The following is a 111,527-nucleotide window of genomic DNA, read 5'->3' on the forward strand; positions in this document are numbered from 1 at the left end:
TAAAATCTAGAGAAGTTAAAGATATCTCCGGTCTGACACATGGCGTTGGCTGGTGTGCTCCTCAGCAGGGTGCATGCAAGTTGACTCTTAACGTAAAAGAGGGTATTATTCAGGAAGCATTAGTAGAGACAATCGGCTGCTCCGGTATGACACACTCCGCTGCTATGGCAGCAGAGATCTTACCAGGACTTACCGTTTTAGAAGCATTAAATACAGACCTTGTTTGTGACGCGATCAACACTGCTATGAGAGAATTGTTTTTACAGATCGCATACGGCAGAACACAGAGTGCATTTTCTGAGGATGGACTTCCGGTAGGTGCGGGACTGGAAGACTTAGGAAAGGGTCTCCGTTCACAGGTTGGTACCATGTACGGAACATTAAAGAAAGGTCCTCGTTACTTAGAGATGGCGGAAGGCTATGTAACCGGTATTGCTCTCGATGAAGAAGACCAGATCATTGGCTATCAGTTCGTAAGCCTTGGAAAGATGACTGACTTCATCAAGAAGGGTGATGATCCGAATACTGCTTGGGAAAAGGCAAAGGGACAGTACGGACGTGTTGCCGAAGCTGCTAAGATCATTGACCCAAGACATGAATAATCGGTTTGGCACAAGCCTGTCGGTTACCGGTTATCAAAGCGAAGATATTTGGCCAATAATAAGGAGGACAAGATAATGGCATTATTTGAATCATATGAGAGAAGAATTGACAAAATCAATTCTGTATTAAACAGCTATGGCATTGCTTCTATTGAAGAAGCTGAAAAGATTACAAAAGATGCAGGTCTGGATGTATACGAGCAGGTGAAGAAGATCCAGCCGATCTGTTTTGAGAATGCCTGTTGGGCTTACATCGTTGGCGCAGCAATTGCAATCAAGAAGGACTGCAGAAAAGCGGCAGACGCAGCAGCAGCGATTGGAGAAGGTCTTCAGGCTTTCTGTATTCCAGGTTCCGTTGCCGACCAGCGTAAAGTAGGTCTGGGACATGGTAACTTAGGAAAGATGCTTCTGGAAGAAGAGACCGAGTGTTTCTGCTTTTTGGCAGGTCATGAGTCCTTTGCAGCAGCAGAAGGCGCAATTGGTATTGCTGAGAAGGCAAACAAGGTTCGTCAGAAACCATTAAGAGTTATTTTAAATGGTTTAGGAAAAGATGCCGCTCAGATCATTTCCAGAATCAATGGATTTACATATGTAGAAACAGAGATGGATTACTACAAAGGCGAAGTAAAAGAGCTTTGGAGAAAGTCCTATTCAGAAGGCTTAAGAGCAAAAGTTAACTGCTACGGTGCAAACGATGTTACAGAAGGTGTTGCAGTTATGTGGAAGGAAGGTGTTGACGTTTCTATTACAGGAAACTCTACCAACCCAACCAGATTCCAGCATCCGGTTGCAGGAACTTATAAGAAGGAATGTTCAGAGAAGGGCAAGAAGTACTTCTCCGTAGCATCCGGCGGCGGTACAGGACGTACCCTTCATCCGGATAATATGGGAGCAGGTCCTGCTTCCTACGGTATGACTGATACCATGGGACGTATGCATTCTGATGCCCAGTTCGCAGGTTCTTCTTCCGTTCCGGCTCACGTGGAAATGATGGGTCTGATCGGTATGGGAAATAACCCTATGGTCGGAGCTACCGTGGCTGTGGCTGTAGGCATCGAGGAGAGTGCAAGAGACGGTAAATTCTAAGGAAAAACCTTTATTTTTAAAGGGAAAATACCATTTGATAGAGAAAAGAGGAGTTCGCTTTGGCGGCTCCTCTTTTTGATTATCTGGGTAAGAAATATGGTCTTGTCTACCGTTTGTCTACCGCTTATAAACTTGGTAGACAAACTACGGTATGTTCTCGAGTATACTGATCGTTTGGTCCTGCATTTTAGAAGTTACATGAGTATATATCTGCAGCGTCTCTTCTATGTTTTTATGCCCAAGTCTTGCCTGGACATCTTTTGGGTTGGCTCCATTTTCTAGAAGTATGGTGGCATGAGTATGCCGAAGAGAGTGAAAATCAAAGTTACCAAATCCAAGTTGATGGTGTATGATACGACTACAATGCTGAAGAACCCGGGGTTGTATATAGGTTCCGTTTTCACGGCGATTAATCATAAATATCTCAGATCCATTCCCTTCTGTGTTTATATGCCTTTTATTGTCCTCATATAAAATTGTATAATGCTCAGCATAGTATTCCCTTGCTCTCTCTTGATTAGCTTTCGCCCGTTTCAATATGTCCAGCATTTTACTATCCAGGGGTATTATGCGTGCTGAATTATATTTCGGAGCATAGAAAGCCCATGATCCGTCTAAATTTTGCACTTGTTTATTTACATTAAGCGTTTTTGCTTCAAAGTCTATATCGCTCCACATAAGCGCAAATACCTCTCCCAAACGCAGGCCGCAGCGATAAGCAAGCTGCAAAGGAATAAAACAGGTGTGCCCTTCAGGAAAACGGTTTATAATTGCCTCCCATTGTTCAGCTGGAATGATATTCTTCTCTTTTTTCCTGGAAGGAGTCTCTGGTATAGCTCTATGAGATGGGAGCTTTGCTCCGGAAGCAGGATTATATTTAATAAAATGCATAGGTTCAACGGCATATTTTAGTGCGCCCGTTAGAAGTCCTTTTAATACAGAGAGGGTATTACGGCTATATCCCTGATTGAATTTATCATTGAGTAATTTTTGAATGATGGCCGGGGTAAGAGATTTCAGCCTATATTTTCCTAAGGCCGGCTTTATGTGTAAATTAATCTTTTTTCGATATCCGATGATCGTATCTGTGCTAAGGTTCACCTTGCAATATTCGTCTAGCCATAGATCATAAAAATCAGATACCGATATTTCGGAGGGGGAAAAGTGAATACCGGCGTTATCGTATTCGGCTTTGGCTTGGGTGCCGGCTTCTATTGCATCGGATTTAGTCCTGTAACCACCTTTGGTAACACGTTTCCGTTTTCCATCTATTCGCGCGCTTTCAAATGACCATTCCCAGGTCTTTCCGCGCTTTCTGGTTATTAATTCTCCCATAATATCATTTCCTTTCGTGAGTTTCGACGTCCCAACTTATTTTTGAGTACAAAAATACGCCCCTTGCCAGGACGTTCCGAAAATGATATAATTCTATTGAAGATATAGGTTATATTTTTCCGGGAGTACCTGGTAAGAGAAAATCTATGTTAAGCCGTTTGGTGTTACCAGCACCGGGCGGTTTTTCCTATTTAAGATTTAATATAGCTGTTGCTGTTTTTTTGTTTGAACTCCAATCCCATAAATCTGAAAGCGTGAGAGTGATATCACTTTTGTCTGAAATTTTGAAGGCTTCCGCAACGTTAAGGGTTACACCCGGCATAATATTTTTGTAATGATTGTCAATGGCTTTGTTCTCAGATGATGACGGATAAGCCCTATCACATTCAATTCCGTTTTGGTAGGCTTTTATATAGCTGCCACTACCCATTGCACTTAGGGCCTTATCTGATTTATTTGTGAAATCATAGTATACAATCACACAGGCATTGCCTTCGTAATCAGTGGAGAGTTCATGTTTGGTGTATTTTACATGACTATCATTAATATCAAAATCAAAAAGCGGTGCTTGCATCATTGCGCCATCAGCTCCGACTTGTTTCCCATCGGGCGTAGTTGTGTTGGTGAGAATATATCCGGATTCATTGAAGTAATACTGTTTTCCGTTTATGTCCTGCCAACAGTTTACTGGGTACCCTCCATTATCATTCTGATACCACCAACCATTAGTATCTTGCTTCCATTCTCCAGCAAAGACCGCCGTGCTCATGGCTGCTGAAAGAATAGCAGTTGTGATTATTAATTTTGCTTTTTTCATCTCATAACCTCCATAATTATTTTTATTAAAAAGCCATAGGCTATTTTAATTTTAAAAAGTTTATTCTGGCATAAAAAATGTACGCGCATGTAAATAGGGTTCAAAGCAAATTATATAATTATCTACCCTGACACATTCCCCATAGATCTGACGATAGCTTTCAATTGCATCGGCAAGAGTATCCTCGGATACCCCTAGAAATTCTGCTATATCATACAAGGTTTCGCAATGCGCCTTAAAAGCGTTGATAAGACCAACAAGTCCAATTCTTTTATTATACCCCCATAAGCGGGCAGTCCGTTCCTGTTTTGCACTGCCAACAGTATTCTGCTCTATGATCCTGCCCACAGAGGTGTAATAGTGCCCCATTTCTTCGGCCAGAACGTCTGCCTTCTTCGAAGTGGTAGGAATGTCTTGCCTTATGGCGATTCTTTTGCCTTTTAAGCGCCCGTCGTTATTCCGGAGGGGCTTTTCTTTTACAATAAGCCCTGCTGTATCCGCTTCCTCTAATAGTTCTTCATAACTCAATAAAATACAACCTCCCCCTAGAAGTTTGGATCGTCCATGATCTCATCATCATGTTTGTTTCTTGCCGCGTCATTCAATTCGCCCTTTGAAAGGTCTGTTCGCTGGTGGGCGGCGTCTGCTTCCAGATAAGTTTTTCTATCTTTATCAAATTGGCTACATGAATAGACGTTTTTATCCCGTAGATGCCTGACGAGGCGCTCTTTTTCAAGACGCTCTAGCTTAATTTCTTTCTCTTGTAACGCTAATATCTCAGAATCAATAGTGGCTTTTGCGTAAGTATCAATTCTAGTTCTGATGCTGTCTAGTGTATCGGGCTCTATTCTCACAGTGCCATTATCGTAGTGAATAAATGGTTTGTGTTCTAAATCGTCTCTACTGATGTAATAACCCAAACTCCCTAGATATTTGAAGAATGTAGTTTCGGATGAAAGTAACAAGTTAGCAGTAACTTTGCCTTTTTTTTGAAGATAGTTATATTTAGCTAATAAATCGTAATCATAAAAGCCAATCACTGTTTGGTTATGCAGATCCTTTACGAGAAAATAATCGTCGTCATAGTTTTCACAGAAAAGAGTGTATCCTTCGTTTTTTAAAATATCTTCTATGTCTTCAAGTATAGCATCACGCTTAAGAAGCTCGGGGTCCTCGTGGCCATTGCGTTCCATTGGTACATCGTATCCCATGAGCCATGTTTCAGAAACCCCTAATGCCAAAGCTAGTATAGTAAGTTTGTCTTGCCCGGGGGATACTTTCCCTGACACATATTGTGATAAATCATTTCTGCCCATTTTTATCTCATATTGCTTGCAGTAAGGTTCTGCTCGTTTCAATATATCGACTTGTCTCAATTCGTAACGCTTCATTACTTCCTTGAGGCGGTCTGCGGTAGTTGCTTTCATGATGCATCTTCCTTTCATGTGATAGCGCAATTATAGCATGTATTGAACAAAAGTTCAAGAGAAAGATTCAAGTTTATTGAACATACATTATTGACAAAGAAAAAAGGCAATGCTATGATAAGAGTGTTCAAACTAATTGAGCAAATGAAAGGAGGAATAGTCATGGCCTATGATTATAGCAAGCTAAAAGGAAGAATCATTGAATACTTTGGAAAACAGCAGTCATTCGCCGCTGCTATGGGGTGGTCCGAGAGAACGTGTTCTTTAAAATTAAGTAATCAGGTTTTTTGGAAGCAGCCAGAAATAACCAAAGCTTCTCATTTATTGAGAATAGATAAGGGCGATATGCAGCATTATTTTTTTAGTGAAAATGTTCAAAGTCATTGAACAACAAAGGAGGATACATAAATGAATGATTTAATAAGCCAAACAACGGCGGACACATCAAACCTGACCCCCATTGAAATTGCTCTGGGGATTGATGAAGACGGAATGACCACAGCAAAGAAGCTTTATGAGTTTTTGGAACTGAATCCAAGCAACTACTCTAAATGGTACAAAGCAAACATTATTGACAACCAGTTTGCTGATGAAGGTACGGATTATGAGGTTTTCGTACTGAATGACGAAAACCCCCAAGGCGGCAGACCTACGCAGGATTTTAAGTTGACAGCCAAGTTTGCAAAGAAGCTTTCCATGACCCAGAAGAATGAACGCGGCGAACAGGCCCGGGAGTATTTTACCAGGGTGGAGGATAAAACAAAAGAAATGATACTGCGAATGCAGGATATGTCCCCGGAACTCCGACTTATGATAAATATTGAAATGGAACAGAAACGGCAGTCAAGGGAGATTGCGGAAGTAAACAATCGTGTGGAAAGCATCCGAGAAATAGTGGCCTTGGACACCACTTCATGGCGGGAAGACACCCGCAACCTTATTAATAAGATAGCGCAGGAGTTAGGAGGAGGACAGGCCTTTCAGCAGGTCAGGGCCGAAAGCTACGAACTTCTGGAAAAGCGGATGGGGGTCAGTTTGAAGCAACGCCTTACAAATAAGCGTAGACGCATGGCTGACGAGGGTGTCTGCAAGTCTAAAAGAGACAAGCTCTCCCAGGTGGATATTATAGCGGAGGACAAGAAACTGATTGAAGGGTACACAGCCATCGTAAAAGAAATGGCAATCAAGTATGGGGCGGCTTGATGTGATTACATATTCATGTAAGTCCTGCCGATACCGCAATCGTTGTCTTGAGCGTAGCAGGCGGTATACCTGCAAGGATTATGAGAGGAGGAAGAACGGTGGTAAAAACGTATGAACCGCTTTATACCGTTAAAGAAGTATCCAAAGTCTTAAAAGTGAACACTGATGCTGTGTATGAACTTATCAAGGAAGAAAAGCTTCCCTGTTTGTCGTTGGGATCTAAGAAGGTAAGAGGATCGGACCTTGAGAGGTTCATCGAACAGTATCCGGTATCCAATTTGGGAAAGGAGGAACCACGTGCAAAAGCACTTTGATAACTTAGATGATTACACCGACACCCGCCCGTCACACTTGATGGAGTTTATGAAATGGTTTATGCCGGCAGTGATTTTTGTTGCCTGTGTGATTGTGATTTTGGGTACGTGCGGTGCGTTAGAGGTGATGTGAAAGGAGGACAAGCAATATGAAGACAGGAGATACGGTAACGTATGCGTCCGATGTGCACCCAGAATATACAGGCCAGGAGGCTGCAGCAATGGAGTTTGATTTGGAGGCCGGAATGGTAAATTTAAAGTTTCAGGACGGCCAGCTTCTTTGGGTGTTTTGGGATGAGGTTCAAAAATGTGTGAAAGGAGTTGAGGAATCATGATGGATAAAGATTGTCTGGACTATTACTTAAAGGAATTGGGGAATCGGAAAGGATCGCCCTACGGCATGGCAAATGAAGCACTGGCGGATGAATTTTTTCCGTATGTTAAGGCAGAGTTTCAGGATGCGATCATGGTAAAGCAGGGAATCGGCCAATACATTGTGGTGACTAAGCGGGCTAGAACTGCACTGCTCAAACGGTTTCAGGTTTCTAAACTGGAACACGAAAAAGCAATTTCAGAAATTGATGGAGTCATACAGACTCTAAAAGCAGAAACCCCAGGAGCTGCAACTCCCAGGGAATCAAGGTAACACGTAAATATTTCACATCCCTATTATAGGGAATCTATCGGAGGAAATCAAGATGGAAAAATTATATGTAATCGCAGAGGAGTATAAAGCCTTTGAAGAACTGTGCTATGCGGAGGATATTGATCCGCAGATTATGAAGGATACGCTGGAGGCTATCTTCGGAGAATTTGAAGAAAAATCGGACAACCTTGCCAAGATACATATGGAGATTCAGTCCAGCATTAAAGCCATTGAAGCGGAAATGGACAGGCTTAATGCAAGGGCAAAGCAGCTGGAAGGAAAGGATAGATGGATCAAGGAGTATCTCATGGAAAACATGCGCTATACCGGAAAAGAGAAGTTCAAAACAGCCCTTTTCAGCTATTCAATCTGCAAGAATGGTGGAGCAGAGCCTTTGGTTATTGATGGAAGTGTGGAGGATATTCCGCCTAAGTATACCATTCCGCAACCGCCAGTAGTGAATAAGGAAGCCGTCCGTCAGCTTCTTTCAGAGAAACAGGTTGACTGGGCCCACTTTGAACCACGTGGAGAGCATTTGCGGATTCGATGAGTATGGACAAGCTGCCAGATACTTCCGGTTCGGAGATATCGCCTTACCGGATGGCGCAGCTCGTTAAGGTATCATCAAAGATCACGGATTTAATGGTAAGCAATATATGGCAGCTTTCCTATGATGAACTGAACATTGTGCTTGATCTTGTCCGAATGGCTGCCGAACGGGGCCATGAAGGCAGATAGAAGGGAGAATTATGTTTTTAAAAACTGGTGAGTTAAAAAAGATGATGAAGGCTGCTCTTAAGAGTGGCGGCCTGTATGTTGGAAATATAAATGGAGGCTATTTGGTCCATGCTGGGACATGGGGCTTGTGTACGGATATCTTGTATGCCTCAAATAAATTTAAGGCGGCACTTATGGAGCTGATCGGAGATATCCCGGAATCTGGTGAGTACTATAGATACTATCATCAAAACGGGGAAGTTACACAGGACGCTGAGACGGACTATCCGAATGCTTACGAGATGTGGAAGGAAGCCAAGGATTACGCCGCTTATGTTCCAATCAATCTCTGCTCTTGGCCACACGCCTTTATCGTGCTGCAGGTCCATAGTGATCTTAGTTATAAGGTGGCAGATAAGAGTCTGACGGCTGACGTTATCAGCAGCAAGGAACTGGAGACAACGGTGGAGGGCATGCCCGGAAGACCCAATTACAACTATGGAATCCTGTACTGGAAGAATGATACTACCATCTACTGGGTACATACAACGGAAGCTGGAGAAAAGGCCAGGGAGGTTCTTTTCCCAAGTATGGAGAAACTGGACTTCTTTCAGACAGACTGGCGTTTAAGAGAAGATAACGAACCGGATCAGGAAGCAGACTTTGAAGAAGAGCTGCCATATTAAGGAGGATCGACATGGGAATTCCAGTCATGATAATGGGAAAATCAGGGAGTGGAAAATCACGAAGCCTGAAGAATTGTGTAGGGAAAGACTTTGGCCTTATCCGTGTAATTAATAAGCCACTTCCGTTCAAAGGGAAGATAGGGGGATCGGTCAGTAATGATTATGAGTTTATTAAAAAATGCCTCAAAAGCCCTCAGTGGCCTAAATCCATTGTAATTGATGATGCAGGTTACCTGATCACTGGTCAGTTTATGGATGGCCACAATACAACGGGAAAAGGTAACGCAGTATTTGGGCTTTACAATCAGTTGGCAGATGATTTTTACCGGCTGATTAAAACAATTCAGGATGAAGTACCGGAAGATCGGATCGTGTATGTGGTAATGCATGAAGATGTAAATGATTATGGGGATATAAAACCCAAAACTATTGGAAAGCTTCTGGATGAGAAAGTATGTCTGGAAGGAATGTTTACGGTTGTTTTACGGTCATTGAAGTCTGACAGGTATGTCTTCGTCACTCAATCACGAGACGGGGCGGTCAGCAAGGCTCCGGATGATATGTTTGAGGCTGTTGAGATAGATAATGACCTTCTAATGGTTGATAACATCATCAGGGAATATTACGAAATTCTAAACCCAAAGAATTTAAACAAGGAGGATGTAAAACATGATTAAGAAACCAGCAGGTTATGATGAGGCCCAGGCTTATACAGGAGAATCCGTTCAGCTTCCCAAGGGAAAATATGTATGCTCTATCGTTCAGGTAGCTACACAGACATCTCAGAATGGCAATGAGCAGTTTGTAATACTTTTCGATATTGCCGAAGGGGAACACAAGGATTTTTATAAAAAGATGTTTGAAGCAGCTAAAGCACAGAATGGAAAAAACGCCAAATGGAAAGGTGTATTCAAGCAGAACATGGACGGTAAAGGAACGTCATGGTTAAAAGGAATCATTACCAGCATTGAACGTTCTAACAATTTCACCTTCCAGTGGGACAAGGAAGGTAATGAGAAGATGCTTGCGGGCAAGAAGTTTGGAGGGATTTTCCGCCGCCGGCAGTTTAAAGCTGATGATGGGACAACTCCCTTTGTTACAGAGTTATGGAGGATCCGCAGCGTTGCTGGGCTTGATGAGGCAGAAGTTCCGGAAGACGAGCTTCTTCCTGCAGAAGCCCAGGGCGGCAGTCGTCCAAGCCCGTCAGATGCAGCACCGCCTTCCTTTACTGACGGTGATGGCTTTATGAGCATTCCAGAAGGAGCCGGTGATGAGGGAATTCCATTCATGTGATCCGGAGCTATTCCATAAAGTAAAGGAATCTGTGTCCATGCAGGCCGTTGCAGAGTATTACGGTCTTCAGGTGAATAAAAAGGGGCTGTGCTTATGCCCCTTTCACCAGGATAAGGATCCGAGTATGAAGATATATCCCAATGGAAAAGGATTTTACTGCTTTACCTGTGGTACAGGTGGGGACCAGATAAAGTTTGCCGCCTTGTATCAAGGGATCCGTAATGAGGAAGCGGCAAAGGAGTTGGCTGCTGCTTTTAGTGTTCCAGTAACAGTACCGGTTACATACAGGGAGAAGCGAGAGGCAGAACGTAAGAGAAAGCGGCGACAAAATGTTGCTGCTTTTGCCAAAAGGGCAAAGATGTATGTCCAGATGTACCGGATCCTGCTCTGTGAAGCAATCCATGAGAAAAATGAGCATTTTACAGAAGCCCTGCAGAACATTACATACATAGAATATTTGCTTGAAAATCTGGAAGAATGTCCAGAAGAAGTTTATGGCGACAAGAAGGCGGTGATAAGAATTGGAGAAATCGAAGGACGAATTAATAACTGGTATGTACGAACTGAGCCAGACGGATCCATTTCCCGATGAAGTCTTTTATCAGATTTTCGAAATAGAAGACAATGTTGAAAGAACCCAGTACATAGAGGCTTTGCGGAATGCAGCCAGGAAATTAAAGCGCGCAACAGAATTTAACAACGTATATAAGTCCTTCGTTCTTGACTATGCCCAGCGTCAGAAACAGGACGGTCAGAAGACGAAATTTACCGATCAGCCGCTGGAACTGATATGCGGGGAATGGACGGCCAATGACTTAGGGGTGAGGGCAATCCGGTATGACAAAAACGCAATGCCGGTGCCGGCCCATGCCTGTAGCCATCCGATCCTGCCCATAGAGATCCTGAAAAATGTGGATACAGCAGAGGAGAGAATCACCCTGGCCTATTTCAAGTCCGCATCCTGGCAGAGTATCACTGTGGATCGTAGTGTTTGCGCCAATACCAATAAAATCGTGGATGCTCTCAGTCAGTTTGGAATTGAAGTCACATCGGACAATGCAAAGAATCTGGTTCGGTATATATCGGATTGTGTAGGGCTTAATCCCCTGACACTCAATCCAAAGAAATCCATTCGTCGCCTTGGGTGGTCAGGGGAAGAGTTTATGCCTTATGCGGAAGATATTGTTTATGATGGTGATCGGGACTTTGATCCTATTTTCCAAAATATTAAAGAGCATGGAAGCTTTGAAATCTGGAAAAACCATTGCAGCGAGTTAAGGAGCAATAAGATTATCCGCATGGCCTTTGCTGCCAGCGCCGGAAGCGCCATGATAGAACTGTTAAATATACTTCCTTTTGTGTTTCATGTATGGAGTGGAGAATCTGGCACAGGCAAAACCGTAGCAATTATGGCAGCCATGTCGATATGGGGAAACCCTAAAATGGGCGGATTGGTAAAGACGATGAATACAACTAAGGTAGGAATCATGCGTAACGCAGCGTTCCTGTATTCTTTACCTTATACTGGCGACGAGTTGCAGACTATGAAGGATAAATGGACAACCAACTTTGATCAGTTAATCTACCAGATCACAGAAGGTGTTGATAAAGGGCGGGGAAGGGCTGCTGGTGGCGTGGAAGAGACGAAAACCTGGAAAAACAGTTTCATCTTCACAGGAGAAGAGCCCATTACCAAAGCAAATAGCCGCAGTGGATCTAAAAACCGAGTGATTGAGATAGAGGTGGAAGAAAAATTGCTAAAAGACGGAAACCATACCGTATCTGTGCTTACGGAGAATTATGGATTTGCTGGAAAAAAGCTGGTGGAATATCTCCAGGGGACAGAAACAAAAAAGCTTCAGGAAGAATATAAAAAGTATTTTGATGAAATGTGTCAGCTTGACACCACAGAAAAGCAAGCAATGGCTATGTCTTGTATTTTGGTTGCGGACCGGATTTTAACAGAATTGATTTTTGCGGATGAAACTCCGCTTACAATTAAAGATGTGGAAATGTATTTACGCAGCGCAAAGGAAGTTGATATTTCAGAACGATCCTACCAAACAGTACTTAACTGGATAGCCAGAAACCCTATGAGATTTCGAAATCCTGACGGAGCAGATGCTTCAAATAAAGGGGAAGTGTGGGGGAGGATTGACGCAGACGATGATCGCCCAGAAAAGCCCCCGGTGGCTGTTATTAATAAAGATGTGTTATGTGACTTCCTTGAAGACGGTGGATTTGATTATGCGGCTGTCAGTAAGAAATGGGCAGAGAAAGATCGGTTAATTACAAATAGTCAAGGGAAATATGTTCACCAGACAAAGGTTTACGGGATCAAGGCCAGTTACATAAAGCTAAAATTTGAAAACAATGACGATGGAGCTGACAAGGATGGCTTCATAAAGGTGGATTACGAGCAGGAAACGCTTCCGTTTAACTAAAAGTCTTACACGGTCTTACCTAGTCTTACCTAAAAAAAAAATTAGGTAAGACCATGAAACCCTTGTAGAATAAGGCTTTTATATATATAGTCTTACCATCTTACCAGTCTTACCATAAATAACATATACATAGCGCGAGGGGAAATTGGTATTTTATTTTTTCCTCTATAAATATACGTTTATCCTGTTGGCTTTTAGGTAAGACGGTAAGACCCTACGTATTTAAAGGGTTTGTAAGGGTTTTTAGGTAAGATTTTGAGTAAGACATTTCCTGAAAGTGGTAAGACCGGAAAGGAAAAGGTGGTAATTTGAATAAAATCAGTGCGATTGAATTTCTCATGCAGGATGCAAAAGGGGAATTTGAAAAGATAGAAAACTATAGAGAGGTACTTGATTCCGGAGACCAGAAAGAGATCTGGGACCTGCAAAGGCCCTCCAGACAACGGATCAAAGATGATTTGAAGATGGTCCGGCGTTTGACTCTGGAGCTTGAAAGAGAGGCGGAAGTTTTATGGTAAGCAATAAGAAGGCCGGGACAGACTTTGAAAGAGAATTTGCGGAGCTTCTGTCAGAAGAAGGGTTCTGGGTTCATATGTTTCAGGACAATAAAAATGGTCAGCCCTGCGACGTAGTAGCGGCCAGAAATGGAGTTACATATCTCTTTGACTGCAAGGACTGTGAAAAGGATTATTTCTTTCTCAGCAGAATGGAGGAGAATCAGTACAATGCCATGCATCTGTTTGAACTGACTGGTAATGAGAAGGGGAAATTTGCTTTACGATTTAGCAATCAGACAATTTATCTGATTGACTATGACCTGATCAAACATCTTCAGGGCAAAGGAATTAAGCAGATTGATGAACCGCTATGCGGAAGATATGGCAGTAACATTGATATCTGGTTGGGAAACCTTCCGGAAAGTGTAGGTGATGGGAATGCGGATAGTGATTGGCAATGAGATCCGGATAACAGATGCCCCGAAGGCCCTGTTTGACTGGTGCCGTGAAAATCTAGTACTGCCTAATCCGGAATACGCCAATCGTTCACGCCGGGGGCTATGGGTTGGTAATACACCGAAATATTTATGGCTATACCGGGTGGAAGGCAATGAGTTGATTGTACCGGTTGGAGTGGGAAAAAAGGTTAAGGAGTTCAAGGAGGAGGATACTCTAATCAATCAAGATTTGGCGGATAACGGACTTTTAAGCTTTGATGGAACAATTCCTCTGTATGACTATCAAGAGCCGGCAGTGATGGAAATGAGCTGTCAGAGTTGCGGAATTCTTCAAAGTCCTTGCGGATCCGGAAAGACCCAGATGGGAATAGCACTGGCAGCCAAATTATCAAGGAGGACACTGTGGATCACGCACACTCAGGACCTTCTTACCCAGTCTTATGAAAGGGCTGCACAGTACTTTGATAAAAGGACCCTGGGAAAGATTACGGCAGGAAAGGTGCATATTGGCAGTCACATTACTTTTGCCACCGTGCAGACACTCTGTAAGCTGGACCTGGACAAGTACCGGTATTCCTGGGATGTAATAATCGTTGATGAATGCCACCGGCTGGCCGGAACACCTTCTAAAGTGACGATGTTTTACAAAGTCATGAACAGTCTGGCAGCGCGATATAAATACGGTTTGTCTGCAACCGTCCACCGATCAGACGGATTGATACAAAGCACCTTTGCCGTGCTAGGAGAAATTGCCTACAGAGTTCCGGAGGAGGCTGTGGCTGATAAGACCATGCAGGTGCGAATCAGTCAGAGGAATACAGGAATAAAGGTGAACCGAGAATGTTTGGATACAGATGGGACGCTTGTCTTTACAAAGTTGATCCCATACCTGACGGGGAGCGGTCCAAGGAATGAAATTATTGTTAAGGATTTGAAAAGCAATGGAGAGCATTTTAACCTGATCCTTTCGGATCGACTGGAGCATTTGCAGATATTAAGAAATATGCTGCCTGTGGAGCTTAAAAGAGCCAGTGTTATGATCGATGGCAGCATGACCAGTAAGAAGGCCAGGGCAGAACGGGAGCGGGCTATTGAAGATATGAGGAATGGAAAGAAGCATTTTCTATTCGCAACCTTCAGTCTGGCTAAAGAAGGCTTGGATATCCCTTGCCTTGACCGGCTGTATATGACTCTTCCTAAAAAGGATTATGCCGTTGTTACCCAGAGCATAGGAAGGATAGCCAGAGTGTTTTCAGGGAAGGAAGATGCTGTTTGTTATGACTATGTGGATGATATCCAGTTTTGTGAGAATCAGTGGAAGCGGCGCCGGGCTCATTACAGAAAGGCAGGGTGTGTTTTATGAGTGTACGAACTGAAGAAGCAGCTGCCATGGTAAAAGGTGTCTTCTGTGATGCTTATATTTTTTATCAGAAATATCATGGGAAACCCATGGAGCCGGGTTTATGGAATTCTGCTACAACAGATTTTGGTCAGATTATGAAAAAATATAACGGAGCCCCAATATGCGGGAGGATTATGCTTGCAACGTTTACCCAGCTTGAAGAAGAAAAGAATGGGAGGTGCGACAATGCCAGCTAAAAGAAATCTTAATGCTATTCCCCAGTCGAAAACTTATATCTGCTATATTTGCGGAAAAGAAATCTACGGGGATTGTGAGCATATAACAACCAAAAGACGGAGTAAGTTGCACATACATTTTGAGTGTGTGCCGGGAAAAGAAAATAGTAATGTTTAATTAAAAACTGAAAGGAGGCCGGAGCGGTGGCCACCGTGACAGGATATCCTGGCTCCTTTCAAAAATATGAGTACAGTTTATACGTTTAAAGAGGTTATGGAGGAACAGAAAAAGCCGCTGGATTACAAAATACAGAAAGCGGTTGAGGCTATTGGGAAAGGATTTGAATTATCTAAAGGCGCGGTTGGCGTTGCCTTTAGTGGCGGAAAGGATTCTACAGTTCTCTGGCATTTGATCAGGACGCATTTTCCTGATGCAAAATACCATGTGATTTTTGGGAATACCACAGTAGAGTTTCCGGAAAGCTTGAAATTTGCAAGAAAGCTGGGAGAAGAATGGAGCAACGAAAACGTTCAGTTTCATGAGGTTCTGCCGGATAAGCTGCAGGATGATGGTCTAAAATACGAGGCACAGAAGGAAGTACTGGAATGGCTGATTCAGGAGGACAGAATCAATGAGGTCCTTAAAGAAGACGGAAAACTTAAGTCAACGGTATCTTTGGAGAGGAAAGCGACACCGGAGATGTGGGAAGATTTTCGAAATAGGGGTCTTGTTTGGAAGAAAGGAACAATGAAATCCTTTAACTGGTGTGTTGATCAGTATGGTTATCCGATTCTTGGGAAAGCGGCTTCTAAGTTGACAGCTAAGAGAATTAATATTGATTGCTTTCTTCGGTTCTCCAAGTCCGAGTCAGAAAAACAGGAAACCCTGGAATACTATGATTTGATCCGAAATGTAAAGACATCAAACCACTGTTGTTCAATCCTGAAAAAGGAACCATCAGAGAAGAAACAGGCTGAACTTGGAATTGATGTGATTATGAAAGGCTTAATGGCTGCTGAAAGCCATGCCAGATTGTTATCCTTTTCGACCAGGGGTTATATCTTCAAGAGCCACAGGCCACATGCGCCGAAATTCTACCATGTGTCACCTCTTGGAATATGGACGGATGATGATATATGGGAATACATACGAAAATATGATGTGCCGTATACATCATTGTATGATATGCAGTACACAAATAATAAAGGTGAGATTTGCCATATAAAGCGAAATGGCTGTGTCGGCTGTTGTACTGACATTGCATTTAAGGACAATCATATGTCAGTTCTGCGCCAGACTCATCCGGATCGCTGGGAGCAGCAAATGAAATCCGGTCTTGGTGAGCAGTTAATGAACCTGCAGAAATATAAAGGTAATGGTAGGGTAAATTATCTAAATATTGCTTTGGACGTTGAAGATGCAGTGGATATGAGGCCATGTGTTTTTGATGATGTCGGCGAGCGCATTGTAGAAGATGAATTAACATCAAGTGAATATGATAGCGAGGCCGACGATGAAGAATTGACAGGAGGAGTAAGATGAAGTCTTTATTACATTATCCCGGAAGTAAGAAACGGATCGCTTCCTGGATAATTGAGAATATGCCTAAACACCACAGCTATCTAGATCCGTACTTTGGGGGAGGGGCTATCCTTTTCGCAAAGCCCCCTTCCAGGATTGAGACGGTAAACGATCTTGACGGTGATGTGGTGAATTTCTTCCGGGTGATACAGAATCCGGAAAGCTGTCAGGAGTTGCAGGACTGGCTTACATATACGCCGTATTCCAGGCAGGTCTATGAGGAAACCTTCCAGGAAGAGCCTCAGTCCCCTGTGGAGCGGGCAGGTTACTTTGCAGTAAGATCCATGCAGAGCCACGGATTCAGATTGAATGGGGATTGCGGTTGGAAGAAAGATGTCTATGGCAGGGAAGCGGCCTATGCGGTCCGGAACTGGAATAAGCTGCCGGAAGCATTGGCAGAAATGGTCGTTAGGCTGAAAGGCGTGCAGATCGAAAACAGACCGGCGCTGGAACTGATCAGAGCCTTTGATCATGAGAATGTCCTGATCTATTTGGATCCTCCCTATGTATTATCTACACGAGGCCGGAAGCAGTATCGGCATGAAATGTCTGATCAGGATCATGAGGAGCTGCTGGAGACGGTGATCCACAGCCGGGCAAAGGTAATGCTTTCCGGATATGACTGTGATCTTTATGAGCGGTATTTGAAAGACTGGTATAAATTGCAGATGCCGGCCAGGGCTCAGAATAATCATAGGCGAGTGGAAACATTGTGGATGAACTTTGAGCCGGTGGAGCAGATGAGATTAGAGTCAAAGGCAGGCCAGGAAGCGGGGGCACCGGCACTGATGCCTGCTACGTAAACTCGGATTTAAAAGAAATATTGTTCCTTGATAATTGAATATTGATAGTTGGATTGAAGTGTATTATACTAGTCTAAATGAGAGGGGGATTAACCATGTTAAAGCCAATATTAATTGAATTAGAAATGAAAACTATTAATGGAGTAGCAAATCCACAATTAACTCCAAATCTTCCAATAGTCGAAGGTTTAGGAAATTTGTCGCTTAAGCACTTTAAGCTAATTCAGCGAATTATAAGAATAAATAAAAAGGCTAAAGAGAGTTTTGATATTTGGGAGCAAATTCAAAAAACCAAATTAGTTCCACAGGATTATTTTTTAATTTCAGAGGAATTAATATTTCATATGAGAAGAGCTGTAGATGATATGATTTCATTAGTATGGGTGTTAGAGGAAAACAAAAAAACACCTGGTTTGAAGATGGACAAGTTAATAGTAAAAGACATAGGTAATTATCTTAACCTAATTAAGTCTGATACCAATGAGTTTAAAGCGTTCAATGATCACGAAGAATTCCTGAATTTACTAAATGATTTTGCCAACTCATTTAAACATTCTTTTGTAGATTCTGATCAATCAAGAATAGGATTGAATGAACCATGTATCTTCACTCTTTATATGAAAGGTCATTTAGTTGATGAAGATAATTATAAATTTCATGGAGTTTCACAAAATTCCTTAATGGATAGCTTTAATTCATTTTTTAAAACTTATCAAAAACATATTAAATAATAATTAACTACCAACTATCAACATTCAGTTGGTAGTTTTTTTGTACCCAAAAGGAGGGATAAATTGAGAAAATCACCAAAAGAGCGCCGGAATCAGTATGTGCAAGCGCGGAGGATCACCACGGTAGAGGCAGCCATAGCAGTTAAGGCGCCGCCTGCCATGACCTTCTCTGCAACGATGCCGGCTTATACATATACGAGTTTGTGTTCAGATCGGAGGCTGCGGGAGCCGCCGGTAAAGAAAGGAAAGGTGGATCATGGCATTTGAAAATTTATATGCGGTATATGAAGATGGAAAACTGCTAGGGAAACGTACCGCCAAGGAGTGGGAAGTAGCACTGGCCATACCCCGGCAGGCCATTTATGATTATGCCCGTGAAGGAAGAACCTACGGAGGCCGGTATACTTTTAAGACGGTGGGGACAGGCATATCCGGTAAAGTCGAAGACTGCCAGGAGGATCCAGAAATTACGGTATGGGATCTGGAGGAATTTAAGTGGTCTCTGAAAATCGGATCCCGATTTGTTTATGAGAGCTTCCGCAGGGACTTTGTGAGGGGAACACGGATTACATCAGAAAAGGTTATTGTAGTGAGGAAATACCCGCATATCGTGGAGTTGGCCAGCCTGAAAGAACCAAACAGGTTCGTGACCATGACATATACAGAGCTTTTGGGGCAGAAAAAGGACAGAATGAAAAAGAAGATGTTGGCATCAGGGAGGTGATAGGATGAATAAAGAGACAGCAGAGCAGTTAGCAAGAACAGCGGCACTTGAGGCCGTAAAGGAATTTGAGAAGTCTCAGAAAAAGAATAAGCGGGTAAAGGTATTTCAGAACGCCAAGAAGCTGATGGAGAACTATAACCGGATTTGCCAGAGCGTCCAAGAGGGCGTGTCGGAGCTGTCGGACGTGGACGATGGGGAAGAACTGGAGGAGTTATCGGCAGAGGATATTTACATAAACAGCATCATTAAAAGCAAGCTCCGGAGCATTGTCATGATTGCACATATTGATAAATGCTTGAAACTTTTGGAAGACGAGGAGTATCGGAAGGAGACACCAGAGAAGTATAAGGCCTTTAAATATTATTATCTTGACGGCATGACTCCGAAATCCATAGCAGAAATACTGGATAATTGTGCAGAAAGGACTGTGTGGCGGTGGATTTCAGAACTTACGGATATCTTAAGCGTTTACTTGTTCGGTGCAGATGCCATCATTCTGGACTAAGGGGAGGGTCTTGACAAGCGTGGCAGAAAGCTGTCATTGACGTGGCAATATGGCCGATCTATAATGATAGTATCCAAAATTGTATAAATATGGAAATCCCCTTTTAACGGCTTCTGAGCGCAACAGCTCAGGGGCCGTATTGATTTGATAGCTGATCGCAAACAATAAAAGAACATATGTTCGAAAAAAGTTTGACGTTTTATATTTGGTGTATTATTATAGTTATATCACGATCGTGTTAACGAAACATACGATACCGGTTAGTATGTGAAACAATGAAAACACTGAAAGCGAGGATTTATTTATGGAAGAAAAGAAATGTTGTACTGTAATCAATAATCAGTATTACGGGTGTTGCTGCTGCAGAGGTGACTCAGACACGGGTACTTCTACACCTGCACCGTTCGGAGCATTGAAATATATGCAGCTTAAAGCGGATTTACAAAGCAGTATAACGAAAGATAAAAAGATTTATTTTAATGATAAATCTTTTGGGGATTTTGAACTGACTGATAGGGGAGCAGTAGTGTTGAATCCGGGGACTTATTTAGTGTTTTTGAACTGCCAGATTATTACAAATGATAAGCCGGCATATGCATCAATATTGTTTCATGATTTAATAAGTGGTAAAGACATTACGGACTATGTGTGTACGAGAATAACTCCAACCCGTGCTGTCAACACATCAAACTGTGAAGGATTAGGAATTATAAGGTTTACTGAAAAGGTTGAACTATGCATCAATGGTTCTTATGTGGAAGGAAATCCAGCCTTAGAAGATGTGTATGCGTCAATCATTCGGATCGCAGAGTTGCCGGCGACAAAAAAACTGAAATAGAAGCGTAATCAGAATTTACATGAAAAGATGAAAGTGAGGATTTATTTATGACAGATAAAAAATACTGCATTCAACTTGCAGAATGTGATGGGAATTCTAAAGAAGTTTATTCCTTTGATGAAGTTGAGATTGGCACATGGGTGGACGGTAAGCCGATTTATAGGAAGGTGATTTCCGGGACACTTACTAGCAATAGTGGCAATTCAATTGTATTTGCAAGTGTTTCTGAACTCAATATAGAACGGTTAATCAATCTATATGGAAACATGATTGACAAGAATAATAGGGCTCAAATTACGTTACAGACATCTTATGACGAGCCAGGCAAATTGGTTGCTGCGGTAAATATGTTTTATGATAATGCAGATGGCAGCATATACTATCATCTTCTAAATAATAATGGAAAGTATTCAGGCTGTACAGCCTATGTGGTCATCGAATACACAAAGAAATAATGCGCCTACGGCTGCCAAGTGCAAGCATGATGGCTTCAATCTTCTGAAACTGGAATTTGTATGAATTTTGACCAAAAGGCTAAAAAGATAAAAGCGAGGTAAATTATATGTGCGAAGATAAAAAGAGTTGTATTACAATTAACTGTGGGTGTTGCGGTACCGATAATGGTGGTACACCAGCAGAAAATGTTTATTCTACAGAAGAGACCGTATGCGGTACATGGATTGACGGTAAGCCAATCTATCGGAAGGTGATTCCTGGGAAACTCGCTAACGATAGTGGCAATGGTATTGTCTTTGCAAATGTTTCTGATCTCAAGATTGATAAGGTAGTCAATCTGTACGGAAATTTGGTGGATGGAGTTGGTAATGCACAGATCATGTTACAAACGTCCTTAAACCGAACCAATGGTTTGTTTGCCGCAGTGAACGTGTATTATTACAATAATAATGGCAACATCGTTTACCATTTTCTTAACAATGATGGGCTTTACTCAGGAGCTACAGCCAACGTAATTATCGAATACACAAAGAAATAATGCCCCCTGCGGCTGCCAGGTGTAACAGCTTGGCAGCTGATTAAAGCCGACGTTCTTATGCTTTCTTCATGGCTTTTCAAATCGGATAGAAAGCGGCGTATATAAGTCAGTGTATTGAGCGCAAAATGCAATACTAGTGGTGCGGAACATAGTTCAACAGGAAGAACAACACCATTAATGGCGAGGTGGTTCCCGGTTCGAATCCGGGTGTTCCGATTGGTTTCAGCCATACTTATTCTCCTTTTTTGAAAACACCTGTCTTGGTTAAGCCTTGATGGGTGTTTCCTTTTGGGTAATTTGGGCGTATGATAGAAGAAAAGCAAAGGGGAGAAGCGTATGTATGTTGTAGGTTTCTTTTGTTACTTTGCACCTATAGCGGCAATTATCATAATTTTAGCGATAATCAATAGCTAAGAGGCGGCTAACCCCGTCTCTTTTTCAATACAAAAAACAAACACAAGTGAGGTGGTGAGGCTTGGCAAGAGCACTTGTCGGAAGATGGGGGCTTTTCTTTTATCAGAATTTGTAGTATGATGGAAGAAAGTGGAAAGAGTAACACTATTTTTTTGTTAAATATGGAGGGATTGTATGAAACAAATAAGAAGAATATTTTATATGACAACGATACTATCAATTAGCTTTACCATAACATCATTTGCATATCGTTATAATCCAGAAACTCATATCGGACCATTGACAGAAGAAGATATACTAAATATTGAAGTAGATCTGGCAGAACAGAAGTATTTAGATAATCTGCCATCTATAGAATATGATGAAAATACGGATAGTTACTATGAAGACACTTATCTAAAAGCAAAGCCTGGAAGCTGGAAGAGTAATGATATTGGAAAGTGGTATCAGTTGGAAAATGGAAGTTATTATACAAATGGCTGGGTTAGAATTGACGGAAAACGTTATTTTTTTGATGAAAACGGATATATGAAAATTGGTTGGATTCAAGTAGGAAACAACTGGTACTATACTGATGATACAGGAGTCATGGTAACAGGAGAACGTCGGATAGATGGGGTGACTTATAATTTTAATGCATATGGAATTATGAAAAAATAAAGGATAGATTTGATTATATTGAGAGATAGCTTTAGCTGTCTCTTTTTTTGTTATAAAAATTAGCCAGATTGGAAGGTGAGGTGAGACTGATGGCATTAACAGCCAAACAGAAAACATTTGCAGATGAGTACCTGATTGATCTTAATGCCACCAGGGCTTACAGGATTGCGTATCCCAAGGTCAAGAAAGATGAAACAGCCAAAGCAGCTGCAAGCAGAATGTTAACTAATGTTAACGTTGCGGCTTATGTTGAAAAGCGTATGAAGGACCGGGAAAAGCGTACTGAGATCACCCAGGACATGGTTTTAAAGGAGCTTGCAAAGATCGGCTTTGCGGATGTCACAGATTTTGTGACGATTGAGAACAAAGGAATCCTCAGAGTGGTTCAAGTGAAAACTACTGATGAAATGCCTGGAGATAAGATGGGAGCCATTGCCGGAATCAAAGAAGGGGCAAACGGTATTGAAATCAAGCTGAATGATAAAGGCAAGGCCCTGGAGCTGATCGGCAGACACTTAGGTATGTTTAAGGATAAGCTGGAGGTATCCGGCGCCCTGGAGACTGAGAAGACCAAGCTTGACGATCTGATCAAGCAGATGCGTGGCGGTGATGGATAATGAGTGATGAACGCTTGTTGCTATCAGAGAAGTACAAAGCCTTTCTTAAGTGTGATGCCCCGGTTGAGTTCCTTGAGGGGACTACGGCTGCAGGTAAGACTACGGTAGGCCTGTTTAAGTTCATGCTTAAGGTGGCAGAAAGCCCCAAGAAGCTGCACATTATAGCCGCAAAGGATACCGGTACTGCAGAAAAGAATATCATCAATAAGGACCTGGGAATCATTGATGATTTCGGTGTTCTGGCTGAATACAACGGCAACGGAACCAAAGATGATAAGATCCCCCACATTCTCTTCCATACTTCCGGTGGTGATAAGATTATCTATGTAATGGGCTACGGAGATAAGAAGAAGTGGCAGAAGGCTCTAGGCGGTCAGTACGGCTGTCTGTATATTGACGAGATCAATACCGCGGATATAGAGTTTGTCCGGGAATCTGCTATGCGTTGTGATTACCTGATGGGGACGCTTAACCCAGATGATCCGAACTTGCCAGTCTACAAGGAGTATATTAACTGTTCCCGACCGCTTCCTGAATGGGAAGATGAGACACCAAAAGAAATACTGGAAGAATTACGAGAGGAACCAAAGCCCGGCTGGGTTCATTGGTTCTTTTCTTTTGCCCATAATTTGGGTCTGTCCGAGGAGAAATTGGAGAACATTATCAGGAATACGCCGAAAGGCACGAAGATATGGAAAAATAAGATCCAGGGCCTAAGAGGTAAAGCCACCGGCCTGATCTTTAGTAACTTTGACCGAAAGAAACATGTGGTAAGTAAGGATCACGCAAAACAGTTTATCCGGAATCAGAACGACCGCCATCAGACAGAATGGTTTGTACACTTTTCCGCGGGCCTGGATACGTCCTATTCTCAGAAATCCCCGGATACCATTTCCATGAGCTTTATTGGTATTACAAACCGTGGTAACTGCTGTGTGCTTGATGAAAAGGTTTATAATAACGCCGATCTGGGAATACCGCTGGCCCCTACTGATACGGTCCGGAACTTTATAGACTTCCTTGATCGCAACCGGAACGAATGGGGATTTGCCAGAGATACATTCATTGACTCAGCGGATCAGGCAACCATTACAGAGTTCTTAAAATATAAGCGTCTGAATGGCTGCGTTTATAATTTCAATGATGCTTGGAAGAAAGAGCAGATCATTGACCGTATTATTAATCAGTTAAACTGGTTTGCAGATACAGGAGCAAAGCCATGTTTCTACATCGTGGATACTTGCGCAAACTATATCCGGGAGCTTGAAGTATACAGCTGGTTAGAAGACAAGGATAATACGCCAGAAGACAGGAACGATCACATGGTAAACAGCGTTCAGTACGCATGGCTGCCTTACGAAGTAAAAATCGGAACAGGAAGGAGGAGTGTATAAATGGGTTGGTTTAAAGATATGTTTTTCAAACTGCTTAAGATCGAACCAGCTACGGAGCGGCAGGTGATTATAAAGGAGCCACTTTCTTTTCAGGGAAATGTCCTGAAAAATAAGATCTGGTACCGGGGAGATCCGTCAGAGCTGGAACAGTTTTTCAAACAGACGGCGTACTGTGATATATTCAAAGCAAGGTTTTGGGCTTCTGTCCCATTCCGGAAAGTAAGAAAGATTCATTCGGGTATCGTAGGAATTGTGGTGGATCGGTTTAAGGATATTATAACAGCTGATTTTAATGATATCAGTTTCGGAGAAGAAGAGATCCGGCCGCTTAAGGAATTATGGGATGAGATAGCAAAGGATAACGACTTTGAAGGTCTTATGGGAGAAGCTGTTGCAGGAGCTCTTTCAGCCGGGGACGGTGCCTTTAAGATAAGCCTGGATAAAGTCAGCCAGTACCCTGTCTTAGAGTTTTATGAAGCAGACCGGGTAGAGTATAGATACCAACGGGGCAGATTATCTGAGATTGTTTTTTCTACTGCTTATCCCTATCCAAACAGCAAAACAAAGGAGTACCGCTTGGAAGAAACCTACGGAAAAGGATATGTGACTTACAAGCTCTTTGATGATGGGGGAGGGGAAGTTCCTCTTAAAACACTCCCGGAAACAGGCATTTATGAAGATACAGCCTTTGATGGAGACTACATAATGGGAATCCCCCTTATATTCTTTTCATCAAGCAAGTGGAAAGGCAGAGGTAAGGCACTGTTTGAAGGTAAGACGGACGATCTGGACGCTTTAGACGAAGTGATCAGCCAGTGGCTTGATGCAGTGAGGAAGGGAAGAGTGAACCGGTATATTCCGGAGGATATGGTTCCCAGGGATCCTAACACTGGTCAGCTGATTGAACCGAATGAGTTTGATAATGATTACATAGCTATTGGAGCCGTCAAGAAGGAGGGCTATAGCGATAAGATTGAGGTTTCCCAGCCCCAGATATCCTATGAAGCGTATTTAAACAGCTATTCAGCGTTTATGGACCTGGTGCTGCAGGGCATCATTTCCCCGGCTACTCTCGGTATTGATTTGAAAAAGACAGACAATGCAGATAGCCAAAGGGAAAAGGAGAAAATCACCATGCATACCAGAGGAACGCTGGTTAAGGTGCTTTGCAAGGTTATTCCAGAGCTGGTTAGTAGGGTTATGATGACTTATGACCAGATGCAGAAAAAGGCACCCGGAGAGTATAAAGTTTCCGTCAAGTTTGGGGAGTACGCGGCTCCAGGCTTTGATTCAGTAGTGGAGACGGTCAGCAAGGCCCGGACCAGTGGGGTCATGAGTATAGAAAAATCCATAGATGAAATGTACGGTGACACCTTGACGGAAGATGAAAAGTCAGAGGAGGTCAAGCGGATCAAGTTTGAGCAGGGAATTTTTGAAGCGGAAGAGCCCGGGCTTAATACGGAAGGAGTGAAGTTGGATGAAAGTGAAGGTAATGAACCGTCTATACAAAATGAGCCAGCCGGAGTATCAGGGGCTCCTGGAAGTAGCAAGTGAGCAGGTTCCTTTCGGTATTTACGCCATTGAGAAGAACGGGTATGCAGAACTTCGCTGTGATAAATGTGAGAGCATTACCCAGCTGAAAGAATTAACCAGGCAGCTTAAAGCGCAAGGGTATAAAGTTTTAGCAAACGGCAGGTGATTTTATGAATGAATATGACATTACTGCAGCCTTTGAAGCCATAGAGCAAGAATTGATCTCTTCCATGATCCGAAATATGGACCGTCACCGGGCCGAAGAACTTAAAGAAGGTTATGAGTGGTCCATGTGGCAGACCGAGCAGCTTAAGGCCCTGGAAAAATATAAACTGGAAAATCAGAAGAAGTACAGCAAACAGTTTAAAAGCATCAATGCTCAAATGGGAGAGTTGATCTGGCAGGCCAAACAACAGGGAGGGCTGAAGCAGGAAGAACAGATCCTCCGTGCTATTAAGAATGGCTTTAAAAATTATAAGCCCGCTTCGGCAGCCATGCAGGCAGAGTTTTTCAAACTGAATACCCGGAAGCTGCAAGCTCTGATCAAGGCAACCGATAACGATATGAAGAAAGCAGAAACAGCAGTCTTGCGAATGGCAAACGACCAGTATCGTAAGGCTATTTTTAATGCCCAGGCGTATGCAAATTCCGGAGCCGGTACTTATGAAAAAGCGGTGGATATGGCCACCAAGGATATGCGTTCACGGGGCCTTAACTGTATAGAATATAAAAACGGAGCCCGTCATACTCTGCCTGACTATGCAGACATGGCAATCCGGACGGCCAGCAAACGGGCATACCTACAGGGAGAAGGAGAGAAACGCCAGGAGTGGGGAATCAGTACGGTAATCGTGGCAAAGCGTGGGAATCCATGTCCTAAGTGTCTTCCCTTTGTGGGAAAGGTCCTGATCGACGATGTATGGAGTGGCGGGAAGTCTTCTGATGGTCCCTATCCCTTAATGAGCATTGCAATAGCAAGGGGTCTGTATCATCCAAGGTGTAAGGATAGCCACAGTACATACTTTCCTGGTATCTCTACTGCGGAGGACACCTGGACGAAAAAAGAACTGAGAGCCATTGATCAAAAGTATAAACAGGAACAGGATCATCAATATACCAAAAGGCAGGCGGATAAGTATGGACAGTTGTCCCAGTATTCTCTTGATAAAGAAAACAAAGAAAAATACAAAAATAAGGCAGATGAATGGTCAAAAGCATCGCAAGCTGATATAATACAGGAAGGAGTTTTTAAAAACCTTGTTATCGATCAGCTTCCTGCCATGGACAGTATCAATACGACTCAGGACAGAAAAGTATTTGCAGAACAGCTGATAGACCGGTTAGGAATTGAACGTAATAACATACCGGTGAAACTTCGGAAGATGGATGCCAGAGGAGGGTGCAGCTATTATCCTCAGGCTGATAAAGGTATTTGTGAATATATAGAATACGCTCTCCAATCTGATGATGAACGTTCCATGCCGTATCAAATAAAAACCGCATTTCATGAATCCTATCACCTGTCCTTACATGGACGAAAATGGGATGCAGTAAAGAATGGTCGCCCAAGTGAAAAGTGGCGTATTATGGAGGAGACTTTCGCGGAGGTGGCAGCGCATCATGCTGCAGGACTATATGGCATTGAAGAGAAGCTTGCTCCGGCCTACGGTGATATTCTTGCAAAGACGCTACCCAGGCTTAAAAGGCTGCCTAAGTTTAAAAATTGTAATACCGCAATGGACTTTGGAAAGATAGCATGGAGAGATCGTCTTCTTGGGAATAGTGGTGTCTGGGAACAATTGTATGATGATGTTTTCTCATTGGATTTTGATGAACGAAGTTATTATAAGCAATATTATAAAAGTATTGAACTGAATAAAAAGGAGTTGCTTAATAAGTTTTTTGAGAATAATCCTAAACTGCGGCAGTATGAGGACATGATGGGAGAAGATTTGAAAAACGCATTATCAAAGATTGACCATGGAATATCACTGGATAATTTAAGCACAAATGAGCGTGTGATATTTACAAACGTTATAGTAAATGCTATGTGGAAGGAGGGAATAAAATAATGGTTTACATTCCGAAACAGTGGCTTCATGATCCAGAGAATGAAGTTAAAGTACATCAACTATTTGAAGAGTATTTTCCAAACACTTGCGTTTTGTCTTCGGAAGATTTGGAAAAGCAGAAAGAATTTCCTACCAGGTTGAAAGAACTGGGGGAGTTGGAAATCCTTAAGCATTATGAAGAAGGGGATATTGTAATGAATGGCTGATACCACTGATCCATTAACGGATTGGTGGTATTTTTATATTCTACGTTGCGACCGTCGCAACAGATCGGAGGCAGTATGCACCGGATAAGAGAGGATCCGATATAATTAAATATCATAACAGATAAAGCGCGCAGGATATCCTGGGCGTTATTTTATTGCAAAGAAAGGATGAGATCATGAAAAAAGAAGAATTTATCGCACTTGGAATTAGTGAGGAACAGGCAGCCAAAGCGGCGGAGGCTTCAAAAAAGGAATTGGAATCCTATGTACCTAAAGCTGATTATGATACAGCCAATCAGGCAAAGGGACAGCTAGAAAAAGATATCAAGGACCGTGACAAGCAGCTGGAGGACTTAAAGAAAAGCAGCGGGGACAATGCGGAACTGAAAAAACAGATCGAAACTTTGCAGGCTGAGAACAAAGCAGCCGTGGAGAAAAACGAAGCAGACATGAAAGAGCTGAAACTTTCTACTGCCATTAAGCTGACCATTGCCGAGTCTGCTCAGGACGCAGATCTGGTAACTGGTTTGTTTGACAAATCCAAACTGATTCTTTGTGATGATGGGAAGGTAACTGGTTTGGAGGAGCAGTTAAAGTCCATAAAGGAATCTAAACCTTTCTTGTTTAAAGAGGCTAAGCCAGGTACAGATACGAAGCCTGGATTCCGTCCTCTTGGTGCACCCGGTCAGCAGTCCCAGGGAGGAACCAAGACCGATGATGGAAAGGTAAATATGAAATCTGCCATTGAAGCAGCGCTTCAGGCACAGATGCCATCTAAATAAAAATTAAGGAGATGAATTACTATGGCTATTACGTTAGAAGAAGCAAAGAAAAATGTGCAGGACGACCTGCAGATCGGGGTGATTGATGAATTCAGAAAATCCAACTGGATCCTGGATCATATTACGTTCGATGATGCCGTTTCCCCAACCGGAGGAGGAGCAACCCCTACTTATTCCTATACCAGACTGAAAACACAGCCTACGGCGCAGTTCCGTGAGATCAATAAGGAGTATACACCTCATGAGGTAACAAAGGAGCGTCATTCCGTGGATATTAAGGTTTTTGGCGGATCCTATCAGATTGACCGTGTTATCGCAAATATGGGAGGTATTGTGTCCGAAGTGGAGCTTCAGCAGTCCCAGAAAATCAAGGCAGCCCAAGCATTGTTTAATGATACCTTTATTAATGGTGATAGTGCTGTGGACAGCAATGCCTTTGATGGCCTGGACAAAGCGCTGACTGGTAGCTCCACAGAGTATAATAAGGGAGAATCAGTCATTGATTTATCCACGTCCCAGCTGGTAACGGATAATTTCCAGTACTTTCTGGATATGCTTGACGAATTCCTTCGGGGTCTTGATGGGGAGCCGTCTTTTATTGCAGGTAACACCAAACTGATCTCCAAGCTGAGGGCCTGTGCAAGACGTGCTTCCATGTATCAGGTGACTAAGAGTGACTGGGGAACAAATGTAGAAGCTTATGGAAATATTCCTTTTGTGGACCTGGGGGCAAAGCCAGGAACCAATAATGAGGTGGTAGACATTGATACAACCAAAGGAACTACGTCACTTTTCGCAGCAAGGCTGGCACTGGACGGACTCCATGGAGTTTCCTTTGCTGGTGTGGCGCCGGTGCAGACCTGGCTTCCTGATTTTACCACAGCGGGAGCGGTAAAGACCGGTGAGGTAGAAATGAATGCTGCAATCGCTTTAAAGGCTTCAAAGGCAGCCGGTGCATTCCGCAATATCAAAGTAAAATAAGGAGGGCTTTTATGAAAGTATATGCTCCAAATAAGCAGTACACTGGTGTTTCCGCCAGTGTATCTTTTTGCAACGGCGCGGGAGAGACAGACGATCCCCATCTGCTGAATTGGTTTCGTAGTCATGGTTATGAGGTGGAGACTCAGGTAGGAAACCCAGAAGAGACTCCAGAAGAGATTCCGGTTGAAGGTGCCGAAAAGGATGTACCAAAGAAAGGGAAAACTGCAAACCAGAAAGCGGGTGAGTAATATGGCTTACGTTCCTTATGTGGCATCAGAATATTACAAAGAAACATATAAAGGTAGCCTGGTACCAGGGGAGGATCTGGAAAAGGCGCTCCGGCAGGCCAGCCGGCATATTGATTCCCTGACCTACAATCGCATTGTGGGCCGGGGATTTTCCAATTTGACCGAGTTTCAGCAGGAAGTCATTCAGGAAGTGATATGTCAACAGGCTGATTTTGAATATGACAATGCCGATGAGATCGATACAATCCTGTCCAGTTATAGCATTAATGGCGTATCGGCGCAGTTTGGCAGTTCCTGGAATGTATTTACGGATAAGGGCGTTGCTATGAAAAGAGATGTATATGCCCAGCTCTCCCAGACAGGCCTGTGTTGCCGGTTAGCGAGGTGATCCTATGAAATACCCATGCTTAGTACCAAAACGGCTGTGCAAGACAGATATTCACGTTCACCTTGAAAGTGAGGAAACCAACAACCTGGGAGAGCCTAAATATATGGCTGATCTCCCGGATTTAAAATGCAACTTCCAGGACCGGGCAAAGACAATCCTTACAGCGGAAAAGAAACTGATTCAGATAACCGGCACGGCCATGTTTCCCGGCGACATTGCGCCAGACTTCCCAAGCCTAAGTGGCGGTACCGTTACTGTATTTGGGGAAGAGAGACGGATTGAGCAGGGGACCAAGAACCGAAATCCGGATGGAACTGTGAATTTCTGCACTCTGGAGGTGGTCTGATGCAGGTTAAATCAACGGTTAAGATGAATATGCCACGGATTAGGCAGCTAACACAGGCGGCGGTAACTGCTCTGGAAATGACAGTGGCTGCATTGCAAGGGGAAGTAAGGGATTCTCAAGTTATGCCATTTGATACAGGTAATCTTCAAGGGGAAAGTTTCTTTGCTGACTATTCCGATTCTTCTAAAGGAAAGGTTCAGCTTGTGACCAGTACCCCTTATGCAAGGCGTCTATATTTCCACCCGGAATATAACTTCCAGACAGATGAGAACCCCAACGCAAAGGGCCACTGGTTTGAAGATTGGGAGCCAGGAGGAAATAAAGCAGGCTTCGCGCCGAAAGCATATAAGAGTTTTTATAAGAAAGTAGGTGGTGTGTGATGTTGGCTTTAAAAGATATCCGGCGGTACGTATCCAGTCTGGGGATCGCTGCGGATGACAATGTCTATATCGGTAAAATGGATAATAAAAAGCAAAAGTCCATCGGAGTTTACAGCCGACCCACCACGGGCCTGGCGAATATTGCTATCGGTGGAATGGAATGCACCACTTATGATACAAGGCCGGTTTCTCTTCTCGTCCACTGGAATAAATGTAAAGATGATGCAGAGAGAGCGGCTTTTGATTTGTTTGAGAAACTAAAAAGCGTATCCAGCCTGACAATAGGAGATACCCACATCAATTATCTTCGCTTAATGGTTCCTGAACCGCAGGATGTTGGCTCAGATGATAGTGGCGTATATGAATATGTGATCTGGCTGGACTTTGTTTATGAAAGGAACAGGTGACAGTTATGGACGGAACAGCAAAAGTATATCCGGTTAATAACAATAAGTTTAAAGTCGGCTTGAACGGTCTTAAGGCCACTATGGCCACGATTGCCAATTTAACGAACTTTGCCCCCAGTATTGAGGGTGGCGTAGAGGAATGGAATGCCATGGAACATGAAGGTTGGGGAGACGCCATGATGACCAGTAAGAAGCTGTCTTTCTCCTTTCAGGGAAAGCGCACCTATGGTGATCCAGGAAATGATTACGTTGCAGGTCTTGCATGGAAATCCGGAAACGATGTAGTGGCTCCCTTTGAATGGGAAATGCCTTCCGGTGCTAAAGTATCGTTTGATGCAATCATCAATGTGACCACGCCTGCAGGCGGTGACAGCACGGCCGTAGATGCCTTGGAGTTTGAAGTAAAGTGTAAAGGAAAGCCAACCTTTACAGATGCAGGAACCGGTTCAGGAGAATAAGGAGGATATGACAGATGGCAAAAGTAATTGATATCACCGAGAAGCTGACTTTTGAGGGGAATCCCTCACTGATGATTAAGGGGAAAAAATTGGAAGTAAATGCCGATGCTCCCACTATGTTAAAGGTTATGGGAATGATGAGCGCAGAGGATCCCGGTGTAAATGAGATCCTGAAAACTTACGATATGATGTTTCCGGAAAAATCTAAAAAAGAGATTGAGAAGCTGGGACTTGGCTTTAATGACCTGATCGTGGTGGTGCAAGAAGCTGTTGGCCTGATTGTAGGAGATGTAAACGGCCAGGGAGAGTAGTGACCCGTACTACGATTTATTTGAGGACTGGGATTTAATTGTTTCCAGTTTCCTTTCGCAGTACGGGTTGAGAATACGGACCAAAGAATTTGAATCGGTGGTTTGGGACGAGTTTAAGAGCCTGCTTTCCGGAATTGACCCAGAAACCCCTCTGGGCCGGATTGTAGCAATCCGATCGGAGACAGATAAGAATGTTATCAAGAATTTTAATAGCGATCAAAGGCGCATTTATAATGAATGGCGCAATCGGAAAGCAGAATCCATGGCTCCGGCAACCTATGAGCAGGAGATGGCAGCCTTGGAGCAGACGTTCGCGCAGCTGTGCAGATAGGAGGGAGATTAATATTGAAAAAGAAAAGATAAAGGTAGGTGGTATAGGTGGCCGATAGTGTAGGCCAAATCGGGCTTGACCTGGTTGTTAATCAAAATAGTTTTAATAGGCAGATGGCGGGCATTCAGGGCTTGGCAGCAAAAGCAGGAAAGGCTTTGGCTGCCGCCTTCGCTGTTAAGAAGATCATCGATTTTGGAAGAAGTGCTATAGAACTGGGATCGCAGCTGGCTGAGGTGGATAACGTCATTCAACAGGCCGTGCCCAGCATGGAGAAGCAGATCGATTCGTTTGCCAAAACTGCGATTCAGCAATTTGGTATGTCTGAAACAGCAGCCAAACGTTATACCGGTGTTTTTGCTTCTATGGCCCGTGGCTTTGGATTTACTGAAAAATCGGCGGCCTCCATGGGAACCTCCCTTACCGGTCTTGCGGCTGATGTGGCATCTTTTTACGATACAAGCCAGTCAGAAGCATTTACAAAGCTGAAAAGCATTTTTACGGGTGAAACAGAAAGTCTAAAGGATTTGGGCGTTGTCATGACGCAAAGTGCCTTAGACGCTTACGCTCTGGCAAACGGATACGGAAAAACAACAAAGTCCATGTCTGAGGCTGAGAAGGTGGCCTTACGATATGCTTTTGTACAGGAAAAGCTTAGATTTGCCCAAGGAGATTTTGCCAGAACTTCTGGAAGCTGGGCGAACCAAGTCCGTATTTTAAGTGAGCAGTTTAATGCCTTAAAGGCTACCATTGGTCAAGGGCTTATCAATGTTCTAACCCCGGTAATCCAGGTCATTAATACTATCATCGGGAAGCTGATGAGCCTCGCCAATGCGTTCAAGGCGTTTACCGAACTGGTTACAGGAAAGAAAGGATCCGGTGGGGGCGTATCAGCTGCAGCGGCCTCCGGCATGGAGGATATTACCGATGCGGCAGATAATGCTTCCGGTGCTATCGGGGGAACCGGCGGGGCTGCCAAGAAAGCGGCCAAGGATATCAAGGGAATGTCTTCTGGAATCGATGAACTTAATATCATCAATCCGGATGCTGGAAGTAACGGCGGTGGATCAGGCAGCGGATCTGGTGGATATGCTGCAGATGAATTTGACATGGGTTCCCTTGATACTTCTGGCGTTGAGGAAGTCAACAATAAATATCAGGGCCTGATCGACCGGGTGAAAGAATTAGCTGAATTATTTAAGACCGGTTACAGTATTGGCTTTGGGGATACTTCTGTGCTGGATAGTGTAAAGCAATCCATACAAGGCATTGGAGAGAGCTTGAAGGGTATTTTCACCGATCCAGCAGTCTTGGCTTCTGCGGAAGAATTCGGAAACAGGATTGCGGTAAACCTGGGGAAGGTTGCAGGAAGCGTTGCATCTATTGGTGCTACGATAGCGGATAATCTGCTGGGTGGGATTGACAAATTCCTGAAACAAAACAGTAATCGCATTAAAGAATATCTGATATCCATGTTTGATATCGGTGGAAGCATTGCTGATATTGTAGGGAATTTTAGCGTAGCACTTGCTACAATTTTTTCATCTCTTCGAAGCGACAGTGCAAAGCAAATTAGTGCTGATCTGCAGGGTGTTTTTGCAGAAGCTTTTATGGGCGTTACGGAGTTGGTCGGCAAACAGGCCAGGGATTTGCTTGATACGATTACAGCCCCCCTCATTCAAAACAGGGATATAATTAAGAAGACACTGGAAGATACATTTTCTGCTGTGGAGCCTATCTTCTCTGAAATAAAATCTATTGTAGAAGAAGTCTTTACGAAAATAAGCCAAACTTATGACACTCATGTAAAGCCTATGTTGGATTCTTTTAAGCAAGGTTTTACTGAGATTGCTACAAAGTTTTTGGAGCTTTATAATGCCTATTTCCTTCCAGTGCTAACCTATTTATCTGAGAAGTTCCTAGATTTTAGGGAACAGTATTTGTCTCCCCTGATTGATAAATTCATGGAGTTTTCGGGAAAAACGGCTGATGCCATAACTGTGTTGTGGGAAAATGTTTTAAAGCCCTTTGTTCTTTGGTTTATGGAAGCGGCGGCTCCGATCATAGCGGAATTTATTAAAAATGCTATAGATAGATTTTTCCAGTTCTTTGTAAGTGTAAGTAGTGTTGTTGATGATATCCTAACGGCTTTAGGTGGACTTATGGACTTCATCATCGGCGCCTTCACTGGTGACTGGGAGCGGGCTTGGGACGGGATAAAGGCTTTCTTTGGCGGTGTTTGGAAAGCCATGAAAGACATCGTAACTGTTGCCTTAGAGTACATAGCTTTAAAAGTAAACCTTGTGCTTGATGCTATAAAAGGTATTTGGGAGTTGATCTGGAGTGGCATTAAAACTTTTGTATCAAATATCTGGGATTCGATTAAAAGTAAAGCCTCCGAAGTTTTCGAAGCGATCAGAGATAAACTGTCTGAAATCTGGGACAGCGTAAAATCTACGATTGAAGAAAAATGGATTGCCATAAAAGACTGGTTTGGAGAAATCTGGCAGAAAATCAAGGATGTATTCAAGCTGGATGAAATGCTTGAAGTTGGAAAGAACGTAATGAATAGTTTCTGGAACGGTATGAAAGGAGTATGGGCGGATATCACCGGCTGGTTAGGGGAGATTGCTGATATCGTAGGGAAAGCTTTTAGTACGGTTATTGATGGAGCAAAGAGTCTAGGTAAAAAGGCTAAAGACGATGTAGAAGAAAAAGAAGATAAAAAAGATAAAAAAGGATCTTCCGGTCCAGGGAGCAGTAAGGGGTATGTAAATAGTGGCCCTGGAGTAAAAGGTCATGCAACCGGAGGGTTCCCGAAATCCGGTAGCTTGTTCGTAGCAAATGAAAACGGCAATCCCGAGATGGTGGGGAATTGGGGAGGTAAGGCTGCAGTTGCCAACAACATGCAGATTACGGAAGGTATTACCCGTGCAGTGCAGTACGGCATGAGATCCGCCATTGCTCCGCTGTCCTCCAGCATGAGTGCCATTGTCAGCAATGCAACTCCGCAGCTATCTCTAGTCGGCACTACTGGGCGTAATGTAAATACAGCAGATCAGGTCCAGGCAATGGCTGGCCGGGCTATGATCATGTCAACCGAAAACATGCCGGATCACTATCTTTCCCTTATGGTGGATCTGCTTCGAAAGATCATCGAACTGATTGAAGCAATGGATTTGACAGTAAATATTGATATTCGTGAGATCAAAAAGAAATTGGCCGATCTGGATAAGCGGAGTGGCTATACACTAAAAACAACCTAAGGAGGCGGTAAATATGGCAGTAATAACGATCAATGGCCGGGAGTTTCCGTCTCCCGACATTGGGGGAAACCTAGTGGTTGCAACAAATGTGAGTGACGGAAAAAATGCCAAGGGGGAATTTATAGGCCAGAGAGTGGGAAGAGATCAACATAAGTTTGAAAATTTACAATGGAAGTTTCTGGACGCTGCCACCTGGGCGGCCATGCTGCAGGAGTTTGATAAGTTTGTGGTCACGGCAAGGATTCCGGATATGGTACATAATCGCATGATGACAATCCGCATGTATCCAGGAAACCGAACGGCTATACCCGTTGAGTTTGATAAGGACGGACTTCCCACTATGTATCAAGATTGTAAAGTAAATGTCATCGATTGCGGGGTGATTGAGTAGTGCAGCCAGCAAGTCAGCAATACAAAGACCTGATGCGCCGTGAGTTCAGGGATCCTCTATCACATATCCGTGTAACCATCGGACTTATCAACCAGCAGGCCCAGGCCAGCGCTTATGTTCCGGATAAAGAAAAATATACCTATTATTCCAGCTTTAAAATGCCCCTGGACAATTATGAGGTCAAGGAACTTTATGCTACTTGCGATCAGGACTATACCGCCGTGGACGGTAGCGTATACTTTCTTCCAAGAGAGAGGGCGGATGCGGTCCTTAACCAGGGAATCGTATCTGAGAAGTTATTGGGACCGATAGAGATCCGTTTTCCGGTTCAGTACGATATAAAGGGGCTTACCATAGAGTTTGGAAAGGCTTACCCGGTGGATTTTGTCATAGAATCTGACAACAATACCGTGGAAATCACTGGAAATGCTGGCGGACATTTTGTCACGGAGGAGATCTTTAACGGCACCACTTTTTTGCGCTTTACTCCATCAGCCATGGTAAACGGTCAGAGCCGGTTCCGAATCCACATGATAACTATGGGGATCGGTATTTACTTTGATAACAGAAAAATACTGTTTGCCACTAAAAGGGAGCACATCAGCCCGATTATGGAGGAGCTGCCCGCCATTGATTTTAGTTTGACTGTTAATAATAAGGACCGGGCTTTTGACATAGAAAACGCCGAAAGCTCTGTAAACTTCTTGGAAATTGGCCAGGACATTACCGTCTTGTATGGTCAGGAGCTTGATGACGGATCCGTGGAGTGGCTTCCTGGTGCAACTGTCCAGCTGAAAGAATGGTCTGCCGATGATGAGCAGATGGAATTTTCAGCAACAGACCGGTTTGACGGTATGGACGGAACCTATTATAAGGGGCTGTACCGGCCAGAAGGAATCAGTCTCTATGATCTGGCGGTTAATGTGTTTTCTGATGCCGGAGTGGATCACCGGACCTATTGGATTGATCCTTATTTAAAGTCTATAAAGGTTGTAAATCCGATGCCGGTAGTCTCTCACAAGGAAGCCCTGCAGCTGATTGCCAATGCTGGCCGGTGCATACTTTATCAGGATCGGGAGGGGAACATTTTTATAAAGTCCAGCTTTATTCCGGATATGGAAGCCGGCTCCAGCAATGAGACTTATTTTAGCAACGCCAGGGCTGTCCTGGATAAGGCTACAAAAAAGGCTTATGCTTTGACCACACAAAACTATACAGATGTGGCACCTACACAGTATTTTCTTCCCCGGAAGTCAGAGGGAGCGTCATATTTGAATACCGGGTATATTTCAGAGGCGGTGGCTGGAAATAACGGTGCCTTTTCAATAAATCCATCGGTTGAAGTTACTCTGGAAGCCTCTTTTAAATGCTTTGGCCTGACATTGGAGTTTGGGGATAATAGTCCTGCTGAGATGGTTTTTCATGCTTACCGGGACGGAGCTCCAGTGGAGGATTACATAGTAACCGGCCTGACCACAACAACAGTTATCAGCCATGAATTTGAGGAGTTTGACAGGCTGGTCCTGGAGTTCATTAAGGGCCGTCCCAATAACCGGGTAGTGTTAAACAATATAACCTTTGGAGATAGCACGGATTATATCTTTGAGTATGGCTATGAACTGACCAAAACACCCAAGGGAACGCAACTGACGAGGGTAAGAAAACTGCAGGTGATCCGGACGCTCTACAACCAGTCAAATGAGGTGAAGGAACTGGCAAAAGAAACTATAGCCGTTACAACTGCAGATAACCGGTATACCTTTTATTTTAGCAGCCCCGTTTATAACTTGTCCTGCACTTTGACAGAACCGCAGGAAGGGCAAGGGGTGGCTATAGTGGAGAGTAGCAGCTATTTTGCCACGGTGGAGATCACAGGGGTTACAGGTGTCGTTGAAGTCTCTATATCAGGCCGGGAATACATCACAAGTCAAACCAGAGTAAGCCGGCAATTAAATCCAACGGGGAGCCTGGAGACATGGGAGAATCCTCTGGTATCCGATATGGTCCACGCCGTAGATCTGGCCGACTGGATCGGTGATTATATGAAAGCGGATAGGGAGTACGATCTACAGTACCGTGGGGAGCCCAGGATCGATGCAAATGATATTGCATTCCTGGAAAATAAGTATGTTCCGGATTTGCTCCTCCGGGTGTATGAACATACTTTGAAATTCAATGGTGCCTTAAGCGGCACCTTAAAAGCAAGGAGGGACATGAGTAATGTGGCGACAACCAAAAACTAATTGGAAAGAAACTGATTTCTTTAATATAGAAGATTACAACCGCATAAAGGAAAACTTAAATGAAATCCGGTCGCAGGCGCTGCTCCTCTGGCCGGATTTTGTATTCGAAGAAATGGGAGCGGATAAGACCTATCAGGATTACGGCTTCTATGCAGATGAGATCAACCGGTTTGAGTCTAACGTGGAAAATATCCGATCCGGGACCTATCCCTTTAAGACAGGAGCCCGCCAGACTTTTTATGATAATCAGCCTTTCATTGACTGGTGGGAGCTGAACCGGATCGAGGAGGCCTGCAGGCTGATCTATAGTAATATTCAGAGCCGTTATAACGGCAGAAAGACATTATCTTTTACATTGAATGGAGGCGCTTTTTAAATGGGATTAAAGACAGATTATAAAGATGCCATGTATGATGGCCAGCGCCGGTACCGCTTAATCCCGAATGAAGACGGGACGTACAGTCTGCCGGATGAGACGATCTACACCCAAAAAGGAGATCGGTTTGGGGCTAATGACATAAATACAACCAACAAGGCTATCAACCGGATTAATCACGTGACAGAGGTTACTTTGACTGCCGCAGGGTGGACTAGCAGCGCAGCACCCTACACGCAGACGGTAACGGTTTCAGGAGCCACAGCGGACATGGAGGCAATGGTTGTAAGCGCCTTAGCAGACGGGGCTACAGAGGCCGTCCAGAAGGCGTACAGTAAGGCTTTTGGTATTGTGACAAGCGGGACAGCTTCCCTGGGAGATGGGGCGGCTACATTTAAAGTCTACAAAAAGCCGGCAAATGATATCAAAATAGGTTTGAAAGGAGTGTAAGGCATGGGCAAGATATGGATGCCGGGAGGCGGTGGCGGGGCTGATCTGGATGTAATAACGGCCGGCGCCAGTGATGTGCTAGTCGGAAAGGTAATTGTAGATAAAGATGGTGAACCATTAATAGGGGCCATGCCGAACCGGGAAGCAGTCAGTCAATCATTAGGGATTAATGGTACATATACCATACCAGCAGGATACCACAATGGGGCGGGGAAAGTGACGCAGAATATTGCAACCATGGGCGGTCAGACCATTAATCCCACAACTTCCCAGCAGACCGTGAGCAGTTCAGGCAGATATATGACCGGGAATGTGGTGGTGAACGCGGTGGCGAATTTATCAGCAGGAAATATTAAAAGAGGCGTTGTAGTTGGAGGAGTTACGGGAACATGGGAGGGATATGTTGGTGGGGCAAATGATCTATATATCCGGGGTGCCAATAAGGCAGGTTTTACAGGAGGAAGTTATATAGTTTTTGATACAGCTCAAATTACAATACGGTATGGAGACGGGGGAGGCGGAAGAGTTATGACAGCCCCAAATGTTCGTTTTGCCGGATATTCTTATTTGAATATAGAGGGTAATTTTTCTGGGGGCTATATTCAATTTACTCCTGGAGATATTTCTGCCATGCAGGTAAATGTATCAGGAAGTGGTACATGGAGTTTCAATTTAAGCGCTGCACAAATTACTGGACAATGTAAAATTTTCTTTTATAACGGGGGAAGTGCCTGTTATAGAATTTGGCTTAGCTAAGAAAGAAGGAAAATATGATAATATATGTAAATGAACGATATGAAATTGTTGCATTGAACAAAGAACCGCTAAAGTTTTATAAATGCTATGAAATGAATCAAACAAAAGAGGAAGTGTTTGGAAGCATGTGTGATACTGTTATCAGTGGATATAAGTATGAACCGCAATATGAGTTCTTATTTAATGAAGGCGGCAGTAATGCAAGAGATAAGGTAACTGGAGAATTACTTTATAAGTTGGATGAAAAAGGTAATAAGAAATTTAATGGTTATTTTTTGTACCCGTTTATAAACGACAGTATACTTATGCTAATTCAAAAACAGTATGAAGAATCCCAAAAACAGGTACAAGCGATGAATGCACAAATGGCATATTTGTCTATGATGTCCGGCATAGAAACGGAGGTACATAATGAGTAAAAATTATGATAAAGTAAAAGAATTTTACGATGCAAAGTTATGGTCCGTTGGAATGGTATGGAATGCCGTAGACCGATGGATCACAGAGGACGAGTTTAAGGAGATCACAGGGAAAGAATATAAGAAAGCGTGAGGAAAATGAGAATGAAAAATATATTATGTACAGCTGCGGGAGTGGTAGGTAGCTTCATAGCGTCATTGTTTGGGGGCTGGGATACCGGGATCGGTACCCTGGTCCTTTTTATGGTCATTGACTTCTTTTCCGGACTGGCAGTGGCCGGAATATTCAAGAGGAGCACCAAAACTGAAACCGGAGCATTGGAATCGAAAGCCGGCTTTAAGGGACTGTGCCGCAAGTGCATGACCCTCTTATTTGTTTTGATCGCCTACCGCCTGGATCTGGCCATCGGGACCAATTACATACGGGACATGGTGATTATAGGCTTCATGGCAAACGAGCTGATCTCTATTGTGGAGAATGCTGGGCTTATGGGCCTGCCGCTTCCGGCCATTCTGATCAAAGCCATTGATGTGTTAAAGAAGAAAGCAGAAGTAACGGAATAATCCGTGGTCGGGATTTCGACCACGGTTGTAACATCACAACTTTTTGGGCCTGGGTGATCCTGGGCCCTTTTCTTATGGATTGGAGGATCAATATGCAGATAAAGAAATTACTTACACCTTATAATTACAATGCCGGCACTGCGGACCGCATTAAGTACATTGTGATCCATTATGTTGGAGCTCTGGGAGGAGCAGAGGCAAACTGCAAATACTACGCCTCCAAATATATTGGAGCCAGCGCTCACTATTATGTTGGATTCAGCGGAGAAATCTGGCAGTCTGTTGAAGATCAGAACATAGCATGGCATTGTGGGGCAAAATCTTACGTTCACCCGGAATGCAGGAATGCAAATAGCCTTGGAATTGAAATGTGTGTTAGAAATAGCAGTGGAAATTTGGCTGACACAAGCCGGGACTGGTATTTTGAGGACGCTACGGTTCAGGCGGCTATTGAGCTGACCAAGGAGCTGATGGAGAAATATAATATCCCTGCGGACCGGGTGATCCGCCATCATGATGTAACGGGGAAGATTTGCCCGAATCCTTATGTATGGAATCACACCCAGCATACCTGGGACGCGTTTAAGGCAGCTATTGTAGTTCCTTCCGAATATACTCTTGGCTGGAATCATGACAAGAATGGCTGGTGGTATGCAGATACAACAAAGACATATTTAAAAAATACTTGGAAGGTAATAAACGGACATCAGTACTACTTTAATCCAGATGGGTATGCAGTAACTAATTGGCAAGTATTGCCACATCCTGAAACCGGAGAAATGTGCGACTTCTATTTTGAACCAAGAGCAGGTCATGATCTGGAATGTGCGTTGTACAAGACAGACAGTAATGGAGTGCAGGAGCCGGCCAAGTTTTAAACAAATAGATTTAAATACCCCCACCACTATGGGCGGGGGTAAATATAATTATGACAACTTTTTTAATGTATTTAGAATTTTTTTGGTCATTTCCTGCGTGTCAGAAGTGTACCATGCAACAATAGTAATCATTTTTTTTCCGGCTGGGCAAATGTATAAATCAAAATTGCTTCCATCATTATCAAGATAACTATCTTTAATAGCAGGGAACTCTCCCAGATTAGTGGCAATTACATCAATGAAAGATGCATGTTTTATAGCACTATCATGAAAGCCTAATTGAAAATTCTTCAAATATACTTCAGGATCTGCATCTGCTGGTATCGTTAGGCTATCGAATTGGATTAACATGTTCTTAGTGGTTATTTCAAAAGACTCTGAGTTTCCATCAAAAGCAGTTGTAGCTACATTAGACGGAACTTGAAGAGAATAACCGATTTCTGTATTTGTATAAGTTCTGTAAGTTATTTCTGTTGAAGAGTTAGGATCTATCCACTTGCCAGAAACATCGAAAGTGTAAACCTTACCATCGATTCTTTGAGTGGTATTTGCGAGCATCACACCATTTTCATCAAAGTAATACCAGATTCTTTGATCCTCAATCCATTGGCTGGTTACTAGTGTTCCGTTCTGATCGTATTTCCACTGACCATTATCTTCTTGTATCCAACCTGCGAAAGATTGAATAGAGAAAAGAAGAGAAATACTGGTTGCTATTAAGAGAATTTTTGCTTTTTTCATACTAACCTCCTATTGTATATGTTTTGTACCCAATTATATATTAGAAGTAAGTAGATTGCAATGAAAAGAGAATCAAGGTGATTACGGTGACGCTCTCTCCTGATCAGGATGGAGCGCTGCAGTATCCGGGGCTGGCGGAGTAAAGAAGTACATGAATGTCTACCATTTGTCTACCCTGTACAAGTTTTTAGGTAGACAAAGTAATGTTGACAAATGCAACCAGATGTATTACCATACAATAAACTCTTATTTTATCAGGCTTTCAAATGACTGTAAGTGTATATAAATGAAATCCTGAAAGCCGGGTTATCTTTGGGAAATAACCCTATGGTTGGAGCTACCGTGGCTGTGGCTGTCGGCATCGAGGAGAGTGCAAGAGACGGTAAATTCTAAGGAAAACCCTGATCTTGCAAGAACCTTACTTTTAGAAAAGAGGAGTCGCTTTGCCGGTTCCTCTTTTTGATTATTAGAATATCTGGTCAGGAGGAAACTGTATGACCAATGAAAGAATTTTAGAAATAGCAATGCGCCAGTCTGCAATTGATGCAAACTGTCAGGCTGAAGATTTTTGTACCAGTGAAAATAAGATAGTGATTTCAGCTAAAAATGCAAATGCCAGAAAATATCTGGAATTACCTTTTTACTGTGATTTAACCTCTTATGGGAACAATATTGTTGCATCGGTGGACCAGGAGATTGCCGAATTCGTTAAAGAATATATCAATAAATATCATGTTATTAATTGTTTTGAAACGCCCAATCTTCACTTCCTGAACGATGAGCTTCAGAAGAAGGGGATGAGGATCTGCTTTATGGCCGAATACTTTCTCCCGGATTTAAATATTCTTGCACCCATAGACTGCGGTTATGAAATCAGGATTTTGCAGCCAGAGGAGTTTAAGGATCTGTATACTCCCCAGTGGAGCAATGCATTGTGTGAAAAGCGGAAGCATCTGGACGTTTTAGCGGCGGCTGTTTATGATAATGGGAAGCTGGCAGGCCTGGCGGGCTGTTCCGCTGACTGCGATACCATGTGGCAGATCGGCATTGATGTCCTGCCGGAATACCGGAGGAAGGGAATTGCCAGCGCTTTGACCAGCCGCCTGGCTTTGGAGATTTTAGACAGGGGCAAAGTCCCCTTTTACTGCACCGCCTGGTCCAATATCAAATCGGTCCGGAATGCCATAAAAAGCGGCTTTAAGCCGGCCTGGGTCGAAGTAACTGCTAAAAGTATGGATTTTGTCGCAGAAATGAACCAGTAACTTTTTTATGAGAAACAAAAAATGCCCGGAGGTTAAATGAAAACCTTCAAACAGATAATCTCAAAAATCATCGGTTTGAAGGTTTTTTAAAACAGCAATAAAAATGTTTGAATTTTATAATCCGGGCCGTCCATATTAAGACTCAGCGTTGAGGCATGCTTTATAACGTTCGTCCGCCGCCTCCCAGCTTACCACATGGAACCAGTCTTCTATGTATGCAGCTCTGTCGTTGAACCGCTTCAAAAAATAGGCATGTTCCCAGCAGTCGATACCCGCAATCACACAAAGGCCATCTGAGATAGGGGAATTCTGGTTTGGTGTTGTTACGAACGTCAGCCTTGTGTTGGAATCCACCACCAACCATGCGTATCCGGAACCAAACACAGACAGCGCGTATTTTTTGAATTCATCAAAAAACTGTTCCACTGATCCAAAACTATCCTGAATGGCAGGATATAATGTTTCGGCCTGGGACCTGGTCATGGAATTGGTCATTCCGGCAAAATAAATGATGTGGTTATAGACTCCGCCTCCATTATTAATAATGCCCTGACGGGCTTCCGCAGGAAGGCTTTCCGTATCTGACAGCAGCTCTTCCAAAGACATGTTTTGCAACTGGGGGTATTCCCTTAGGATCCCATTAAGATTTGCCACATACCGCTGCTGCAGCCTGTCATGGTGCAGATACATGGTTTGGGTATCAATGTAGGGTTCCAGTGCATCGTATGGATACGGCAGCGGCATATTTACAAAGGGATAATGTTCATTCATGGTTAATGTCCTCGCTATTAATTTGTATATATATATTCAAAACTTAAGGATATATGATGGATAAGCAGGAGCTTGGGAAAGAAATCCATATAGGCTTTGTTATAGGTTTTACTTATAACCAGGTCATAATAATATCTATTAACACTTAGCCGTGAAACAAGGTATAATACCTACTAAGAAGATATGAAATAAATAAACAGTATATCATTTGGGAGGAAATTCATATGGCTAAGAAGACAAGAACTGAGAGAAATTTAAAATTTGAAACATTACAATTACACGTTGGACAGGAGCAGGCGGATCCGGTCACTGATGCAAGAGCAGTTCCCATTTACCAGACCTCCTCCTATGTGTTCCATAACTGCGATCATGCTGCGGCGCGATTCAGCCTGTCAGACGCGGGCAACATTTATGGAAGGCTGACAAATCCCACCCAGGATGTTTTTGAGCGCAGGATTGCAGCTCTGGAAGGCGGAGCAGCAGCTCTGGCAGTGGCTTCCGGTGCGGCCGCAGTTACATATTCCATTGAAAATATTGCAAAAAACGGAGATCATATCGTAGCGGCCAAAAATATCTATGGCGGCACCTATAATCTGCTTGAGCATACCCTGCCTGAATACGGGATTGAAACCACCTTTGTGGATCCCTTTGATTACGAAGCTTTTGATAAAGCCATTCAGGAGAATACAAAGCTGGTATTCATTGAGACTCTTGGCAATCCTAATTCCGACGTGGTTGATATTGAAAAGCTGGCAGGCATCGCCCATGCACATAAAATCCCGTTGATTGTAGACAATACCTTTGCAACTCCTTATCTGGTGAGACCAATTGAATACGGAGCGGATATTGTGGTCCATTCCGCTACAAAATTTATCGGAGGCCATGGAACATCCATTGGCGGCGTCATCGTTGACGGCGGAACATTCGACTGGGAGGCTTCCGGAAAGTTCTCTTCCCTTACAGAACCGAACCCAAGCTACCACGGAATCAGTTTTACCAGGGCAGTAGGAGCGGCAGCTTATGTAACAAAGATCCGTGCTATTTTACTTAGGGATACAGGAGCAGCCCTTTCTCCCTTCCATGGGTTTCTCTTCCTCCAGGGCTTAGAAACCTTATCCCTTCGTGTAGAGCGCCATGTGGAAAATGCGCTGAAAGTGGCCAGGTATTTAAAGGATCATCCTCAGGTGGAAAAGGTGCACCATCCTTCCGTTTCAGAGGATCCGGAGCAGCAGGAATTATACGGCAAGTATTTCCCTAATGGCGGAGGTTCCATATTTACCTTTGAAATCAAGGGAGATGCCAGGAAAGCAAAAGACTTTATTGACCAGCTGGAATTGTTCTCCCTGTTAGCAAACGTGGCGGATGTAAAATCATTAGTCATTCATCCGGCGTCCACGACCCATTCCCAGATGACGGAAGAGGAATTGGAGGAGTCAGGAATAAAGCCCAACACCATCCGGTTATCCATTGGAACGGAACATGCGGCTGACATCATAGAGGATTTAGAAGAAGCATTTAAGGCGGTTCAATAACCGTTTGGTTTAACAGCATCAAAAACAGGCTGCCATGCTCCTATGGCAGCCCTTTGAGTACGATATGAAGGGAAATAATATCCTTCGGGTATCCCTTAAACCCCAAAAGCGGGGTGGGCTCTGCCAAAAAGAGTGGACAAGAATGGGAAAAGGAGAAACCATGACATTACAGCAGCTTCGTTATGCCATATGCATTGCAAACCAAAGATCCATAAACAAGGCGGCTGCCGAGCTGTTTATTACCCAGCCCAGCCTGTCAAACGCAATCCGGGACCTGGAAGAAGAAATCGGCATTGCGCTGTTTCTGCGCTCAAACCGGGGAATCGTGATCACTCCGGAAGGAGAGGAGTTCCTTGGATATGCCAGACAGATGCTGGAGCAGTACCGCCAGATGGAAGAACGGTTCGTAAAAAAGGAAAAATTTAAAAAGAAATTCAGCGTTTCCATGCAGCATTACACCTTTGCCGTCCAGGCCTTTATCAATATGGCAAAGGAATTTGGGATGGAGACTTTCGAGTTTGCCGTTCATGAGACCAAAACCTTTGAAGTCATTGAAAATGTAAGGAATCAGAAAAGCGAATTGGGGATCCTGTACTTAAATGATTTCAACCAGAAAGCCATTAAAAAAATTTTAAACGATAACGAGCTGGAGTTTGTGGAATTATTTCAGTGCGGGATTTATGTTTTTCTGTGGAAGGGCAATCCACTGGCAGAAAAAGAGCTGATTGAATTTGAAGATTTAAAAAATTATCCCTGCCTGTCCTTTGAGCAGGGAAACAATAATTCTTTTTATCTGGCAGAGGAAGTATTCAGCACTTATGAATATAAGCAGATCATAAAGGCAGATGACAGGGCAACGCTTTTAAACCTTATGGTAGGATTAAACGGCTATACCCTGTGCTCCGGGATTATTTGTGAAGATTTAAACGGAAATGAATACAGGGCAATTCCTCTTAATACCGATGATAAAATGAGAATCGGTTATATAAAAAAGAAGAAAATGCCCTTAAGTATCCTTGGAGAAAAATATATTGCGGAATTGAAACAGTATGAAAAAGAAGTGCTCTGATGAGCTAAATATAGTATTCAGGAGATTCCTGACGCCTGTCAAGAATGTCCTGTAAGGTAATGCTGTTTAAATAATTTTCAATGACTTCTGCCAGCCCCTGCCAGATGGGAAGAGTCAGACAGTCTGCCTGCCTGGAGCATACATTGGGATCATTGTCCATGCAGCTGACAGGATTTAAGCTGCCCTCTGAGCTGAGTAATATATCTCCGATGGTTATCTGAGAGGGCTGCCTTGCCAGCTTATAACCTCCCATGTGGCCCCGGTAAGTAGTGAGCAGATTGCTGCGGTTTAAAAAAGGAACGATCTGTTCCAGATATTTTTTTGAGATGCTCTGCCTTTCGGAAATGTCCTTTAAGGCAATGAAATCCTCGTTATAATGCTCGGCTAAATCAATCATCATCCGAAGAGAATAGCGGCCGCGAGTCGATATTTTCATAGTATACCACCTTACAAAACTATTTTGTGTATCAATACCTATTTTACCATGGGTCGAATAGGTATTCAACCCATGAAATGAAATTCTTTTGCAATAGAAAGAAACTATAGCAGGCGATTGTTTTTTAGTAATAACCATTGACAGTATTCCATTGGTATACTTATGGAAAGAATAGAAGCATAATTCCAAACATGAGAAAGAGGAGAATGAATATGGAATACGGGATTTCTACAAAATGTTTATACGGCAATGGGGAAGTGGTCACGACTGACAAGTCCGGAGCCATCAGCTTTCCCATTTATCAGACAGCAACCTTTGCTCATAAGGGAATCGGGGAGAGCACCGGTTATGATTACAGCCGGCTCCAGAATCCGACCAGAGAGCAGTTGGAAAAGGTGGTAGCTTCTCTTGAAAATGGGGTGGATGCCCTGGCATTTTCCAGCGGAATGGCGGCAATCACGGCTTTGATGGAACTGTTTAAGCCGGAGGACCACATGATAACTGACTGTGATTTATATGGCGGAAGCATCCGTTTGTTTGATCATATCAGCAAGAAGAACGGGATTTTAATCAGCTCCGTAGACTGTTCCCGGGGGGACCTGGCAGAATTTGAAACCCTGATAGGTGAGAACACAAAAGCAATCTATATTGAGACTCCCACAAATCCTATGATGAATGTCATAGATATTGGCAGGCTGGCTGAAATTGCAAAAAAGCATCATCTGCTTTTGATCGTGGACAATACGTTTTTGTCTCCTTATTTTCAGAACCCCTTAAAGCTGGGAGCGGACATTGTTGTCCACAGCGGAACCAAATATCTGGGCGGTCATAATGATACCATTGCAGGCTTTCTGGTCACCTCCTCAGAGGAGATATCCGAAAAGCTCCGGTTTATTATTAAAACGGTAGGTTCCGGGCTGGCTCCCTTTGACAGCTGGCTCATATTAAGAGGAATTAAAACTCTTGCAATCCGGATGGAGCGGGGGGAGGAGAATGCCAGAAAGCTAGTAGAATGGCTATGTCAGGAAAAGAAGATCACAAAGGTGTATTACCCCGGAATTCCAGAGCATCCCGGCCATGAGGTCTGCAAAAAGCAGGCAACAGGATTTGGCTGTATGGTTACCTTTGAGGTGGAGTCAAAGGAGCTGGCCCATCGGATCTTAAAAGAGGTGAAACTAATCCACTTTGCGGAAAGCCTGGGCGGCGTAGAAACGCTGATCACTTACCCCATTACCCAGACGCATGCCGATGTGCCCAAAGAAGTTCTGGCGGCCAACGGTGTTACCGACCGGATCTTAAGATTATCAGTGGGAATTGAGGATACGGAAGATTTGATAAGGGAATTGGAGCGGATATTTTATGTGTAAGGAAAAGATTGATTTTAATGAGGTCATTGACCGTAAAAATACAAACAGCATCAAGTATGATTTTGCAGTGCGAAGGGGAAAACCGGAAAATCTGCTGCCTTTGTGGGTAGCGGATATGGACTTCAAGGTATCCGAAAAGGTTCTTAACGCCCTTCATGAGCGGGTCGGCCATGGGATTTTCGGCTACAGTGAAGTCCAGGATGATTACTTTGAGGCAATCCGGGACTGGATGGAAAAAAAGCATCACTGGAATGTGGAAAGCAGATGGCTGGTCAAAACACCGGGTGTTGTATTTGCCTTAGCAATGGCTGTCCAGGCTTTTACAGATCCCGGAGATGGGGTCATGATCCAGCAGCCCGTATATTATCCCTTTAGCGAAGTCATTGAGGATAATGACAGGGTAATCGTTGATAATACCCTGTATCTTGGAGGAGACGGCAGGTATCACATAGATTTTGAGGACTTTGAAAGAAAAGCAGAGACGTTCCATGTGAAGCTGTTCCTATTGTGCAATCCCCATAATCCGGTAGGAAGAGTCTGGAGCCGGGAGGAATTGGAGAAATTAGGGGAAATCTGCATTCGCAGAGATATTCTTGTGGTCAGCGATGAGATTCACCAGGATTTTGTGTTTAAGGGAAAGCACCTGGTATTTGCAAGTCTAAGCGAGGAACTGAAAAACAGGACCATTACCTGTACCTCGCCAAGTAAGACCTTTAATCTGGCTGGCCTGCAGATTTCCAATATATTGATTGCCAATCAAAAGCTGAGACGGAGGTTTCGCAGGCAGGTAGCTGCAGCCGGGTACAGTCAGCTTAATACTCTGGGGTTGACCGCATGCGAAGCCGCGTACCGCCATGGAGAAGAATGGCATGATCAGCTTATGGTGTATTTAAGAGCCAACATTTCCTATGTACGGGAATTTATAAAGGAAAAAATACCCGGGGTCAAGCTCATAGAACCGGAAGGAACCTACCTTGTCTGGCTGGATTTTCGGGAACTGGGATTAACAGAAGAGGAGAGAGAAGACTTAATTATAAAGAAAGCAGGGCTTTGGCTGGACAGCGGAGCCATGTTTGGTACGGTGGGAGAGGGATTTGAAAGGATCAATATCGCATGCCCCCGTTCTATTCTGGAACAGGCTTTGGGGAACCTGGAAAAAGCCATAAACGCATTATAAGAAATACTGGAACTTCTCTTTTACCAATTATGAATTTGTACCAGCCCCTGTTATGAAAAATGCCAAAAACCCGCAGAAGTACTTTGCTTTGCGGGTTTTTGGTGTTAGTCCTTTTTATTTTCCAAATGGAGAATCTTCCCGGCGGACAAAAAATCCCTGGTTATGGCTGCAGACCGGACATACCTGTGGCGCACTGGTGCCTTTGTGAATGTGTCCGCAGTTTAAGCAGATATATTCCGTTGGCGTATCGTTCTCAAATAGTTTATTGTTCTGTACCAGCTGTGCATACTGGTCAAAACGCTGGCTGTGTACTTTTTCTATTTCAGCGATCATATAAAAAGAATTTGCGATATTGGAGAATCCCTCTTCCTTAGCCTTGTCGCCAAAGGATTTGTAAATTGTGTCGTGTTCGGCAGCTTCATGCTTGGCGGAAAGCTGCAAAAGTTCCAGGATGTTATTGGTATTGTCAATAGGATAGTCGGCGTTTATTGAGATTTCCTGTCCATGAAATTCCCTTAAGTGATTATAGAATATCTCGGCGTGTTCCTTTTCCTGGCTTCCGGTATAATGGAAAAGCCAGTATAAAACCTGAAGGTTTTGATTTTTCGCCTGGGATGCAGCAAACTCGTAACGGCGCCAGGCCTGGCATTCCCCAGCAAATGCTTTTAAAAGGTTCTCTTTTGTAACGCTGTCTTTCAGTGTGACCATTGTTCATTCCTCCTAATATGTTTTCCATTAGTGTTACCAGGTATCTCCTGATTTATAAGAAAAAAAGGAAAAAATGGAAAACCTTCAATATCCAGCGGCAGGAAAGACAGCAATATAAGTACATATCCGGTAAGGAAATCTGTAAAAAATATTATAAAAAGGTATTGACACATTTCTCTCGGTGTATTAATATAATTATAACATATAAACCTATTAAACATATAGGTAATGAAAAGGAATGATCAATATGATGGAAAACAAGGTAGCAGGAAATCATGGATTTTATAATAATAGATGTTGTTGTCAGGCTGTATGTATGAAGAAAAATACAGTTTTGTTTTAGTGCTTATTATGATACCTGGCAGCCTGGAATATGAGAAATTTCCATATTATCAGCGGAACAAAGGAGCAGGTGCCGTAATTGGCAGCCGCTTCTTTTTATTTTATTAGTCAAAAAAGTTAAATATCATATAAAAACGGAGGTAAGGAATATGGGAACAATTAAAGAAAGCGCAGTGGAGCTCATTGGAGGAACACCGATACTCAAACTAAACAGATACAGTGCAAAGGAAGGAATCCAGGATGTTACGCTTCTGGCTAAGCTGGAATACTTAAATCCGGCCGGTTCCGTAAAGGACCGGATCGCACTTGCCATGATTGAGGATGCAGAGGAAAATGGGATATTAAAGCCCGGAGCAACCATCATTGAGCCGACCTCAGGAAATACCGGAATTGGCCTGGCAGCTGTTGCGGCAGCCAAAGGCTACCGCACCATCCTGACACTCCCGGATACCATGAGCGTGGAACGAAGAAACTTATTAAGAGCTTATGGTGCAGAACTGGAATTGACCGAAGGAGCAAAGGGCATGAAGGGTGCCATTGAGAAAGCGGAGGAGCTGAAAGCCAGCATCCCTGGTTCTATTATCCTGGGGCAGTTTGGAAACCAGGCCAACCCAAAAGTTCACAGGGAAACTACCGGTCCGGAGATCTGGGAACAGACGGATGGGGAAGTGGATATTTTTGTTGCCGGCGTAGGCACAGGCGGAACCATTACTGGTGTGGGCCAGTATTTAAAGGAAAAGAAACCGGATGTCAGAATCGTAGCGGTAGAACCGGCAAGCAGTCCGGTGCTCTCCGGAGGCAAGCCAGGACCTCACAAGATTCAGGGAATCGGCGCAGGCTTTGTTCCTGAAGTCCTGGATACGGGAATTTACGATGAAATAATTACCATTGAGAATGAGGATTCATTTAAGGAAGGTAAGGCATTTGCAGTATCAGAAGGTATTCTGGTGGGAATCTCTTCCGGCGCTGCATTAAAAGCCGCAAAGCTGCTGGCGGAAAGGCCGGAAAACAAGGGAAAGACCATTGTGGTCTTGCTGCCGGATTCCGGTGACCGGTATCTTTCTACCCCCTTATTCTCGTAAGGCAATGAGCCAAGGTCAGGTAAGTTTGAATTTGGCTAAATTATTTTTATGAAATAAAATGACTGGTGGTTTGGGAAACAGCTGGTTATAAGATAATCTTATTGCCAGCTGTATTTTTTATATATTATACAAAAACCTATAGGAATGATATGATATCGGTATAAAGAAACAGGAATGCCGGGAAAGGAGTTAAAAATGTTTAAGAGGAATGAAAGAATGGTGCTGATGTGTTGCTGTTGCTGTAAATGCGTAAGAAATGGTCATTTTACTTGTGCCTTGAAACTTGAAACTCCTGTGCATGGCGTTTATGCATAGAAGGCAGGTGTCAGAGGGCATCTGCTTTTTTTGTACTCAAATTTAGGAAAGAAGGAAGAAAATATGGCAATAGAAGAGAGATTCGGAAAGGTAGCGACCACGGAAGATACTCACGAAGTATCCGAAACAGGCGCCTTTGTAAGGCAGGATAATTATTTTGTCACACCCTTTGGCCAGGGGGAAGGAGAGCTTCCTGTGGAAGCCGGGCGTTACCGGCTAATATGGACGCCCCTTTGCCCGTGGGCCACGAGACAGATCATTGCTCTTAAGCTTCTGGGGTTAGAAGACGTGATCAGTGTGGGTAAGGTAAGCCCTGTAAGAACTGAGAACGGCTGGGAATTTTCTCTTGATGAGGGCGGTGTGGACCCGGTCCTTAAAATCCGCTATCTTCCGGAAGTCTATGCAGCCACGGATCCGGGATATGAAGGAAGGGCAACTGTTCCGGCTGTAGTGGATTTAAAGACCGGGAAAGTGGTCAATAACGATTATCACCGCTTGACAAATTACTGGGAAACCGTATGGAAGCCATTTCATAAACCAGGAGCACCGGACTTATATCCTCAGGATCTGAGGCAGGAAATCGATGAGCTCAACGAAATCTTATTCCATGAAGTGAACAACGGAGTCTACAAAGCGGGATTTGCCCAGTCCCAGAAAGAATATGAAACCGCATATGAGGTGGTGTTTCAAAGGCTTGACTGGCTGGAAGAGCGGCTTTCAAAGGGGAGATATCTGTTTGGAGACCGGCTTACTGATTCCGATATCCGGTTATTCGTAACCCTTGCCCGGTTTGACGTGGCTTATTATTTCAGTCACAAGACAAACAGGAACCGCATTGCGGATTTTGATAATCTGTGGAATTATGCAAAGGATTTGTATACAATTCCGGCATTTAAAGAGGCCACGGATTTTGATTCTATAAAAAGGGGATATCTCCTGGGGAACCATGGACATAACCCATACAACATTCTTCCCCTGGGACCGGATGTTTCCATCTGGGAGGAACCTAATAACAGGGAGGAAAAATTCAGAAAAGGCAGGGCCTTTTAAGTCTGATACTGCGTTTTATCACCAGAATACGGAACCCTCCCCGCCTTATTAATAAAACCGGAAGAACAAAAGATTTGACTGGCAGACGGTGTTTGCGGAAATTCCATCAATAAAGGGAAAGATAGGAGAAAAATTATGAAGAAAAATATTGCAGGTAAATCAATCGCCGGAGTTCTTATGGCAGTGGCTGTATTAGGAGCCCTGACCGGATGCAGGAACAGTACCAATGCAGCAGCACCCAAAGCAGATGAGGAAATAACAAAAACAGAAAGTTCAGCAGAACCGGCAAAACAGGAGGAAAGCAGTGAGGCAGCCGGCACTGCGGAACCGGTAGCCGTTCATGCAGCAACAGGCGGATCTCCAAAGCCGTTTACCTTTGTGGACAGCAGCAACCAGCTGACCGGTCATAACATTGAACTGATCAAAGCCGTTTTTGACCGGCTTCCCCAATATAAGCTTGAAATCGAAGTGACGGATTTCCCATCTATTTTTGCAGGTCTGGATTCTGACAGGTATCAGATCGGTGTAAATAATTTTGCAAAGAATGAGAAACGAAAAGAAAAGTATTTATTTACTGATCCGATCTTTGCCAATGAGTATGTTGCCATTTTTGCCAAGAACAATGATAAAGCAGCGGGTATAGAGACATGGGATGACCTGGCAGGTTTAAAAACTATTTCCTCGGCGGGAATCAATATTACCACAGCCCTGGAAAACTATAACGCCTCCAATCCCCAGAATCCCATTGCCATCGAATACAGCGATGAAGACCTTGTGCTGCAGATCCAGGATGTGGAAGCGGGAAAATATGATTTCGTGTTAATGGATAAACCAATGTTTGAATATTATCAGAAAGAATTTAATTTTAATGTGGCTGGGGCTTCCATCAGCAACACCCTTTCAAAAGATTTAATGGAAGAGCCCTTTAGCTATCTGATTGTCAGCAAGGGAAATGAGAAACTGGTAGAGGATATCAACAAGGCGTTAAAAGAAGTGATAGAGGACGGAACATCCGGGGAAATCAACTTAAAATGGTTTGGATCCGATTATTCCCCATCCTATAAATAATACCGGAGGAACAAGATGAGCAAAATATTTGACTGGCAACTGGTGTTTACGGAAATCCCCGCATTGCTGAAATACTTGCCTGTAACGCTGCAGCTGACGGCAATTGCCCTTATCATCGGTTGGGTAGCAGGGCTTTTGATCGCTGTAGTAAAAATTCACAATATCCCGGTCCTTCGGCAATTATGTACCTTATTTGTTTCGGTCGTACGGGGAACCCCCATTATCGTCCAGCTATATCTTACGTACTTTGGGATTCCTATCGCTTTAAAATATTATAACTATTACAATGGAACTTCTTATAACGTAAATGGAATACCACCAATTATTTTTGCCATCATGGCTCTGGGGCTTAATCAATCTGCCTTTGATTCGGAAACCATACGGGCTGCCATACAGTCTGTGGAAAAAGGGCAGGTTGAGGCGGCAAAGGCCCTTGGAATGACCGGGGTCCAGATATTCCGAAGGGTATTGTTCCCCCAGGCGGTGACAGTGGCCCTTCCCTCTCTGGGGAACTCTCTCATAAGCCTGGTAAAGGGAACCTCTCTTGCATTTACCTGCTCAGTGGTTGAAATAACGGCTCAGGGCAAGATCCTTGCCGGAAACAGCTATCGGTATTTTGAAGCTTACTGTTCTTTGGCCATCATTTACTGGGTATTGACAATCTTTATTGAACGGTTGTTTGTATACATCGAGAAAAAGATGAGCGTACCTGAGACGGTTTCGGCAGAAAAGGAGGTATAAGTGTGAGTGTTATTGAAATTCAGGGATTAAGTAAGAAATTCGGCGATAACGTGGTGCTGGATAACATTGATCTGGTCATTCACGAAGGCGATGTGGTCGCCATCATCGGCCCCTCAGGAACCGGTAAATCCACTTTACTCCGATCCATTAATCTGCTTGAAAAGCCGGAAAAGGGAACCATTAAAATAAACGGTCAGGTAATCGACCTAACCACAAAATCAGCCAGGGAAAAGCTGGAATTGCGGAAAAATACGGAAATGGTATTTCAGCAGTTTAATCTTTTCAAGAACCGGACCGCCCTGGAAAATGTGATGGAAGGGCTGCTTGTGGTAAAAAAATTAAAGAAAAGCCAGGCCAGAAGCATTGCGGAAAAGCATTTGCAGAAGGTGGGAATGGGGGACCGTTTTTTCCACTATCCCAGGCATTTATCCGGCGGGCAGCAGCAAAGGGTGGCTATCGCAAGGGCGCTGGCCATGGACCCCAAGCTGCTTCTTATGGATGAACCAACCTCGGCTCTGGATCCGGAGCTGGTAAGCGAAGTGCTGGTGACCATAAAAAAGGCAGCCCAGGAGGGCAATACCATACTCCTTGTTACTCATGAAATGAACTTTGTAAGGAACGTGGCCAATCGGATCATCTTCCTGGAAAACGGAAAAATCGTAGCGGACGGGACACCGAAAGAGATCTTTGATAATCCGAAAAACCAACGGTTAAAGGAGTTTTTAGTAAAGATTCATATGCTGGAAAGTGCTGATTATACGATTTAACGGGGGAAGGATATGGCAGAAGGAATCGAGGTAACTCATGAATGACATAACATACAAGACAGTAAAAGAAGGGATTAACTGGCAGGAGGTTGCCGATGTGCTCCGTCGTTCCGGATTGTCAGACCGGTCGGCAAGGGATCAGGAGACCATCTTTACAAACAGCTATGCAGTAGTGTTTGTTTACGACAAAGAGAGGATTATTGGTGTTGGAAGGGCCTTATCTGATGGTGTTTGCCAGGCCGCCATCTACAATATCGCTCTTGATGAGGAATATCAGGGATATGGAATCGGCAGAAAACTGATTGAACTGCTCCTTGATCAGGTCAGGGGCCAGAATGTGATCCTGTACACTCATCCCAGGACGGTTGCCCTATACGAAAAAATGGGGTTTCGAAGGAATAAAACGGCCATGTGCCGGTTTTGCGGATCAAAAGAATCTCTTAACTGGATGGATAAGGAAGGATTCCTGCTTCCTGAAAAATACCGCTTTGTTGATGAATATGGCAGAGAGGATATGAAGGGTTAGGCAGGCTATGAGAAAGAAGAGAGGAAATAACATGTCAAAGAAATTTATTACCCATGAGATTGAATCCAATGGGAAATTTAAACGGCAGAAAAACCGGTTCACCGCACCCTTTGGGGCGGAGGAAGGGAATCTGCCTGTAGAGGCAGGCAGGTACCGCCTGGTCTGGTCTCCGGCCTGTCCCTGGGCCCATCGCTCTGTTATTGTAAGGAGCCTGCTTGGATTAGAGGATGCGATCAGCCTGGGTACCCTTGATCCTGTAAGACCTGATGTGGAACGGACTGATTGGGCTTTTACCCTTGATGAAAATGAGGAAGATCCGGTACTGAAGATCAAATATTTAAGCGAAGCCTACTTAAAGGCAGATCCGGATTATAAGGGCAGGTTTACGGTACCCGCTGTTGTTGACTTGACCACAGGCAAAGTGGTGAATAACGATTATTTTAACCTGACCAGGTACTGGGAAGTGGAGTGGAAGAAATACCACAAGCCGGGAGCACCGGATTTATATCCGGAAGAGCTGAGAGCTGAAATCGATGAATTAAATCAAATCCTGTTTCATGAAATCAACAACGGGGTTTACAAGGCAGGGTTTGCCAGAAGCCAGGAGGCCTACGAGGAGGCGTACCATCTGGTTTTTCACCGCCTTGACTGGCTGGAAGAGCGGCTGGGCCAAAGCCGTTATCTGTTTGGAGATAAGATCACGGAATCCGATATCCGCCTGTATGTGACACTGGTACGTTTTGATGTGGCCTATTACAATGGTTTTCTTCTCAATAGAAACCTTATTTCCGATTTCCCTAATCTCTGGGGATATGTAAGGGACTTATATTCACAGTCTGGATTTGGAGATACCACGGATTTCCAGGCCATCAAAAAGCACTATCATTTGTGTGCGGTTTCCAGTAACCCCTATGGCATCGTTCCCAAGGGCCCGGACTTTTCCATATGGAAAATACCCCATGGAAGAGACCGGATCAAATTTTAATATGGGGAGCGGCTGCTGATAGAAGAGGCTGAGAACTGGATCAGGGAATCGTTAAGATCATCTATACGGAAAAATATTGATGGAATGGGAGGAGATTCTAATGGCAGATTCAAAAAGCGGGCAAAAGGTACGCCCAAAGGAAATAGAAAAGGAAATCGATGAAAGAGGCGCATTTATCCGTCAGCCCAACCGCTTTACAACCCCATTTGGAGATGGGGAGAATGATCGAAAAGCAGAAAGCGGCCGGTACCGGCTGTTTTGGGCTAAAGGCTGCCATTGGTCCAACCGGGCTTCCATTGTACGGGAGTTATTGGGGCTTCAGGAAGCGATCAGCATAAATCTGGTTGGCCACAGCAAAGAAAACAGTGCATACGGCTGGGAATTCGTGTATAATGAGGACAGAAAAGACCCGGTCCTTGGCACCCGGTATTTAAGTGAGTTTTACTATAACGCTGATCCAGGCTATGAAGGGCGCTGCACCGTGCCGGCTCTTGTGGACATTACCACAAAAAAGGTGGTCAATAATGATTACCACAGGCTGACCAATTATTTTGAAACAGCGTTCCGTCCCTTTCAAAGTCCGGATGCCCCTGATCTGTACCCTGAGGAGCTGAGAAAAGAGATCGATGAGTACAACAACTGGCTTTTCCCCAATGTAAATAACGGTACCTACCGGATGATGTTTGCCCAGTCCATTACAGCCTATGAAGAGGCATTTGAAGACTTTTATCATGCACTGGATCTCATCGAAGAACGCCTTTCCAAAAACCGTTTCTTATTTGGAGATTACGTCACCGACAGCGATGTAAGGCTTTTTGTAACCCTGGCAAGGTTTGATACCCATTATTACCGGAACTTAGGCCCCATTAAGCACAGAATCGTTGATTACGAGAACATCTGGGGATATTGCAGGGACTTATATGAGATACCCGCATTCAGAAACAATACCTATTTCCGGGATATAGCGGCGCCTCAGTCGGAAAACAAGTCCTTTTTCCAGGATTTTAATTCCCGTTTCGTGGACCAGATCGATTACGAAGGCATCTGGTCAGCTCCCCAGGACCGGAAGGAATTAAGCAGGACACCGGAAGAAAAGTTTAAAAGATATGATAATAAATAAATCGAACCCATAGGAAAAGAGCAGGTGGCAAAATGATTCATAAAAGCAGGCTGGTAAGCCAATTTAAGAAAATGGTGGAATTTGATTCCGAAACCTATCATGAACGGGAAATTGCAGACTATTTGACAGGCGAATTAAAACAGCTTGGATTTGAGGTGTGGGAAGATGATGCCGGCCTCCGGCTGAAAGAAAAGCTTTCTGAATATGGAACCGCCGTTCCCACAGGAAATCTTTACGGTTATTTAAAGGGAACCACCGGTTCCGCTCCAATTTTGCTGTCGGCTCATATGGATACGGTAAAGCCTGGCATAGGGAAACGTGCGGTCCAGGATCAGCGGGGGAGGATCACCTCGGAAGGGGATACCGTGCTTGGAGCCGACGACCTTTCCGGAATCGCCGCCATATTGGAAGCAGTCCGGGTGATTAAGGAAAACAACCTTGCCCATGGGGATATTGAGGTCCTGTTCCCGGTTGCAGAAGAGAACTACGGAAAAGGAAGCCAGCTCATCGACTATTCCAAAATAAAGTCAAAGCAGGCCTATGTATTTGATTTAAGCGGAAAGATCGGCCTGGCCGCGACCGCAGCGCCTACCATCCTTTCCTTTGAAATCAGGGTGAAGGGTAAGAATGCCCATGCAGGCTTTTGCCCTCAGCTTGGGATCAATGCCATTGAAATCACCGCCCATGCCATTTCCCAGTTAAAGCAGGGGTGGGTTGACAATGAAACGACTGTAAACATTGGAAAAATAAGCGGAGGAAAGCAGACTAACATTGTTTCCGACGAATGCGTAGCAGCAGGAGAGATCCGAAGCTTAAAGGATCATAAAGCCCTGGCAGAATGGAACAGGCTAAAGGCTGCCTTTGAAGGGACTGCGGCCGGATATGGCGGAAGCCTGGAGATATCTGTTGAAAAGCAGATCGAAGCCTATGAAATAAGTGACGGCGAAGAAGTGGTGGAACGGTTCAAACGCGTCTGCCGGTCCCTTGGCCTTAAAGGCTCCACCCAGTATACCCTGGGCGGAAGTGATAACAACCACTTTGTCCGAGGCGGAATCCGGGGAATCGTAGTGGCCTGCGGAATGAATGAGGTCCATACGCCAAATGAATTTACAACGGAAGATGAGCTTGAAAAAAGTGCCCTCCTGGCCCTGGGACTGATCACAGAAGGAAATTGATGGTACTCTTGCTAGAAAGGATTTGATAATTTTTTATCAAGCAGAAGCAATTCCGCTATTTTCATCTGAAAATCATCATCAATGTCAATGGAATCAAAGGCATTCATAAAATAGGGCAGTGTTTCGCCCTCATAAAAGCTATTGTGCTTCACAAAATAACTGGTCAGAGCCAGGTAAATAGCCCCGTTTATTCTGTATTCCGGCGGCATATCCTGTCTTCTGACCTGTTTTTTGTCCGAAAACAGGGCTTTCACTCTTCCTTCCTCCGTAAGCTCAACGGTTAAGTAGGAGCTGGAATCTGATTTACAGAGGCTGACGACAGAATCGGCATTATTTTCTAACAGGACATCAGCGCTTTCTATTATGTGTTTTTCGTTTCTGAGAGGAGAGGTGGGCTGTAAAAGCATAAAGCAATCAAAGGTTTTTCCAAGATGCCGCAGCTCATCTAAGACATGCAGTATGACGTCATTGGAGGAAGCCAGATCCGAAGCCAGTTCCTTTGGGCGCAGAAAGGGCACGCTGGCTCCAAAATGTTCTGCGATCCCGGCATATTTCTCAGAGTCCGTGGATACCACGATATCATCAAATATTCCGGAGCGTTTGCAGGCTTCTACCGTATACGCCATAAGAGGTTTGTGATTAATTTCTCTGATATTTTTATCTATAATTCCCTTTGAGCCGCTTCTGGCAGGTATGATTGCCAAAAAAGATTTATTTTTATACATTACAGCCTCCATTCCACATCATAAAAATTCTTTTCCAGCTGAATTCCCTTTTCAAACGCCTGCTTAATAATCGAGACGATCTGTTTACTGGTATCCCGGCCCTCGTAAGGGTTTTGGGCGTATTCCTTGTACCGGTCATAGGTAAGGGCTTTCTGGATTGCAGATACGATCCCGCTTACGGAAGAACTGCAGCTTATGACAGAGGCAGGCTGAATCCTTCCATCCTGTCTGCTTCCTATATTAACGGAAGGCACTTTAAGGAAAGGCGCTTCAATGATCCCGCTGGAAGAATTTCCGATCACAGCCTGACAGCAGTTCATCAGGCTTAAATAGTTCTGGACGCCAAGGGAGGGGAACACCGCTGATTTTTTTGGATTTCTGCTTACGTAAGCTTCAATCCTTTCATTAATCTGGTTTCCTCCTGTATCAGAATTGCTCTTTGTAAAAACAATAAATAAATCAGGGAAATGCAAAAGGGCCTCTTCCAGTGGCTGAAACTGTGCCGGGGCGCTGTCATGATCCAAAGTGGCAGGATGAAAGGTGACAAGAGCCATGGGAGGGGCCAGTGAGATATTTAGTTTTTTTTCCAATTCCTGTCTGGTTAATAGCTTTATGGTCTTCATGTTTTCAACGCCAAGGGCTCCTACCCAATGGACCCTGTCAGGGTATTCCCCTAACTGAATGACCCTTTTCCGGTATTCCCTTGTGCTGGTGAAATGAAGATAGCTCATCTTACTGATGGCATGCCGCATGGAGTCGTCGTATGCGCCCCTTGTGATTTCCCCGCCATGAATGTGGGCAATGGGAATCTTACAGATAAGAGCGGCACTTGCAGCGGTAAAGATTTCATACCGGTCCCCAAGAAGCAGAACCATATCCGGTTTTAACCGCTCATAAGCTTCGGATAAGCTGATCAATTCCAGGCCCATGGATTTGCATATTCCAAGGGAGGTATCTGAGGCCAGGTTCATCTCTATTTTTTCATCGATGCTTATGCCGCTGCTTTCAAAGTCCTCACTGCCCTGCCCGTATCTGGTATCCAGATGGCTTCCCGTGGCAATGACCTGCAATTTAAAATCCGGGTCCTGTCCGACACGGTCCAGGACCGGCTTTAATAAGCCGTATTCCGCCCGGTTTCCGGTTACTACGCATAATTTGATCATTGGCCGATCCTTTCGTCTTTCTGATAATTCCTTTGGGCGGTCTTTCCCAACAGGCTGTGTATCCTCATGGGAGAGATTCCATATCCGCAGCGTTTGGTACATAGATTTTGAAGGGTAAAGACTTCCCCTTTTTTAATTTCCCTGGAAGCCACCAGGTATTTTCTCACATAGTCCCTGTTTTTTAATTCAGCCTGCGTGGGCTTTTTCAATCCGTCCCCAAGGGCCAGTTCAATGTTTCTGATGCTGTCCACCATTTGCTGGAATTCATCCGGCTCCAGACTGGCTCTATGATCCGGTCCGGGCATGGTTTTATCCAGGGTCATATGCTTTTCAATGACACAGGCGCCAAGGGCTGCGGCAGCAATGGCAACTTCAATTCCAGGTGTATGGTCGGAATATCCCACCTGTTTGTGAAACTTACGTCTTAAGGTGTCCATGGCATTTAAATTCACATCCTGCATCAGGGCAGGATAGGAGCTGGAGCAATGGAGCAGTGTGATTTCTTCTCCCCCTTCCTCCAGGATTTCCAGGGCTTCCCCTACCTCTTCCTCCGTGGACATTCCCGTGGACAGAATCACCGGCTTTTTTAAGGATGCGATTCTTTTCAGATATCCATAATTTGTGATCTCTCCGGAAGGAATCTTAATGAGATCAACTCCAAGGCGGTCAAGAAAAAGAAGGCTTTCCTCATCAAAAGGAGAGGACAGGAACTGAATGCGCCGGAAGGAACAGTACTGAAACAGCTCTTCAAACTCCTGCCAGGACAATTCCAGGCTTTTTAACATTTCGTATTGTGACATGGTCTGGCCGGTATTTTCAATCTGGTAGTCGGCTTTTCTTGCATCCGGTACTGCAAGGTGCTTTGCCCGGAAGGTCTGGAACTTAATGGCGTCTGCACCTGTGACGCTTGCGGCATCCACCAGTTGTTTGGCAATGTTTAAGTCGCCGTTATGGTTTACCCCTGCTTCAGCGATTATCATAACGTTACTCATGGAAAGCTACCTCCTTTGCCGGACTTCCATAGGCCAGCTTATTTGACGATATATTTTTTATGACAAGACTTCCTGCACCGATCATGGTGTCATTCCCAATGGTTAAGCCCTGTATAATGGTGGAATGGGCTCCAATATGGCAATTAGCACTTATCCAGACATTTCCGCATAGGACGCATCCGGGAGCAATATGGACAAAATCTTCAATTCTGCAGCCATGCTCAATGATGGCGCCCGTATTGATGATGGTTCCATTCCCTATGGTAACTCCGGAATTGATAATGGCTCCCTTTCCGATAAAGTTTCCTTCCCCCATATTAAGGGTCTCAGAAAGGATGGAGCTTATATCCATGATATTGGGAAGTTCAAAGCCCGTTTTCTTGCATTGTTCGTACAGCCTCCGCCTTGGGCCGGGGTTTCCCATGCTTCCTATGGCAATTACCGCATTCCTGATTCCACGGTTAAAACAGTCGGCCAGATCCTCATCACTTCCTATGATCTTTATGCCCAGAACCTCTGTGCCCGTTTTTTTGCCGGGGTCCAGAATGCCGGTGATCTTATATTTTTTCTGTCCCCTGATGGTATCTATGATGCTTTCTGCATGACCGCCTCCACCGATCAGAATCAGTTCCTCTTTCATAGTTTCATTCTCTCAGCCATTTTTTTCATTTCACTGAATTCTCCCATATCCAGCCAGGCGCTGTCCATGACCGGATAGGCACCTACCTGCTGGCCATTTTTTAAGCATCTGCGGATTAGGTCTGTCATATCAAAATATTGATCTTCAGGGATGTATTTTAATATTTCCTCCTCCAATACATAAAGCCCGGTGCTCACTAACAGCTCATATCTGGGTTTTTCGTTTAAGGCATCGATGGATCCGTTTTCCCCTAAGGCAACCACCCCATAGGGAATCTCATAGCTTTTCATGGCAGTGACAATTGTGATCTTGTTTTTATGGGTTTGGTGATAAAGGAGAAGCTTGGTATAATTGACATCCACTAAAATATCGCAGTTACTTACAAGAAAACTGCCCTTTATATCCTTTTTCACCAGGTTTAAGGAGCCGGCTGTCCCTAAGGGTTTATTCTCCTCAATCAGATGCAGGTGATAAGGATGGTCATCATTAAAATAAGCCTTAATAAGCTCCTTTTTATAATTTATGGTAAGATAAAATTCATAAAACCCGTACTCCATCATCTGATTCATGATCCGTTCTACAATGGGGGTGTCGCCGATTGGAATCAGAGGCTTTGGAATGATTTTTGTATACGGATACAACCGGGAACCTCTGCCGCCTGCCATGATGACTACCGGTGTCTGGGTCCGGTTATGGCAGCCTGGTCCATGATCGTTTAACTCATTCCAAAACAGGATATCAGTTACCTCATTGCTGTCATTTACCATGGGAAGCCCTTCGATTTGCTTTTCCTTCATGATCTCCAGTGCCAGATGGCTTTTCTCTTTTTTTATAACAACAGGAGCAGGATTCATGATCAGGCGTACGGGCATGGAAATATCCTTATTCTTTAAGATCCACCGCCTGATATCCCCATCTGTGAGAACACCGGCCAGCTTATTATTTTCTTCAACAACAAGGATCTTTCTTGCTGTCTGGTCCAATTGTCTGATTGCATCCCGAATAGTAGCATCCGGTGCAATAATAAATTTACGAACTTCCATGCCTATCCCTCTTTCAGACTGCTAAATGCGGCTCAATGCTTGAATGATATGATCCATCTCCTTTTTTAAAAGACTGGTACTGCAGGGAATATTGATGACCCGGTTTCGGTAAATGGGAGCCTTTTCTATGAAATAAGCCTGGCTGTTCTCATACATCCTCTGGGTATGGGAAAGCTGCCAGATAGGCCTTGTTTCAATATTCTTTTCCTTTAGCTGTTTTATGACTGTATCCCGGTCCAATTCATTGTTTTTTAAGAACAGGGAATAGAACCACCGGTTGTTTCTTGCCTTATGGTTAAACTTAAGGAGCTCAAAGCTTTTCATGGAAGCTATGGCATTTTCATAGTAATCATAATGTTCTTCCTTGATCAGGATAAAGTCCTCCAGACATTCCAGCTGGGCAACTCCCAGGGCTGCCTGCAGATTGGTCATGCGGTAGTTATAGCCCACTTCATTGTGAGTATAATAGAAGGGATCGTCTTTTGCCTGGGCGGCAAGATACCTTGCTTTTTCCAGAACACTGTCATCCTTTGCCGTCACCATCCCCCCTCCTCCTGTGGTGATGATCTTATTGCCGTTAAAAGAATAAGCACCAAAATCGCCTATTGTTCCGGCAAATTGTCCCTGGTATTTTCCCTGTTTATAGCAGGTTCCCAATGCTTCCGCAGCATCCTCGATCAGTTTTATTCCATATTGTTGGGACAATGCTTTCAGCCGTTCCATATCCGCCATATTGCCAAAGACATGGACCACAACAATGGCCTTGATGATCCGGTTTGTAATCTTGTTTACCAGCCCGGAAGGAGTCATGACACATTCTTTTTTCAAAAAATCCTCAAGCTTATCGCAGTCCATATTCAGAGAATCGTCACAATCCATAAAAACAGGGACAGCACCTATGTAGGTCACCGGATTGATTGAGGCAATAAAAGTAAGGGTGGGTACGATCACCTCCTGTCCCGGTTTCACACCGGATAAGAGCAGAGCCAGATGGATTGCGGCGGTTCCGCTTTGAACAGCCGCTGCGCCGGAGGCGTTTAAATAAGAGGCCATGTCCTGCTCAAATCTTGCCACATAGCTGCCGGCTGTTGATATCCAGCCGCTTTCAAGAGCATCCAATATATATTTTTTTTCATTCCCTCTTAAGTTGGGAACAGATAAAGGTATCATTTTCGTTCCTCCGCTCCTGGTCTGCACCTATAGGTTATAGATGCCGGCCTTATACTTATCCAGGTTTTTCTCCATCCATTCAATGGTCTTTGTAAGACCAAGGGAAAGGGTGTATTCCTGGTTCCAGTCCGTAAGCTCTTTTAGCTTTTTATTAGATCCAAGGAGCCTGTTTACCTCGCTTTTTTGAGGGCGCAGTCTTTCCTGCTCACAGACAATACCGGCATGGGGATTGATCTGCCGGATCAGCTCTGATGCAAGCTCTCCAATGGAGATTTCCTTTTGGCTTGCGATGTTGATTTCTTCCCCTATGGTTTTTTCTGACTTTTCTATTTCAATAAACCCGTTTACCGTATCTTTTACATAATTAAAATCCCTGGTGGGAGTCAGGCTGCCAAGGCGTATCTCCCTGGCTCCGGTCAGCAGCTGGCTGATGATGGCCGGTATCACAGCCCTTGCAGACTGCCTGGGGCCATAGGTATTAAATGGCCGGACAATGGTCACCGGAAGGGAAAAGCTTCTGTAAAAGGATTCCGCCAGCCGGTCGGCTCCGATCTTTGTAGCGGAATAGGGTGATTGCCCCTGAAAGGGATGAGCCTCATCAATGGGAACGTATTTGGCGCTGCCGTAAACCTCGGAAGTAGAGGTGATGAGTACCTTATCCGTACCAAGGCTTCTTGCGGCCTGCAAGACATTTAACGTTCCTTTTATATTGGTATCCACATAGGAATCAGGAGAATGGTAGCTAAAGGGAATGGCGATCAATGCGGCCAGATGAAAGACCGATTCTATTCCTGCCATGGCATTTCTCACGCCATTTGGATCCCGGATGTCCCCTGGCTGTATCTCGATTTCCTTTTTTATTTCATCAGAAAGAGAATCCAGCCAGCCCCAGGTATTGAAAGAGTTATAAAAGGTAAGCGCTCTTACCTCATAGCCCTGTTCAACAAGTGTTTCCGTTAAGTGACTTCCTATAAATCCATCCGCTCCTGTAACCAGAACCTTTTTCATGTTTCCTCCTTTACCTGTGATGGTTATCGAAAACTTTTATTTTATAACTGCTCATTTTATCTGTAATAGAAAAGCAGAATTCTCCCTGGTCGTTGGTTGTCGTATGTTCAAGGCAGGTTCCTTCAAATTCTTGCTCCTGTGATTCCTGGTCATATACAGGGACAAGCTTTTCTAATATAACAATCGCATCCTTGACCGGGCAGGAATCTTTGTAACCGACCCTTCCTTTTATTAATATACCTTCCATATAATATTCATGATTAATCTGATCCATAATACGCAACCCCGCCTAAGTGGTTATCAGCGGTTCGTAAATATCCAGCTGATAACAGGCACACTTGTCTTTTTCCACGGCTATGGCAAATTCCCCGGACTGGTTGGTGATTACATAGCCTTTGTTCACTTTCTGTTTTTCTCCGGTGATTTTTATGACCCGGACAACTGCGCCCTCCAAAGCTTGCCTGCGTGAATTATAAATAGTTCCTGTTAATAAAACCTCATCAGATTTTTCAATGGTAATGGTTGTCTTTAAAATGTCACGGTTTTTAAAATGTTTTGGTGACAGGATGATTTCTGTATAGCCGCTCAATGGGTTTCCTCCTTTCTGCATCAGAGAAGGGAAGCATAGACCGCTAATTCATAATTCATGTGGGCCTTTGCTTTAATAGAGAATAAATAATATCCGTTTTCATCTGTCAGGGTATAGCCCAACAGGCTTCTGGTGTTATCCCTGCAGTTGATCTGGGTGATTTGGACCACAGCTCCTGCACAGGGCTTATGATCCTGGACGTATACGGTTCCATTGATGATCTGGTAATTCTGCTTTTCCAGCTGGATGTCAAAATGATATTCCGGGTAGGATTGGAGCTTAGCTCCGCTTATTCTTAAAGAGGACTTTTTGAAGCAGTTCATAAAATTTATTATGCCTCCCTCCGCTTTCCGGGAGTTCCGTAATGCTGCGGGTATATACGGTTACGTTTAACTCCTGTTTATCCTTTGTGTCCTCAGCATTAATAATGTTTCCCGCCTGTTCCTTCCCGTTAATGATCATTTTATTTACTTCCACCTCTTTGTATTGGGTATCATTGATTTCCATTGCCCTATCCCCTTTTTTCATTTTTTTTATTAAACTATATGCGTTTCATAGAATTCCGTTACCGTTTCCAAAATGGTTTCTTTTACTTCGTTAAGCATCTCTTTCATTTTTTCAAAATATATCTGAAAGGCCCTTGCCTGGTGCTGTAGGTCAGAGGTCAGCTTTTCATAATCCATTGCAGACATATCAAATGTTTTTTCCTTCATTTCAAAAATGAATTCACTGAGATATCCTCCGAAATATCTGGTATTTGCAGCGTTTTCAAAATCGTTTACAATTTTCAGAATATATAGGATGCGCTGTAGGTCAATATCCGTTTCCTCCACCTTAAGCAGGGATTTTGCCTGGTTCTCAGAGATTATGATCTCGCATAATTCCAGCCCCTGACTGGCCTTTACCCTGTATTCCTCAATGAAGCTAAGGAGGGAGTCTATGGTATTCCTGCTGTCCATATGGATATCCCGTTTTGGAATACAACTGGTTTTTAGCCTGCCTGCTGTTTCTTGCTTAAATACTTCCGACAGCTCCTTATGAGGGGCGCCTTTTATCTCCGCTCCATAGGAACAATTGATAAAACGGATCCGTTTCTGGTCCTTATAAATGGCGATGTAATGTTCCAGCCTCCGCCGGTAATGATCCAGGGTAATGGTGGTTCCCACCGGTTTTCCGTATACATCCTTTACAATGGCCGTAGCCCCATAGGGAAGCCCCTTGTCATAATCAAAAACTGCACTGTCCGCATGATGCTTGTTATAGGTATGGGCAAGATCCTGACCCAGAAATACGATGGGAGAGCAGCCCATCATGTTTGCGATGTCAATACAGGCGTGGGCAACCGAACCTCCGCAGAATACCCCCTGGTAATTTTCAAAGCCCTCCACTGTCTGTGAGAACAGGAGTGATATAAAGATTTTATCTCCCTTATAATTTCCTACTAAATACCTGTTGCTGTATTCATAAAAGGCAAGGGGCACTTCCAAGTTCAGGCAGTTCTTCATCATATCAAAATTTGCATCAACCGGGTCAACGGATACGATCATATCAGGAAGGATCCCGTTTTTAGTCAAAGCCTCAACAGTCCGGCTGCCGGTAATGATAAAATACTGGTCCAGCATATCCTTATGAATGAGCATATCCTTAATATTTGAATCCAGGGAAGGGCCTCCGGATACCACCAGGGCGGGAACATTTAAGTTGGTAAGCCTGTAGTGGTGAATGGGAGTGCACTGATCTAAAACCTTCATATTAGCGGTCATATTCTGGATAAAAATTTTCTTAAAGCGCTTTGCAAGCTCCACCTGGGAAGCCGCATTGATTATGGTCCAATCCAGATGCTCAATCAAACGGTCGTATTCTTCCTTATAAACACTGGAATAGTTCCCGAATGCATGAAAGTATATATTGTTGATATTTTTAAAATCAATGGTATAGTCAAAAATTTGTTTTACCTGATTTTCTTCATACAGGACAAGGTTTATATTGTCTGCTATTTTGGAACTAAATTTTTTAAAGATCCCAGGATTTGGCTCAAAAATGATCACTCTGTTTTTAGCACACAGTAATTTTTTCATATCATGCAGGTATTCTCCCGTATCAATTCCAAATAAAAAAATCAGGGAATCAAATTTTAAATCATCCAGTGTAGCCAATAATTCATTGATCTCTTTTCGGCAATTGAGCCGGTCCGCCAAAAAAAAGAACTTCTTTTCTTTCTTTATCCGATAGACATGATATCCATCCAATGTTTTATATTTTTTCATAACAACCTCCGTGTTGATTGGCTCTTCAGTATCCGTTTATACGGGCGAATAAGCAATCAGTTTGTATTGCTTTTCATCAATCCTGGGAAGCGATATTCCATAAGTACCATCATGAAGGGTAAAGGTAACGCCTAAGATTTTTTCCTCAGCAGGAATATGGGAATTATCTACAAGAAGTATTTCAACGGCAGCGTTTGGCAGAGGCTCTCCTGTTGGGCTGTATACGGTTCCCGTGATTAATAGAAACGGTGTACTTGATAACGTAAAATCTGTTGTTACGATTCCGGAGCAAATGATCTGACAGCCTGTTAAAGTTATTTTTGACGGCATTTTCCCACTCCTTTGTTATAAAATGATGTTTCATTGCAAGAAAGGCGCCTCAAAGGTTCCTTTCCAAATCCCATACATGCCAGATATTCTAATATTAGCTTGAATTCGTTCTTATTTGGTGAGCGTGATGTTGGATTTTTAACCTTTGAGGCGCTCTTTTTAAAAGTTAGTGGGCATAGAACTTAAATATCAGCTGTACCCCGGCTCTGCAGGTAATGCCATAAATCGCATTTGCATCAGTAAATGTTTCCCGGTTTGGAACAGCAGTGGTAGGGTTTGTACTTTCCCATACCGCCACAGCACCGCTTCGTAAGATCGTATTGCTGAATAATGCAGAACCTCTTACTAAAAGTAATCCCCAGCTTGTTGTGGAAAGATTAGCAGGAACCAGTACTCCTGAAATTGCAGAAGCAGCTGAGATTGTTTTTGCTATAGGTTTGTAATTAGCCATAAGGTTGCCCCCTTTTAACAAGTTGTAGAAATACGTATTTCTTATATATAGTATGTCCTCAGATACAGGAAGTGACTGTCAGGGGGACAGGGGAGGAGGAGGGGATCAGTATTTAGATACAATTCCTTGCTTTTGCACCTAATTTAATAGTTTTATACAACTAATGTGACGATTTTTCCCGATAAGGGCTTTTATTTCAATAAAACTATTGTTTTTTATTTAGAATCGGTTATATTACTTTATATGTTATAAATTATTTTTGTAACAATACAAAGGAGGATTTATGAATTTAAAAGGAATTCGGCAGAAAATTATTTTAAACACATTGATTGTTACCATAATTATTTCTGTGGTCACAACCATTGTATTGTCAGTATCCGCCATGTCTTTGACTAATGCCACATTGATGGAAACTCTTATGCCTTTTGCAAAAACTGCCTCAAAAAGCATTGAAAGCAGTCTGCATATCATGGCAGACCGAATATTTATGATTGGGGAAAATCATGAACTGTCATCAGAGGAAGCGACCCTTGAGGAAAAGCACCAGGTTCTTGACAGGGCTGCATCTGGCATAGAATTTGTCTGGCTGGCCCTTTACACCCAGGATGGAAGGCTATACACGGGCAAAGGAAACAGTCCTGCCGATATCTCGGGCGGTGATCTGTATCAAATGATGGAGGAAACCCAAAATCTTGTGATCGGGGATACTTCTGTGGGAGAAAATGGGCTTGAAGTATGGGTGGGAATGCCCATAACCACAGAAAAGAATAACACCTATTATCTGGTGGGAAGCTATAAATATGATATGCTTGACGACGTGATCAGCAGTATACATATCGGCTACAGCGGCCACGCTTTTGTTATGAACGGTAACGGGCAGGTGGTAGCTTATCCTGATACGGATTTTATCAGGAGCGGAGAGAATGTCTATTCTTTTTATAAGGATAATGAAAAGTTTCTGGAAGTATTTGATGCAATGAAATCAGGGAGGGTCGGATCAGCTTCCGTGTCCTTAGACGGGAAGGACACTCTTGTGGTTTATGCGCCTGTACGAGGGGCTAACTGGTATTTAGCCATCATAACTCCCAAATCAGACTTTACGAATATAGTAAACAATGCCGTTATGATCAATATAGGCATCACCATAACCCTTACCCTTCTTGCAATCTTGTTTATTGCCCGTTTTGCAGGAAAAATCTCAAAGTCCCTTGGAAGCGTAACAGAGCGGATACAGAAGCTGGCTAAAGGAGATTTGACAAGTCCTGTGGAAGTGATGATGACAAACGATGAGGCCCAGACCCTTTCCAATTCTCTGAAAGATACCATTGAACAGGTGAGCGGATACATATCCCAGCTTCGAAATGCCCTGGAACATCTTTCTGCCGGAAATCTGGATGTCAGCGTAAACGATCAGTTTGCAGGAGATTTTGTAGTCATGAAGGACTCCATTCATAATATTACAGATTTCTTAAACCAGCTGATCAATGACCTTCAGCATTCGGCGGAAGCCTTAAACCATGCGGCCCAGGATGTATCTCAAAGTGCCCGCTTTATGAATGAGTCTTCCGGCCACCAGTCCATGTCCATTGACAGGCTTGTGGAGGAGACTGATTCCATATCCAAGGACATTGTGGTTGTGGATGAGCATGCAAGAACTGCCCGTGAACTCATGGAGCAGTCCATGGAAAAGCTGTCAATGGGTGATGAACATATGGAAAATACCCTTCAGGCAATGAAGAATATCAGCAACAATGCGGTTGAAATAACAAAAATCACAAAGTTCCTTGAAGAAATAGCCTTCCAGACAAACCTACTTGCCCTTAATGCAAGCGTTGAAGCTGCCCATGCAGGCGAAGCAGGAAAAGGCTTTGCCGTAGTGGCAAATGAAATCCGTGACCTTGCTGAAAAAAGCGCGGAATCCTCAAAGCGCACGGCTGAAATGATCATACATTCCCAGAAAGCCATTGAAGAGGGGTCCAGGTATGCCGATCTAACCGCTCATTTCTTAAATGAACTGACGGATATATCCAAACAGACCTATGAAATAACAGAAGACCTGGCAAGGCTTGTGGGAAATGAGAAGCTGAGCCTTGAAAATGCGTCTCTTGACATATCCCGGATATCCCAGCTGGCACGTCAAAATCTTGAATCAAGCAGTGCAGTGGCTTCTCTAAGCGGGGATCTGGCACAGCAGGCCCAAAGCCTTGAAGAAATGTCAGGACGCTTCCGTCTTCGTTCCGATTCCGAAGGGAGGGATGGAGAGTGAATCAAAGAAAACGCTTTTTAATGATCTTCCTGGTCCTTATGCTTGTATTTTCCCTAAGCGGCTGTAAAAAGCAGGAGAGCAGACTGGTGGATGGCTTTTACACGGTAGAAATGTCGGATTACAACAATGGCTGGAAGGAATTTGTTACCATCCGCGTCAGCGGCAATAAGATTGTTACGGTCGAGTATAATGCCAAAAATTCAAGCGGATTCATCAAATCCTGGGATATCCCCTATATGCGCAATATGCTTGATAAAAAAGGGACATACCCCAACCGCTATACACGTACCTATGCAGCTAATTTCCTGGCGGCCCAAAGCGGCAAGGGAATTGATGCCGTAAGCGGAGCCTCTGTTTCGGGCGGCAATTTCCAGAAAATGGCCTCCCTTCTCATGGAAAAGGCAGGAAAGGGAGATGATTCTCTGGGTATCGTTGAATCAGACAAATAAATTTGCGGATCAAGGTTCCGCAAATGTCTTCCGGTTTTATTCCCGAAGAACAAAAAGACCGCTGCCCCATAGATGATATTCACCTATGGGCAGCGGTCCTTTTGTTATATGCGTTATTCAAGCTTCGGAAAAGAAATAACCGCGATTCCGGCTTTTATTTTTAGGTTGAGCCGGCAAAGAAGCCTTTCAGGGCAACTCTGCCGACTTAGGAAAAACATATATGTAAGCGCTCTGACCACTTTCTTTTGCCTTTATGTTTATAATATTATCATACAGGATAATTGTGAAGGAAATTTGACCGAGTTCTAAAGAAAGTATGAAAGAAATAAAGAAATTCTGACAAAAATTGGAAAAGTATCCAAGCCGATGCTGCTTATAATATTCATAACAGAGTAATTCCTGTGAAGGAAGCTTCATGGAGCAGGAAAGCAGGCGGAGGTACGGATATGCTTCTGGAAAAAAATCTAATCGAATATTGTTCCCCCACGCTGGCTTCCATTAAGACGGCAAACCTATTCAGCCATCCCTTTTCATCGGAAATGGAGCTGGAAAGCCAGCTATCAGCCTTGAACAGCCAGCTGAAAGGGAAGGGAATATCCCTGCTGTGTTTATGCAGGCGCGGGAACAAAGCTCTTATCTATGTCTACCGGAAAGCCCATTTGCAGGCTGATTTAAGCCGGCCGGAAGTGGGGAATTTTCTACAGGCCTACGGCTATGAGCATCTGGAGGTGGAGGCTGCCCTTAAAAGGCTGAAGGAGAGGCTGAACCAGGAAGGAGAATTTCCCCATGAAATCGGGGTTTTTCTCGGTTATCCACTGGGAGATGTGGTGGGATTTATCCAAAACGGAGGAAAGAATTTTAAATGCACCGGGTGTTGGAAGGTTTATTCCAATGAATGCGAGGCCGTTAAACTATTTGCCAGGTATCAGAAATGCAGGACAGTGTATGTGCACCTGTGGCAGAATGGAAGGACCATCCGGCAGCTTACCGTTGCTTCTTCCGGAAAATAAAGAGAAAAGAAAATCGGGCAAGAGGCTAATCAATGAATGGTTAGTCCCTTACCCGATTTTGTTATGACCTATCCGGGAATCGAACCCGGGTTTCCGCCGTGAGAGGGCGGCGTCTTGACCGCTTGACCAATAGGCCGTTTTATGCATGTCATCTCTGACAGCTTCATTATAATACCATAGGATTTTTCGTTTGTCTACACTTTTTTTAATAAAATAAAAAATTTGTCAAAATCGGATTTTATATGCTATACTTTTCTAAACCCAGAGAAAGCAGGGAGGAAGAGATATGGAGCTCAAAAAGCGGGAAGTGAAGTACGATTACTTAAGGACCCTTGCGGTCTTTGCCATCATCATGGTTCATGCGGTTCCTTCAGAGACGCTGAATTACAGGCAGTGGCTGTTTTCTGCAGCTCTTTTGCCGGTGCTTCTGGCATTTGTAGGGATTTATTTTATGTTAAGCGGCTTATTCCTTTTAAAATCCGGAACAGAGGATATTCCGGGATTTTACCGGAGCCGGTTTCAGACCATTGTTATCCCCTTTGTATGCTACAGCGGGATTTATTACTGGTATTATAACATTCATCTGGCAGTGGAACCTCTTGGGTGGCAGGCCCATCTGGCGGCTTTTGGTAAAGGGCTTTTGACGGGAACCATTCCCATGACTCCCCATCTGTGGTTCATGTATGTGATCATGGCACTGTATCTTTGTGCGCCCTTTTTAGCCCGTATGATGAAGGCAATGAGCGACAGGGATTTAAAGCTTTTTCTGATAATTACGTTGATTGTCCAGGGGATCTGCACCTATCTTCCGGCTTTGGGCCTGGACGTGGGAGAGGGCCTTCAATATATGGTATTTAAGGGCTGGCTCATCTATTTTGTCCTGGGATATGCATTAAAGCGCCTGTACGGCAGCAGCAGCTATCTTCCCTTTGCTATTCTCGGCATTGCCGGCTTTTGCATTACAATGGTTCAAAAATGTGTCACCCCATCCTTTACGCCGGGGATCCATGACTTAGCCCCCACAATGATGGCAATGGCAGCGGCTGTTTTTCTGTTTTTCGAACATTTCGGGGATATAAAGGCGCCTGTCCCTGCAAAGGTTGTTGGCCACATAAGCCGGTACAGCTATTCCATATATCTGATCCATTATCTGGTCCTGGGGCAGGCAGCCCGAGGCCTTGTGGAAAAGACGTTCATAAGACATTATTTTGTGCCCAGGATCATTTGTGAGACCATCCTTACGTTCCTGATTTCCCTGGCAGCTGCCTGGATCATTGACGGAACCGTGGGAAGACTTTTAAAAAATACAATGGGTGCGGTTTATTATAGAAGGAAGAAAGGCAAAAGGAGAGAGTGATATGGACCGGAAGATGAGTTGTGAATATTGTATACACTATGATTATAATGAAGAATACGAATGCTATGAGTGCGAGATCAATCTGGATGAGGATGAGATGATAGGGTTTTTAAGCAATTCTTATAAAAACTGTCCACATTTTAAATTCGGGGATGAATACTTGGTTGTGAGAAAGCAGATGTAAGAATACAGGAGAAAAAGAAACCCTAAAAAGGGAGGAGCCGGTATCCCATGGAGGAATACCGGCAATTATGAAAAAAATTTTTATCTAAAAGTATGTTGGCAACATCTTTTTCTGATGCTTTCAGTATATCGGCCAAATATGAAGAAAATTTGACCAGGCTGTAAAAAGATTATGACCAGAGTGTGAACAATGGAAAGGCCGGATCCAATCAATCTCTGAAATGATAGCTTTCCAATAGCTGGTTCTTCATATGCCAAAGCTCATTTGATAAGTCAACGTGAACCTCATGAGGATTTACCAGACGGCGGGATTCATCCCAAAGGGTATCAAGTTCCTTTTTACAGTAGGACTGGATGTCCATAACGGCAGGTGTTTTATAAATGCATTTCCCGCCTTTAAATATCTGGACCAGAAGATCTCTCATGGTATAGCTGTTGGGAGCCAGGTGGGTTTTCTTCCAGGTTTCAATGGGATCGAAGAGTAGCAGGGAATGGTTTTCTTTAAAGACCTCCCCTTCCAGGCAGATCAGGTCGGCAATGATCTTACCGGTTTCTCTGCTGTAAATACGCTTAATGATCTTGTTCCCGGGGTTGGTAATCTTTTCCGCATTTTCAGAAAGCTTGATCTTTGGGATAAACTGACCGGTCTTTTTATCCAAAATCGCTGCCAGCTTGTAAACGCCGCCAAAGGAAGGGCTGTCCTTGGAGGTGATCAAATTGGTTCCAACACCCCAGGAGTTAATCGTAGCTCCCTGGATCTTTAAGCTGTTGATCAAAGTCTCGTCAAGGTCATTGGAGGCGGAGATCACTGCGTTTGTAAATCCGGCTTCATCAAGCATCTTCTTGGCCTTTTTGGAAAGGTATGCCAAGTCTCCGCTGTCTAAACGGATTCCATAAGTAGTAAGCTTAATTCCGGCCTCCCGCATTTCCTTAAATACCTTGATGGCATTGGGCACACCGGATTTTAACGTATCATAGGTGTCCACCAGAAGAATGCATGCAGTGGGATAAAGCTTTGCATAGTTGCGGAATGCGGTCAGTTCATCGGGGAAGCTCATGATCCAGCTGTGGGCATGGGTTCCTCTTACCGGAACTTTAAACATTTTTCCTGCCAGCACATTGGAGGTGCCGATGCAGCCTGCGATCATGGCAGCCCTGGCGCCGTAAATACCGGCATCCGGTCCCTGGGCGCGGCGCAGTCCGAATTCCATAACCCCGTCTCCGGCGGCAGCGAATACGACACGGGCTGCTTTTGTGGCGATCAGGCTCTGGTGGTTGATGATGGTAAGCAAAGCGGTTTCGATGAGCTGGGCCTCCATAATGGGGGCAATGACTTTTACTAAGGGTTCGCGAGGGAATACGACCGTGCCCTCAGGAATGGCATAGATGTCGCCGGAAAATTTAAAATGGTGCAGGTATTCCAGAAAATCTTCTTCGAACAAGCCGGTGGATCTTAAATAATCCACATCCTCTTTGCTGAAATGGAGTTCATTCACGTATTCGATGACCTGTTCCAAGCCTGCGCAGATCGCGTACCCGTTACCTCCCGGATTACTGCGGTAGAAGACATCGAATATAACGGTCTCGTTGGCATCCTTCTCTTTAAAATACCCCTGCATCATGGTCAATTCATAAAGGTCTGTTAATAAAGTTAAATTGCGCTGGCTCATAGCTGTTCTCCTTCTTTTTTCCATTTACTAAACCTTTTCGCACATTATACCATAAGTTTACAAAAAAACAATGGAATTGACAAAAAATTAACAATGTAATTTGTGGCATGAATATCAAATAAATATTCATAAATGATTGAATAATCTAAATAAAAGAATACAATTTGAATATTAATAATTAATTTGTTGTTTTTGTTAAAAAAGTCTTGCAAAATATAAAGAGATAGTATATAATAAAGCCATGAACAAAAGAAAATAATTTCAAATCCGATTTTTCAATTTGTTTCGGAGAATGACGAAGAAAAGGAGGGTGGTTCCGCCGAAAACATAAGTTTCGCCTGATTGAGCAAAAGGCTTGTTCAGGCAAAAGGCAAAACCGTTAAACCTTAGCAGAGAACCGTGGCTGAAGCCGAAATGAAAATCTACCAATCTCTTATATGCCTATAGTTCGTTATAACTGCAGAGAAATATTCATCCCATGGGTAATTTTAATTCGTCCCCATTGAATTTTTATTTGGTAGCTGGATAACAATATAGAAGAATGAAAATAGCGATGCAGAGAATTTTGATTGTAGATGGTTTTAAGCGAAAGGTACGGGAAAAAATTCATATAGAGCATTCAGAGAACGCAATGCAAAAAACAAAACGTGAGAGGTATTTAGGAACCAATGGATGAAAGCATGTAGAACGGGTATCGAATTTCATGAAAGTGAATCGGTACCCGTTCTCCTTTGTATGATTTCGTCTCAGGCGGAAAATCAAAATAGCCTTGACATTTCTTTTTTTAATCCCTATAATTAGAAAATACAGTAATATTAGTATAACCACATCATAATAGGAAGAAAAACTTTGATGGAGACAGTAGAACCATGGGAAATCCAAAGAGAGCCGGGGAGGGTGGAAGCCTGGCGAAAGTAGCGTGGGTTCGAATATCACTCCGGAGTTTCCGGCTGAAAGCATTGGCGGTAGGTCAGGACGTATTTTCTGCGTTAAAGGAAAGCATATGCTGGTATGCGGTAATAGGTGGTACAACGGAGATATAGTGAGGCTTTCGTCCTGATTACGGGATGAGAGCTTTTTTTATATATGGAGAAATGGAGGTCGCAAAAGATGTACAAGAAAGTTCCTACAGACTTGAATTTTGTAGCGCGAGAAAAAGAGGTAGAAAAGTTCTGGGAAGACCATGAGATTTTTGAGAAGAGCATGGAAAACCGTAAGGAAGGGGAGACATATACCTTCTATGACGGTCCTCCCACTGCCAATGGGAAACCTCACATCGGTCACGTATTGACCAGAGTTATCAAGGATATGATTCCAAGATACCGGACCATGAAAGGGTACGACGTTCCCCGTAAGGCCGGCTGGGATACCCACGGACTTCCGGTTGAGCTGGAAGTGGAAAAGATGCTGGGCCTTGACGGTAAGGAACAGATTGAGGAATACGGCCTGGAGCCATTTATCAAGTATTGCAAGGAAAGCGTTTGGAAATATAAGGGCATGTGGGAGGATTTCTCCAAGACCGTAGGCTTTTGGGCCGATATGGATGACCCTTATGTAACGTATGAGAATAATTTTATTGAATCTGAATGGTGGGCGTTAAAGCAGATCTGGGAAAAGGGCCTTTTGTACAAAGGCTTTAAGATCGTTCCCTACTGTCCGCGGTGCGGAACTCCCTTATCAAGCCATGAGGTAGCCCAGGGATATAAGGATGTAAAGGAGCGCTCCGCCATTGCCCGTTTTAAGGTAAAGGGAGAAGATGCCTATATTCTGGCATGGACCACAACCCCGTGGACCCTTCCTTCCAACGTAGGCTTATGCGTGAATCCTAATGAGACCTATGTAAAGGTCCAGACAGGAACCTATACCTATTATATGGCTGAGGCCCTGTGTGAAAAAGTCCTGGAAGAGGAGTACACGGTATTAGAACGGTACACGGGAAAAGATCTGGAATATAAGGAATATGAGCCGTTATTTGACTTTGTAAAACCAAATAAAAAAGCATTTTATGTAACCTGTGATACTTATGTCACCCTGACAGACGGTACCGGTGTGGTTCATATCGCTCCGGCCTTTGGTGAGGATGACTCCAAGGTGGGCAGAAAATACGATCTTCCCTTTGTGCAGCTGGTCAATGCGGCCGGCGAGATGACAGAGGAGACCAAATGGGCAGGCACCTTCTGTAAGAAAGCGGATCCAATGATATTAAAGGACTTAGAAGAGAGAGGACTTTTATTCTCCGCGCCTGTATTCGAGCACAGTTATCCCCACTGCTGGAGATGCGATACCCCGCTCATCTATTATGCAAGAGAATCCTGGTTCATCAAGATGACGGATGTAAAGGAAGACTTAATCCGCAATAACAATACCATCAACTGGATTCCGGAAAACATCGGAAAAGGACGTTTCGGCGACTGGCTGGAAAATGTTCAGGATTGGGGAATCAGCAGAAACCGTTATTGGGGTACTCCTCTTAATGTTTGGGAATGTGAGTGCGGACATCAGCATTCCATCGGAAGCATTGAGGAATTAAAGGCAATGTCCCTTAATTGTCCTGAGGACATTGAGCTTCACCGCCCATACATCGACGAAGTGACCATCACCTGTCCAAAGTGCAAAAAACAGATGAAGAGAGTGCCGGAAGTAATCGACTGCTGGTTTGACTCCGGTTCCATGCCCTTTGCACAGCATCACTATCCGTTTGAAAACAAAGATTTGTTTGAGAAACAGTTCCCGGCTGACTTTATTTCCGAGGCCGTGGATCAGACAAGAGGCTGGTTCTACTCACTCCTTGCCATCTCCACTCTGATTTTCAACAAGGCACCATATAAAAATGTAATCGTTCTGGGACATGTCCAGGATGAGAACGGCCAAAAGATGAGTAAATCCAAGGGAAATGCGGTAGACCCCTTTGATGCTCTGGAAACCTATGGGGCAGATGCCATCCGCTGGTACTTCTATGTGAACAGCGCTCCATGGCTGCCTAACCGTTTCCATGGGAAAGCAGTTATGGAAGGACAGCGCAAATTTATGGGTACTCTTTGGAATACCTATGCATTCTTTGTGCTTTATGCGAATATTGATGAATTTGACCCCACAAAATACAGTTTGGAATACGATAAGCTTCCTGTTATGGATAAATGGCTTCTCTCCAAGCTGAACACTTTGGTGGGGGATGTAGATGCTTTCCTTTCCGGCTATCAGATTCCGGAAGCGGCAAGAGCGCTTCAGGATTTTGTTGACGATATGAGCAACTGGTATGTACGCCGAAGCAGAGAACGCTTTTGGGCAAAGGGAATGGAGCAGGATAAGATCAATGCTTATATGACTCTTTACACAGCTCTTGTTACCGTAAGCAAGGCAGCGGCTCCCCTGATCCCGTTTATGACCGAAGAGATTTATCAGAACATGGTCTGCAGCGTGGATAAGACTGCACCGGAGAGCATCCATTTGTGTGATTATCCTGTGGCCAATAAAGCCTATATCGATAAGCAGCTGGAAACTGACATGGATGAAGTATTAAAAATCGTAGTCATGGGCCGGTCTGCCAGAAATACAGCCAATTTAAAGAACCGCCAGCCTATTGGCCAGATGTTCGTAAAAGCACCTCATGTACTCCCTGTATTTTATCAGGAAATCATTGAGGAGGAGCTGAACGTAAAAAAGGTAGTATTTACTGATGATGTAAGGGATTTCACATCCTACAGCTTTAAACCCCAGTTAAAAACTGTTGGGCCAAAATACGGCAAGCAGCTGGGAGCCATCAAAAAGGCCCTTTTAGAGGTCAATGGCAATGAGGCTATGGACACCTTAAATGAAACAGGCGCCCTCACCTTTACATTTGACGGAACAGAGGTTGTGCTCACCAAGGAAGACCTTCTCATTGACACTGCTCAGACAGAGGGCTACGTATCCGAGGGTGATAATACCATCACGGTTGTCCTGGACACTAATTTAACGCCGGAGCTTTTGGCGGAGGGATTTGTGCGCGAGCTGATCAGCAAGATCCAGACCATGCGTAAGGAAGCCGGATTTGAGGTGACGGATCACATCCTGGTATACAGCAAAGGCAATGAAAAAATTGCCGGTATATTAAAGAACCATGAAGAAGAAGTAAAAAGCGAGGTACTCGCGGAAAACATCAGTCTTGAAACACTGGCTGGTTATGTAAAAGAATGGAACATTAACGGTGAAAATGTAACTCTTGGTGTGGAGAAGTTTCAGTAAACGGTTAGGAGGCCTTGTAGAATGAGTATGGGATTTGATAAGGAGATCTTTAAGAAAAGTGTTCTGTTTAATATGAAGAATGTGTTCCGTAAGACAGTTGATGAGGCTACTCCGGAGCAGATGTACCAGGCAGTTGCCTATGCGGTAAAGGATGTTATCATAGATGAATGGATCGCAACCCATAAGGAGTACGAAGAGCAGGATGTAAAAACCCTGTATTATCTTTCAATGGAATTCCTGATGGGCCGCGCCCTGGGCAATAACATCATAAGCATTATGGCTCAGCCCGAGGTAAAGGAAATTCTTGAAGAACTGGGCTTTGACTTAAACACCATCGAGGACCAGGAGCCGGACCCTGCTCTTGGAAACGGGGGGCTTGGCCGTCTTGCGGCCTGCTTCCTGGATTCCCTGGCAACTCTTGGATATCCAGCCTATGGCTGCGGCATCCGATACCGCTACGGTATGTTCAAACAGAAAATAGAAGGCGGATATCAGGTAGAAGTACCTGATGACTGGCTGAAGAACGGGTATCCATTTGAGCTTCGCCGCGCAGAATATGCCACTGAGGTTAAATTCGGCGGTTATGTAAATACCATACGGGAAAACGGCAGGGAACGCTTTGTCCAGGAGGGATACCAGTCAGTCCTGGCCGTTCCCTATGATATGCCCATTGTGGGATACGGAAACAATGTGGTCAATACCTTAAGGATCTGGGATGCCCAGGCCATTAACACCTTCAGCCTGGACTCCTTTGACAGGGGCGACTACCAGAAGGCCGTGGAACAGGAAAACCTGGCTAAAACCATCGTAGAGGTCCTTTATCCTAACGACAATCATTATGCAGGAAAGGAACTCCGCCTGAAACAGCAGTATTTCTTCATTTCCGCCAGTGTACAGAGAGCGGTCAAGAAATACATGGAAAAGCATGAAGACATACATAAGTTCTTCGAGAAGACGATTTTCCAGTTAAATGATACCCATCCCACTGTGGCAGTTCCGGAGCTTATGAGAATCCTGCTTGACGATTACAGCTTAAGCTGGGATGAAGCATGGGAGATCACCACAAAGACCTGCGCCTATACAAACCATACCATTATGTCGGAAGCCCTGGAAAAATGGCCTATTGAGCTGTTTTCCAGGCTGCTTCCAAGAATCTACCAGATCGTGGAAGAAATCAACCGGAGATTCCAGCAAAAGATCATGGAGACCTATCCCGGCAGCCAGGAAAAGCTTCGGAAAATGTCCATCGTTTATGATGGTCAGGTCCGCATGGCTAATCTGGCTATTGTGGGAGGCTTCTCAGTAAACGGTGTTGCCAGGCTCCATACAGAGATTTTAAAGAATCAGGAGCTAAAGGACTTCTACCAGATGATGCCGGAAAAATTCAATAACAAGACCAATGGCATCACCCAGAGGCGGTTCCTTCTTCATGGAAACCCTCTTTTGGCTGAATGGGTCACGAAAAAGATCGGAAACGACTGGATCACCGATCTGCCTCATATACACCGTCTGGCAATCTATGCTGAAGATCCCAGGTGTCAGCAGGAATTTATGGACATCAAATACCAGAACAAGGTGCGCCTGGCAAAATATATTAAAGAGCATAACGGCATTGATGTGGATCCCAGATCCATGTTTGATGTGCAGGTAAAACGCCTCCACGAATATAAGAGGCAGCTTATGAACATCCTGCACGTCATGTATTTGTACAATCAGCTAAAGGATAACCCAAACCTTGATATGGTTCCAAGAACCTTTTTGTTCGGCGCAAAGGCGGCGGCAGGCTATAAGCGTGCAAAGCTGACCATTAAGCTGATCAATGCGGTGGCTGATGTCATTAACAACGACAGAAGCATCGGCGGCAAGCTAAAGGTGGTCTTCATTGAAGATTATAAGGTATCCAATGCGGAAATCATCTTTGCTGCGGCAGATGTGAGCGAGCAGATATCCACGGCAAGCAAGGAGGCCTCTGGTACCGGAAATATGAAATTCATGCTAAACGGCGCTCTGACTCTTGGAACCATGGATGGAGCCAATGTGGAAATCGTAGAGGAAGTGGGAGCGGAGAATGCCTTTATCTTTGGCATGTCCTCTGATGAGGTGATCCGTTACGAGAACGAGGGCGGATACAATCCCATGGAGATTTTCAACAATAATTATGAGATCCGCAGAGTGTTGATGCAGCTGATCAACGGCTACTATTCTCCCCAGGATCCGGAGCTGTTCCGCGATATTTATAACTCCTTATTAAATACCCAGAGCAGTGATCATGCGGATACGTACTTTATTTTAAAGGATTTCCCATCCTATGCAGAGGCCCAGCGCCGAATCGATCAGGCCTACCGGAATGAAGGATGGTGGGCGAAGGCCGCTATTTTAAATGTGGCCTGCAGCGGCAAGTTTACCTCAGACCGGACCATTGAAGAATATGTAAAGGATATCTGGCACTTAGAGAAGGTAAAGGTGGAGCTGGAAGAAGTATAAGATTGCAAAAACGTCCCGGAAGTGATTCCGGGGCGTTTTTTTGCATATATTGAACAAGGGTTCCGGTCATGGAAGCAGAAAGGACGGTGATTGGGTATGATGAAAAAAATGGTTGTGGCGTGTATCCTTGCGCTGTTGTTTCCATATATAATCACTCTGGCATGGACGGGGAAGATTGAGGCGGAGAAGGAGATGCCTATCATTACCAGCGGAAAGAAGATCATTCTGGACAGGAAAAGCGGAGAATCTTATATGGATGTGGAAGAATATCTTCCTGGTGTGGTGGCAAAGCAGATGCCGGCTGACTATGGCAGGGAAGCTCTCAGAGCCCAGGCGATCATTGCCCGGACATACATCTATGGAAAAATGAACGGTCAGAATGAAGTGAAGGAATCGGAGCTTCACATGGAATATCTGGAACAACAGCAGATGGAAAAGCTGTGGGGAAGCGAATCCTTTGTAGCCAGCTATCAGGCGGTGGAAAATGCGGTTCGGTCCACTGCGAAAACAGTAATGATGTATGAGGGAAAACTGATCGATCCCTTATTTCACCGGGCCAGCACCGGGAAGACCAGGGCAGGAGATGAAAATCATCCATATCTGCAGGAAGCTGCCAGCCCCAGAGATGTGGAAGCTGAAGGCTTTCTCACCATGGTTACATATAAAAAAGAAGATTTCGCGGAAAAAATCAATCAGATCTCCGGCGACGTGCCTGTGAAGGCAGATCAGATTCCGGGAAGCATACAGATCGTTCTCAGGGATGAGGAAGGATATGTGGGGCAGATCCAGATTGGCACCAGGGTTTATACAGGAGAGGAAATCCAGCGGGTCCTGGGACTTTCGACCTCTGCCTATGGTTTTGAAGAATATGAAGGCGGAATCCGTGTGGTCTGCCAGGGAATCGGGCATGGATATGGTATGAGCCAGTATGGTGCCAGGTGCAAAGCAGAAGAAGGGTGGACGGCAGAACAAATTCTTCCCTATTTTTATAAAAATATTGTTTTAATTTCTGAATAACTCTTTCACTCTTGGTAAGAATATTATCGAGGTGATAAACGTGAAGGAAAAAATAAGTCAATTGTTCAAGGATAAAGTATTCCTTGTCCTGTTGGTTCTAGGCCTGCTGACTATAGTAGCTGCAGCAGGAGTCATTACCGTTCAAAGAGGAAATGGTGGAGGAGAAAGCCCTTATCTGCAAGTACCGGATCAGAGCAATATGATTGTTGAAGAATCAGTCCCCCAGGAAACACAAGTGGCAGTTGCAGGAGACTCCAATGCAACAGAGGAAGAGGAAATGCAGGTAGCTGATTCCAATAAAGCTACTGCAGAACAGGAAACACAAGCACCGGCAGTAAAAGCCGGAACAGGCAAAAATGCGGCAAAGTCTCTGGTACTTAATTTTGGTGATGCTACCAGAATGACCTGGCCAATCCGCGGAAATGTGATTTTAGACTACAGCATGGATAACACGATTTATTTTCCAACTCTGGATCAGTATAAATGCAATCCAGGGCTTGTGATCCAGGGAGATGTAAGTACTCCGGTTGTAGCACCTGCCAATGCAAAGGTGCAGGAAGTCGGCTCCAATGAAGAAATTGGAAGCTACGTTGTCTTAAATTTAGGCAACAATTATACTGCCATCTGCGGCCAGTTAAAAGAATTGCAGGTAGTGGAAAATGAGTATATCAAAGAAGGGCAGGTTTTAGGCTATGTCCAGGAGCCTACCAAATATTATTCCGTGGAAGGCGCCAACGTATACTTTGAATTAACTCATAATGATAAGACCATTGATCCGTTGGATCATATGCAGTAATTCAGAAATAGGAAATCTCAGAAAAAAAGTTATAAAAAAATAATAAATTGTTCATATGTGATTAAGAGTCATCTGCTATACTATAACCGATCAGTCAAATACCCCACAGCAAACTGTGGAGTATTTGACCCTGTAGGCAGCCGCTAAAGTCAGATTCATTTGACCTTGGTTTGGTGTCTGCAAAGAATCAACGGGGAGTGTGGCTATGAACATACTGTTTTTTTTAACACCTAAGAATGAGGTGGCTTATATTTTTGAGGATGAAACACTGCGTCAGGCGCTTGAGAAGATGGAGTATCACAAATACTCCGCAGTGCCCGTTATAAACAGACGGGGTAAATATGTAGGGACAATCACCGAAGGGGATATGCTTTGGGGAATCAAGAACAAATTCAATCTTAGCTTAAAAGAAGCGGAACAGGTAACGGTAGCTGCCCTTGACAGAAGGTCCGATAACCGTCCGGTATACGCGGATTCCAATATGGAAGACCTGATTGATAAGGCATTAAACCAAAATTTTGTACCGGTTGTGGATGATCAGAAGAATTTTATCGGAATCATCACCCGCAAAGATGTCATCCGTTATTTTTATAACAAATCCTTGGAGGTGCAGCAGCCGACAGCCAACTGCCGGGCTGCAATCATTCAATAAACTAAAAAAAGCATTTTCCGCCATATTATTGGCAGGAAGTGCTTTTTTATTAAAAAAGGCTTACTGATACCAGAGACTGGCAGGACGCCTGGTTTGCGGATATGAAAGGCCAGGGCACAAAACCGGTTTTAGACAGGCGGGAAAAATGGTATTTGGAAAAGCCTATGTGGGCGGCCATTTTTTCTAAGGTTAAGTTCTCCCCGTAATGGGTGTCAATGTAGGACAAAAGGCCTGTGAACTTCTGGTAATACTCATAATGTTTTTCCTGAGAGGTTTGTGAATTGGCGGAGAGGGCATGATAGTACTCTCCGCCGATTGCCGTCAGGATGTTGATTAAAATCGCATAAATAGAATATTCCCAAAAGATGGCGCTTGGAAAATAGATGTCGTTGATCTCCATGAAACCGGAATAAATCCGTTCATAAATCCGGTTATGGTTTTGCTTGTTCATAAGACAAGGCTCTAACAGGACCACATCTAAAAAGGCAGAATCGTAGAAACTGGACAGTGGCTCCATATTGAACATATAAATGAAGCGGGAACCGCTGGCAGCTGGAAGGGTCTCATGGATGGAAAAGCGGGGGCTAAAGAGAATGTCGCCCGGTTGTAAGGTGAAGGACTTTTTGTTGATGATAACGGTATATTCATGTTCCACGGGTATGAGAATTTCCAATGCGCTGTGCTGGTGAGGCGCGTAGCCTTCCGTTTGAATGTTATGCCAGATACGGATATTGGAATTAAGGGAATATTCTACGTTTTCTAACAGACCCTCCACTTTTCTGCCCTGGAAGGAGCGGTCGTCGGGTCGTTGGTAGTATACAGATTTGGCCATATGGGGATCCTCCTTCCATTATGAATGATATGGTTACCAGGGAACAGGCTTTAACGGCTCATTTTTTCCTTTTCCTCTCCTAAGAGCTGCTGCGAATCGGTTAAGGCTGTGCCGAGGATCTTTAACAGAGTGTCTTTTTCCAGAGTAGGAGAATAATAAAATCCCTGCTGGTAATTACAGCCGGCTTCTGTCAGGATCTGAACCTGGTTTTCCGTTTCCACGCCTTCGGCAATAATGGTCATATGAAGATCTCTTGCCATCCGGACCAGCCCTTCAATGACGGACCGGGACCTTTTATTCGTCTCAAGCTGCCATACGAACAGGCGCTCAAGCTTTAAGGTATCCACTGGAAGCTCCAGAATGGAAGAAATTCCGGAGTGGCCGGAACCGAATTCATTGAGGATGATCTCCACGCCCATTTCCTGCAATTGCTGTAGGGTCACGTTGATGTTTAAATAAGCCATGATCAGGGCGCTTTCCTGGATTTCCAGAGCAAGTTTTCCCTCTGGTATGTGATAGGCCTCCATAATGCGCTTCACTTCGTCAAGGAAATCTTCCTGTAAAAAAAGAACGGGGGAAATGGGGAGGGCAATGGATTCAAATTCGCAGCCAGCTTCAAGGAGCCCCAGGATGCACTGGGCCGCCTTTTCCAGGGCATAGTATTCAATAGCCCGTATCTGCCCGGAATCCTCTGCAACAGGAAGAAATTCGCTGGCGCCGATCAGCCCCAGGCCTTTAATAAAGATGCGCATATAAAGCTCGGCCCGGGTGAAAGTTCCTGTATCAATATTAAGGGTAGGGCGGTAACGGACTTCCACCTCTTCCTTTTCCAGGGCTGTCCTTAAATAATGGGCAATGGCCTGGCGCCGCTGCAGCTGCTTCTGCAAGGCGCTGTCAAAGACAACTGCCTGGTTGGGACCGCCTTCCTCCGCTTTTAAAACGGCTAAGTCCAGACATTTAAGCATCTGGTCCGGTGAAGAGGCATGTCCGGGATAGGAGCAGATGCCCATCTGTGCGGAACATAAGCAGTCGGTTCCGCTGACTTTCCAAACATGGTCAAACTTTCCGGCAATTTCTTCCGCAAGCTCCAAAGCCTGTCCCTGGGTGTATCGGTCCAGTATGATAATATATTCCACGCCAATATAATGATAAACGCTTTTTCCTGTCACTTCTTTTAAATAGGTAAGGATCTGTTCCAGAAGGCTTTCGCAGTATTCATAACCAAATACCTGGTTCAGCTGTTTAAAATTCTCAATGTGAAGCTTTAGCACAGCGCCCCGTTCTGCGGAGCCCATTACCTGGCTTAAATGTTTTAAACAGGCTTCCCGTTCCGGCTTGCTCTCTAATGAAGTATGTTCTATAGCCTGGACTTCTGTCTCTGCCTGCTGTGGCAGAGGCGTTTTTTTGCAAAACCAATTCATATGGATTCCCCCTCCTTTTATCGGTTGTTAAAATTTATTGTATTATAAAAGCAGGGTGAAATCAAGAAATAATTGGAAAAGGGAAAAAAGGCATTAATCTGGAAATAGAGAGAATAATAAAGGTAAGATGAACATTTTTTTGTATTTCAGACGTAAAGGCAAGAGGTGGAAAGAATGAAATCAATCTGGACAGAATCAGCCAGAATTCCTGGCCGGAACCCTTTGGCAGGGAACAAACGGACAGAGGTGGCAGTGATAGGAGCTGGAATGGCAGGAATACTCACTGCCTTTTATCTGCAAAGGCATGGGCTTCATGTGGTGGTGCTGGAAGCAGACCGCATAGGAAGCGGGCAGACAGGATTTACAACTGCAAAGATCACATCCCAGCATAATCTGATCTACGAAAAACTGGCACGCACCATGGGAGAGGAAACGGCAAGGCTGTATGGAAAGGCAAACCAGCTGGCAGTAGATGAGTATGGAAAACTCATCAGACGCTATTCCATACAATGCCATTATGAACAGACGGATGCATACCTGTATTCGGTTCAGGAGTCGGAAGTCCTTTTAAGAGAGGCTGAGCGGGCTGCCAGGCTTGGGCTTCCGGCTTCCTTTGTCAGGGAGACCGGACTTCCATTTTCTGTTCATGGAGCAGTTCGTTTTACCGGACAGGCTCAGTTTCATCCTCTGGAATTTTTAAGAGATATATCTGCAGGCCTTACGGTTTTTGAGCGGACAAAGGTCCTTAGGGTTCAGGGTCATGAAGTCGTGACGGATAAAGGGGTGGTAAAGGCAGAAAAAGTGGTATTTGCTTCTCATTATCCTTTTGTCAATGTGCCGGGATTTTATTTTGCAAAAATGTATCAGGAAAAAAGCTATGTCATGGAGCTTGAGCCGGTCAATTCTTTAAAAGGCATGTATCTTGGAATTGACGAAAGGGCATATTCCTTCCGGAATGCCGGCGATAAGCTTCTCCTGGGATATGGAAGCCACAGGACAGGAAAAGCGCCAAAGGATAATCCCTTTTCTACCATGAAACGTGCAGGAGAACATCTGTTTCCTGGGACAGAAGAAATCAGAAGATGGACCGCCCAGGATTGCATGACTTTAGATGGAATTCCCTATATTGGCCCGTTTTCGTCCCTAAGGCCGGACTGGTATGTTGCTACAGGCTTTGGAAAGTGGGGCATGAGTTCCTCCATGGTGGCAGCCAAAATATTAAGCACCCAGATAACAGGAAGAAGAACACCTTATGATGAAGTGTTTTCTCCCAGAAGACATCATTTGAAGGCTGCCGCCGGTACACTGATTTCCCATGGCATCCAATCGGTAAAGGGACTTTCGGCCGGAACCATGAAGGGAGCCGTAAACTGCCCCCATATGGGCTGCCGCCTGGTATGGAACCGGTATGATAAGCGCTGGGAATGCCCTTGCCACGGATCTTCCTTTGAAATTAATGGAAAAATTTCAGCGGGCCCTGCACAACAGAGTATTCCTTTCATAGATTGATATTAGAAACTTTCAATAGCGAAAGGAGTCATACATCCTATGGATTGTTATACGAAGCAATGGTGTCCCGGTAATATGACCGGCACCGGCTCGACCGGCTGGGAATATGCCATGGGGCTTGATATGTCTGTAAGCCCTGGTACGGTAATCCGCCCTGACATGCCGCTTGGCTCAGGCCCTGCAAAATCCGCGGAACCCGGGGCAGAACCCATACTTATGAAGCAGCAGGATATGGCTGCAGGTCCCTGCCCGTGGATGCCGCCAAAAAGACCAAGGTGTTCAGATACAAGAGGTGAATCTGAAACCAAGGCAACACCCATGCCCATGAATTGCCAGCCAGTGCTATTATGTCCGATGCCGGAAAAAAGCGGTGAGATGCCAGCCCGCACGATGCCGGAAAGATGCATGCCGGAAAAAAGCAAGGTGATGCCAGTTTGCCCGATGCCGGAAAAATGCAGAGAGATGCCAGCCCGTACGATGCCGGAGAAATGCATGCCGGAGAAATGCAGAGAGATGCCAACCTGTACGATGCCGGAAAGATGCATGCCGGAGAAATGCAGAGAGATGCCAGCCCGTACGATGCCGGAGAAATGTATGCCGGAGAAATGCAGAGAGATGCCAACCTGTATGATGCCGGAAAGATGCATGCCGGAGAAATGCAGAGAGATGCCAGCCTGCCCGATGCCGGAAAAATGCATGCCGGAGAAATGCAGAGAGATGCCAACCTGTATAATGCCGGAAAGATGCATGCCGGAGAAATGCAGAGAGATGCCAGCCCGCACGATGCCAGAAAAATGCATGCCGGAAAAATGCAGAGAGATGCCGGCCTGCCCAATGCCGGAGAAATGCAGGGGAAAAGTAAAAGAAGCAATGCCCATGAGATGTCCGAATATGGCAACAAGCCCCGCTTTTATAAAGTGTCCGGAAATGCCCACATACACTGCTCCGGCCAAATGTCCCGGCATGCCGGCTCCAGCTCCTTGTCCAGCCGAAAATATCGACCAGTTTCCAGTTGGAATGGCATATGTACCATGGCAGTGCTGGCAGCAGGTGTATCCGATGGATACGGCCTTGAGCGTGGGAACCATCTTCCCGGATCTGAATAAACCATTTATTATGGGGGGGTGCCAGTGATGATGGGTTATAATGTTGATTGCGATATGCTGTTAAGGCAGGTATATGAAGCCAGTTTTGCAATGGATGATGTGGTTTTGTATCTTGACACCCATCCAGACGATCAGGAGGCATTAAACTATTACTTCTATGTAGCTGATCTGCGGCAGCAGGCAATGCAGGCTTATGAAGAGCAGTGCGGCCCTCTGATGGTTGATGGAGTCATGGATGAGAATTACTGGACCTGGATCAATGATCCATGGCCATGGGAAGGAGTGTGCGGCTAATGTGGAGGTATGAAAAGAGATTACAGTATCCGGTAAATATTACTACTCCCAATCCCAAGATTGCCAGTTTTATTATGAGCCAGTATGGAGGACCATACTGCAGTGCCGTATAATCAGGCAAACCTGCAGCATGGTCCTTTTGCATGGTCATAAAGAGATATAATAGAAGAATTTCAGCTTTCCTTCCCGTTTATCATAAACAATTTTTTTTACAACACTTCTCAGGGCATTTCCTTTTATTTCGTTACTTACAGCTGGATCGGAGATGATGTCACAGGCCTTTTGGATCCGGGCTGCCAGCTGGATCTTATCAGCGGCCTTGTCACGGCCAGGGCAGCTGTTTAAATCAGTTAAACGGTTCTCAAGTTCTTCCTGTTCTTTTTCAAGGCGCGTTTTTCCGGCTTTGTATTCTTCCAGTGTATCAATTCCATTTTCATAAGCGTCTTTTATCCGCTGTTTTTTATGATCAATCCTTGAGAGCGCTGCCTGTATATTTTCCTTTTCATCAGATGTTCCGGAAACAGGCTTTCTTACATAACTGTATTTCATATCTTCGGCTGTAAGAGCATTGCGGAGAGATTCTATAATAAGGCCCTCTATTTTTTTTGCGGTAATGCTGCAGGATTCCCTATGAAATCCCTTGGCATAACGCCAGCACTGGAAATAGCTGGGATGGCGGTTCGTATCCGGGGCCTTGTTAAATACAAGGCTTGCACCACAGTACCCGCATTTTAGGAGGCCGGAGGCCCAATGTTTACAATCGGACACTTCCCGGCGTTTCCCGGGCCTGTATTCTCTTTGCAGCCGCATCTGATTGTCCTTAAAAACCGATGTCACCATTTCTCTGGTCTCGTGCTGTCCATGAAAGGAGATATCTTTCCAGGTAACGATCCCGTCATAAAACTGGTTTTTTAAAATGCGTTCAACCGCCCTGCGGTCGAACCTGTTTCCTCTTTTGGTTAAAAACCCCAGTTCATTGGCACTCCTTGCGATGGCAGACAGATCCATGCCATTATAATAGGACTGGTGGATATATTCCACGATCTTATATTCTTCATCATAAATGAGAAAAGGCTTTCCTTCTCCCACCGCACGGTATCCCAGGCAAGGGGAGGCCTGATAGCCTTCCCTTAAAGCTTTTTCCGTCATGCCTCTGGTGACTTCCCCGGATAAGTTGATGGAATAGTATTCATCAAACCATTCGATGATACTTTCAATGAGACGGCCGAACATGCCTTCCATAATGGGCTCGGATACGCTTTTAATGGTCACGCCGCACTTTTTCCGGAGAACGCTTTTATAAAACATGCTCTCTTCCTGATTTCTTGCAAAACGGGAAAACTTCCAGAGATAGAGATACTGAAAGGGAGAGGGCTGTGATTTGGCCATGGAAATCATTTTCTGGAATTCCTTCCGGTTGTCGGCACGGCGGCCGCTGACCCCCTTTTCTTCAATAAATATAAATTTTTCCGGGATAAAGATCCCATCTGCTTTTGCTGCCTTTTTTATTTCTCTAAGCTGTGCATGGGGAGAAAGCTCCGTCTGGTCATTGGTGCTGACGCGAATGTAAGCGGCCCCGATTTCCGGTGTTTCATTTTTTTTCAAAATCCATCCCCTCTTTCCGGCTGTACTTGGAAAACATCAGGAAACAAGTACAATCCGTGTCACATACATTTTACCAGGGAGGAGATGGAAATATGAACAAAAAACCAATGATTGAAAATTACGTGGAAATTGACGGCAAAAATGTTCTTATGGATTCTCTGCCAGAGGAAAAGCGTAAGGAAATTGCATTGATGATCCAGGATAAGATGATGGAATCCATGGGATTTAGAAGAATAACCTCTTCAGGCTGATAACGGAGGGAGAGGACAGGCCAAATATGGAGGGAGCCGGCTAGATGGGGGAACAACCTGGCCGGAACCTGGGACCGGCCAGGATACAAATCAAGATCAGGCATTTGGATTGCAGTCCTGAAAAGGAAAGAAAAATTCCGGGATTCCCCTTACATAGGGAGCGATATCGTACTGCTGATAGTAGATGACAATTCCCGATGGTTTGGTAAAAAATCCATTGATGTTAAAATTACCCCGCAGGAGCGCTGCATAGTCATCAAAATATTGGGAAGGGGTTGTTTTCATCTCTTCTTCTATCTGCTGCTGGATTCCTTTGAAAATGTAATCCGTAAATTGAGGATTGCCAGGGAAGAAATCAATGAGCCCCAGCTGTTTTCCGGTGCAAAAGTCCCATGTTTGGGAGTCCCGGGTTGTAGTTCCATGGGCGCCTCCAAGATAAGAGTACTGATCGGTAAAGAGGCTGGTGGTGCAGTCGTTATTGTATGTGATCCGATAGACTGATAAAAATTCATGGCTGTTAAAGGGAAACTGATTTTTTTGTACGAACATTGCTTTATCAACGGCCTGTGGGTAAAGCACGGTGCGGCAGTAGTTCTCAGCCTGTCTGGACCGGAATTCATAAAACTCATTGATGCTCTGGGCAGAGGTGGAGCTGCATGTTGTGGTGAAATGGGGATAATGGATTGTATAGGTAAAAACGGTGATCCCGTTGTAGCGCATAATATCTGTCAGCGTTTTTTTAGAGATTGTCTGCATGGGAGCCTCATAAAAGGAAGGTTTCTATAATATATGGGTAAATGGGTTTAATTATGAGCTTAAGGAAAGGTATGGAATCTGGTTATCTGTTTCTGACTTAAGGAGGACCTGATGGAGAAATGGGCGCCTCCATGCGTTATCTTTCCCAACGCTATGCCATGCCTTATAAGGAATGTAAAGGACTTTTGACGGATATTGGAACGGAAGAATTAGCTCACTTAGAAATCGTAGCGACCATTGTTCACCAGCTGACAAGAAACTTAACGCCGGAGCAGGTGGTGGAATCAGGCTTTGGCCCTTACTACATTGACCACACCACAGGAATTTGGCCGCAGTCTGCAGGCGGGGTCCCCTTTAATGCCAACCAATTCCAGTCAAAGGGAGATCCCATCACTGACCTTGTAGAGGATATGGCGGCAGAGCAGAAGGCAAGGAGTACTTACGACAACATTCTTCGTGTTGTAACAGATCCTGAAGTATGTGATCCGATTCGTTTTTTGAGAGAACGGGAAATCGTTCATTTCCAGAGATTTGGGGAAGCTTTAAGAATCACCCAGGATAATTTGGACAGCAGGAATTTCTACGCATTCAATCCAAGCTTTGATATTAGAAATCCGTGCTGATGAAAACAGGCCGCAGCGTAAATCTTTAAGCTGCGGCCTGTTTTTCTGCGGCAATTTACGTGGTTTTTCCGCAAAAATTTCCTTTATTCGATTGACGGAGGCTGTTTATACTAGTAGAATAATAGACAAATATACAAGAGAATGGGGCATTATTTATGGATAACAGACATAGTATTTTGACAGACGCACTTCCGGATCAGGCTGTTTTTGCTCTGGATATTGGAACCCGGAGCATCATCGGCATGGTGGGCATGCCTGATGGGGACAGAATTCATATCGTTGCCATAGAGAGAGCCGAGCACACAAAACGGGCGATGATTGACGGCCAGATCGAGGATATCGACCAGGTGGCAAAGATCGCAGGCCAGGTCAAGGACAGGCTGGAGAAAAAGCTGGGGTGCAGGCTTGATAAGGTCAGTGTAGCTGCTGCCGGAAGAGCGCTGCGGACTGAAAGCGTGACCTATGAGATGGAGCTTCCCAGGCCTCAGAAGATCGATGCGGAATCCGTCAGCCGCTTAGAGGCAGGTGCAATCAGCGAAGCAGAAAAAATGTTTATGAATAGAGAAGGCAGGGAAACAGACCGGCAGTTTTACCTGGTTGGTTATACGGTAAGCCGCTATTATCTGGACAACTACATGATATCCAATCTGATCGACCATCATGGACGGGTCTTAAAAGCTGACATTATTGCCACCTTCCTTCCCACAGAGGTAGTGGAAAGCCTTTATGCGGCCATGCACAAAATCGATTTGGAGGTGTCAAGCCTTACCTTAGAGCCTATTGCAGCGATCAATGCAGCGATTCCTCAGAATATCCGCCTCTTAAACCTGGCAATGGTGGACATCGGAGCAGGAACCTCTGATATTGCGGTCTGCAGGGATGGCTGCGTGACCGGCTATACCATGGCAATTCTTGCCGGAGATGAGATCACCGAGACCATTATGAAGGAGTATCTGGTGGATTTTGATACCGCAGAAAAAATCAAATCAGAGATTGACCAGGAGGCGGAGCTTCATTTCACGGATATTCTGGGATTTGAACAAATCATTACACGGGAATCCATCTTTGAATGCATCAAGGAAGCATCCTCCAGGCTTTGCGAGGAGATATCAGCAAAAATCCTGGAGGTAAACGGCGGGGTGCCGTCGGCGGTCTTTCTGGCTGGGGGAGGAAGCAGGCTCTCCGGTTTAAAGGAAGGGATCGTAGAGCATTTGAACATTGACCCGAAACGGGTCGCCATTGCAGGAAACAATTTTAAGATCAATGCCTATTCAGACGAGTATGACCTTGAGAATCCGGAATTTGCCACTCCTCTTGGAATCGTCATATCCGCAGGCTTCAGTATCGTTAATGACAGTTTCCGAATCACTTTAAATGACAGGCCGGCAAAGCTTTTCCGGAGCGGAAGCTTTACCGTAATGGATGTTCTGATGATGAATGGCTACAATTATCAAGATATGATCGGTCATTCCGGCCAGAATCTGGTAGTAAGTGTCAATGGAAAAAGAACGGTTTTTTATGGGGAGAAAGCAGAGCCGTCTGTATTAAAACTCAATGGAGAAGAAACACAGCTTTCTGATCCGGTAAATACAGAGGACTGGATCGTATTTGTGCCTGCCAGCCGTGGAAAGAACGCTTCTGCTATGCTTTCCGATGTGGCAGAGCTTTCAGAAGGGAACAAAGTACTGGTAAACGGTGAAGAGGTGAAGGAGGATGTACCTCTGAAATTCGGTGACAGCATTATTATAGAAAGCACAGCAGCCCAAGCAAAGGAAGAGCAAGAAAAGAATCCCGGAGTTGAGAGACAGGAGGAAACCAATTTAAGCTTTCTTAATACGGCTCCAACAGTCCTAGCTCCCCAGGCAGGGAATGGAGAAGTAGAAGAGAGCGGTGAAAGCAAGGGAAAGATCACGTTCTTTTTAAATGACAGACCTCTGACCCTTCCCTTAAAGCCGGATCACCAGCCATATTATCTGATGGACATGCTGGAATATTCCGGATTGGATTTTAAAAATGTGACCGGACAGGTGGTATTGGAAGTAAATGGGGAAAACGGATATTTCCAGCAGGAATTACATAGCAGGGACCGTATCATGATCTATCAGGTCAAATAGGATTTGAAGGAGAAGGACTAACATGTTAAAGGTTATAAAAAGGGATGGTGCTGAAGCGGACTTTGATTTATCAAAGGTCAAGGAAGCTATGAAAAAGGCATTTACTGCTACCGAAAAGTATTATACGGACAGCATTGTGGAATTGCTGGCCTTACGGGTGGCTTCTGATTTTAAGGATAAGGTCAGGGAAGACCAGGTCCCTGTGGAGGATATCCAGGACAGCGTGGAAAAGGTGCTGGAGGAGACCGGATATACGGTTGTGGCAAAGGCGTATATCCTGTACCGGAAGCAGAGAGAAAAGATCAGGAGCCTTGGAGCCACCACTCTTGACTATAAGGATGTGGTGGATAATTACGTAAAGGTAGAAGACTGGCGTGTAAAGGAAAATTCCACGGTGACCTATTCTGTGGGCGGCCTGATCCTTAACAATTCCGGAGCTGTGACGGAAAACTACTGGCTTTCCGAAATTTACGATAAGGAGATCGCAGATGCTTATAACAGGGGTGATATCCATATCCATGACCTTTCTATGCTGACAGGATACAGCTGCGGGTGGTCTTTAAAAAAGCTTCTGCTTGACGGCCTGGGAGGAATTACGGGAAAAATTACGGCCTCTCCTGCAAAGCATCTGGCTACCCTGTGCAATCAGATGGTTAATTTTCTCGGAATCATGCAGAATGAATGGGCTGCTTCCCAGTCCTTCTCATCCTTTGACACATACCTGGCGCCTTTTGTCAGGGCTGATGGCCTTGCTTATGACAAGGTTAAAAAATGCATGGAAGCATTTGTGTTTGGAGTGAACACTCCAAGCCGCTGGGGAACCCAGGCACCATTTTCCCATATTTCCCTGGATTTAACGGTTCCTGAGGATATGAGAGAGGAAAAGGCCATTGTGGGCGGTAAGCGGATGGACTTTACCTATGGGGACTGCCAGACTGAGATGGATATGATAAACCGTGCGTTTCTGGAGACTATGCTGGCCGGAGATGCAGGCGGCATGGGATTTCAGTATCCAATTCCCGTATATGGTGTGTCTGAGGATTTTGACTGGTCAGATACAGAGAATAACCGCCTTTTGTTTACACTTGCCTCCCACTATGGAACGCCTTATTTTTCCAATTATATCAGGGGCAGCCAGGTACCGGGAGATGTAAGGATCTCCTATCATGGCGTTGTCCCGGATCTTACAAGGCTGCGCAATAAGGCAGGAGGATTCTTCGGATATGGGGAAAATACCGGGTCCATTGGTGTGGTAACCATAAATCTTTCCCGAATCGGCTTTTTATCTTCCGATGAATCAGATTTTTACAAACGTCTGGACCAGGTGGCGGATATTGCAGCCAGGTCCTTGAAGATTAAACGGGATGTGATAGGCAGGCTTTTAAAGAAAGGGCTTTATCCTTATACGGCCTGTTATCTGGAAGACCTGGAAAACTATTTTTCTTCTATAGGCGTTATTGGAATGAACGAGGCGGGTCTTAATGCTTCCTGGCTAAAATCCGGAATGGAATCCAAAAGGACAAGGGATTTTGCAGCGGATGTGCTGAAGCATTTAAGGGAGAAGCTGGTTGGCTATCAGCTGGAGTACGGGAATTTGTACTGCTTAGAAGCGACTCCGGCGGAGTCGGCGGCCTACCGTCTGGCAATGATCGATAAGAAGGAATTTCCGGAGATTAAGACAGGAGGAAAGGCGGGAGATATCTCTTATTATACCAACAGCACCAAGCTTTCCTCTGATTTTGGAGGAACACTTAGAGAAGCCCTTGAAAACCAGAATGCAGTCCAGCCCCTTTATACGGCGGGCACCGTATTTTCCGTTTATATGGAAGAGGAAGCAAAGGACTGGAAGAGAGTCCGAAATTCTTTGAGGAAAATGGCGGAACATTATGATATTCCATATATGACCTTTACACCGGTGTATTCTATCTGCCAGACCTGCGGGTATCTTACCGGAAGAGAGGAAATCTGCCCCAAATGTGGGAAACAGACAGACGTATACAGCAGGATTGCCGGATATTACCGTCCCGTACATGACTGGAATGAGGGAAAAATCCAGGAATTTAAAAACCGGAAAATGATGATTTTGGAAGACTGAAATCAGAAGCCGGACATACATAGTGAGCAGGATCCATGATAAAATCCCGGTTTTCTTTCAGAAAGCCGGGGTTTTTGACTTCTGCCAGCAATGAGCCGGATAAATATGCCTACACATTTATTGGGCCAATGCCGCAGAAGCTAAGAAAACAGATAAATATTTAAACAGGAAATTTTCCTGGAAAAATTATAGATAAATAAAAGTGTTATTGTTTGTTGAATATGTACATTGAAAAAAGAGAGGGGATATGCTAGCATATATACAAGGTGTTAGATTTGTATACAAATTTTATAGTTTGAATACATTTCAAAACACGGAAATGATGAGATAACTGACCCCAAAAAATAAGCAAAGGAGAGATTAATCATGAATTTAGCAAACCAGTTTTCCCTTGATGGAAAAGTTGCATTAGTCACAGGCGCTTCCTATGGCATTGGATTTGCCATTGCAAAAGGTCTTGCAGCAGCAGGCGCAACCATTGTTTTTAATGATATCAAGCAGGAATTAGTTGATAAGGGAATTGACGCATATAAGGAAGAGGGAATCAAAGCTCATGGTTACGTATGTGACGTTACCGATGAAAACGCCGTAAACGCTATGGTAGCTCAGATCGAGAAGGAGGTCGGCGTGATCGACATCCTGGTAAACAATGCTGGTATTATCAAGCGTATTCCTATGTGCGATATGACCGCTGAACAGTTCAGACAGGTAATTGACGTAGATTTGAACGCTCCGTTTATTGTTGCTAAGGCAGTTATTCCGTCTATGATCAAAAAAGGACACGGAAAGATCATCAACATCTGCTCCATGATGTCCGAGCTTGGCCGTGAGACCGTATCCGCATATGCGGCAGCAAAGGGCGGACTTAAGATGCTGACCAAGAACATTGCATCTGAGTACGGTGAATTCAACATTCAGTGCAACGGCATTGGACCTGGCTACATCGCTACCCCACAGACCGCACCGCTGCGTGAGACTCAGGCAGATGGTTCCAGACATCCATTTGACCAGTTTATTATCTCTAAGACTCCGGCAGGACGCTGGGGAGAAGCAGAGGATCTCTCAGGTCCGGCTGTATTCCTTTCCTCTGACGCTTCCAACTTTGTCAACGGACATATTCTGTACGTGGACGGCGGTATCTTAGCTTACATTGGCAAACAGCCGCAGTAACAGTCAGAGTTCAACATTCAGGTCCGGCCCTTTTCATGAGCCGGCCCTGGTGCTAAAAAATATGACCATGATGTCTGCTTTCAGGGCGGAGGTCATGGCATATTTTTTAACAGGTCTAATATAGAAGACGGAGAGGGTTCAATGGAAGGAAAGACCAAAACCTATAAAAACCGCGGTGAATTGGTGTTTGAGACGTTAAAGCAGGAGATTCTGGACCTGGAATTAAAGCCCGGACATATCATCAGCGAGAATGAAATCTGTGAACGGTTTGGCGTATCCCGGACGCCTGTCAGGGAAGCGGTGAGAAGGCTTCAGGAGCAGGGCTTTGTCAACTCGGTGCCATATTCCGGCACACAGGTAACGCTTTTGAATCTGGATACTATTAAACAGATGATATACATGCGTGTTGCGGTGGAAACCATGGTAATGCGGGATTTTATGAATATGGCGACGCCTCTCTGGATGGAGGAAGTCCGGTATCTGATCCGCAAGCAGCAGGCTCTGATTCAGGAAAAAGGATTTGAACCGGAGCAGTTTTACCGTATGGATGCCCAGATGCATGCGATCTGGTATCAGGCTACCGGCAAACAGAAGCTTTGGGATATGATACAGGCCCAACAGTTACATTATACAAGATTTCGTATGCTTGACTTTGTAACCGAGACGGATTTTACCAGAATCATCAGAGAGCACACAGAGCTTTTTGAACTGCTGGAGAAAAAAGACATCGAAGGCCTGGAGCGGTCCCTCAGAGAACATCTGTGTTACAGCATGCAGAGAATGAAGTATCAGATAGAAGTAGAATATAAAGACTATTTTGAGCAGGAAGAGCAGGAGGACTGATCATGGCGAATGTATCAATAGCTGTAAGAAACCAGAATGGCGGGGTAAAGGCATCCGTATTGGGAGAGGATCAGGCAATCCTCGTGTTTGAAGGAGAATACGAAGAAGGAGATACCATTGTATTCACAACAGACAAACCAGATACTCATTATGCAGTACGCATTGATGACTGCATGGATGAGTCCTTTGTCTATCTGACAAAGACGGAAGTAGTTTATACCATACCATTTGGAGAGAAAAAGATTTCCTATAATCCGCAGGCCTTTACAGGAGAGCGTCATTATCTGACCATACGGGAAGCTTTTGACCATGAAGCAGGCATTTACAGGAACCTGGCAAAGAATGTCATGGACCAGCACGGTGATACGGGCTGTTTCCCTCATGCCTTCGCCAACGTGGAAACCAGGGGAGAAGCGGTGTTTGCGGCGCGCAATGCCATTGACGGCGTTCTCGCCAACGAATCCCACGGAGCATGGCCCTATGAGTCATGGGGAATCAACCGTCAGGATGATGCGGAAATGACCCTGGACTTTGGCCGCCCTGTAGATTTTAATAAGATTGTTTTATATACACGTGCAGATTTCCCCCATGATAACTGGTGGGTAAAGGCAAAGCTTACGTTTTCCGACGGAACGGAAGAGATAGTGGAAATGGAAAAGAGCGTGAAGCCTCACCTGTTTTCCCTGGAAAGAAAGAATATCACATGGGTGAAAATAAGTGATCTGATAAAAGCGGACGATCCTTCCCCATTCCCGGCCCTCACCCAGATTGAGGTATACGGAAAAGACTCCCAGTGAGAATAGAAAGAAGAGTGTCAGAATGATCCGGATAACGGACATTCCGGCACTTTTTTCATTTCTGGGAAACCCCATTGCTGCCCTGCTGATCCTTTGTTTCTGATTCTGGCATTTCTGAGAAAAAGTAGAAATACCTCTTTTCCTTTTTCGTTTATTCAGGTAAAATATAGGCAGTGGTCATAAATCACTACATAAGGAGGAAGACAGATGGAACTTTTGTTTCTGGAGCCTGTGTTTATGGAGGCCATCTGGGGAGGCACCAGACTTCGGGATGTATTTGGCTATGAGATACCAAGCGATACAACCGGAGAATGCTGGGCGATCAGCGCCCATGAGAACGGGGAATGTCAAGTTGCGGGAGGAATATATGACGGCAGACGGCTTAGCAGCCTGTGGGAAGAGTCGCCTGAGCTGTTCGGGAATTATCCCGGAGACAAGTTTCCCCTTCTGATCAAGATCATTGATGCAAAGAAGGATTTAAGCATTCAGGTCCATCCCGACGACAGCTATGCGAAAATTCATGAAAATGGTTCCCTGGGAAAGACAGAGTGCTGGTATATTCTGGACTGTGAGCCTGGAACCGAGATTGCAATCGGCCATCATGCCAAGGACCGGGAAGAGATGGAAGCCATGATACGGGATCACCGGTGGAAGGAGTTTGTCAGGACCGTTCCAATCAAAAAAGGAGACTTTTTCCAAATCGATCCTGGCTGCGTTCATGCAATCAAGGGAGGTACTCTGGTACTGGAGACCCAGCAAAGCAGCGATATTACGTACCGCGTATATGATTATGACCGTTTGTCCAATGGAAAACCAAGGCAGCTTCATGTGGAGCAGAGCATTGCCAATATAAGGGCGCCATTTAAGGAAGAACAGGCTGATCCGGAAACAGAAAAAGTACCAGGTGCAGTGCACACCCATTTAGTGACCTGCCAGTTTTACTCAGTAGATAAATATGATATTGACGGCGTCTTTACAAAGGAGTTCGGAAAATATTTTACCAATGTAAGCGTTATAAGCGGAAAAGGCTCAGTAAACGGGATTCCCCTGGAGGCAGGGCAGCATTTCATCGTACCGGTAAAAAGCGGAGAGTGCAGATTTGAAGGAAAGATGTCTATCATCTGTTCCAACCCAGAGTAAAAGGAGGCAAATGAATATGAGACTTGGAGCATTAGAGGCAGGCGGAACAAAGATGGTTTGTGCTATAGGCAATGAAAACGGTGAAATTTTTGAACGCGTTTCCATACCTACAGAGACACCGGAAATCACCATGCCAAAGCTGATCGGGTATTTTAAGGATAAGGAAATAGAAGCCCTGGGAATCGGCTGCTTCGGCCCTATTGACTTAAACAGGAGCTCAAAGACCTATGGTTATATCACCACCACGCCAAAGCTTGCCTGGGCCAATTATAACATCGTAGGAGTCTTAAAAGAAGCCCTTAAGGTTCCGGTTGGATTTGATACAGATGTAAATGGATCTGCTCTGGGAGAAGCCACCTGGGGGATTACAAAGGGCCTTGAAAACAGTATGTATATTACCATCGGCACCGGCGTTGGAGCAGGGATCATTACCAATGGAACGCTGCTTCACGGAATGCTTCACCCGGAAGGTGGGCACTTGCTGCTGTCTAAGCATCCGGATGATAACTATGAAGGAAAATGCCCTTATCACAAGACATGCCTGGAAGGCCTTGCCTCCGGTCCTGCCATAGAAGCCCGGTGGGGAAAGAAGGGGGCAGAGCTGGCGGACCAAAAGGAAGTGTGGGAATTAGAGGCCTATTACATCGCTCAGGCGCTTGTGGATTATATCATGGTTCTTTCTCCCCAGCGCATTATTCTGGGAGGAGGAGTCATGCATCAGGAACACATGATACCTTTGGTAAGAGAAGAAGTGAAGCGCCAGCTGGCTGGATATATCAGGACAAAAGAGCTTGAAGATATAGAGAATTACATCGTTCTTCCCAGCTTAAATGATAATCAGGGCATCATGGGAGCCTTAAAATTAGCTGTCAATGAATACCAGCTGGAAAATAGAGGATAATTGCCATTTTTCTCCTAGTGTAATTCCATTTCCTGTATGTTATGATACGTTTTGTAACAGAAATGTAATAATTATGTAACAAATAAGGAGGATATTACCATGAGAAAATTACCAGTATTCGTTTTAGCAGCAGCAACCGTACTTACTGTAGCAGGTGTTCCAATGACCGCTCAGGCAGCAACCTGTCCGGTGTCATCAGGCAATTACTATACCATTTCAAACTGCTTTGGACAGTCTGGGGATATCAACAGCATTTTAAGCAAGTTTGGCTGCGGCAACGGTAATAGCTGCAGCAACGGTACCACCTGCACCAATGGTTCCAACTGTTCAACCGGCACAAAGGGTGCTGCCTGTTCCGGCAGCAACTGCGGCACCAGCAAGAACAGCACCTGTTCCAGCGGTAAGAACAACAGCTCCTGCTCCAAAACCAAGGGCGCAACCACAAACAGTGGACGTCAGTGCAAGTCCTCTTACGGATGTTGGAGATAATTATTTTTTACATTTTTAATGGTCGGACCGTCTGGGTCCGGCCTCTTTTCTATTGAAAGATCTTTGGATCTTGTATTAAAAAAACAGCCATAAGGCCAATCCCGGCTTGTGACTGTTTTTTAGGAAAATCATTTGCTTCCGTTGTTCACAATTTCCTCCAAAACACGGATTAAATCGTAAATGGTGTTAATTTGTACGTTTCGCTCCAGGATTTCATTTTTTAAGTCGATGGAAAGAGTCTCGAATTTGGCCTGGACTGCGGGAGCTATATATGACATGTTCATCACCTCATTTTTATAATGCGCAGCCGCAGAATGTATTATGCGTGTAAATACTGTTTTTACATAAATCTTATACACCTGGAACATACTATTGGTGAGGTGATGGAAATGGAGAAGAACAGCCAGGAAAAGCTTTCCCCAAAAAATAAAAATGAAATGTATCACAACACATCAGAAAAAGGAAAGCCTGAGAACCAGAATCAGACTCATAATTCCCGTCGGGAAGGCATGGGTCCCAATACAAAAAGAAAGTCGGATTAATTCTTAAAAAGGGGTGGAAACCAGATGCCATGGTTTCCACTCCTTTGAGGTTTCATATTTATGATCGGGCAGTTTTACAGGACTTCTTATATGAAGCAGAAGAAAAGAAGACATAACAAAAATGAGTTATCTGTCATTGGTGAGGCGGCGGCTGAGAGTTGTTATTGCTTCTTTCTGCCGCTGCTTCGATAAGTCGTTCTGTAATAATAATATATGTATTTATACAAAATATGTGAACAAGCTGAAAGTACGTATATCAAGGGAAGGGCGGAAGCAGAGCAAAGGAGAACTTCCGCCCGTATGATGTTACATATATAATAACGGGAATAAATAGGTTTTGTGACGCGGATTAAGGAATTATTTGAAATTATGCTTATTAATGTTTAATTTGCATTGTATTTTAAGGTGGTGGGTATAAAAAATAAGTGTGTGGCGGAGAAAATTATTCTATGTTGTATGTAAAATCTAACGGCTTTGAAAGCAGCCTTTGCTTAACAAAAAGCTTAAAGATATCCCCATTATGAATCCTATTCCCAAATTGTTTATTACTGCCCCGAATATCAGGCCCAGACTGACTGCCAGAGCCGGATAGTCCTGGTATGCATTGTTCTTGTTATTTGAATTTAGCATCATATGTACCCCTTTAGCATTTATAAATATCTTACATCAGTTAATGGGTTAAGTACACTGGTATTTTTTGAGAATGAAAAGATAGAACAGCTGGAAAAAGACAGTGAGGGATAGAATGAAAGGAAAGATTTGAGGGTGAAATAGCCGCGGGAGGACTATTTCACCAAATCATTGTATTCAGGATGTTTTTCAAACCATTTGACAGCATAGGTGCATGTCAGAATAGCTTTTTTATTTTCAGAACGTAATTGTTTTGCTGCAGCTTCCATAAGTTGTCCTGCCACACCCTGGCCTCTAAGAGAATCATCTACAAAGGTGTGATTGATATTTACCGTATTCTGGTCAACTGTTGGAAAAGTGACTTCGGCGAGTAAGTTATTATCGGAATGATAGAGAGCGATTTGGTTTGAATTATATGTGAAGTCCATAAGCGTTACCTCCTGTATTTGTGATAAAGACATTATATCACTTACTATATGTGGTATCAAGGAGTGATGGAAAATGTTTGGGGTCTTTTTTAAATAATTAAATACAGATTTGATTGTTCATTGTAGTCTATAACCAATGTTTTAAAAAGTCTTTCATAACATTCAGATGAGTGGGGCGGGGGAATTCTTAAGGAGTAGTCCTGATGAAGAAGTATTTCTTTGTTATACCAGAAACATGTCTGTTTTGTAAATGGGGTAGTAATACTTTCTCAGTTTAATAATTTTCATAGACTAGACCTCCTTGAAATGGAAAGAAAACAGGCGAAAAAATCGTCTGTCCTCTTGGGTTTGTGATGAAGCAAAATTGCTACTCACTGTTTAGCCACAAAAATACGTTTTGTGGGGCTGCTTTTGTAAAAATCACGATATTTTTTTCGTACTGGCTCAATGGAATCTCGCACAGCATATTTGGAGCAGCCACAGTGCAACCCAATTTCCCAATAGCCCATTGTCATCTAGCGCATAGAGAAAGAAACACTCTCTTAATGAAATCTTGTTGATGAGTTTAAATCATCATGAACATGGCATTGTAACGTCTCCTAATCGTTTTAGTTTGCTGCAGAATTAAAATAAAAAGAGCCGATAGCATCGATACTGCCCATAACAATTATCTGGTCAGCATACTTTATCGTATCAGGTCTATGGACTATCTGGAAATCAAAACAACCTTTTACCATCTGAAATATTTATACCAAGGTCTTTTGCTATACTAGTCTGCTTAAATGGATTTATTCTTTTCACTATTCCATCCCGTATGAAAAGTGTCCCGGTATTTTTGAACCAAAATGTTATGTTTGCTTTCACGCATTGTTCACGAATGTAAAATACCCAGTCATAATCACAAATACGAGCTTCACGCCCTGTCTCTCCCCCGACTGTAACATGGTCTACACCGTAAAGATAAGGTGATAAATCTATCATTTCTAAAAGCGGTGCGCAGGCTATGAAGCGTCGTTTTATCGGGTAAGATAAAAATAACGGAAGTCGATAATCAGCTTGTTCTTGGTTTTCGACAGTACACCCAATATTAACGTTATCATATCCTGTACCCCAATCGGATGGAAGCGATACAAGGAAACGGTCAATCCGTTTTGTCAAAATTAAAAAGTCTATATCTGTTCTTTCCTTGATAATAGTCCAAACTTCCTTACGCCATTCATCTGCTTCAGGAAGAAAAAAGTCAGTTGCAAAACAAGTTGCAAGAATTTTATCTCCCTTTATTCGGTATTCCCCTTTGGCATCAATCCTGATTGGCCAGTCGAATTTATCTGTCTTTTGAATCGTATTATGACCGTAACGCTTCGCATGTGGCCCATAAAAATAACAATTTGTGCAACCATCACTGATTTGATAACAACCTGTCCATGGCTCCCAGTTCATAGGCATTCTCCTTATTATTTGGATTTTATTGGCACTAATAAGTCACCATGTGTCACATATCAGTGCACAAGAATGTCTATTACATGATGGCTTTTTATCGTTTGTGCGTCATATCCCTTATTTATTTGATTGGCTCAAATTTGACTATGACGCATACTGTTTTACGACTTCCATAGGGAACATGGTACGTTTGGCAATTTCTACCGCTGACATGTCTCGACTAAAAAAACGCTTAATAACAGTTCCCATATCCTCTGCAATTTCTACAATATGCTTGTCCGGATCATACACACGAATATCACGTTGACCCCATGGGTATTCCCTTATTTCATGTACCCATTGTAAGCCGGATATGCTTTTCATTTCTGCGTACACTTTGTCTAAGTCTTCTACTTCGAAGTAGACTTGAAAATTATGTGACGGTTCATTAACGCTATTGGCTGATAAACCAACGAGTTCGGCATATCCCTGTTGTAGAGAAAAGCCCTCAAATGTTACATGCACGCCAAGATCCATTACAACGTTTTGGTGAAGAATTTTTTCATAAAAATGCTTTGAAGTAGCGATATCACTAACCGCTAAAAGACAACCTTGATATTTCATCTTCTCTTTCCTCCTTTGAGGATATTGTATTAAATATTTCACTTCCGTCATAGTAAAAATCCGACATGGTTTTCAAATATGCTTCAGGGGTAACGCCACTAATGGACTTAAAATCTTTATCAAAATGGGCTTGATCGAAATATCCTGCTTGTTGCGACAATGCTGCAAAGAGGCAAGGTGATTTTTGGATATGCCTTAACACATAATTAAAGCGAGTTATGCGGGCATAGTTTTTTATATTCATTCCGATTTGAGTAAGAAATAAACGGTTTAACTGACGTTCACTATAATTGGATTGTCTTGCAACCTCATTCACTTGTACTCGTCCATTACTATCAGAAATCACTTTGGTTGCCAGCAATAAAGAATCCGAAATAACGCACTTTTCCATACGTCTATATAAAATCCTATCGCAAGTATTCACTAAATCTATTACAGTTTTTGATGTTACAAAAGCTTGATACAACGAATTAAAAAGTTCATTGTCAATATCTGCTAACGAAAGACGTTTGTCAGTAAATTCCGCTTGGCTCTGACGTGTAATTTGATACAAACCATAGGGCGAAAGCTGGACAAGTAGCAGGACATGATAGCTATTTGGCTCTGCTCCTAACAAAACAGGAGTTGCAGATGCTCCCCACAACTCGGCAATTATTGACGTTCCATTGAAAGCAAGCGACAATGTTCCGCATGCGTTAGGCATCAGTGTATATTGTGGCATGAATGTATCTTTCTCTGGAAATACAATGTTGTAATACAAAATATATTTTCTCAACCCATCATGCGAGGGGAACATATTGAATTGCTTGTCATTTTTTATTATCATATTGTTTCCCTCCTGCTTTTTAAAGTGAACTTATTATATCATACATTTTCCTTTTATCATACCGTTGCCTCAACATGGGAACATCCTTAGCAAACAAGGCAAGGTAGTACACAGCTTACTCATTTTTATCAATTACATATTTGAAGCAGCCTTAGGCAAGTCACAATCAGATATAAACACGCCCTTTGCCATGCCGAGCCATATGTACAGACGGTATCTCAATTTGTTTCTCTGACATAATCGTTGAATTTGATAAGGTCCATAACTTTCATAGTAAGGGTAAATATTCGGTGTACAGCAGCAGCGGTGACCTCGTCAACTATCCACTGTTGTTTCTTTTTGTCTGCCACCTCCGGCGTTAAAAATGTTTTAAGTTTTCTCACTTGTTATGACAAAAATCCTGATTAAGAAGTCACTTAGAGCATATAACATCTGCGGCTGAGAGATCCAATAGGCTCATGTGTACATAGAAATCAGGAGACGAGTTAAGTAGCACATACATATTGAGTGTATTTCTGGAAAGAGGAAAAATCATGAAATTAAATAAATTATATACATAGTCGTTGCAGGAAAGTTACAGGAATTCCTTTTTCTAAAAGGGGGAGGAGCCGACAAGATCGGGGAGTTCATGCCGGGAGTTTGATGGATCTGTAAAGAGTTTATGAAAGAAAATGATACGTTAAGCACTTAATATTGATAGTTGGTAAAATATATAGTATCCTGTTTACATGGAATGATTATAGGTGTGAATGGAGAGATTATATGGATATCAAAAACACAAGTAATTTATCTGAACAATTTATTTGGCATGATGCTGTTGGTTTAACTACAAAGTCATTGGGAGAGGCCGCAGGGAGTCAAAAAATTTACGTTAATATTGATTATGTTCCGCCTAAAGCTTATAGTACAAAATTTTACAGCCATTCACAGCAGGAAGAATTTTTTATGATCCTTTCCGGAACCGGAACTTTACGCATAAATGATGAGGAAAGAGCCGTTAGTCAGGGGGACTTCATAGCAAAGCCGGCAGGGAAGAATATCGCACACACATTTTGATATAAATAGGCTGTGGTCTGTAAATGAAAGCAAACCAAATGGTTTAAAATATCACGATGATGTATCCTCCGTCTTAGGGATAAGGTATACTAAATGTACCGCTTAACCTTATTCATATAGTTTATATATTCTGTCCCAAATTTGTTGACACACCATCTTTCTTCGGAAAGAATAATCCAGTGTGCAGATATTTGAAAAACAAGCAGAGATATAAGCAGTAGTATAGAATGTGTTAACAATACACAGCCTAAGAAGTATATGAAATATCCTACATACATAGGGTTTCGGGAAATCTTATATATTCCGTTTGTATTTATTCCGCTTTGGCCAGGTTTTGCAAAGTTAACAGTAGCAATTATAAGAATACTGATGCCCAAGATGTAGGTAAATAAGGCCATAAAAAACAGGGGAGGTTTAGTCTGGATTTTCAAAAAAATCGAATATAAGATAATAAAAGCATTTGAAAGCTGATAAAAAAGGTAGGCAACCTTTTCACTGCCCACTAATGGGGCAAAGAAAGCGGCACGGCTTAAAGCATCTTTATTAATCATTTTTAGCAAGCCGAACCTTATGAGAAAGATAGGTGATATTAATAGAAATGCATTCATTTTAAGCGCCTCCCCATATCTTTTACCATTGCGTATCAATATAAATCTAAACTTTTTGCTAAAATCATATCACAGATGCAATGAACGTTCTATTGAGAAAAGTCCTTTTCAAGCAGGCTTAGAGAAAATACATGTAGACTATGGATAGCACTTAAAGGCGGTATACGCAGTAAACAATGTTGAAAGCACCATAGTTTCTTTTGAACCGGAATCCTAATAATATCAAGGTTTTTGACATAAATATAGGGCCGAAATTCAAATCAGTCCAATCAAACTGTCCTAAATTTCGTCCCTATATCAGCTAATGGAGACAACAGGACTCGAACCTGCGACCCTCTACACGTCAAGCAGATGCTCTCCCAGCTGAGCTATGTCTCCATGAGAGCATTGTAACTGAAAATCTGAAAAAAGGCAAGCGAAATTCTTCCATAAATTTGAAGAATTTACAGCAGCCAATCCATGTTGTCACACCTGCTTTGAAGTTCCATAAAAAACTTAGAAATATGGAATCCATCCATAAGGGCATGATTAACCAGGACCGATACCGGTATTCTTAAAGTTCCCTCTGATTTAAAATATT

128 protein-coding genes, 2 tRNA genes and 3 pseudogenes (2 of these 133 only partly in view) are annotated in these 111,527 nt (G+C 43.9%); 95 read left to right on the forward strand and 38 right to left on the reverse strand.

Annotation, left to right across the window (positions count from 1 at the left end):
* Together ABFV83_RS02115 and ABFV83_RS02120 are read left to right on the forward strand one after the other, a co-directional pair.
* Positions 1-602, forward strand: the 3' portion of a protein-coding gene (locus ABFV83_RS02115; RefSeq protein ID WP_013273550.1) for a nitrogen-fixing protein NifU. The gene continues 91 nt to the left of window position 1, outside the view; the window shows 602 of its 693 coding nt (coding positions 92-693); its start codon lies off the left edge, out of view; its stop codon occupies positions 600-602.
* Positions 603-677: 75 nt separating this feature from the next.
* Complete coding sequence (locus tag ABFV83_RS02120; protein ID WP_349947300.1) at positions 678-1,688, forward strand: GGGtGRT protein; 1,011 nt, start codon at positions 678-680, stop codon at positions 1,686-1,688.
* Positions 1,689-1,832: 144 nt separating this feature from the next.
* Here ABFV83_RS02120 and ABFV83_RS02125 read toward each other — a convergent pair whose 3' ends face one another.
* From ABFV83_RS02125 to ABFV83_RS02140, 4 genes are all read right to left on the reverse strand, one after another.
* A complete protein-coding gene (locus tag ABFV83_RS02125) occupies positions 1,833-3,023 on the reverse strand; it encodes a tyrosine-type recombinase/integrase (RefSeq protein WP_349947301.1) in 1,191 nt (396 codons plus the stop codon).
* Positions 3,024-3,210: 187 nt separating this feature from the next.
* Positions 3,211-3,840: a DUF5067 domain-containing protein gene (locus ABFV83_RS02130; RefSeq protein ID WP_349947302.1), complete on the reverse strand. Its 630-nt coding sequence runs from the start codon at positions 3,838-3,840 to the stop codon at positions 3,211-3,213.
* 60 nt (positions 3,841-3,900) lie between these two features.
* Positions 3,901-4,368 carry a hypothetical protein gene (locus tag ABFV83_RS02135; RefSeq protein WP_349947303.1) on the reverse strand — a complete coding sequence of 156 codons (468 nt, stop codon included), beginning with the start codon at positions 4,366-4,368 and terminating at the stop codon, positions 3,901-3,903.
* A gap of 17 nt (positions 4,369-4,385) precedes the next feature.
* On the reverse strand, positions 4,386-5,267 hold the full coding sequence (locus ABFV83_RS02140) for a hypothetical protein (RefSeq protein WP_349947304.1): 882 nt from the start codon (positions 5,265-5,267) through the stop codon (positions 4,386-4,388).
* A gap of 162 nt (positions 5,268-5,429) precedes the next feature.
* Here ABFV83_RS02140 and ABFV83_RS02145 point away from each other — a divergent pair, with 162 nt between their 5' ends.
* The 52 genes and pseudogenes from ABFV83_RS02145 (at position 5,430) to ABFV83_RS02400 (ending at position 42,148) form a co-directional block, all read left to right on the forward strand.
* A complete protein-coding gene (locus tag ABFV83_RS02145) occupies positions 5,430-5,654 on the forward strand; it encodes a DUF739 family protein (RefSeq protein ID WP_349947305.1) in 225 nt (74 codons plus the stop codon).
* A gap of 21 nt (positions 5,655-5,675) precedes the next feature.
* Positions 5,676-6,470 carry an antA/AntB antirepressor family protein gene (locus ABFV83_RS02150; RefSeq protein ID WP_349947306.1) on the forward strand — a complete coding sequence of 265 codons (795 nt, stop codon included), beginning with the start codon at positions 5,676-5,678 and terminating at the stop codon, positions 6,468-6,470.
* 98 nt (positions 6,471-6,568) lie between these two features.
* Positions 6,569-6,784, forward strand: a complete 216-nt coding sequence (locus ABFV83_RS02155) for a helix-turn-helix domain-containing protein (protein ID WP_349947307.1) — start codon at positions 6,569-6,571, stop codon at positions 6,782-6,784.
* A gap of 149 nt (positions 6,785-6,933) precedes the next feature.
* Positions 6,934-7,119 (forward strand): hypothetical protein, encoded by a 186-nt coding sequence (locus tag ABFV83_RS02160; protein ID WP_349947308.1) that lies wholly within the window; start codon positions 6,934-6,936, stop codon positions 7,117-7,119.
* Positions 7,116-7,430, forward strand: a complete 315-nt coding sequence (locus tag ABFV83_RS02165; protein ID WP_349947309.1) for a hypothetical protein — start codon at positions 7,116-7,118, stop codon at positions 7,428-7,430. The genes ABFV83_RS02160 and ABFV83_RS02165 overlap by 4 nt, the downstream gene beginning before the upstream one ends.
* A 52-nt stretch (positions 7,431-7,482) precedes the next feature.
* A complete protein-coding gene (locus tag ABFV83_RS02170) occupies positions 7,483-7,980 on the forward strand; it encodes a siphovirus Gp157 family protein (protein WP_349947310.1) in 498 nt (165 codons plus the stop codon).
* A gap of 2 nt (positions 7,981-7,982) precedes the next feature.
* Positions 7,983-8,168 (forward strand): hypothetical protein, encoded by a 186-nt coding sequence (locus ABFV83_RS02175; protein WP_349947311.1) that lies wholly within the window; start codon positions 7,983-7,985, stop codon positions 8,166-8,168.
* Positions 8,169-8,179: 11 nt separating this feature from the next.
* Entirely contained in the window at positions 8,180-8,833 is a 654-nt protein-coding gene (locus tag ABFV83_RS02180) for a hypothetical protein (RefSeq protein WP_349947312.1), read from the forward strand.
* Between the two features lie 11 nt (positions 8,834-8,844).
* A complete protein-coding gene (locus ABFV83_RS02185) occupies positions 8,845-9,510 on the forward strand; it encodes an AAA family ATPase (protein ID WP_349947313.1) in 666 nt (221 codons plus the stop codon).
* Positions 9,503-10,126: a hypothetical protein gene (locus ABFV83_RS02190; protein WP_349947314.1), complete on the forward strand. Its 624-nt coding sequence runs from the start codon at positions 9,503-9,505 to the stop codon at positions 10,124-10,126. The genes ABFV83_RS02185 and ABFV83_RS02190 overlap by 8 nt, the downstream gene beginning before the upstream one ends.
* Positions 10,104-10,718 (forward strand): CHC2 zinc finger domain-containing protein, encoded by a 615-nt coding sequence (locus ABFV83_RS02195; RefSeq protein ID WP_349947315.1) that lies wholly within the window; start codon positions 10,104-10,106, stop codon positions 10,716-10,718. The genes ABFV83_RS02190 and ABFV83_RS02195 overlap by 23 nt, the downstream gene beginning before the upstream one ends.
* On the forward strand, positions 10,648-12,570 hold the full coding sequence (locus tag ABFV83_RS02200; RefSeq protein ID WP_349947316.1) for a DUF927 domain-containing protein: 1,923 nt from the start codon (positions 10,648-10,650) through the stop codon (positions 12,568-12,570). The genes ABFV83_RS02195 and ABFV83_RS02200 overlap by 71 nt, the downstream gene beginning before the upstream one ends.
* 308 nt (positions 12,571-12,878) lie before the next feature.
* Positions 12,879-13,088 carry a hypothetical protein gene (locus tag ABFV83_RS02205; protein WP_349947317.1) on the forward strand — a complete coding sequence of 70 codons (210 nt, stop codon included), beginning with the start codon at positions 12,879-12,881 and terminating at the stop codon, positions 13,086-13,088.
* A complete protein-coding gene (locus ABFV83_RS02210; protein ID WP_349947318.1) occupies positions 13,082-13,528 on the forward strand; it encodes a hypothetical protein in 447 nt (148 codons plus the stop codon). Before ABFV83_RS02205 ends, ABFV83_RS02210 begins: the two co-directional genes overlap by 7 nt.
* Positions 13,506-14,888 carry a DEAD/DEAH box helicase gene (locus tag ABFV83_RS02215; protein WP_349947319.1) on the forward strand — a complete coding sequence of 461 codons (1,383 nt, stop codon included), beginning with the start codon at positions 13,506-13,508 and terminating at the stop codon, positions 14,886-14,888. The genes ABFV83_RS02210 and ABFV83_RS02215 overlap by 23 nt, the downstream gene beginning before the upstream one ends.
* Positions 14,885-15,124, forward strand: coding sequence for a hypothetical protein (locus ABFV83_RS02220; RefSeq protein WP_349947320.1), 240 nt, complete (start codon positions 14,885-14,887; stop codon positions 15,122-15,124). Before ABFV83_RS02215 ends, ABFV83_RS02220 begins: the two co-directional genes overlap by 4 nt.
* 253 nt (positions 15,125-15,377) lie before the next feature.
* On the forward strand, positions 15,378-16,646 hold the full coding sequence (locus tag ABFV83_RS02225; protein WP_349947321.1) for a phosphoadenosine phosphosulfate reductase family protein: 1,269 nt from the start codon (positions 15,378-15,380) through the stop codon (positions 16,644-16,646).
* On the forward strand, positions 16,643-17,488 hold the full coding sequence (locus ABFV83_RS02230; protein WP_349947322.1) for a DNA adenine methylase: 846 nt from the start codon (positions 16,643-16,645) through the stop codon (positions 17,486-17,488). Before ABFV83_RS02225 ends, ABFV83_RS02230 begins: the two co-directional genes overlap by 4 nt.
* A 95-nt stretch (positions 17,489-17,583) precedes the next feature.
* Entirely contained in the window at positions 17,584-18,219 is a 636-nt protein-coding gene (locus ABFV83_RS02235; protein ID WP_349947323.1) for a hypothetical protein, read from the forward strand.
* A gap of 63 nt (positions 18,220-18,282) precedes the next feature.
* Entirely contained in the window at positions 18,283-18,486 is a 204-nt protein-coding gene (locus ABFV83_RS02240; RefSeq protein ID WP_349947324.1) for a hypothetical protein, read from the forward strand.
* On the forward strand, positions 18,476-18,943 hold the full coding sequence (locus ABFV83_RS02245) for a hypothetical protein (RefSeq protein ID WP_349947325.1): 468 nt from the start codon (positions 18,476-18,478) through the stop codon (positions 18,941-18,943). The genes ABFV83_RS02240 and ABFV83_RS02245 overlap by 11 nt, the downstream gene beginning before the upstream one ends.
* A 4-nt stretch (positions 18,944-18,947) precedes the next feature.
* Positions 18,948-19,448, forward strand: a complete 501-nt coding sequence (locus ABFV83_RS02250) for a helix-turn-helix domain-containing protein (RefSeq protein ID WP_349947326.1) — start codon at positions 18,948-18,950, stop codon at positions 19,446-19,448.
* Between the two features lie 304 nt (positions 19,449-19,752).
* On the forward strand, positions 19,753-20,286 hold the full coding sequence (locus ABFV83_RS02255) for a hypothetical protein (protein ID WP_349947327.1): 534 nt from the start codon (positions 19,753-19,755) through the stop codon (positions 20,284-20,286).
* A gap of 47 nt (positions 20,287-20,333) precedes the next feature.
* On the forward strand, positions 20,334-20,741 hold the full coding sequence (locus tag ABFV83_RS02260; RefSeq protein WP_349947328.1) for a hypothetical protein: 408 nt from the start codon (positions 20,334-20,336) through the stop codon (positions 20,739-20,741).
* Between the two features lie 107 nt (positions 20,742-20,848).
* Positions 20,849-21,280, forward strand: coding sequence for a hypothetical protein (locus ABFV83_RS02265; protein WP_349947329.1), 432 nt, complete (start codon positions 20,849-20,851; stop codon positions 21,278-21,280).
* A 588-nt stretch (positions 21,281-21,868) separates the two neighbouring features.
* Positions 21,869-22,354: a hypothetical protein gene (locus ABFV83_RS02270; protein WP_349947330.1), complete on the forward strand. Its 486-nt coding sequence runs from the start codon at positions 21,869-21,871 to the stop codon at positions 22,352-22,354.
* A gap of 89 nt (positions 22,355-22,443) precedes the next feature.
* On the forward strand, positions 22,444-22,971 hold the full coding sequence (locus ABFV83_RS02275; RefSeq protein ID WP_349947331.1) for a terminase small subunit: 528 nt from the start codon (positions 22,444-22,446) through the stop codon (positions 22,969-22,971).
* Positions 22,971-24,365 (forward strand): terminase, encoded by a 1,395-nt coding sequence (locus ABFV83_RS02280; protein ID WP_349947332.1) that lies wholly within the window; start codon positions 22,971-22,973, stop codon positions 24,363-24,365. Before ABFV83_RS02275 ends, ABFV83_RS02280 begins: the two co-directional genes overlap by 1 nt.
* Positions 24,366-25,919, forward strand: a complete 1,554-nt coding sequence (locus ABFV83_RS02285) for a capsid protein (RefSeq protein ID WP_349947333.1) — start codon at positions 24,366-24,368, stop codon at positions 25,917-25,919.
* Entirely contained in the window at positions 25,843-26,064 is a 222-nt protein-coding gene (locus tag ABFV83_RS02290; protein ID WP_349947334.1) for a hypothetical protein, read from the forward strand. Before ABFV83_RS02285 ends, ABFV83_RS02290 begins: the two co-directional genes overlap by 77 nt.
* Before the next feature lie 4 nt (positions 26,065-26,068).
* Positions 26,069-27,970 carry a phage minor capsid protein gene (locus tag ABFV83_RS02295; RefSeq protein ID WP_349947335.1) on the forward strand — a complete coding sequence of 634 codons (1,902 nt, stop codon included), beginning with the start codon at positions 26,069-26,071 and terminating at the stop codon, positions 27,968-27,970.
* On the forward strand, positions 27,970-28,176 hold the full coding sequence (locus tag ABFV83_RS02300) for a hypothetical protein (protein WP_349947336.1): 207 nt from the start codon (positions 27,970-27,972) through the stop codon (positions 28,174-28,176). Before ABFV83_RS02295 ends, ABFV83_RS02300 begins: the two co-directional genes overlap by 1 nt.
* Positions 28,177-28,352: 176 nt before the next feature.
* The gene (locus ABFV83_RS02305; protein WP_349947337.1) at positions 28,353-28,958 is read left to right on the forward strand and encodes a phage scaffolding protein; all 606 of its coding nucleotides are present in this window, start codon (positions 28,353-28,355) and stop codon (positions 28,956-28,958) included.
* 21 nt (positions 28,959-28,979) lie between these two features.
* Positions 28,980-29,939, forward strand: a complete 960-nt coding sequence (locus tag ABFV83_RS02310) for a major capsid protein (RefSeq protein WP_349947338.1) — start codon at positions 28,980-28,982, stop codon at positions 29,937-29,939.
* A gap of 11 nt (positions 29,940-29,950) precedes the next feature.
* Positions 29,951-30,187 (forward strand): hypothetical protein, encoded by a 237-nt coding sequence (locus ABFV83_RS02315; protein ID WP_349947339.1) that lies wholly within the window; start codon positions 29,951-29,953, stop codon positions 30,185-30,187.
* On the forward strand, positions 30,141-30,575 hold the full coding sequence (locus ABFV83_RS02320) for a hypothetical protein (RefSeq protein ID WP_349947340.1): 435 nt from the start codon (positions 30,141-30,143) through the stop codon (positions 30,573-30,575). The genes ABFV83_RS02315 and ABFV83_RS02320 overlap by 47 nt, the downstream gene beginning before the upstream one ends.
* 4 nt (positions 30,576-30,579) lie before the next feature.
* On the forward strand, positions 30,580-30,921 hold the full coding sequence (locus ABFV83_RS02325) for a hypothetical protein (protein WP_349947341.1): 342 nt from the start codon (positions 30,580-30,582) through the stop codon (positions 30,919-30,921).
* Entirely contained in the window at positions 30,921-31,301 is a 381-nt protein-coding gene (locus ABFV83_RS02330; protein WP_349947342.1) for a hypothetical protein, read from the forward strand. Before ABFV83_RS02325 ends, ABFV83_RS02330 begins: the two co-directional genes overlap by 1 nt.
* Complete coding sequence (locus ABFV83_RS02335; RefSeq protein WP_349947343.1) at positions 31,301-31,708, forward strand: minor capsid protein; 408 nt, start codon at positions 31,301-31,303, stop codon at positions 31,706-31,708. The genes ABFV83_RS02330 and ABFV83_RS02335 overlap by 1 nt, the downstream gene beginning before the upstream one ends.
* A gap of 5 nt (positions 31,709-31,713) precedes the next feature.
* A complete protein-coding gene (locus ABFV83_RS02340; RefSeq protein WP_349947344.1) occupies positions 31,714-32,166 on the forward strand; it encodes a hypothetical protein in 453 nt (150 codons plus the stop codon).
* 14 nt (positions 32,167-32,180) lie between these two features.
* Positions 32,181-32,477 (forward strand): hypothetical protein, encoded by a 297-nt coding sequence (locus ABFV83_RS02345; protein ID WP_349947345.1) that lies wholly within the window; start codon positions 32,181-32,183, stop codon positions 32,475-32,477.
* A gap of 10 nt (positions 32,478-32,487) precedes the next feature.
* A pseudogene (locus ABFV83_RS02350) lies at positions 32,488-32,808 on the forward strand (Gp15 family bacteriophage protein); the annotation flags it as partial.
* 47 nt (positions 32,809-32,855) lie between these two features.
* Positions 32,856-36,071 carry a hypothetical protein gene (locus ABFV83_RS02355; protein WP_349947346.1) on the forward strand — a complete coding sequence of 1,072 codons (3,216 nt, stop codon included), beginning with the start codon at positions 32,856-32,858 and terminating at the stop codon, positions 36,069-36,071.
* Between the two features lie 13 nt (positions 36,072-36,084).
* A complete protein-coding gene (locus tag ABFV83_RS02360; RefSeq protein WP_349947347.1) occupies positions 36,085-36,462 on the forward strand; it encodes a hypothetical protein in 378 nt (125 codons plus the stop codon).
* The gene (locus ABFV83_RS02365) at positions 36,462-38,705 is read left to right on the forward strand and encodes a hypothetical protein (protein WP_349947348.1); all 2,244 of its coding nucleotides are present in this window, start codon (positions 36,462-36,464) and stop codon (positions 38,703-38,705) included. The genes ABFV83_RS02360 and ABFV83_RS02365 overlap by 1 nt, the downstream gene beginning before the upstream one ends.
* Positions 38,683-39,081: a hypothetical protein gene (locus ABFV83_RS02370; RefSeq protein ID WP_349947349.1), complete on the forward strand. Its 399-nt coding sequence runs from the start codon at positions 38,683-38,685 to the stop codon at positions 39,079-39,081. Before ABFV83_RS02365 ends, ABFV83_RS02370 begins: the two co-directional genes overlap by 23 nt.
* A complete protein-coding gene (locus ABFV83_RS02375; protein WP_349947350.1) occupies positions 39,082-39,531 on the forward strand; it encodes a hypothetical protein in 450 nt (149 codons plus the stop codon). It abuts the gene before it with no gap.
* Between the two features lie 3 nt (positions 39,532-39,534).
* Positions 39,535-40,287, forward strand: a complete 753-nt coding sequence (locus tag ABFV83_RS02380; RefSeq protein WP_349947351.1) for a hypothetical protein — start codon at positions 39,535-39,537, stop codon at positions 40,285-40,287.
* Between the two features lie 14 nt (positions 40,288-40,301).
* Positions 40,302-40,706, forward strand: a complete 405-nt coding sequence (locus tag ABFV83_RS02385) for a hypothetical protein (RefSeq protein WP_349947352.1) — start codon at positions 40,302-40,304, stop codon at positions 40,704-40,706.
* Positions 40,699-40,839 (forward strand): XkdX family protein, encoded by a 141-nt coding sequence (locus ABFV83_RS02390; protein ID WP_349947353.1) that lies wholly within the window; start codon positions 40,699-40,701, stop codon positions 40,837-40,839. The genes ABFV83_RS02385 and ABFV83_RS02390 overlap by 8 nt, the downstream gene beginning before the upstream one ends.
* An 11-nt stretch (positions 40,840-40,850) precedes the next feature.
* Positions 40,851-41,270: a phage holin family protein gene (locus tag ABFV83_RS02395; protein WP_349947354.1), complete on the forward strand. Its 420-nt coding sequence runs from the start codon at positions 40,851-40,853 to the stop codon at positions 41,268-41,270.
* A 92-nt stretch (positions 41,271-41,362) separates the two neighbouring features.
* A complete protein-coding gene (locus ABFV83_RS02400) occupies positions 41,363-42,148 on the forward strand; it encodes an N-acetylmuramoyl-L-alanine amidase (RefSeq protein ID WP_349947355.1) in 786 nt (261 codons plus the stop codon).
* Between the two features lie 48 nt (positions 42,149-42,196).
* On the opposite strand, the gene ABFV83_RS02405 is transcribed toward ABFV83_RS02400, so the two are convergent.
* Positions 42,197-42,889 (reverse strand): hypothetical protein, encoded by a 693-nt coding sequence (locus ABFV83_RS02405; protein WP_349947356.1) that lies wholly within the window; start codon positions 42,887-42,889, stop codon positions 42,197-42,199.
* A gap of 494 nt (positions 42,890-43,383) precedes the next feature.
* Here ABFV83_RS02405 and ABFV83_RS02410 point away from each other — a divergent pair, with 494 nt between their 5' ends.
* Complete coding sequence (locus ABFV83_RS02410; RefSeq protein WP_349947357.1) at positions 43,384-44,151, forward strand: GNAT family N-acetyltransferase; 768 nt, start codon at positions 43,384-43,386, stop codon at positions 44,149-44,151.
* A 135-nt stretch (positions 44,152-44,286) separates the two neighbouring features.
* On the opposite strand, the gene ABFV83_RS02415 is transcribed toward ABFV83_RS02410, so the two are convergent.
* The gene (locus ABFV83_RS02415; RefSeq protein ID WP_349947358.1) at positions 44,287-44,922 is read right to left on the reverse strand and encodes a superoxide dismutase; all 636 of its coding nucleotides are present in this window, start codon (positions 44,920-44,922) and stop codon (positions 44,287-44,289) included.
* A gap of 224 nt (positions 44,923-45,146) precedes the next feature.
* On the opposite strand from ABFV83_RS02415, the gene ABFV83_RS02420 reads away from it, so the two are divergent.
* Together ABFV83_RS02420 and ABFV83_RS02425 are read left to right on the forward strand one after the other, a co-directional pair.
* Positions 45,147-46,454: an O-acetylhomoserine aminocarboxypropyltransferase/cysteine synthase family protein gene (locus tag ABFV83_RS02420; RefSeq protein ID WP_349947359.1), complete on the forward strand. Its 1,308-nt coding sequence runs from the start codon at positions 45,147-45,149 to the stop codon at positions 46,452-46,454.
* 160 nt (positions 46,455-46,614) lie between these two features.
* Positions 46,615-47,523: a LysR family transcriptional regulator gene (locus ABFV83_RS02425; protein ID WP_349948848.1), complete on the forward strand. Its 909-nt coding sequence runs from the start codon at positions 46,615-46,617 to the stop codon at positions 47,521-47,523.
* 4 nt (positions 47,524-47,527) lie between these two features.
* On the opposite strand, the gene ABFV83_RS02430 is transcribed toward ABFV83_RS02425, so the two are convergent.
* Positions 47,528-47,959, reverse strand: a complete 432-nt coding sequence (locus ABFV83_RS02430) for an Rrf2 family transcriptional regulator (RefSeq protein WP_349947360.1) — start codon at positions 47,957-47,959, stop codon at positions 47,528-47,530.
* 212 nt (positions 47,960-48,171) lie between these two features.
* On the opposite strand from ABFV83_RS02430, the gene ABFV83_RS02435 reads away from it, so the two are divergent.
* Both ABFV83_RS02435 and ABFV83_RS02440 read left to right on the forward strand, forming a co-directional pair.
* Positions 48,172-49,326, forward strand: a complete 1,155-nt coding sequence (locus tag ABFV83_RS02435) for a PLP-dependent aspartate aminotransferase family protein (protein ID WP_349947361.1) — start codon at positions 48,172-48,174, stop codon at positions 49,324-49,326.
* A complete protein-coding gene (locus ABFV83_RS02440) occupies positions 49,319-50,503 on the forward strand; it encodes a MalY/PatB family protein (protein ID WP_349947362.1) in 1,185 nt (394 codons plus the stop codon). The genes ABFV83_RS02435 and ABFV83_RS02440 overlap by 8 nt, the downstream gene beginning before the upstream one ends.
* A 114-nt stretch (positions 50,504-50,617) precedes the next feature.
* Here the strand turns inward: ABFV83_RS02440 and rbr are convergent, their stop codons facing one another.
* Positions 50,618-51,211 carry a rubrerythrin gene (gene rbr / locus ABFV83_RS02445; protein WP_349947363.1) on the reverse strand — a complete coding sequence of 198 codons (594 nt, stop codon included), beginning with the start codon at positions 51,209-51,211 and terminating at the stop codon, positions 50,618-50,620.
* A gap of 491 nt (positions 51,212-51,702) precedes the next feature.
* On the opposite strand from rbr, the gene cysK reads away from it, so the two are divergent.
* The 9 genes from cysK to ABFV83_RS02490 all read left to right on the forward strand — a co-directional run bounded on the left by cysK (position 51,703) and on the right by ABFV83_RS02490 (position 60,382).
* Positions 51,703-52,635: a cysteine synthase A gene (gene cysK, locus ABFV83_RS02450; RefSeq protein ID WP_349947364.1), complete on the forward strand. Its 933-nt coding sequence runs from the start codon at positions 51,703-51,705 to the stop codon at positions 52,633-52,635.
* Positions 52,636-53,013: 378 nt separating this feature from the next.
* Complete coding sequence (locus tag ABFV83_RS02455) at positions 53,014-54,000, forward strand: glutathione S-transferase C-terminal domain-containing protein (RefSeq protein WP_349947365.1); 987 nt, start codon at positions 53,014-53,016, stop codon at positions 53,998-54,000.
* Between the two features lie 135 nt (positions 54,001-54,135).
* Positions 54,136-55,068, forward strand: coding sequence for a transporter substrate-binding domain-containing protein (locus ABFV83_RS02460; RefSeq protein ID WP_349947366.1), 933 nt, complete (start codon positions 54,136-54,138; stop codon positions 55,066-55,068).
* Positions 55,069-55,083: 15 nt separating this feature from the next.
* On the forward strand, positions 55,084-55,809 hold the full coding sequence (locus ABFV83_RS02465) for an amino acid ABC transporter permease (protein WP_349947367.1): 726 nt from the start codon (positions 55,084-55,086) through the stop codon (positions 55,807-55,809).
* A gap of 2 nt (positions 55,810-55,811) precedes the next feature.
* Complete coding sequence (locus tag ABFV83_RS02470; protein ID WP_349947368.1) at positions 55,812-56,576, forward strand: amino acid ABC transporter ATP-binding protein; 765 nt, start codon at positions 55,812-55,814, stop codon at positions 56,574-56,576.
* Between the two features lie 37 nt (positions 56,577-56,613).
* On the forward strand, positions 56,614-57,102 hold the full coding sequence (locus ABFV83_RS02475) for a GNAT family N-acetyltransferase (RefSeq protein WP_349947369.1): 489 nt from the start codon (positions 56,614-56,616) through the stop codon (positions 57,100-57,102).
* A 31-nt stretch (positions 57,103-57,133) separates the two neighbouring features.
* Positions 57,134-58,087 (forward strand): glutathione S-transferase C-terminal domain-containing protein, encoded by a 954-nt coding sequence (locus ABFV83_RS02480; RefSeq protein ID WP_349947370.1) that lies wholly within the window; start codon positions 57,134-57,136, stop codon positions 58,085-58,087.
* Between the two features lie 100 nt (positions 58,088-58,187).
* On the forward strand, positions 58,188-59,207 hold the full coding sequence (locus tag ABFV83_RS02485) for a glutathione S-transferase C-terminal domain-containing protein (protein WP_349947371.1): 1,020 nt from the start codon (positions 58,188-58,190) through the stop codon (positions 59,205-59,207).
* Between the two features lie 32 nt (positions 59,208-59,239).
* On the forward strand, positions 59,240-60,382 hold the full coding sequence (locus ABFV83_RS02490; protein ID WP_349947372.1) for a M20/M25/M40 family metallo-hydrolase: 1,143 nt from the start codon (positions 59,240-59,242) through the stop codon (positions 60,380-60,382).
* 11 nt (positions 60,383-60,393) lie between these two features.
* On the opposite strand, the gene ABFV83_RS02495 is transcribed toward ABFV83_RS02490, so the two are convergent.
* From ABFV83_RS02495 to ABFV83_RS02560, 14 genes are all read right to left on the reverse strand, one after another.
* On the reverse strand, positions 60,394-61,107 hold the full coding sequence (locus ABFV83_RS02495; RefSeq protein WP_349947373.1) for an acylneuraminate cytidylyltransferase family protein: 714 nt from the start codon (positions 61,105-61,107) through the stop codon (positions 60,394-60,396).
* Positions 61,107-62,270, reverse strand: coding sequence for a UDP-N-acetylglucosamine 2-epimerase (gene neuC, locus ABFV83_RS02500; RefSeq protein WP_349947374.1), 1,164 nt, complete (start codon positions 62,268-62,270; stop codon positions 61,107-61,109). Before neuC ends, ABFV83_RS02495 begins: the two co-directional genes overlap by 1 nt.
* Positions 62,267-63,262: an N-acetylneuraminate synthase gene (gene neuB, locus ABFV83_RS02505; protein WP_349947375.1), complete on the reverse strand. Its 996-nt coding sequence runs from the start codon at positions 63,260-63,262 to the stop codon at positions 62,267-62,269. Before neuB ends, neuC begins: the two co-directional genes overlap by 4 nt.
* Positions 63,255-63,902 (reverse strand): acetyltransferase, encoded by a 648-nt coding sequence (locus ABFV83_RS02510; protein WP_349947376.1) that lies wholly within the window; start codon positions 63,900-63,902, stop codon positions 63,255-63,257. Before ABFV83_RS02510 ends, neuB begins: the two co-directional genes overlap by 8 nt.
* Positions 63,899-64,945, reverse strand: coding sequence for a nucleotidyltransferase family protein (locus ABFV83_RS02515; protein WP_349947377.1), 1,047 nt, complete (start codon positions 64,943-64,945; stop codon positions 63,899-63,901). The genes ABFV83_RS02510 and ABFV83_RS02515 overlap by 4 nt, the downstream gene beginning before the upstream one ends.
* A gap of 21 nt (positions 64,946-64,966) precedes the next feature.
* Positions 64,967-66,115 (reverse strand): LegC family aminotransferase, encoded by a 1,149-nt coding sequence (locus tag ABFV83_RS02520; protein ID WP_349947378.1) that lies wholly within the window; start codon positions 66,113-66,115, stop codon positions 64,967-64,969.
* Between the two features lie 27 nt (positions 66,116-66,142).
* The gene (locus ABFV83_RS02525; protein ID WP_349947379.1) at positions 66,143-67,123 is read right to left on the reverse strand and encodes an NAD-dependent 4,6-dehydratase LegB; all 981 of its coding nucleotides are present in this window, start codon (positions 67,121-67,123) and stop codon (positions 66,143-66,145) included.
* A gap of 10 nt (positions 67,124-67,133) precedes the next feature.
* The gene (locus tag ABFV83_RS02530) at positions 67,134-67,397 is read right to left on the reverse strand and encodes a hypothetical protein (protein ID WP_349947380.1); all 264 of its coding nucleotides are present in this window, start codon (positions 67,395-67,397) and stop codon (positions 67,134-67,136) included.
* Between the two features lie 15 nt (positions 67,398-67,412).
* Entirely contained in the window at positions 67,413-67,712 is a 300-nt protein-coding gene (locus ABFV83_RS02535) for a hypothetical protein (RefSeq protein WP_349947381.1), read from the reverse strand.
* Between the two features lie 20 nt (positions 67,713-67,732).
* Positions 67,733-68,035 carry a hypothetical protein gene (locus tag ABFV83_RS02540; protein ID WP_349947382.1) on the reverse strand — a complete coding sequence of 101 codons (303 nt, stop codon included), beginning with the start codon at positions 68,033-68,035 and terminating at the stop codon, positions 67,733-67,735.
* Positions 67,992-68,219 (reverse strand): hypothetical protein, encoded by a 228-nt coding sequence (locus tag ABFV83_RS02545; RefSeq protein WP_349947383.1) that lies wholly within the window; start codon positions 68,217-68,219, stop codon positions 67,992-67,994. The genes ABFV83_RS02540 and ABFV83_RS02545 overlap by 44 nt, the downstream gene beginning before the upstream one ends.
* Positions 68,220-68,248: 29 nt before the next feature.
* The gene (locus ABFV83_RS02550) at positions 68,249-69,979 is read right to left on the reverse strand and encodes a 6-hydroxymethylpterin diphosphokinase MptE-like protein (protein ID WP_349947384.1); all 1,731 of its coding nucleotides are present in this window, start codon (positions 69,977-69,979) and stop codon (positions 68,249-68,251) included.
* Between the two features lie 36 nt (positions 69,980-70,015).
* Positions 70,016-70,309, reverse strand: coding sequence for a hypothetical protein (locus ABFV83_RS02555; RefSeq protein ID WP_349947385.1), 294 nt, complete (start codon positions 70,307-70,309; stop codon positions 70,016-70,018).
* 166 nt (positions 70,310-70,475) lie between these two features.
* Positions 70,476-70,760 carry a hypothetical protein gene (locus ABFV83_RS02560; RefSeq protein ID WP_349947386.1) on the reverse strand — a complete coding sequence of 95 codons (285 nt, stop codon included), beginning with the start codon at positions 70,758-70,760 and terminating at the stop codon, positions 70,476-70,478.
* Positions 70,761-71,043: 283 nt separating this feature from the next.
* On the opposite strand from ABFV83_RS02560, the gene ABFV83_RS02565 reads away from it, so the two are divergent.
* From ABFV83_RS02565 to ABFV83_RS02575, 3 genes are all read left to right on the forward strand, one after another.
* Positions 71,044-73,026, forward strand: a complete 1,983-nt coding sequence (locus ABFV83_RS02565; RefSeq protein WP_349947387.1) for a methyl-accepting chemotaxis protein — start codon at positions 71,044-71,046, stop codon at positions 73,024-73,026.
* On the forward strand, positions 73,023-73,475 hold the full coding sequence (locus ABFV83_RS02570; protein WP_349947388.1) for an FMN-binding protein: 453 nt from the start codon (positions 73,023-73,025) through the stop codon (positions 73,473-73,475). Before ABFV83_RS02565 ends, ABFV83_RS02570 begins: the two co-directional genes overlap by 4 nt.
* 446 nt (positions 73,476-73,921) lie before the next feature.
* The gene (locus ABFV83_RS02575; protein WP_349947389.1) at positions 73,922-74,485 is read left to right on the forward strand and encodes a DUF3793 family protein; all 564 of its coding nucleotides are present in this window, start codon (positions 73,922-73,924) and stop codon (positions 74,483-74,485) included.
* Positions 74,486-74,549: 64 nt separating this feature from the next.
* Here ABFV83_RS02575 and ABFV83_RS02580 read toward each other — a convergent pair.
* Positions 74,550-74,621 (reverse strand) — tRNA-Glu (locus tag ABFV83_RS02580).
* Between the two features lie 150 nt (positions 74,622-74,771).
* Between ABFV83_RS02580 and ABFV83_RS02585 the strand changes: the two genes are divergently transcribed.
* Complete coding sequence (locus ABFV83_RS02585) at positions 74,772-75,842, forward strand: acyltransferase (RefSeq protein ID WP_349947390.1); 1,071 nt, start codon at positions 74,772-74,774, stop codon at positions 75,840-75,842.
* Between the two features lies 1 nt (position 75,843).
* Complete coding sequence (locus tag ABFV83_RS02590; RefSeq protein WP_349947391.1) at positions 75,844-76,026, forward strand: DUF6472 family protein; 183 nt, start codon at positions 75,844-75,846, stop codon at positions 76,024-76,026.
* A 208-nt stretch (positions 76,027-76,234) separates the two neighbouring features.
* Here the strand turns inward: ABFV83_RS02590 and ABFV83_RS02595 are convergent, their stop codons facing one another.
* Positions 76,235-77,695, reverse strand: coding sequence for a nicotinate phosphoribosyltransferase (locus tag ABFV83_RS02595; protein WP_349947392.1), 1,461 nt, complete (start codon positions 77,693-77,695; stop codon positions 76,235-76,237).
* Positions 77,696-78,564: 869 nt separating this feature from the next.
* On the opposite strand from ABFV83_RS02595, the gene ABFV83_RS02600 reads away from it, so the two are divergent.
* The 6 genes from ABFV83_RS02600 (at position 78,565) to ABFV83_RS02625 (ending at position 86,868) form a co-directional block, all read left to right on the forward strand.
* Positions 78,565-78,738, forward strand: a complete 174-nt coding sequence (locus tag ABFV83_RS02600) for a hypothetical protein (protein ID WP_349947393.1) — start codon at positions 78,565-78,567, stop codon at positions 78,736-78,738.
* Between the two features lie 67 nt (positions 78,739-78,805).
* Entirely contained in the window at positions 78,806-81,919 is a 3,114-nt protein-coding gene (ileS, locus tag ABFV83_RS02605; RefSeq protein ID WP_349947394.1) for an isoleucine--tRNA ligase, read from the forward strand.
* A 21-nt stretch (positions 81,920-81,940) separates the two neighbouring features.
* The gene (locus ABFV83_RS02610; protein ID WP_349947395.1) at positions 81,941-84,403 is read left to right on the forward strand and encodes a glycogen/starch/alpha-glucan phosphorylase; all 2,463 of its coding nucleotides are present in this window, start codon (positions 81,941-81,943) and stop codon (positions 84,401-84,403) included.
* Between the two features lie 96 nt (positions 84,404-84,499).
* On the forward strand, positions 84,500-85,420 hold the full coding sequence (locus tag ABFV83_RS02615) for a SpoIID/LytB domain-containing protein (protein WP_349947396.1): 921 nt from the start codon (positions 84,500-84,502) through the stop codon (positions 85,418-85,420).
* Positions 85,421-85,460: 40 nt separating this feature from the next.
* A complete protein-coding gene (locus ABFV83_RS02620) occupies positions 85,461-86,216 on the forward strand; it encodes a M23 family metallopeptidase (protein ID WP_349947397.1) in 756 nt (251 codons plus the stop codon).
* A 205-nt stretch (positions 86,217-86,421) separates the two neighbouring features.
* Positions 86,422-86,868, forward strand: a complete 447-nt coding sequence (locus ABFV83_RS02625; protein WP_349947398.1) for a CBS domain-containing protein — start codon at positions 86,422-86,424, stop codon at positions 86,866-86,868.
* Positions 86,869-86,917: 49 nt separating this feature from the next.
* On the opposite strand, the gene ABFV83_RS02630 is transcribed toward ABFV83_RS02625, so the two are convergent.
* Positions 86,918-87,700 carry a hypothetical protein gene (locus ABFV83_RS02630; protein WP_349947399.1) on the reverse strand — a complete coding sequence of 261 codons (783 nt, stop codon included), beginning with the start codon at positions 87,698-87,700 and terminating at the stop codon, positions 86,918-86,920.
* 50 nt (positions 87,701-87,750) lie between these two features.
* Positions 87,751-89,121, reverse strand: coding sequence for a bifunctional diguanylate cyclase/phosphodiesterase (locus ABFV83_RS02635; protein ID WP_349947400.1), 1,371 nt, complete (start codon positions 89,119-89,121; stop codon positions 87,751-87,753).
* Positions 89,122-89,295: 174 nt separating this feature from the next.
* Here ABFV83_RS02635 and ABFV83_RS02640 point away from each other — a divergent pair, with 174 nt between their 5' ends.
* The gene (locus tag ABFV83_RS02640; protein WP_349947401.1) at positions 89,296-90,630 is read left to right on the forward strand and encodes an FAD-dependent oxidoreductase; all 1,335 of its coding nucleotides are present in this window, start codon (positions 89,296-89,298) and stop codon (positions 90,628-90,630) included.
* A gap of 47 nt (positions 90,631-90,677) precedes the next feature.
* Here ABFV83_RS02640 and ABFV83_RS02645 read toward each other — a convergent pair whose 3' ends face one another.
* Complete coding sequence (locus tag ABFV83_RS02645) at positions 90,678-91,565, reverse strand: hypothetical protein (RefSeq protein WP_349947402.1); 888 nt, start codon at positions 91,563-91,565, stop codon at positions 90,678-90,680.
* A gap of 82 nt (positions 91,566-91,647) precedes the next feature.
* On the opposite strand from ABFV83_RS02645, the gene ABFV83_RS02650 reads away from it, so the two are divergent.
* From ABFV83_RS02650 to ABFV83_RS02660, 3 genes and pseudogenes are all read left to right on the forward strand, one after another.
* Positions 91,648-91,764, forward strand: a complete 117-nt coding sequence (locus ABFV83_RS02650; RefSeq protein ID WP_349948849.1) for a spore coat associated protein CotJA — start codon at positions 91,648-91,650, stop codon at positions 91,762-91,764.
* Positions 91,764-92,030 carry a spore coat protein CotJB gene (locus tag ABFV83_RS02655; protein ID WP_054739092.1) on the forward strand — a complete coding sequence of 89 codons (267 nt, stop codon included), beginning with the start codon at positions 91,764-91,766 and terminating at the stop codon, positions 92,028-92,030. The genes ABFV83_RS02650 and ABFV83_RS02655 overlap by 1 nt, the downstream gene beginning before the upstream one ends.
* Positions 92,030-92,125, forward strand: a pseudogene (locus ABFV83_RS02660) (manganese catalase family protein); the annotation flags it as partial. The gene ABFV83_RS02655 and the pseudogene ABFV83_RS02660, both read left to right, overlap by 1 nt.
* Positions 92,126-92,177: 52 nt before the next feature.
* Here ABFV83_RS02660 and ABFV83_RS02665 read toward each other — a convergent pair.
* Entirely contained in the window at positions 92,178-93,635 is a 1,458-nt protein-coding gene (locus ABFV83_RS02665; protein WP_349947403.1) for a recombinase family protein, read from the reverse strand.
* A gap of 92 nt (positions 93,636-93,727) precedes the next feature.
* Here ABFV83_RS02665 and ABFV83_RS02670 point away from each other — a divergent pair, with 92 nt between their 5' ends.
* Positions 93,728-93,886, forward strand: a complete 159-nt coding sequence (locus ABFV83_RS02670; protein ID WP_349947404.1) for a hypothetical protein — start codon at positions 93,728-93,730, stop codon at positions 93,884-93,886.
* A 96-nt stretch (positions 93,887-93,982) separates the two neighbouring features.
* On the opposite strand, the gene ABFV83_RS02675 is transcribed toward ABFV83_RS02670, so the two are convergent.
* Positions 93,983-94,642: a DUF3298 and DUF4163 domain-containing protein gene (locus ABFV83_RS02675; RefSeq protein WP_349947405.1), complete on the reverse strand. Its 660-nt coding sequence runs from the start codon at positions 94,640-94,642 to the stop codon at positions 93,983-93,985.
* Between the two features lie 101 nt (positions 94,643-94,743).
* Here ABFV83_RS02675 and ABFV83_RS02680 point away from each other — a divergent pair.
* The 9 genes and pseudogenes from ABFV83_RS02680 to ABFV83_RS02720 all read left to right on the forward strand — a co-directional run.
* Positions 94,744-95,265: pseudogene (locus ABFV83_RS02680) on the forward strand (manganese catalase family protein); the annotation flags it as partial.
* A 155-nt stretch (positions 95,266-95,420) separates the two neighbouring features.
* Positions 95,421-97,379: a cell division FtsA domain-containing protein gene (locus ABFV83_RS02685; RefSeq protein WP_349947406.1), complete on the forward strand. Its 1,959-nt coding sequence runs from the start codon at positions 95,421-95,423 to the stop codon at positions 97,377-97,379.
* A 22-nt stretch (positions 97,380-97,401) separates the two neighbouring features.
* Positions 97,402-99,474 (forward strand): ribonucleoside triphosphate reductase, encoded by a 2,073-nt coding sequence (locus ABFV83_RS02690; RefSeq protein WP_349947407.1) that lies wholly within the window; start codon positions 97,402-97,404, stop codon positions 99,472-99,474.
* A 366-nt stretch (positions 99,475-99,840) separates the two neighbouring features.
* Positions 99,841-100,644 carry a gluconate 5-dehydrogenase gene (locus tag ABFV83_RS02695; protein WP_349947408.1) on the forward strand — a complete coding sequence of 268 codons (804 nt, stop codon included), beginning with the start codon at positions 99,841-99,843 and terminating at the stop codon, positions 100,642-100,644.
* 141 nt (positions 100,645-100,785) lie between these two features.
* Positions 100,786-101,487 (forward strand): GntR family transcriptional regulator, encoded by a 702-nt coding sequence (locus ABFV83_RS02700; protein WP_349947409.1) that lies wholly within the window; start codon positions 100,786-100,788, stop codon positions 101,485-101,487.
* 2 nt (positions 101,488-101,489) lie between these two features.
* Positions 101,490-102,284 (forward strand): carbohydrate-binding protein, encoded by a 795-nt coding sequence (locus ABFV83_RS02705; protein ID WP_349947410.1) that lies wholly within the window; start codon positions 101,490-101,492, stop codon positions 102,282-102,284.
* A 207-nt stretch (positions 102,285-102,491) separates the two neighbouring features.
* Entirely contained in the window at positions 102,492-103,424 is a 933-nt protein-coding gene (locus tag ABFV83_RS02710) for a type I phosphomannose isomerase catalytic subunit (protein WP_349947411.1), read from the forward strand.
* Between the two features lie 16 nt (positions 103,425-103,440).
* Positions 103,441-104,325: an ROK family protein gene (locus ABFV83_RS02715; protein ID WP_349947412.1), complete on the forward strand. Its 885-nt coding sequence runs from the start codon at positions 103,441-103,443 to the stop codon at positions 104,323-104,325.
* A 99-nt stretch (positions 104,326-104,424) separates the two neighbouring features.
* Positions 104,425-104,814 carry a hypothetical protein gene (locus tag ABFV83_RS02720; RefSeq protein ID WP_349947413.1) on the forward strand — a complete coding sequence of 130 codons (390 nt, stop codon included), beginning with the start codon at positions 104,425-104,427 and terminating at the stop codon, positions 104,812-104,814.
* 128 nt (positions 104,815-104,942) lie between these two features.
* Here ABFV83_RS02720 and ABFV83_RS02725 read toward each other — a convergent pair whose 3' ends face one another.
* Positions 104,943-105,092, reverse strand: coding sequence for a hypothetical protein (locus ABFV83_RS02725; protein WP_349947414.1), 150 nt, complete (start codon positions 105,090-105,092; stop codon positions 104,943-104,945).
* A 111-nt stretch (positions 105,093-105,203) separates the two neighbouring features.
* Here ABFV83_RS02725 and ABFV83_RS02730 point away from each other — a divergent pair, with 111 nt between their 5' ends.
* Positions 105,204-105,356 carry a hypothetical protein gene (locus tag ABFV83_RS02730; protein WP_349947415.1) on the forward strand — a complete coding sequence of 51 codons (153 nt, stop codon included), beginning with the start codon at positions 105,204-105,206 and terminating at the stop codon, positions 105,354-105,356.
* Positions 105,357-105,821: 465 nt separating this feature from the next.
* On the opposite strand, the gene ABFV83_RS02735 is transcribed toward ABFV83_RS02730, so the two are convergent.
* From ABFV83_RS02735 to ABFV83_RS02755, 5 genes are all read right to left on the reverse strand, one after another.
* Entirely contained in the window at positions 105,822-105,989 is a 168-nt protein-coding gene (locus ABFV83_RS02735; RefSeq protein WP_349947416.1) for a hypothetical protein, read from the reverse strand.
* Positions 105,990-106,141: 152 nt separating this feature from the next.
* On the reverse strand, positions 106,142-106,414 hold the full coding sequence (locus tag ABFV83_RS02740) for a GNAT family N-acetyltransferase (RefSeq protein ID WP_349947417.1): 273 nt from the start codon (positions 106,412-106,414) through the stop codon (positions 106,142-106,144).
* 717 nt (positions 106,415-107,131) lie between these two features.
* Positions 107,132-107,854, reverse strand: coding sequence for a DUF5131 family protein (locus ABFV83_RS02745; RefSeq protein WP_349947418.1), 723 nt, complete (start codon positions 107,852-107,854; stop codon positions 107,132-107,134).
* Between the two features lie 144 nt (positions 107,855-107,998).
* Positions 107,999-108,457 (reverse strand): VOC family protein, encoded by a 459-nt coding sequence (locus tag ABFV83_RS02750; protein WP_349947419.1) that lies wholly within the window; start codon positions 108,455-108,457, stop codon positions 107,999-108,001.
* Entirely contained in the window at positions 108,426-109,283 is an 858-nt protein-coding gene (locus ABFV83_RS02755; protein WP_349947420.1) for a helix-turn-helix transcriptional regulator, read from the reverse strand. The genes ABFV83_RS02750 and ABFV83_RS02755 overlap by 32 nt, the downstream gene beginning before the upstream one ends.
* A gap of 762 nt (positions 109,284-110,045) precedes the next feature.
* On the opposite strand from ABFV83_RS02755, the gene ABFV83_RS02760 reads away from it, so the two are divergent.
* Positions 110,046-110,339, forward strand: a complete 294-nt coding sequence (locus tag ABFV83_RS02760; protein ID WP_349947421.1) for a cupin domain-containing protein — start codon at positions 110,046-110,048, stop codon at positions 110,337-110,339.
* Between the two features lie 89 nt (positions 110,340-110,428).
* Here the strand turns inward: ABFV83_RS02760 and ABFV83_RS02765 are convergent, their stop codons facing one another.
* The 3 genes from ABFV83_RS02765 to ABFV83_RS02775 all read right to left on the reverse strand — a co-directional run.
* A complete protein-coding gene (locus tag ABFV83_RS02765; RefSeq protein ID WP_349947422.1) occupies positions 110,429-110,947 on the reverse strand; it encodes a methyltransferase in 519 nt (172 codons plus the stop codon).
* Between the two features lie 305 nt (positions 110,948-111,252).
* Positions 111,253-111,325: transfer RNA gene (locus ABFV83_RS02770), tRNA-Val, on the reverse strand.
* 65 nt (positions 111,326-111,390) lie between these two features.
* On the reverse strand, positions 111,391-111,527 hold the final stretch of the coding sequence (locus tag ABFV83_RS02775; protein ID WP_349947423.1) for a CatA-like O-acetyltransferase. 502 nt of this gene lie beyond the right edge of the window; only the last 137 of its 639 coding nucleotides appear in the window; its start codon lies off the right edge, out of view; it ends in the stop codon at positions 111,391-111,393.

The organism is Lacrimispora sp. BS-2 (assembly GCF_040207125.1).
Classification (GTDB): domain Bacteria; phylum Bacillota; class Clostridia; order Lachnospirales; family Lachnospiraceae; genus Lacrimispora.

Excerpts from the sequence above, each read along its gene's own strand:
- ABFV83_RS02315 (WP_349947339.1), top strand. The coding sequence starts at position 29,951 with ATGAAAGTATATGCTCCAAATAAGCAGTACACTGGTGTTTCCGCCAGT.
- ABFV83_RS02685 (WP_349947406.1), top strand. The coding sequence starts at position 95,421 with ATGGATAACAGACATAGTATTTTGACAGACGCACTTCCGGATCAGGCT.
- ABFV83_RS02335 (WP_349947343.1), top strand. The coding sequence starts at position 31,301 with ATGTTGGCTTTAAAAGATATCCGGCGGTACGTATCCAGTCTGGGGATC.
- ABFV83_RS02325 (WP_349947341.1), top strand. The coding sequence starts at position 30,580 with ATGAAATACCCATGCTTAGTACCAAAACGGCTGTGCAAGACAGATATT.
- ABFV83_RS02725 (WP_349947414.1), bottom strand. The coding sequence starts at position 105,092 with ATGTCATATATAGCTCCCGCAGTCCAGGCCAAATTCGAGACTCTTTCC.
- ABFV83_RS02555 (WP_349947385.1), bottom strand. The coding sequence starts at position 70,309 with ATGCCGTCAAAAATAACTTTAACAGGCTGTCAGATCATTTGCTCCGGA.
- ABFV83_RS02210 (WP_349947318.1), top strand. The coding sequence starts at position 13,082 with ATGGTAAGCAATAAGAAGGCCGGGACAGACTTTGAAAGAGAATTTGCG.
- ABFV83_RS02260 (WP_349947328.1), top strand. The coding sequence starts at position 20,334 with ATGACAGATAAAAAATACTGCATTCAACTTGCAGAATGTGATGGGAAT.
- ABFV83_RS02265 (WP_349947329.1), top strand. The coding sequence starts at position 20,849 with ATGTGCGAAGATAAAAAGAGTTGTATTACAATTAACTGTGGGTGTTGC.
- ABFV83_RS02495 (WP_349947373.1), bottom strand. The coding sequence starts at position 61,107 with ATGTATAAAAATAAATCTTTTTTGGCAATCATACCTGCCAGAAGCGGC.
- ABFV83_RS02415 (WP_349947358.1), bottom strand. The coding sequence starts at position 44,922 with ATGAATGAACATTATCCCTTTGTAAATATGCCGCTGCCGTATCCATAC.
- ABFV83_RS02395 (WP_349947354.1), top strand. The coding sequence starts at position 40,851 with ATGAAAAATATATTATGTACAGCTGCGGGAGTGGTAGGTAGCTTCATA.
- ABFV83_RS02585 (WP_349947390.1), top strand. The coding sequence starts at position 74,772 with ATGGAGCTCAAAAAGCGGGAAGTGAAGTACGATTACTTAAGGACCCTT.
- ABFV83_RS02525 (WP_349947379.1), bottom strand. The coding sequence starts at position 67,123 with ATGAAAAAGGTTCTGGTTACAGGAGCGGATGGATTTATAGGAAGTCAC.
- ABFV83_RS02255 (WP_349947327.1), top strand. The coding sequence starts at position 19,753 with ATGGAAGAAAAGAAATGTTGTACTGTAATCAATAATCAGTATTACGGG.
- ABFV83_RS02140 (WP_349947304.1), bottom strand. The coding sequence starts at position 5,267 with ATGAAAGCAACTACCGCAGACCGCCTCAAGGAAGTAATGAAGCGTTAC.
- ABFV83_RS02225 (WP_349947321.1), top strand. The coding sequence starts at position 15,378 with ATGGAGGAACAGAAAAAGCCGCTGGATTACAAAATACAGAAAGCGGTT.
- ABFV83_RS02755 (WP_349947420.1), bottom strand. The coding sequence starts at position 109,283 with ATGATAATAAAAAATGACAAGCAATTCAATATGTTCCCCTCGCATGAT.
- ABFV83_RS02540 (WP_349947382.1), bottom strand. The coding sequence starts at position 68,035 with ATGAACTGCTTCAAAAAGTCCTCTTTAAGAATAAGCGGAGCTAAGCTC.
- ABFV83_RS02590 (WP_349947391.1), top strand. The coding sequence starts at position 75,844 with ATGGACCGGAAGATGAGTTGTGAATATTGTATACACTATGATTATAAT.
- ABFV83_RS02550 (WP_349947384.1), bottom strand. The coding sequence starts at position 69,979 with ATGAAAAAATATAAAACATTGGATGGATATCATGTCTATCGGATAAAG.
- ABFV83_RS02565 (WP_349947387.1), top strand. The coding sequence starts at position 71,044 with ATGAATTTAAAAGGAATTCGGCAGAAAATTATTTTAAACACATTGATT.
- ABFV83_RS02400 (WP_349947355.1), top strand. The coding sequence starts at position 41,363 with ATGCAGATAAAGAAATTACTTACACCTTATAATTACAATGCCGGCACT.
- ABFV83_RS02390 (WP_349947353.1), top strand. The coding sequence starts at position 40,699 with ATGAGTAAAAATTATGATAAAGTAAAAGAATTTTACGATGCAAAGTTA.
- ABFV83_RS02595 (WP_349947392.1), bottom strand. The coding sequence starts at position 77,695 with ATGAGCCAGCGCAATTTAACTTTATTAACAGACCTTTATGAATTGACC.
- ABFV83_RS02480 (WP_349947370.1), top strand. The coding sequence starts at position 57,134 with ATGTCAAAGAAATTTATTACCCATGAGATTGAATCCAATGGGAAATTT.
- ABFV83_RS02405 (WP_349947356.1), bottom strand. The coding sequence starts at position 42,889 with ATGAAAAAAGCAAAAATTCTCTTAATAGCAACCAGTATTTCTCTTCTT.
- neuB (WP_349947375.1), bottom strand. The coding sequence starts at position 63,262 with ATGAGTAACGTTATGATAATCGCTGAAGCAGGGGTAAACCATAACGGC.
- ABFV83_RS02275 (WP_349947331.1), top strand. The coding sequence starts at position 22,444 with ATGGCATTAACAGCCAAACAGAAAACATTTGCAGATGAGTACCTGATT.
- ABFV83_RS02650 (WP_349948849.1), top strand. The coding sequence starts at position 91,648 with ATGGCATATGTACCATGGCAGTGCTGGCAGCAGGTGTATCCGATGGAT.
- ABFV83_RS02490 (WP_349947372.1), top strand. The coding sequence starts at position 59,240 with ATGATTCATAAAAGCAGGCTGGTAAGCCAATTTAAGAAAATGGTGGAA.
- ABFV83_RS02235 (WP_349947323.1), top strand. The coding sequence starts at position 17,584 with ATGTTAAAGCCAATATTAATTGAATTAGAAATGAAAACTATTAATGGA.
- ABFV83_RS02250 (WP_349947326.1), top strand. The coding sequence starts at position 18,948 with ATGAATAAAGAGACAGCAGAGCAGTTAGCAAGAACAGCGGCACTTGAG.
- ABFV83_RS02510 (WP_349947376.1), bottom strand. The coding sequence starts at position 63,902 with ATGAAAGAGGAACTGATTCTGATCGGTGGAGGCGGTCATGCAGAAAGC.
- ABFV83_RS02125 (WP_349947301.1), bottom strand. The coding sequence starts at position 3,023 with ATGGGAGAATTAATAACCAGAAAGCGCGGAAAGACCTGGGAATGGTCA.
- ABFV83_RS02410 (WP_349947357.1), top strand. The coding sequence starts at position 43,384 with ATGACCAATGAAAGAATTTTAGAAATAGCAATGCGCCAGTCTGCAATT.
- ABFV83_RS02465 (WP_349947367.1), top strand. The coding sequence starts at position 55,084 with ATGAGCAAAATATTTGACTGGCAACTGGTGTTTACGGAAATCCCCGCA.
- neuC (WP_349947374.1), bottom strand. The coding sequence starts at position 62,270 with ATGATCAAATTATGCGTAGTAACCGGAAACCGGGCGGAATACGGCTTA.
- ABFV83_RS02340 (WP_349947344.1), top strand. The coding sequence starts at position 31,714 with ATGGACGGAACAGCAAAAGTATATCCGGTTAATAACAATAAGTTTAAA.
- ABFV83_RS02440 (WP_349947362.1), top strand. The coding sequence starts at position 49,319 with ATGTGTAAGGAAAAGATTGATTTTAATGAGGTCATTGACCGTAAAAAT.
- ABFV83_RS02475 (WP_349947369.1), top strand. The coding sequence starts at position 56,614 with ATGAATGACATAACATACAAGACAGTAAAAGAAGGGATTAACTGGCAG.
- ABFV83_RS02695 (WP_349947408.1), top strand. The coding sequence starts at position 99,841 with ATGAATTTAGCAAACCAGTTTTCCCTTGATGGAAAAGTTGCATTAGTC.
- ABFV83_RS02705 (WP_349947410.1), top strand. The coding sequence starts at position 101,490 with ATGGCGAATGTATCAATAGCTGTAAGAAACCAGAATGGCGGGGTAAAG.
- rbr (WP_349947363.1), bottom strand. The coding sequence starts at position 51,211 with ATGGTCACACTGAAAGACAGCGTTACAAAAGAGAACCTTTTAAAAGCA.
- ABFV83_RS02600 (WP_349947393.1), top strand. The coding sequence starts at position 78,565 with ATGGGAAATCCAAAGAGAGCCGGGGAGGGTGGAAGCCTGGCGAAAGTA.
- ileS (WP_349947394.1), top strand. The coding sequence starts at position 78,806 with ATGTACAAGAAAGTTCCTACAGACTTGAATTTTGTAGCGCGAGAAAAA.
- ABFV83_RS02710 (WP_349947411.1), top strand. The coding sequence starts at position 102,492 with ATGGAACTTTTGTTTCTGGAGCCTGTGTTTATGGAGGCCATCTGGGGA.
- ABFV83_RS02560 (WP_349947386.1), bottom strand. The coding sequence starts at position 70,760 with ATGGCTAATTACAAACCTATAGCAAAAACAATCTCAGCTGCTTCTGCA.
- ABFV83_RS02385 (WP_349947352.1), top strand. The coding sequence starts at position 40,302 with ATGATAATATATGTAAATGAACGATATGAAATTGTTGCATTGAACAAA.
- ABFV83_RS02245 (WP_349947325.1), top strand. The coding sequence starts at position 18,476 with ATGGCATTTGAAAATTTATATGCGGTATATGAAGATGGAAAACTGCTA.
- ABFV83_RS02675 (WP_349947405.1), bottom strand. The coding sequence starts at position 94,642 with ATGCAGACAATCTCTAAAAAAACGCTGACAGATATTATGCGCTACAAC.
- ABFV83_RS02630 (WP_349947399.1), bottom strand. The coding sequence starts at position 87,700 with ATGGCCAAATCTGTATACTACCAACGACCCGACGACCGCTCCTTCCAG.
- ABFV83_RS02750 (WP_349947419.1), bottom strand. The coding sequence starts at position 108,457 with ATGAAATATCAAGGTTGTCTTTTAGCGGTTAGTGATATCGCTACTTCA.
- ABFV83_RS02430 (WP_349947360.1), bottom strand. The coding sequence starts at position 47,959 with ATGAAAATATCGACTCGCGGCCGCTATTCTCTTCGGATGATGATTGAT.
- ABFV83_RS02670 (WP_349947404.1), top strand. The coding sequence starts at position 93,728 with ATGAACAAAAAACCAATGATTGAAAATTACGTGGAAATTGACGGCAAA.
- ABFV83_RS02485 (WP_349947371.1), top strand. The coding sequence starts at position 58,188 with ATGGCAGATTCAAAAAGCGGGCAAAAGGTACGCCCAAAGGAAATAGAA.
- ABFV83_RS02720 (WP_349947413.1), top strand. The coding sequence starts at position 104,425 with ATGAGAAAATTACCAGTATTCGTTTTAGCAGCAGCAACCGTACTTACT.
- ABFV83_RS02270 (WP_349947330.1), top strand. The coding sequence starts at position 21,869 with ATGAAACAAATAAGAAGAATATTTTATATGACAACGATACTATCAATT.
- ABFV83_RS02345 (WP_349947345.1), top strand. The coding sequence starts at position 32,181 with ATGGCAAAAGTAATTGATATCACCGAGAAGCTGACTTTTGAGGGGAAT.
- ABFV83_RS02575 (WP_349947389.1), top strand. The coding sequence starts at position 73,922 with ATGCTTCTGGAAAAAAATCTAATCGAATATTGTTCCCCCACGCTGGCT.
- ABFV83_RS02300 (WP_349947336.1), top strand. The coding sequence starts at position 27,970 with ATGGTTTACATTCCGAAACAGTGGCTTCATGATCCAGAGAATGAAGTT.
- ABFV83_RS02290 (WP_349947334.1), top strand. The coding sequence starts at position 25,843 with ATGAAAGTGAAGGTAATGAACCGTCTATACAAAATGAGCCAGCCGGAG.
- ABFV83_RS02700 (WP_349947409.1), top strand. The coding sequence starts at position 100,786 with ATGGAAGGAAAGACCAAAACCTATAAAAACCGCGGTGAATTGGTGTTT.
- ABFV83_RS02175 (WP_349947311.1), top strand. The coding sequence starts at position 7,983 with ATGGACAAGCTGCCAGATACTTCCGGTTCGGAGATATCGCCTTACCGG.
- ABFV83_RS02370 (WP_349947349.1), top strand. The coding sequence starts at position 38,683 with ATGTGGCGACAACCAAAAACTAATTGGAAAGAAACTGATTTCTTTAAT.
- ABFV83_RS02330 (WP_349947342.1), top strand. The coding sequence starts at position 30,921 with ATGCAGGTTAAATCAACGGTTAAGATGAATATGCCACGGATTAGGCAG.
- ABFV83_RS02305 (WP_349947337.1), top strand. The coding sequence starts at position 28,353 with ATGAAAAAAGAAGAATTTATCGCACTTGGAATTAGTGAGGAACAGGCA.
- ABFV83_RS02360 (WP_349947347.1), top strand. The coding sequence starts at position 36,085 with ATGGCAGTAATAACGATCAATGGCCGGGAGTTTCCGTCTCCCGACATT.
- ABFV83_RS02220 (WP_349947320.1), top strand. The coding sequence starts at position 14,885 with ATGAGTGTACGAACTGAAGAAGCAGCTGCCATGGTAAAAGGTGTCTTC.
- ABFV83_RS02520 (WP_349947378.1), bottom strand. The coding sequence starts at position 66,115 with ATGATACCTTTATCTGTTCCCAACTTAAGAGGGAATGAAAAAAAATAT.
- ABFV83_RS02730 (WP_349947415.1), top strand. The coding sequence starts at position 105,204 with ATGGAGAAGAACAGCCAGGAAAAGCTTTCCCCAAAAAATAAAAATGAA.
- ABFV83_RS02190 (WP_349947314.1), top strand. The coding sequence starts at position 9,503 with ATGATTAAGAAACCAGCAGGTTATGATGAGGCCCAGGCTTATACAGGA.
- ABFV83_RS02740 (WP_349947417.1), bottom strand. The coding sequence starts at position 106,414 with ATGGACTTCACATATAATTCAAACCAAATCGCTCTCTATCATTCCGAT.
- ABFV83_RS02295 (WP_349947335.1), top strand. The coding sequence starts at position 26,069 with ATGAATGAATATGACATTACTGCAGCCTTTGAAGCCATAGAGCAAGAA.
- ABFV83_RS02515 (WP_349947377.1), bottom strand. The coding sequence starts at position 64,945 with ATGGAAGTTCGTAAATTTATTATTGCACCGGATGCTACTATTCGGGAT.
- ABFV83_RS02280 (WP_349947332.1), top strand. The coding sequence starts at position 22,971 with ATGAGTGATGAACGCTTGTTGCTATCAGAGAAGTACAAAGCCTTTCTT.
- ABFV83_RS02625 (WP_349947398.1), top strand. The coding sequence starts at position 86,422 with ATGAACATACTGTTTTTTTTAACACCTAAGAATGAGGTGGCTTATATT.
- ABFV83_RS02655 (WP_054739092.1), top strand. The coding sequence starts at position 91,764 with ATGATGGGTTATAATGTTGATTGCGATATGCTGTTAAGGCAGGTATAT.
- ABFV83_RS02435 (WP_349947361.1), top strand. The coding sequence starts at position 48,172 with ATGGAATACGGGATTTCTACAAAATGTTTATACGGCAATGGGGAAGTG.
- ABFV83_RS02215 (WP_349947319.1), top strand. The coding sequence starts at position 13,506 with ATGCGGATAGTGATTGGCAATGAGATCCGGATAACAGATGCCCCGAAG.
- ABFV83_RS02760 (WP_349947421.1), top strand. The coding sequence starts at position 110,046 with ATGGATATCAAAAACACAAGTAATTTATCTGAACAATTTATTTGGCAT.
- ABFV83_RS02145 (WP_349947305.1), top strand. The coding sequence starts at position 5,430 with ATGGCCTATGATTATAGCAAGCTAAAAGGAAGAATCATTGAATACTTT.
- ABFV83_RS02185 (WP_349947313.1), top strand. The coding sequence starts at position 8,845 with ATGGGAATTCCAGTCATGATAATGGGAAAATCAGGGAGTGGAAAATCA.
- ABFV83_RS02120 (WP_349947300.1), top strand. The coding sequence starts at position 678 with ATGGCATTATTTGAATCATATGAGAGAAGAATTGACAAAATCAATTCT.
- ABFV83_RS02195 (WP_349947315.1), top strand. The coding sequence starts at position 10,104 with ATGAGGGAATTCCATTCATGTGATCCGGAGCTATTCCATAAAGTAAAG.
- ABFV83_RS02375 (WP_349947350.1), top strand. The coding sequence starts at position 39,082 with ATGGGATTAAAGACAGATTATAAAGATGCCATGTATGATGGCCAGCGC.
- ABFV83_RS02230 (WP_349947322.1), top strand. The coding sequence starts at position 16,643 with ATGAAGTCTTTATTACATTATCCCGGAAGTAAGAAACGGATCGCTTCC.
- ABFV83_RS02285 (WP_349947333.1), top strand. The coding sequence starts at position 24,366 with ATGGGTTGGTTTAAAGATATGTTTTTCAAACTGCTTAAGATCGAACCA.
- ABFV83_RS02130 (WP_349947302.1), bottom strand. The coding sequence starts at position 3,840 with ATGAAAAAAGCAAAATTAATAATCACAACTGCTATTCTTTCAGCAGCC.
- ABFV83_RS02765 (WP_349947422.1), bottom strand. The coding sequence starts at position 110,947 with ATGAATGCATTTCTATTAATATCACCTATCTTTCTCATAAGGTTCGGC.
- ABFV83_RS02545 (WP_349947383.1), bottom strand. The coding sequence starts at position 68,219 with ATGGAAATCAATGATACCCAATACAAAGAGGTGGAAGTAAATAAAATG.
- ABFV83_RS02425 (WP_349948848.1), top strand. The coding sequence starts at position 46,615 with ATGACATTACAGCAGCTTCGTTATGCCATATGCATTGCAAACCAAAGA.
- ABFV83_RS02615 (WP_349947396.1), top strand. The coding sequence starts at position 84,500 with ATGATGAAAAAAATGGTTGTGGCGTGTATCCTTGCGCTGTTGTTTCCA.
- ABFV83_RS02460 (WP_349947366.1), top strand. The coding sequence starts at position 54,136 with ATGAAGAAAAATATTGCAGGTAAATCAATCGCCGGAGTTCTTATGGCA.
- ABFV83_RS02160 (WP_349947308.1), top strand. The coding sequence starts at position 6,934 with ATGAAGACAGGAGATACGGTAACGTATGCGTCCGATGTGCACCCAGAA.
- ABFV83_RS02150 (WP_349947306.1), top strand. The coding sequence starts at position 5,676 with ATGAATGATTTAATAAGCCAAACAACGGCGGACACATCAAACCTGACC.
- ABFV83_RS02530 (WP_349947380.1), bottom strand. The coding sequence starts at position 67,397 with ATGGATCAGATTAATCATGAATATTATATGGAAGGTATATTAATAAAA.
- ABFV83_RS02180 (WP_349947312.1), top strand. The coding sequence starts at position 8,180 with ATGTTTTTAAAAACTGGTGAGTTAAAAAAGATGATGAAGGCTGCTCTT.
- ABFV83_RS02610 (WP_349947395.1), top strand. The coding sequence starts at position 81,941 with ATGAGTATGGGATTTGATAAGGAGATCTTTAAGAAAAGTGTTCTGTTT.
- ABFV83_RS02310 (WP_349947338.1), top strand. The coding sequence starts at position 28,980 with ATGGCTATTACGTTAGAAGAAGCAAAGAAAAATGTGCAGGACGACCTG.
- ABFV83_RS02715 (WP_349947412.1), top strand. The coding sequence starts at position 103,441 with ATGAGACTTGGAGCATTAGAGGCAGGCGGAACAAAGATGGTTTGTGCT.
- ABFV83_RS02745 (WP_349947418.1), bottom strand. The coding sequence starts at position 107,854 with ATGAACTGGGAGCCATGGACAGGTTGTTATCAAATCAGTGATGGTTGC.
- ABFV83_RS02690 (WP_349947407.1), top strand. The coding sequence starts at position 97,402 with ATGTTAAAGGTTATAAAAAGGGATGGTGCTGAAGCGGACTTTGATTTA.
- ABFV83_RS02380 (WP_349947351.1), top strand. The coding sequence starts at position 39,535 with ATGGGCAAGATATGGATGCCGGGAGGCGGTGGCGGGGCTGATCTGGAT.
- ABFV83_RS02165 (WP_349947309.1), top strand. The coding sequence starts at position 7,116 with ATGATGGATAAAGATTGTCTGGACTATTACTTAAAGGAATTGGGGAAT.
- ABFV83_RS02320 (WP_349947340.1), top strand. The coding sequence starts at position 30,141 with ATGTACCAAAGAAAGGGAAAACTGCAAACCAGAAAGCGGGTGAGTAAT.
- ABFV83_RS02170 (WP_349947310.1), top strand. The coding sequence starts at position 7,483 with ATGGAAAAATTATATGTAATCGCAGAGGAGTATAAAGCCTTTGAAGAA.
- ABFV83_RS02735 (WP_349947416.1), bottom strand. The coding sequence starts at position 105,989 with ATGATGCTAAATTCAAATAACAAGAACAATGCATACCAGGACTATCCG.
- ABFV83_RS02455 (WP_349947365.1), top strand. The coding sequence starts at position 53,014 with ATGGCAATAGAAGAGAGATTCGGAAAGGTAGCGACCACGGAAGATACT.
- ABFV83_RS02640 (WP_349947401.1), top strand. The coding sequence starts at position 89,296 with ATGAAATCAATCTGGACAGAATCAGCCAGAATTCCTGGCCGGAACCCT.
- cysK (WP_349947364.1), top strand. The coding sequence starts at position 51,703 with ATGGGAACAATTAAAGAAAGCGCAGTGGAGCTCATTGGAGGAACACCG.
- ABFV83_RS02635 (WP_349947400.1), bottom strand. The coding sequence starts at position 89,121 with ATGAATTGGTTTTGCAAAAAAACGCCTCTGCCACAGCAGGCAGAGACA.
- ABFV83_RS02420 (WP_349947359.1), top strand. The coding sequence starts at position 45,147 with ATGGCTAAGAAGACAAGAACTGAGAGAAATTTAAAATTTGAAACATTA.